Annotated in this window: 110 protein-coding genes, 1 tRNA gene and 1 rRNA gene (1 of these 112 only partly in view); 42 read left to right on the top strand and 70 right to left on the bottom strand. The window is 74.3% G+C overall.

The features are described 5' to 3' along the window. On the top strand, positions 1-586 hold the end of the coding sequence (gene pafA, locus ACFSHS_RS19585) for a Pup--protein ligase (protein WP_376879761.1). The gene continues 773 nt to the left of window position 1, outside the view; the window shows 586 of its 1,359 coding nt (coding positions 774-1,359); its start codon lies beyond the left edge, outside the window; the stop codon is at positions 584-586. A 25-nt stretch (positions 587-611) separates the two neighbouring features. Here the strand turns inward: pafA and ACFSHS_RS19580 are convergent, their stop codons facing one another. Continuing rightward, complete coding sequence (locus ACFSHS_RS19580; RefSeq protein WP_376879759.1) at positions 612-905, bottom strand: putative quinol monooxygenase; 294 nt, start codon at positions 903-905, stop codon at positions 612-614. Next, positions 902-2,032 carry a DUF3866 family protein gene (locus ACFSHS_RS19575; RefSeq protein WP_376879756.1) on the bottom strand — a complete coding sequence of 377 codons (1,131 nt, stop codon included), beginning with the start codon at positions 2,030-2,032 and terminating at the stop codon, positions 902-904. Before ACFSHS_RS19575 ends, ACFSHS_RS19580 begins: the two co-directional genes overlap by 4 nt. Positions 2,033-2,121: 89 nt before the next feature. Between ACFSHS_RS19575 and ACFSHS_RS19570 the strand changes: the two genes are divergently transcribed. From ACFSHS_RS19570 to ACFSHS_RS19535, 8 genes are all read left to right on the top strand, one after another. Then, positions 2,122-3,111, top strand: coding sequence for a helix-turn-helix transcriptional regulator (locus ACFSHS_RS19570; protein WP_376879753.1), 990 nt, complete (start codon positions 2,122-2,124; stop codon positions 3,109-3,111). Beyond that, on the top strand, positions 3,108-4,085 hold the full coding sequence (locus ACFSHS_RS19565; protein ID WP_376879751.1) for a helix-turn-helix transcriptional regulator: 978 nt from the start codon (positions 3,108-3,110) through the stop codon (positions 4,083-4,085). The genes ACFSHS_RS19570 and ACFSHS_RS19565 overlap by 4 nt, the downstream gene beginning before the upstream one ends. Positions 4,086-4,095: 10 nt before the next feature. Continuing rightward, on the top strand, positions 4,096-4,302 hold the full coding sequence (locus ACFSHS_RS19560) for a hypothetical protein (RefSeq protein ID WP_376879748.1): 207 nt from the start codon (positions 4,096-4,098) through the stop codon (positions 4,300-4,302). Positions 4,303-4,399: 97 nt separating this feature from the next. Continuing rightward, on the top strand, positions 4,400-4,750 hold the full coding sequence (gene tatA / locus ACFSHS_RS19555) for a Sec-independent protein translocase subunit TatA (RefSeq protein ID WP_376879746.1): 351 nt from the start codon (positions 4,400-4,402) through the stop codon (positions 4,748-4,750). Between the two features lie 91 nt (positions 4,751-4,841). Continuing rightward, positions 4,842-5,690 (top strand): twin-arginine translocase subunit TatC, encoded by an 849-nt coding sequence (gene tatC, locus ACFSHS_RS19550; protein WP_376879744.1) that lies wholly within the window; start codon positions 4,842-4,844, stop codon positions 5,688-5,690. A gap of 3 nt (positions 5,691-5,693) precedes the next feature. Further along, on the top strand, positions 5,694-6,593 hold the full coding sequence (locus ACFSHS_RS19545; RefSeq protein ID WP_376879741.1) for a diacylglycerol/lipid kinase family protein: 900 nt from the start codon (positions 5,694-5,696) through the stop codon (positions 6,591-6,593). A gap of 75 nt (positions 6,594-6,668) precedes the next feature. Next, on the top strand, positions 6,669-9,515 hold the full coding sequence (locus tag ACFSHS_RS19540) for a DEAD/DEAH box helicase (protein WP_376879739.1): 2,847 nt from the start codon (positions 6,669-6,671) through the stop codon (positions 9,513-9,515). Positions 9,516-9,633: 118 nt separating this feature from the next. Further along, on the top strand, positions 9,634-10,410 hold the full coding sequence (locus ACFSHS_RS19535) for a DUF4333 domain-containing protein (protein ID WP_376879737.1): 777 nt from the start codon (positions 9,634-9,636) through the stop codon (positions 10,408-10,410). 20 nt (positions 10,411-10,430) lie between these two features. Here the strand turns inward: ACFSHS_RS19535 and ACFSHS_RS19530 are convergent, their stop codons facing one another. Then, positions 10,431-11,351, bottom strand: coding sequence for a 5'-3' exonuclease (locus ACFSHS_RS19530; protein ID WP_376879858.1), 921 nt, complete (start codon positions 11,349-11,351; stop codon positions 10,431-10,433). 76 nt (positions 11,352-11,427) lie between these two features. Here ACFSHS_RS19530 and ACFSHS_RS19525 point away from each other — a divergent pair, with 76 nt between their 5' ends. Genes ACFSHS_RS19525 through ACFSHS_RS19515 form a run of 3 tightly spaced genes read left to right on the top strand, consistent with a single transcriptional unit; the run spans position 11,428 to position 14,228 of the window. Further along, positions 11,428-12,582 carry a M24 family metallopeptidase gene (locus tag ACFSHS_RS19525; RefSeq protein ID WP_376879735.1) on the top strand — a complete coding sequence of 385 codons (1,155 nt, stop codon included), beginning with the start codon at positions 11,428-11,430 and terminating at the stop codon, positions 12,580-12,582. Further along, complete coding sequence (locus ACFSHS_RS19520; protein WP_376879732.1) at positions 12,557-13,039, top strand: Lrp/AsnC family transcriptional regulator; 483 nt, start codon at positions 12,557-12,559, stop codon at positions 13,037-13,039. The genes ACFSHS_RS19525 and ACFSHS_RS19520 overlap by 26 nt, the downstream gene beginning before the upstream one ends. A gap of 49 nt (positions 13,040-13,088) precedes the next feature. Beyond that, on the top strand, positions 13,089-14,228 hold the full coding sequence (locus ACFSHS_RS19515) for an Rv2578c family radical SAM protein (protein ID WP_376879730.1): 1,140 nt from the start codon (positions 13,089-13,091) through the stop codon (positions 14,226-14,228). A gap of 66 nt (positions 14,229-14,294) precedes the next feature. Here the strand turns inward: ACFSHS_RS19515 and ACFSHS_RS19510 are convergent, their stop codons facing one another. Next, positions 14,295-15,140, bottom strand: a complete 846-nt coding sequence (locus ACFSHS_RS19510) for a hypothetical protein (RefSeq protein ID WP_376879728.1) — start codon at positions 15,138-15,140, stop codon at positions 14,295-14,297. A 258-nt stretch (positions 15,141-15,398) separates the two neighbouring features. On the opposite strand from ACFSHS_RS19510, the gene ACFSHS_RS19505 reads away from it, so the two are divergent. Both ACFSHS_RS19505 and ACFSHS_RS19500 read left to right on the top strand, forming a co-directional pair. Next, on the top strand, positions 15,399-16,577 hold the full coding sequence (locus tag ACFSHS_RS19505) for a glutamate--cysteine ligase (protein ID WP_376879726.1): 1,179 nt from the start codon (positions 15,399-15,401) through the stop codon (positions 16,575-16,577). Positions 16,578-16,586: 9 nt separating this feature from the next. Further along, positions 16,587-17,465 carry a lysophospholipid acyltransferase family protein gene (locus ACFSHS_RS19500; protein ID WP_376879724.1) on the top strand — a complete coding sequence of 293 codons (879 nt, stop codon included), beginning with the start codon at positions 16,587-16,589 and terminating at the stop codon, positions 17,463-17,465. Between the two features lie 8 nt (positions 17,466-17,473). Here ACFSHS_RS19500 and ACFSHS_RS19495 read toward each other — a convergent pair whose 3' ends face one another. After that, positions 17,474-18,004: a GNAT family N-acetyltransferase gene (locus ACFSHS_RS19495; protein WP_376879721.1), complete on the bottom strand. Its 531-nt coding sequence runs from the start codon at positions 18,002-18,004 to the stop codon at positions 17,474-17,476. Between the two features lie 53 nt (positions 18,005-18,057). Continuing rightward, complete coding sequence (locus tag ACFSHS_RS19490; protein WP_376879718.1) at positions 18,058-19,467, bottom strand: KamA family radical SAM protein; 1,410 nt, start codon at positions 19,465-19,467, stop codon at positions 18,058-18,060. 124 nt (positions 19,468-19,591) lie between these two features. Between ACFSHS_RS19490 and kdd the strand changes: the two genes are divergently transcribed. The 8 genes from kdd to ACFSHS_RS19450 all read left to right on the top strand — a co-directional run bounded on the left by kdd (position 19,592) and on the right by ACFSHS_RS19450 (position 28,473). Next, a complete protein-coding gene (gene kdd, locus ACFSHS_RS19485; protein ID WP_376879716.1) occupies positions 19,592-20,620 on the top strand; it encodes an L-erythro-3,5-diaminohexanoate dehydrogenase in 1,029 nt (342 codons plus the stop codon). Next, entirely contained in the window at positions 20,617-22,131 is a 1,515-nt protein-coding gene (locus ACFSHS_RS19480) for an amidohydrolase (protein ID WP_376879713.1), read from the top strand. Before kdd ends, ACFSHS_RS19480 begins: the two co-directional genes overlap by 4 nt. Positions 22,132-22,216: 85 nt before the next feature. Then, positions 22,217-23,836, top strand: a complete 1,620-nt coding sequence (gene kamD / locus ACFSHS_RS19475; RefSeq protein WP_376879711.1) for a lysine 5,6-aminomutase subunit alpha — start codon at positions 22,217-22,219, stop codon at positions 23,834-23,836. Then, a complete protein-coding gene (gene kamE, locus ACFSHS_RS19470; protein WP_376879708.1) occupies positions 23,829-24,575 on the top strand; it encodes a lysine 5,6-aminomutase subunit beta in 747 nt (248 codons plus the stop codon). The genes kamD and kamE overlap by 8 nt, the downstream gene beginning before the upstream one ends. Then, complete coding sequence (gene kal, locus ACFSHS_RS19465; RefSeq protein WP_376879706.1) at positions 24,572-24,961, top strand: 3-aminobutyryl-CoA ammonia lyase; 390 nt, start codon at positions 24,572-24,574, stop codon at positions 24,959-24,961. Before kamE ends, kal begins: the two co-directional genes overlap by 4 nt. Positions 24,962-25,544: 583 nt before the next feature. Further along, on the top strand, positions 25,545-27,143 hold the full coding sequence (lnt, locus tag ACFSHS_RS19460) for an apolipoprotein N-acyltransferase (protein WP_376879703.1): 1,599 nt from the start codon (positions 25,545-25,547) through the stop codon (positions 27,141-27,143). After that, entirely contained in the window at positions 27,140-27,919 is a 780-nt protein-coding gene (locus tag ACFSHS_RS19455; RefSeq protein ID WP_376879701.1) for a polyprenol monophosphomannose synthase, read from the top strand. The genes lnt and ACFSHS_RS19455 overlap by 4 nt, the downstream gene beginning before the upstream one ends. Then, positions 27,916-28,473 carry an FxsA family protein gene (locus tag ACFSHS_RS19450; protein WP_376879698.1) on the top strand — a complete coding sequence of 186 codons (558 nt, stop codon included), beginning with the start codon at positions 27,916-27,918 and terminating at the stop codon, positions 28,471-28,473. The genes ACFSHS_RS19455 and ACFSHS_RS19450 overlap by 4 nt, the downstream gene beginning before the upstream one ends. Before the next feature lie 93 nt (positions 28,474-28,566). On the opposite strand, the gene ACFSHS_RS19445 is transcribed toward ACFSHS_RS19450, so the two are convergent. The 5 genes from ACFSHS_RS19445 to ACFSHS_RS19425 all read right to left on the bottom strand — a co-directional run bounded on the left by ACFSHS_RS19445 (position 28,567) and on the right by ACFSHS_RS19425 (position 33,523). Next, the gene (locus ACFSHS_RS19445) at positions 28,567-28,911 is read right to left on the bottom strand and encodes an RNA polymerase-binding protein RbpA (RefSeq protein ID WP_089336610.1); all 345 of its coding nucleotides are present in this window, start codon (positions 28,909-28,911) and stop codon (positions 28,567-28,569) included. Between the two features lie 189 nt (positions 28,912-29,100). Continuing rightward, complete coding sequence (locus ACFSHS_RS19440) at positions 29,101-29,943, bottom strand: thymidine kinase (RefSeq protein ID WP_376879695.1); 843 nt, start codon at positions 29,941-29,943, stop codon at positions 29,101-29,103. Further along, the gene (locus tag ACFSHS_RS19435) at positions 29,940-31,319 is read right to left on the bottom strand and encodes an MFS transporter (protein ID WP_376879692.1); all 1,380 of its coding nucleotides are present in this window, start codon (positions 31,317-31,319) and stop codon (positions 29,940-29,942) included. The genes ACFSHS_RS19440 and ACFSHS_RS19435 overlap by 4 nt, the downstream gene beginning before the upstream one ends. Before the next feature lie 118 nt (positions 31,320-31,437). Beyond that, positions 31,438-32,214, bottom strand: coding sequence for a glycerophosphodiester phosphodiesterase (locus ACFSHS_RS19430; protein WP_376879690.1), 777 nt, complete (start codon positions 32,212-32,214; stop codon positions 31,438-31,440). 64 nt (positions 32,215-32,278) lie between these two features. Further along, on the bottom strand, positions 32,279-33,523 hold the full coding sequence (locus ACFSHS_RS19425; RefSeq protein ID WP_376879687.1) for a MalY/PatB family protein: 1,245 nt from the start codon (positions 33,521-33,523) through the stop codon (positions 32,279-32,281). A 75-nt stretch (positions 33,524-33,598) separates the two neighbouring features. Here ACFSHS_RS19425 and ACFSHS_RS19420 point away from each other — a divergent pair, with 75 nt between their 5' ends. Then, a complete protein-coding gene (locus ACFSHS_RS19420) occupies positions 33,599-34,006 on the top strand; it encodes a hypothetical protein (protein WP_376879685.1) in 408 nt (135 codons plus the stop codon). 5 nt (positions 34,007-34,011) lie between these two features. Here the strand turns inward: ACFSHS_RS19420 and ACFSHS_RS19415 are convergent, their stop codons facing one another. Continuing rightward, on the bottom strand, positions 34,012-34,254 hold the full coding sequence (locus ACFSHS_RS19415; RefSeq protein ID WP_376879683.1) for a hypothetical protein: 243 nt from the start codon (positions 34,252-34,254) through the stop codon (positions 34,012-34,014). 530 nt (positions 34,255-34,784) lie between these two features. On the opposite strand from ACFSHS_RS19415, the gene ACFSHS_RS19410 reads away from it, so the two are divergent. Beyond that, the gene (locus ACFSHS_RS19410; protein WP_376879681.1) at positions 34,785-35,372 is read left to right on the top strand and encodes a hypothetical protein; all 588 of its coding nucleotides are present in this window, start codon (positions 34,785-34,787) and stop codon (positions 35,370-35,372) included. Positions 35,373-35,382: 10 nt separating this feature from the next. Here ACFSHS_RS19410 and ACFSHS_RS19405 read toward each other — a convergent pair whose 3' ends face one another. Together ACFSHS_RS19405 and ACFSHS_RS19400 are read right to left on the bottom strand one after the other, a co-directional pair. Further along, entirely contained in the window at positions 35,383-36,057 is a 675-nt protein-coding gene (locus ACFSHS_RS19405) for an SRPBCC family protein (RefSeq protein ID WP_376879678.1), read from the bottom strand. A 319-nt stretch (positions 36,058-36,376) separates the two neighbouring features. Beyond that, on the bottom strand, positions 36,377-37,015 hold the full coding sequence (locus tag ACFSHS_RS19400) for a LysE family translocator (protein WP_376879675.1): 639 nt from the start codon (positions 37,013-37,015) through the stop codon (positions 36,377-36,379). A gap of 93 nt (positions 37,016-37,108) precedes the next feature. Here ACFSHS_RS19400 and ACFSHS_RS19395 point away from each other — a divergent pair, with 93 nt between their 5' ends. After that, positions 37,109-37,828 carry a M50 family metallopeptidase gene (locus ACFSHS_RS19395; RefSeq protein WP_376879673.1) on the top strand — a complete coding sequence of 240 codons (720 nt, stop codon included), beginning with the start codon at positions 37,109-37,111 and terminating at the stop codon, positions 37,826-37,828. Here the strand turns inward: ACFSHS_RS19395 and ACFSHS_RS19390 are convergent. Both ACFSHS_RS19390 and ACFSHS_RS19385 read right to left on the bottom strand, forming a co-directional pair. Continuing rightward, on the bottom strand, positions 37,821-40,229 hold the full coding sequence (locus ACFSHS_RS19390; protein WP_376879671.1) for a glycoside hydrolase family 65 protein: 2,409 nt from the start codon (positions 40,227-40,229) through the stop codon (positions 37,821-37,823). The two genes, ACFSHS_RS19395 and ACFSHS_RS19390, sit on opposite strands and share 8 nt — an antisense overlap. A gap of 73 nt (positions 40,230-40,302) precedes the next feature. Next, positions 40,303-41,043, bottom strand: a complete 741-nt coding sequence (locus tag ACFSHS_RS19385; RefSeq protein WP_376879669.1) for an HAD family hydrolase — start codon at positions 41,041-41,043, stop codon at positions 40,303-40,305. Between the two features lie 151 nt (positions 41,044-41,194). Between ACFSHS_RS19385 and ACFSHS_RS19380 the strand changes: the two genes are divergently transcribed. Both ACFSHS_RS19380 and ACFSHS_RS19375 read left to right on the top strand, forming a co-directional pair. Beyond that, positions 41,195-41,740, top strand: coding sequence for a YbhB/YbcL family Raf kinase inhibitor-like protein (locus tag ACFSHS_RS19380; RefSeq protein WP_376879666.1), 546 nt, complete (start codon positions 41,195-41,197; stop codon positions 41,738-41,740). A gap of 90 nt (positions 41,741-41,830) precedes the next feature. Continuing rightward, a complete protein-coding gene (locus tag ACFSHS_RS19375) occupies positions 41,831-42,733 on the top strand; it encodes a serine hydrolase (RefSeq protein WP_376879664.1) in 903 nt (300 codons plus the stop codon). Positions 42,734-42,742: 9 nt separating this feature from the next. On the opposite strand, the gene ACFSHS_RS19370 is transcribed toward ACFSHS_RS19375, so the two are convergent. Next, positions 42,743-43,555 (bottom strand): GNAT family N-acetyltransferase, encoded by an 813-nt coding sequence (locus tag ACFSHS_RS19370; protein ID WP_376879661.1) that lies wholly within the window; start codon positions 43,553-43,555, stop codon positions 42,743-42,745. Positions 43,556-43,675: 120 nt separating this feature from the next. On the opposite strand from ACFSHS_RS19370, the gene coaA reads away from it, so the two are divergent. Then, on the top strand, positions 43,676-44,629 hold the full coding sequence (gene coaA / locus ACFSHS_RS19365; protein ID WP_376879659.1) for a type I pantothenate kinase: 954 nt from the start codon (positions 43,676-43,678) through the stop codon (positions 44,627-44,629). A gap of 210 nt (positions 44,630-44,839) precedes the next feature. Further along, positions 44,840-45,043 (top strand): DUF5999 family protein, encoded by a 204-nt coding sequence (locus ACFSHS_RS19360; protein WP_376879657.1) that lies wholly within the window; start codon positions 44,840-44,842, stop codon positions 45,041-45,043. A 12-nt stretch (positions 45,044-45,055) separates the two neighbouring features. On the opposite strand, the gene ACFSHS_RS19355 is transcribed toward ACFSHS_RS19360, so the two are convergent. The 16 genes from ACFSHS_RS19355 to ACFSHS_RS19280 form a co-directional block, all read right to left on the bottom strand. Next, entirely contained in the window at positions 45,056-45,646 is a 591-nt protein-coding gene (locus tag ACFSHS_RS19355) for a DinB family protein (protein WP_376879654.1), read from the bottom strand. Between the two features lie 36 nt (positions 45,647-45,682). Further along, positions 45,683-48,724 (bottom strand): aminomethyl-transferring glycine dehydrogenase, encoded by a 3,042-nt coding sequence (gcvP, locus tag ACFSHS_RS19350; protein WP_376879652.1) that lies wholly within the window; start codon positions 48,722-48,724, stop codon positions 45,683-45,685. A gap of 189 nt (positions 48,725-48,913) precedes the next feature. Further along, positions 48,914-49,489 carry a MerR family transcriptional regulator gene (locus tag ACFSHS_RS19345; protein ID WP_376879650.1) on the bottom strand — a complete coding sequence of 192 codons (576 nt, stop codon included), beginning with the start codon at positions 49,487-49,489 and terminating at the stop codon, positions 48,914-48,916. A gap of 289 nt (positions 49,490-49,778) precedes the next feature. Next, entirely contained in the window at positions 49,779-50,267 is a 489-nt protein-coding gene (locus ACFSHS_RS19340; protein WP_376879647.1) for a bifunctional nuclease family protein, read from the bottom strand. A 139-nt stretch (positions 50,268-50,406) separates the two neighbouring features. After that, on the bottom strand, positions 50,407-51,144 hold the full coding sequence (gene ftsR, locus ACFSHS_RS19335) for a transcriptional regulator FtsR (protein ID WP_376879645.1): 738 nt from the start codon (positions 51,142-51,144) through the stop codon (positions 50,407-50,409). 55 nt (positions 51,145-51,199) lie between these two features. Continuing rightward, positions 51,200-51,715 carry an oxoglutarate dehydrogenase inhibitor Odhl gene (odhI, locus tag ACFSHS_RS19330; RefSeq protein ID WP_376879643.1) on the bottom strand — a complete coding sequence of 172 codons (516 nt, stop codon included), beginning with the start codon at positions 51,713-51,715 and terminating at the stop codon, positions 51,200-51,202. A gap of 262 nt (positions 51,716-51,977) precedes the next feature. Continuing rightward, complete coding sequence (gcvH, locus tag ACFSHS_RS19325) at positions 51,978-52,382, bottom strand: glycine cleavage system protein GcvH (protein ID WP_376879640.1); 405 nt, start codon at positions 52,380-52,382, stop codon at positions 51,978-51,980. An 84-nt stretch (positions 52,383-52,466) separates the two neighbouring features. Beyond that, positions 52,467-53,552: a DUF881 domain-containing protein gene (locus ACFSHS_RS19320; RefSeq protein WP_376879637.1), complete on the bottom strand. Its 1,086-nt coding sequence runs from the start codon at positions 53,550-53,552 to the stop codon at positions 52,467-52,469. Next, complete coding sequence (locus ACFSHS_RS19315) at positions 53,549-53,881, bottom strand: small basic family protein (protein ID WP_097183245.1); 333 nt, start codon at positions 53,879-53,881, stop codon at positions 53,549-53,551. The genes ACFSHS_RS19320 and ACFSHS_RS19315 overlap by 4 nt, the downstream gene beginning before the upstream one ends. Positions 53,882-53,884: 3 nt before the next feature. Then, positions 53,885-54,808, bottom strand: a complete 924-nt coding sequence (locus ACFSHS_RS19310) for a DUF881 domain-containing protein (RefSeq protein WP_376879635.1) — start codon at positions 54,806-54,808, stop codon at positions 53,885-53,887. Next, the gene (locus ACFSHS_RS19305) at positions 54,805-55,488 is read right to left on the bottom strand and encodes a CDP-alcohol phosphatidyltransferase family protein (RefSeq protein WP_376879633.1); all 684 of its coding nucleotides are present in this window, start codon (positions 55,486-55,488) and stop codon (positions 54,805-54,807) included. The genes ACFSHS_RS19310 and ACFSHS_RS19305 overlap by 4 nt, the downstream gene beginning before the upstream one ends. A gap of 146 nt (positions 55,489-55,634) precedes the next feature. After that, complete coding sequence (locus tag ACFSHS_RS19300; protein ID WP_376879631.1) at positions 55,635-57,701, bottom strand: elongation factor G-like protein EF-G2; 2,067 nt, start codon at positions 57,699-57,701, stop codon at positions 55,635-55,637. 11 nt (positions 57,702-57,712) lie between these two features. Then, positions 57,713-57,913: a DUF1918 domain-containing protein gene (locus tag ACFSHS_RS19295; RefSeq protein ID WP_376879629.1), complete on the bottom strand. Its 201-nt coding sequence runs from the start codon at positions 57,911-57,913 to the stop codon at positions 57,713-57,715. A gap of 81 nt (positions 57,914-57,994) precedes the next feature. After that, positions 57,995-58,513: a DUF2243 domain-containing protein gene (locus ACFSHS_RS19290; RefSeq protein ID WP_376879627.1), complete on the bottom strand. Its 519-nt coding sequence runs from the start codon at positions 58,511-58,513 to the stop codon at positions 57,995-57,997. 67 nt (positions 58,514-58,580) lie between these two features. Further along, positions 58,581-58,757: a hypothetical protein gene (locus ACFSHS_RS19285; protein WP_376879624.1), complete on the bottom strand. Its 177-nt coding sequence runs from the start codon at positions 58,755-58,757 to the stop codon at positions 58,581-58,583. Positions 58,758-58,914: 157 nt separating this feature from the next. Next, positions 58,915-59,133 carry a hypothetical protein gene (locus ACFSHS_RS19280; RefSeq protein ID WP_376879622.1) on the bottom strand — a complete coding sequence of 73 codons (219 nt, stop codon included), beginning with the start codon at positions 59,131-59,133 and terminating at the stop codon, positions 58,915-58,917. Between the two features lie 341 nt (positions 59,134-59,474). Between ACFSHS_RS19280 and ACFSHS_RS19275 the strand changes: the two genes are divergently transcribed. Together ACFSHS_RS19275 and ACFSHS_RS19270 are read left to right on the top strand one after the other, a co-directional pair. Beyond that, entirely contained in the window at positions 59,475-59,981 is a 507-nt protein-coding gene (locus ACFSHS_RS19275) for a cupin domain-containing protein (protein WP_376879620.1), read from the top strand. Beyond that, positions 59,978-60,415, top strand: a complete 438-nt coding sequence (locus ACFSHS_RS19270) for a MarR family winged helix-turn-helix transcriptional regulator (protein ID WP_376879617.1) — start codon at positions 59,978-59,980, stop codon at positions 60,413-60,415. The genes ACFSHS_RS19275 and ACFSHS_RS19270 overlap by 4 nt, the downstream gene beginning before the upstream one ends. A gap of 103 nt (positions 60,416-60,518) precedes the next feature. Here the strand turns inward: ACFSHS_RS19270 and ACFSHS_RS19265 are convergent, their stop codons facing one another. The 4 genes from ACFSHS_RS19265 to ACFSHS_RS19250 form a co-directional block, all read right to left on the bottom strand. Continuing rightward, positions 60,519-61,346, bottom strand: a complete 828-nt coding sequence (locus tag ACFSHS_RS19265; RefSeq protein ID WP_376879614.1) for a class I SAM-dependent methyltransferase — start codon at positions 61,344-61,346, stop codon at positions 60,519-60,521. After that, positions 61,343-61,987, bottom strand: a complete 645-nt coding sequence (locus ACFSHS_RS19260) for a GNAT family N-acetyltransferase (RefSeq protein WP_376879611.1) — start codon at positions 61,985-61,987, stop codon at positions 61,343-61,345. The genes ACFSHS_RS19265 and ACFSHS_RS19260 overlap by 4 nt, the downstream gene beginning before the upstream one ends. 56 nt (positions 61,988-62,043) lie before the next feature. Next, a complete protein-coding gene (locus tag ACFSHS_RS19255; RefSeq protein ID WP_376879608.1) occupies positions 62,044-63,660 on the bottom strand; it encodes a LuxR C-terminal-related transcriptional regulator in 1,617 nt (538 codons plus the stop codon). 323 nt (positions 63,661-63,983) lie between these two features. After that, a tRNA-Pro gene (locus ACFSHS_RS19250) sits at positions 63,984-64,057 on the bottom strand. A gap of 236 nt (positions 64,058-64,293) precedes the next feature. Between ACFSHS_RS19250 and ACFSHS_RS19245 the strand changes: the two genes are divergently transcribed. Further along, positions 64,294-66,429, top strand: coding sequence for an MMPL family transporter (locus ACFSHS_RS19245; RefSeq protein WP_376879606.1), 2,136 nt, complete (start codon positions 64,294-64,296; stop codon positions 66,427-66,429). A 28-nt stretch (positions 66,430-66,457) separates the two neighbouring features. On the opposite strand, the gene der is transcribed toward ACFSHS_RS19245, so the two are convergent. The 8 genes from der to ACFSHS_RS19205 form a co-directional block, all read right to left on the bottom strand. Continuing rightward, positions 66,458-67,804: a ribosome biogenesis GTPase Der gene (gene der, locus ACFSHS_RS19240; protein WP_376879604.1), complete on the bottom strand. Its 1,347-nt coding sequence runs from the start codon at positions 67,802-67,804 to the stop codon at positions 66,458-66,460. Then, positions 67,801-68,523: a (d)CMP kinase gene (cmk, locus tag ACFSHS_RS19235; protein WP_376879602.1), complete on the bottom strand. Its 723-nt coding sequence runs from the start codon at positions 68,521-68,523 to the stop codon at positions 67,801-67,803. Before cmk ends, der begins: the two co-directional genes overlap by 4 nt. Before the next feature lie 92 nt (positions 68,524-68,615). Further along, positions 68,616-68,978, bottom strand: a complete 363-nt coding sequence (aroH, locus tag ACFSHS_RS19230; RefSeq protein WP_376879600.1) for a chorismate mutase — start codon at positions 68,976-68,978, stop codon at positions 68,616-68,618. A gap of 304 nt (positions 68,979-69,282) precedes the next feature. Next, a complete protein-coding gene (gene xylB, locus ACFSHS_RS19225; RefSeq protein WP_376879598.1) occupies positions 69,283-70,692 on the bottom strand; it encodes a xylulokinase in 1,410 nt (469 codons plus the stop codon). 16 nt (positions 70,693-70,708) lie between these two features. Beyond that, a complete protein-coding gene (xylA, locus tag ACFSHS_RS19220; protein WP_376879596.1) occupies positions 70,709-71,899 on the bottom strand; it encodes a xylose isomerase in 1,191 nt (396 codons plus the stop codon). Between the two features lie 71 nt (positions 71,900-71,970). After that, a complete protein-coding gene (locus tag ACFSHS_RS19215; protein ID WP_376879593.1) occupies positions 71,971-72,966 on the bottom strand; it encodes an acetylxylan esterase in 996 nt (331 codons plus the stop codon). Beyond that, complete coding sequence (locus ACFSHS_RS19210; protein ID WP_376879591.1) at positions 72,966-75,335, bottom strand: beta-xylosidase/alpha-l-arabinosidase; 2,370 nt, start codon at positions 75,333-75,335, stop codon at positions 72,966-72,968. Before ACFSHS_RS19210 ends, ACFSHS_RS19215 begins: the two co-directional genes overlap by 1 nt. A 55-nt stretch (positions 75,336-75,390) precedes the next feature. Then, positions 75,391-76,662: an endo-1,4-beta-xylanase gene (locus ACFSHS_RS19205; RefSeq protein WP_376879589.1), complete on the bottom strand. Its 1,272-nt coding sequence runs from the start codon at positions 76,660-76,662 to the stop codon at positions 75,391-75,393. A 137-nt stretch (positions 76,663-76,799) separates the two neighbouring features. Between ACFSHS_RS19205 and ACFSHS_RS19200 the strand changes: the two genes are divergently transcribed. The 4 genes from ACFSHS_RS19200 (at position 76,800) to ACFSHS_RS19185 (ending at position 81,193) form a co-directional block, all read left to right on the top strand. Beyond that, positions 76,800-78,062: an extracellular solute-binding protein gene (locus ACFSHS_RS19200; RefSeq protein WP_376879587.1), complete on the top strand. Its 1,263-nt coding sequence runs from the start codon at positions 76,800-76,802 to the stop codon at positions 78,060-78,062. Between the two features lie 7 nt (positions 78,063-78,069). Next, complete coding sequence (locus tag ACFSHS_RS19195) at positions 78,070-79,068, top strand: carbohydrate ABC transporter permease (protein ID WP_376879585.1); 999 nt, start codon at positions 78,070-78,072, stop codon at positions 79,066-79,068. A 37-nt stretch (positions 79,069-79,105) separates the two neighbouring features. After that, the gene (locus ACFSHS_RS19190) at positions 79,106-79,942 is read left to right on the top strand and encodes a carbohydrate ABC transporter permease (RefSeq protein WP_376879583.1); all 837 of its coding nucleotides are present in this window, start codon (positions 79,106-79,108) and stop codon (positions 79,940-79,942) included. A 258-nt stretch (positions 79,943-80,200) separates the two neighbouring features. Next, complete coding sequence (locus ACFSHS_RS19185; RefSeq protein WP_376879855.1) at positions 80,201-81,193, top strand: LacI family DNA-binding transcriptional regulator; 993 nt, start codon at positions 80,201-80,203, stop codon at positions 81,191-81,193. Between the two features lie 92 nt (positions 81,194-81,285). Here ACFSHS_RS19185 and ACFSHS_RS19180 read toward each other — a convergent pair whose 3' ends face one another. The 7 genes from ACFSHS_RS19180 to ald form a co-directional block, all read right to left on the bottom strand. Continuing rightward, positions 81,286-82,128 carry a pseudouridine synthase gene (locus tag ACFSHS_RS19180; protein ID WP_376879581.1) on the bottom strand — a complete coding sequence of 281 codons (843 nt, stop codon included), beginning with the start codon at positions 82,126-82,128 and terminating at the stop codon, positions 81,286-81,288. 89 nt (positions 82,129-82,217) lie between these two features. Continuing rightward, a complete protein-coding gene (gene scpB / locus ACFSHS_RS19175; protein WP_376879579.1) occupies positions 82,218-83,075 on the bottom strand; it encodes an SMC-Scp complex subunit ScpB in 858 nt (285 codons plus the stop codon). Next, positions 83,072-83,965 carry a segregation and condensation protein A gene (locus ACFSHS_RS19170; RefSeq protein WP_376879576.1) on the bottom strand — a complete coding sequence of 298 codons (894 nt, stop codon included), beginning with the start codon at positions 83,963-83,965 and terminating at the stop codon, positions 83,072-83,074. Before ACFSHS_RS19170 ends, scpB begins: the two co-directional genes overlap by 4 nt. A 26-nt stretch (positions 83,966-83,991) precedes the next feature. Continuing rightward, on the bottom strand, positions 83,992-84,507 hold the full coding sequence (locus tag ACFSHS_RS19165) for a hypothetical protein (protein ID WP_376879574.1): 516 nt from the start codon (positions 84,505-84,507) through the stop codon (positions 83,992-83,994). Positions 84,508-84,577: 70 nt separating this feature from the next. Next, the gene (locus tag ACFSHS_RS19160) at positions 84,578-85,480 is read right to left on the bottom strand and encodes a ParA family protein (protein ID WP_376879572.1); all 903 of its coding nucleotides are present in this window, start codon (positions 85,478-85,480) and stop codon (positions 84,578-84,580) included. A gap of 213 nt (positions 85,481-85,693) precedes the next feature. Continuing rightward, complete coding sequence (locus tag ACFSHS_RS19155) at positions 85,694-86,632, bottom strand: site-specific tyrosine recombinase XerD (protein WP_376879853.1); 939 nt, start codon at positions 86,630-86,632, stop codon at positions 85,694-85,696. Between the two features lie 32 nt (positions 86,633-86,664). Then, on the bottom strand, positions 86,665-87,780 hold the full coding sequence (gene ald / locus ACFSHS_RS19150) for an alanine dehydrogenase (protein ID WP_376879570.1): 1,116 nt from the start codon (positions 87,778-87,780) through the stop codon (positions 86,665-86,667). A 261-nt stretch (positions 87,781-88,041) separates the two neighbouring features. Between ald and ACFSHS_RS19145 the strand changes: the two genes are divergently transcribed. After that, positions 88,042-88,650 carry a hypothetical protein gene (locus ACFSHS_RS19145; RefSeq protein WP_376879568.1) on the top strand — a complete coding sequence of 203 codons (609 nt, stop codon included), beginning with the start codon at positions 88,042-88,044 and terminating at the stop codon, positions 88,648-88,650. Between the two features lie 90 nt (positions 88,651-88,740). Here ACFSHS_RS19145 and ACFSHS_RS19140 read toward each other — a convergent pair whose 3' ends face one another. From ACFSHS_RS19140 to steA, 8 genes are read right to left on the bottom strand one after another with little or no spacing between them, the layout of a single operon-like run. Continuing rightward, a complete protein-coding gene (locus ACFSHS_RS19140; protein WP_376879565.1) occupies positions 88,741-89,349 on the bottom strand; it encodes an NUDIX domain-containing protein in 609 nt (202 codons plus the stop codon). Continuing rightward, positions 89,349-91,100, bottom strand: a complete 1,752-nt coding sequence (locus tag ACFSHS_RS19135; protein WP_458199695.1) for a CTP synthase — start codon at positions 91,098-91,100, stop codon at positions 89,349-89,351. Before ACFSHS_RS19135 ends, ACFSHS_RS19140 begins: the two co-directional genes overlap by 1 nt. Then, positions 91,075-93,435, bottom strand: a complete 2,361-nt coding sequence (locus ACFSHS_RS19130; protein ID WP_376879563.1) for a hypothetical protein — start codon at positions 93,433-93,435, stop codon at positions 91,075-91,077. Before ACFSHS_RS19130 ends, ACFSHS_RS19135 begins: the two co-directional genes overlap by 26 nt. Continuing rightward, complete coding sequence (locus ACFSHS_RS19125; protein ID WP_376879560.1) at positions 93,432-94,586, bottom strand: glycosyltransferase family 4 protein; 1,155 nt, start codon at positions 94,584-94,586, stop codon at positions 93,432-93,434. Before ACFSHS_RS19125 ends, ACFSHS_RS19130 begins: the two co-directional genes overlap by 4 nt. Next, positions 94,579-96,261: a murein biosynthesis integral membrane protein MurJ gene (gene murJ / locus ACFSHS_RS19120; protein ID WP_376879558.1), complete on the bottom strand. Its 1,683-nt coding sequence runs from the start codon at positions 96,259-96,261 to the stop codon at positions 94,579-94,581. The genes ACFSHS_RS19125 and murJ overlap by 8 nt, the downstream gene beginning before the upstream one ends. Then, on the bottom strand, positions 96,258-97,127 hold the full coding sequence (locus ACFSHS_RS19115; protein WP_376879556.1) for a hypothetical protein: 870 nt from the start codon (positions 97,125-97,127) through the stop codon (positions 96,258-96,260). The genes murJ and ACFSHS_RS19115 overlap by 4 nt, the downstream gene beginning before the upstream one ends. Then, complete coding sequence (locus ACFSHS_RS19110; protein ID WP_376879554.1) at positions 97,124-98,074, bottom strand: copper transporter; 951 nt, start codon at positions 98,072-98,074, stop codon at positions 97,124-97,126. The genes ACFSHS_RS19115 and ACFSHS_RS19110 overlap by 4 nt, the downstream gene beginning before the upstream one ends. Then, positions 98,071-99,258, bottom strand: a complete 1,188-nt coding sequence (steA, locus tag ACFSHS_RS19105; protein WP_376879552.1) for a putative cytokinetic ring protein SteA — start codon at positions 99,256-99,258, stop codon at positions 98,071-98,073. Before steA ends, ACFSHS_RS19110 begins: the two co-directional genes overlap by 4 nt. Before the next feature lie 164 nt (positions 99,259-99,422). Between steA and ACFSHS_RS19100 the strand changes: the two genes are divergently transcribed. Then, on the top strand, positions 99,423-100,340 hold the full coding sequence (locus tag ACFSHS_RS19100) for a TetR/AcrR family transcriptional regulator (protein WP_376879549.1): 918 nt from the start codon (positions 99,423-99,425) through the stop codon (positions 100,338-100,340). A 157-nt stretch (positions 100,341-100,497) separates the two neighbouring features. Here ACFSHS_RS19100 and ACFSHS_RS19095 read toward each other — a convergent pair whose 3' ends face one another. The 5 genes from ACFSHS_RS19095 to ACFSHS_RS19075 all read right to left on the bottom strand — a co-directional run bounded on the left by ACFSHS_RS19095 (position 100,498) and on the right by ACFSHS_RS19075 (position 105,131). Continuing rightward, positions 100,498-101,208, bottom strand: coding sequence for a class I SAM-dependent methyltransferase (locus ACFSHS_RS19095; protein WP_376879546.1), 711 nt, complete (start codon positions 101,206-101,208; stop codon positions 100,498-100,500). Positions 101,209-101,295: 87 nt separating this feature from the next. After that, positions 101,296-103,080 carry a DNA repair protein RecN gene (gene recN / locus ACFSHS_RS19090; RefSeq protein ID WP_376879544.1) on the bottom strand — a complete coding sequence of 595 codons (1,785 nt, stop codon included), beginning with the start codon at positions 103,078-103,080 and terminating at the stop codon, positions 101,296-101,298. Then, positions 103,073-104,131 (bottom strand): NAD kinase, encoded by a 1,059-nt coding sequence (locus ACFSHS_RS19085; protein ID WP_376879541.1) that lies wholly within the window; start codon positions 104,129-104,131, stop codon positions 103,073-103,075. Before ACFSHS_RS19085 ends, recN begins: the two co-directional genes overlap by 8 nt. Next, positions 104,128-104,925, bottom strand: a complete 798-nt coding sequence (locus tag ACFSHS_RS19080) for a TlyA family RNA methyltransferase (protein ID WP_376879539.1) — start codon at positions 104,923-104,925, stop codon at positions 104,128-104,130. The genes ACFSHS_RS19085 and ACFSHS_RS19080 overlap by 4 nt, the downstream gene beginning before the upstream one ends. Further along, positions 104,925-105,131 (bottom strand): hypothetical protein, encoded by a 207-nt coding sequence (locus tag ACFSHS_RS19075; protein WP_376879536.1) that lies wholly within the window; start codon positions 105,129-105,131, stop codon positions 104,925-104,927. The genes ACFSHS_RS19080 and ACFSHS_RS19075 overlap by 1 nt, the downstream gene beginning before the upstream one ends. A gap of 201 nt (positions 105,132-105,332) precedes the next feature. On the opposite strand from ACFSHS_RS19075, the gene ACFSHS_RS19070 reads away from it, so the two are divergent. Then, positions 105,333-105,650: an alkyl sulfatase C-terminal domain-containing protein gene (locus ACFSHS_RS19070; protein ID WP_376879534.1), complete on the top strand. Its 318-nt coding sequence runs from the start codon at positions 105,333-105,335 to the stop codon at positions 105,648-105,650. Between the two features lie 13 nt (positions 105,651-105,663). Here ACFSHS_RS19070 and ACFSHS_RS19065 read toward each other — a convergent pair whose 3' ends face one another. Continuing rightward, positions 105,664-106,884 carry an HAD-IIA family hydrolase gene (locus tag ACFSHS_RS19065; RefSeq protein ID WP_376879532.1) on the bottom strand — a complete coding sequence of 407 codons (1,221 nt, stop codon included), beginning with the start codon at positions 106,882-106,884 and terminating at the stop codon, positions 105,664-105,666. Further along, entirely contained in the window at positions 106,881-107,273 is a 393-nt protein-coding gene (locus ACFSHS_RS19060; RefSeq protein WP_376879529.1) for a tetratricopeptide repeat protein, read from the bottom strand. The genes ACFSHS_RS19065 and ACFSHS_RS19060 overlap by 4 nt, the downstream gene beginning before the upstream one ends. Positions 107,274-107,486: 213 nt before the next feature. Between ACFSHS_RS19060 and ACFSHS_RS19055 the strand changes: the two genes are divergently transcribed. After that, positions 107,487-108,668 carry a DUF1015 family protein gene (locus ACFSHS_RS19055; protein WP_376879527.1) on the top strand — a complete coding sequence of 394 codons (1,182 nt, stop codon included), beginning with the start codon at positions 107,487-107,489 and terminating at the stop codon, positions 108,666-108,668. Positions 108,669-108,685: 17 nt separating this feature from the next. On the opposite strand, the gene ACFSHS_RS19050 is transcribed toward ACFSHS_RS19055, so the two are convergent. Then, positions 108,686-109,045 (bottom strand): single-stranded DNA-binding protein, encoded by a 360-nt coding sequence (locus ACFSHS_RS19050; protein ID WP_376879524.1) that lies wholly within the window; start codon positions 109,043-109,045, stop codon positions 108,686-108,688. A gap of 276 nt (positions 109,046-109,321) precedes the next feature. Here ACFSHS_RS19050 and ACFSHS_RS19045 point away from each other — a divergent pair, with 276 nt between their 5' ends. Then, positions 109,322-109,540: a hypothetical protein gene (locus tag ACFSHS_RS19045; protein ID WP_376879522.1), complete on the top strand. Its 219-nt coding sequence runs from the start codon at positions 109,322-109,324 to the stop codon at positions 109,538-109,540. Positions 109,541-109,598: 58 nt separating this feature from the next. Here ACFSHS_RS19045 and ACFSHS_RS19040 read toward each other — a convergent pair whose 3' ends face one another. Then, complete coding sequence (locus tag ACFSHS_RS19040) at positions 109,599-110,450, bottom strand: tetratricopeptide repeat protein (RefSeq protein WP_376879519.1); 852 nt, start codon at positions 110,448-110,450, stop codon at positions 109,599-109,601. Here ACFSHS_RS19040 and ACFSHS_RS19035 point away from each other — a divergent pair. Beyond that, positions 110,439-111,557 (top strand): hypothetical protein, encoded by a 1,119-nt coding sequence (locus ACFSHS_RS19035; protein ID WP_376879517.1) that lies wholly within the window; start codon positions 110,439-110,441, stop codon positions 111,555-111,557. The two genes, ACFSHS_RS19040 and ACFSHS_RS19035, sit on opposite strands and share 12 nt — an antisense overlap. A 305-nt stretch (positions 111,558-111,862) precedes the next feature. On the opposite strand, the gene rrf is transcribed toward ACFSHS_RS19035, so the two are convergent. After that, a 5S ribosomal RNA gene (gene rrf, locus ACFSHS_RS19030) occupies positions 111,863-111,979 on the bottom strand. Positions 111,980-112,155: the final 176 nt, after the last annotated feature.

The following is a 112,155-nucleotide window of genomic DNA, read 5'->3' as shown; positions in this document are numbered from 1 at the left end:
CATCACCGGACGGCGCAAGGTCCGCCTCGCCAACGGCCGCGAGATGTCGGCCCTGGAGATCCAGTCCGAGTACCACACCCGGGCCGCGGAGTTCGCCGACCGCGAGGGCTGCAACCCCGAGCACCGGCAGATGCTGGAGCTGTGGGGGCGGGTGCTCAAGGCCGTCGACACCGAGGACCTGAGCCTCATCGACCGCGAGATCGACTGGGCCACCAAGCTGAGTCTCATCGAGCGCTACCGCGCCAAGCGCGACCTCCCGCTCTCGCACCCGCGGATCGCCCAGATGGACCTGGCGTACCACGACATCAGCCGACGCCGCGGCCTGTACTACCTGCTCGAGCGCAACGGCCAGGTGGAGCGGGTCGCCCACGAGCCGCGGATCTTCGAGGCCAAGAACGTGCCGCCGCAGACCACCCGCGCCCGCCTGCGCGGCGAGTTCATCCGCAAGGCCCAGGAGAAGCGCCGCGACTTCACCGTCGACTGGGTGCACCTCAAGCTCAACGACCAGGCCCAGCGCACCGTCCTGTGCAAGGACCCGTTCAAGGCCGTCGACGACCGCGTCGACAAGCTCATCGCCAGCATGTGAGGGGACGGCTGTCGGCTGCGACCGCTCAGGGTGCCTCGACGGACGCGATCCGGTACTTCACGACCTCCACGGAGAGGACGTCGGGGAGGGCCGGCTCGGGCGCGTCCGGGTCACCCGACTCGCGGAAGCCGATCAGGTCATCGTCGGTCTCCCAGCGCTCGAAGATGTTGATGCGCTCCGGGTCGAGCGGGTCGGCGGCCTGGACGAAGTCGAGGCACCCCGGGGCGACCCGCGCGAGGCGGGCCACGTCGGCGACCGCGGCGAGGTAACGGTCCCGGTCTCCGGCCGCGACCCGGATCTGGCCCGCGACGATGATCACGACGCCGGCTCCGGTTCGCCGTCGGGCACCGGAACGCGGAGCGCGGCGTAGCGGCCCGCGGCCGCGGCGGCCAGGAAGTAGGCGCGTTCCTCCGGGTAGCCGCGCCCCATGGTGCGCAGCGGTACGGGGGAGAGGACCAGGGCGTCGTCGAGGCCGTCGGTGTCCACCCAGACGACGGGGTTGCGCTCGGGCTGCCCGGCGAGGTCCTCGTCGACCTGCCCGCCCAGCTCCGACGACAGGCCGCGCGGCGCGATGAGCGTGACCCCGCCCAGCGCCACCCGCCCGAACGCCGTCAGGGAGTGGTGCGAGACCCCGCGGTGCCGTGTGCGCGGATCGGCGTCGGAGATGCGCAGCGCGCCGATCGCCTCGCCCCCCAGCACGGTCACGGCGTTGCACGCCTCGCCGGCCGCGACCCCCGAGAAGCCCCACGGCGTCCCGGTGCCCAGGTTGCCCGGCCCCTGCGTCACGATCGCCAGGTCGGCGCCGAGCACGTGCCGGGCCGCCAGCAGCCCCGTGTGCAGCGTGACGGCCTCGAGGTCGCCGCCGAAGGACTGCCCCACGGTGATGACCCCGACCAGCGACTTCGCCAGCGCGTCCAGCGTCTTCGAGAACGCGGCCGGCAGCGCTCCACCGTCGGTCATGACGTAGGCGACCTTCAGGTCCGGATCGGTCGCCAGCATCCCGATGAGGACGGCCGGCAGCGCCGAGTGCAGGTCCGCCACCACCACCGGCATGCCGCCCAGGTCGTCGGCCTCGGCGAGCAGGGTGTGGTGCTTGGTGTCCTGCTCGTCGACCCCGCTCACGGAGACCTGCAGCGGCGTGTACCGCGCCTTGACCAGGTGCCCGGAGCCCTCGGGGTCGGGCGGCAGCCGGTCCGGGACGGCGACGACCAGCGCGAAACCCCCCGTGCCCAGGCCCTGGGCCAGCGCCGTGGTGTTGAGCAGCACCTCGTCGCCGGTCTCCGGGATGCCGACGAGCGAGGGATAGGCCAGCGCCCGCAGCGCGCCCTCGTCCGGCACCTCCACGGTCAGCTCGAGGCTGTCCCGGCCCCGGCGTCCGGTCGCCGTCACCCGTCCGCGTCGCCAGCGGATGCGCGAGGGCGGGGGTGGGGAGGCGGAGTAGGGCATGCAGGCAGGCTAGCCAGCCACACGCACGGCGGCGCACCGGCGACCGGTCCGCCCCCGCCCTGCTGCGGGGGCTGACTAGCCTGGGCGCCATGGCGGCCAAGCGGGCGGAACGACTGGTGAACCTGGTCATCGCCCTGCTCAGCACCCGGCAGTACGTGACCGCCGCCCGCATCCGCGCCACCGTGCCCGGATACGAGGCCGACGACGGCACCGAGCGCGCCGACGAGGCGTTCAAGCGGATGTTCGAGCGCGACAAGGCCGAACTGCGCGAGATGGGGGTGCCGCTCGAGACCGGCCGCACCAGCGCCTTCGACACCGAGGACGGCTACCGCATCGCCCGGGCCGACTACGAGCTGCCCGAGATCCGGCTCACCGGTGAGGAGGCCGCGGCCGTGGGGCTGGCGCTGCGGCTGTGGGAGTCCGCCCAGCTGGCCGGCGCGGCGCACAGCGCGCTGGTCAAGCTCAAGGCCGCCGGCATCGACGTCGACACCTCCCGGGCCATCCCGCTCCAGCCGCGCCTGGACGCCGGGGAGCCGGCGTTCGAGCCCTGCTACGCCGCCGCCCGCGACCGGCGGCAGCTGGAGTTCGGCTACCAGCGCCCCGACGAGGACACCCCCGCCCGGCGCCGGGTCCAGCCGTGGGGCGTCGTGGCCTGGCACGGCCGCTGGTACCTGGTGGGCATGGACCTCGACCGGGGCGCCCCGCGCGTCTTCCGGCTGTCGCGGGTGGTCGGCACCCCCAAGGCCACCGGCCCGGCGGGGGCCTTCGAGCCCCCGGCGGAGCTGGACCTCGCCGAGCTGGTGGCCGGCCAGGTCTCCGGCGAGGAGCAGCTCGTCGTCGTCCGCGCCCGGCCGGGGACCGCCATCGGCCTCCGCCGGCACGCCACGCCGCTCGGGCCGGTCGACGACGGCAGCGACCGTCCCGACGACCTGCTCCAGCTGCGGACCACGGAGCCGTGGCGGCTGGCCGACGAACTGGCCTCCTACGGCGCCGACGTCCTCGTCGAGGCGCCCACCGAGATGCGCGAGGCGGTCATCGCCCGCCTGACGCGGCTCGCCGCGATGGGGACGGCGCAGTGACGACCACGGGCACCACCGACCGGATGACCCGCCTCCTGGCTCTGGTGCCGTACCTGACGGCCCGGCCCGAGGGGGTGCGGGTGGCCGAGGTCGCCCGCGACTTCGGGGTCACCGAGCGCCAGCTGCGCAGCGACCTGGAGCTGCTGTGGATGTGCGGCCTCCCGGGCTACGGCCCCGGCGACCTCATCGACCTGTCGTTCGAGGGCGAGCGGGTCCGCGTCACCTTCACCGCCGGCATGGTCCGGCCGCTGCGGCTGACCACCGACGAGGCGGTCGCCCTGGTCGTGGCCCTCCGCACCCTCCTGGAGCTGCCCGGCCTGGCCGAGCGCGACGCCGTCAGCCGGGCGCTGGCCAAGGTCTCGGCCGCCGCCGGGCACGCCGGTGACCGGGTCACCCCGGTCGCGGTCAGCGTCGACGCCCGCGAGGAGGCCCTCGCCGTCGTCCGGGAGGGGCTCGAGCGCAAGCGGGCCCTGCACCTGCAGTACTACGTCCCCACCCGCGACGAGCGCACCGAGCGCACCGTCGACCCGATGCGCCTGCTGCTGGTCGAGGGGCACTGGTACCTGGAGGCGTGGTGCCGGCGGGTCGAGGGCGTGCGGCTGTTCCGCCTCGACCGGGTGGACGACGTCGTCGTGCTCGACGAGCCGGCCGCGCCGCCACCGCAGGCCCACGAGCGCGACGTCGACAACGGGGTCTACCAGCCCGATCCGGGATCGCCGGCGGTGCGTCTGCGGCTGTCCCGCAGCGCGCGCTGGGTCGCCGACTACTACCCGGTGGACTCCGTCGCCGCGGTGGACGACCCGCCGGGCGGCCTGGCCGTGACCGTGCGCACCCAGGACCTCGCCTGGGCGCGGCGCCTCGTCGCCTCCCTCGGTGGCGAGGCACTCGTCGACGAGCCCGCGGACCTCGCCGCGCAGGTGGCCGCCGACGCCCGCGCCGCGCTGGCCCGGTACGGGAGCACCGGCACCGGCTAGGGTCGTCCCCGTGCTGTTCTGGATCGTGCTCGGCGCCGTGGTCGTGCTGGCGGTGGTCGTCCTGGCCGTCGTCGCCCACGGCGTGCTGGGCGCGTTCGGCCGGCTCGACCGCGAGCTCGAGGCCGCCGAGCGCGACGTGCGGCCGCTCCTGGAGCGGGCGCAGGCCACCGCCGCCCGCGCCGGCGAACTCGGCGACCGGCCCGCGAACCGCAGCTGAATGCCCGGCGACGTCCGGGCCGACATCCGCGCGCAAGGCGGGATCCGAACCCCCGCCGGCGTAGCATCGCCGGTGCCCACCCACCCCTGGAGGACCAGTGAATCTCGGCCCGTTGGAGATCGGCCTGATCATCCTGGCCATCCTGTTGCTCTTCGGCTACAAGAAGCTGCCCGACGCCTCCCGCTCGCTCGGCCGCTCGCTGCGGATCTTCAAGGGCGAGATGAAGGGCATGAAGGACGACGACGCCGGCTCGGCGGTCCGCGGCAAGGAGGCCGCCCGGGCCGGCACCCCGGTGCGCGGCGAGATCTCCGCCCCTGTGACCCCGGCCCCCACCGCTGCCGCCTCCTCGGCGAGCGGTGACCTGACCGCCCAGCTGCAGGAGGAGGCGCGCGCCGCCGAGCTGCGGGCCCGCGCCGAGCAGAGCCGCGCGGCCGACGGCCCGCGCTGACCCTTCCGCCCCGGGCACGACGACGGTGACGACCGCCCCTCGGGGGCCGCGGCTTCGACGACGCCGCGCGCCCCGGGACCCCGAGGCGACGATGACCCTCGTCGCCCATCTCACCGAACTGCGCAACCGCATCGCCAAGGCGCTGCTCGCGCTGGCGCTGGGCACGGTGGTCGGCTTCCTCTGGTACGACCGCGGGCTGCTCACCTTCCTGACCGAGCCGTACTGCGCCCTGCCGGGCCAGTTCCGGTTCCAGGGGGACGAGGACTGCCGTCTCGTCGTGCTCGACGTGTTCGGCGGCGTCCTGCTCCGCCTCAAGATCGGCCTCATCGCCGGGGCCGTGCTCTCCGCTCCCTTCTGGCTCTACCAGCTCTGGGCCTTCATCACCCCCGGGCTGAAGCGGAACGAGAAGCGCTACACGGTCGGCTTCGTCGCGGCCTCCACGCTGCTGTTCGCGGCCGGGGCGTTCCTCGCCTGGCTCACGCTCCGCAAGGGCCTCGAACTGCTGCTCTCGCTGGCCGGGAACGAGGTCGCCTTCCAGCTGACCGCACCGGACTACCTCGGCTTCGTCGTGAGCCTGCTGGTGGCCTTCGGGCTGTCGCTGGAGCTGCCGCTCATCGCGGTCGCCCTCAACCTCGTCGGGGTGCTGAGCCATGAGGCGCTCAGCCGGTCGAGGCGCTGGATCTTCTTCCTCACCGTCGTCTTCGCCGCGTTCGTCACGCCCACGCAGGACCCCTTCACCATGCTCGCGATGGCCGGCCCGATGATTCTGCTGTTCGAGACGGCGATCCAGATCGCGCGCGTGGTGGACAAGCGGCGGGCCAAGCGGGACGCCGCCCAGCACTTCCACGACCTCGGGGACGACGAGGCCTCCCCGCTGGACGCCCGCCCGTCCCGGCTGGAGGACTCCCGCGACCCGTCCACCACGCCGTTCCGCGGCTGAGGGGTGGGCACCTCGTCGGCCGACGTGGCCGTCCTGGTCAGCCCTGCCGCAGGCCGCGGACGGGGCGCCGCGCTGGCCGTGGAGGTCCTCGCGGCCTTCCGGGAGGCCGGCTTCTCGCCCGAGCTGCTGCCGGCCACCAGCGCCGCTGAGGCCGAGCGCCAGGTGGCCGCAGCCGTCGCCGCCGGCACCCGGGCGGTCGTCGCCGTGGGCGGGGACGGGACGCAGCACGCGGCGCTCCAGGCCGTCGCGGGGACGCCGATCCCGCTGGCGCCGGTCCCGGCCGGCACGGGCAACGACCTGGTGCTGGCACTCGGCATCCCGCGGGAGCCCCTCGCCGCTGCCCGCGCCGCGGCGGCCGACCTGCGGGCGGGGACCACGCGGATCGTCGACGCCGGGCGGACGGGGCAGCGGTGGTGGGCCACCGTCCTGTGCTGCGGGTTCGACTCCCCGGTCACCGACCGGGCGAACCGGCTGCGCTGGCCGCGCGGACGCCGCCGGTACGACGTCGCCGTCCTGGCGGAGCTGGCCCGTCTCCGGCCACGCGAGCTCACCCTGGTGCTGGACGGCGAGTCGCGGACCCTGCCGGTCACGATGGTCGCCGTCGGCAACACCGCCTGGTACGGCGGCGGGATGAAGATCTGCCCGGGGGCCGACCCCACCGACGGCCTCTTCGACGTCACCGTCGTCGGCGCCACCACGCGCCGGGAGCTGATCCGCACCAGACCACGGCTGGCTTCCGGCACTCACGTCGACCACCCGTCGGTGTCGGTCATCCGCGCCGCCCGCGTGGAGCTGTCCAGCCCGGGCGTCACCACCTGTGCCGACGGTGAGCCGGTGGCGGCGCTGCCGGCCGTGGCCGAGTGCGTCCAGGGCGCCTTTCGCGTGGTGGGTACCCGGCGCTGAGCCGACGGCCTTCCTGCAGGGGCCCGCCGCGAGCCTGCGAGTGGCGGGGGGCCGGGAGGTCCTTACTGTGGGGGCATGTCCAGCCCCGCTGAGCGCTACGCAGCTGCCCGGCGGCGGACCGCTCATCCCACGCTGTCGGACTTCACCGCCGAGCTCGGGTTCTCCCTCGACCCCTTCCAGGTCGAGGCCTGCGAGGCGCTCGACGAGGGCTCCGGCGTGCTGGTCTGCGCGCCCACCGGCGCGGGCAAGACCGTGGTCGGCGAGTTCGCCGTCCACAAGGCGCTGGCCGAGGGCCGCAAGGCGTTCTACACGACGCCGATCAAGGCCCTGTCCAACCAGAAGTACGCGGACCTCGTGGAGCGGTACGGCCCGGACACGGTGGGCCTGCTCACCGGCGACAACGCGGTGAACGGCGACGCCCCCGTGGTCGTGATGACCACCGAGGTCCTGCGCAACATGCTCTACGCCGAGTCCCCGGCCATCGAAGGCCTCGGGTACGTGGTCATGGACGAGGTGCACTACCTCGCCGACCGGTTCCGCGGCGCGGTGTGGGAGGAGGTGATCATCCACCTCCCGGAGTGGGTCACCCTCGTCTCGCTGTCGGCGACGGTGAGCAACGCCGAGGAGTTCGGCGAATGGCTGGTCACCGTCCGGGGGCACACGAAGGTCGTCGTCAGCGAGGTGCGGCCGGTTCCGCTCTGGCAGCACATGCTCGTCGGCAACCGGGTGTTCGACCTGTTCAGCCTGCGTCCCGCCGCGCACGCGGGGGAGCAGGGGGACCAGCCCCGGGAGCTGTCCACCCGGGAGCGCGGCGCCTCGGTGGTCGACCCGGAGCTCGTGCGGTACGTGCGGGAGCAGGAGCGGCGCATCGACTCCTGGCACGGCGGCGGCGGGAACTCCCGCCGGGACAACGGTGCGCACCGGCCGCGCTACCGGCCCCCGGCCCGGCCGGACGTCATCGCTCGGCTCGACGCCGCCGGCCTGCTGCCGGCCATCACGTTCGTGTTCAGCCGCAACGGGTGCGACGCCGCCGTCCACCAGTGCCTGCTGAGCGGGTTGCGGCTGACCGACGAGGCCGAGCGCGCGGAGATCGCCGAGATCATCGACCGGCGCACCGGGTCCCTCCCGGAGGAGGACCTGCACGTCCTCGGCTTCTGGGAGTGGCGCGAGAGCCTGCTGGCCGGCCTCGCGGCGCACCACGCCGGGCTGGTGCCCGCGTTCAAGGAGACGGTCGAGGAGTGCTTCGTCCGCGGCCTGGTCAAGGCCGTCTTCGCCACGGAGACCCTGGCCCTGGGCATCAACATGCCCGCGCGCAGCGTCGTCCTCGAGCGGCTGGTGAAGTGGAACGGCGAGGCGCACGTCGACATCACGCCGGGGGAGTACACCCAGCTGACCGGCCGGGCCGGGCGCCGTGGGATCGACGTCGAGGGCCACGCGGTGGTCATCTGGGCGCCGGGCATGGATCCCTCGGTGGTCGCCGGTCTGGCCAGCACCCGCACTTTCCCGCTGCGGTCGTCCTTCCGGCCGAGCTACAACATGGCGGTCAACCTGGTCAGCTCCTTCGGCCGGGCCCGGGCTCGCGAGCTGCTGGGTTCCTCCTTCGCGCAGTTCCAGGCCGACCGGTCGGTGGTGGGCCTGGCACGCGCGGCGGCCCGGCACGAGCACGAGGCGGAGCGGTTCGCCGCCGAGATGCACTCCGACCGCGGGGACGTCGGTGCCTACGCCCAGATCCGGCGGGAGATCGCCGACCGGGAGAAGGAGCTCTCGCGCGACTCCCAGGCCAAGCGGCGCATGGAGGCCGCCGACGCGCTCGCCGCCCTGCGTCCCGGTGACGTCATCCGGGTGCCCTCCGGACGGCGGCAGGGGCTGGCGGTCGTCCTCGACCCGGGCGTCACCGACCTCGCCGATCCGCGCCCGCTGGTGCTGACCGAGGACAAGTGGGCCGGCCGGCTCGGCTCGGTCGACTTCCCCACGCCGGTCACCGCGCTGGCCCGGGTGCGGGTGCCGAAGAACTTCAACCACCGCAGCCCGCACGCCCGACGCGACCTCGCCGCCACCCTCCGGAACGCCCGCGTGGAAAACGACCTGGGGGCCCGGCGGATCAAGCAGCGGTCCGCGGCCGCCGACGACCCGGTGCTCGCCGACCTGCGCCAGGCGCTGCGCAACCATCCGGTGCACCAGCTGCCCGATCGCGAGGATCGGGTGCGGGTCGCGGAGCGGTGGCTGCGCGCGGTGCATGAGGCAGACGCGCTGCAGCGGAAGATGGCCGAGCGGACCGGGTCCCTCACACGTCAGTTCGACGCGATCTGCGACGTCCTGGAGGAGCTCGGCTACCTGGTGCCGGAGGTCGCGCCGCTGGTTCCGGCCGACACGGAGGTCCTCGGCGCGGCCGACGACGTCCCCCTGGTCACCGACGAGGGACGCCGGCTCGCCCGGATCTGGTCGGAGGCCGACCTGCTGGTCGCCGAGTGCCTGCGCTCGGGTGCCTGGCGCGGGCTCACCCCGGCCGAGCTCGCTGCGGCGGCGTCCACGGTGGTGTTCGAGGCCCGTCGCGACACGCCGTCCCTGCCCGCGATCCCCGCCGGCAAGGTCGCCGCGGCCGTCGGCGAGATGCGGCGGATCCTGTCGCGGCTGCACGACGTGGAGGCCCACCACGGTGTCCGGGTGACCCGTGACCTCGACCTGGGGTTCGCGTGGGCCGCGTACCGCTGGGCCGACGGGCAGAGCCTCGACCGCGTCCTGGCCGGTGCCGAGCAGGCCGGCACCGAGCTCTCCGGCGGTGACTTCGTGCGCTGGATGCGCCAGCTCATCGACCTGCTCGACCAGCTGGCCAAGGTCGCCGAGGAGCCGGTCGCCGGCGTCGCCCGGGCCGCGGTGGGCCGGGTGCGCCGCGGCGTGGTCGCGGTCGCGGTCGGCGGCTGATCCGCGGTCCCGGGACGGCCCGGGTGTGCCGCGCCGGGCCGGGCCGGGCCGTGGTGCGGCACAATTCGAGCGCCCCGGGACCCCTCGTCACGGGGGGACGCCGGACCGGGGAGCGACCATGACGAACCCGCCGCACGGCCACGGGGAGCGGGGCGAGGAGCGGGGCGAGGAGCGCGGGGGTACGACCGGGGTCGATCGCGACGCGACCCGCCCCGTGCCGTCGCCCGGACGTCCCCAGCAGCCCGACGGACCGTCCGAGCGGTACCCGACCCCGCCCTACGGCTCACCCCGGCCGACCCCCGGCGGGTACGGGCAGCCCCCGCCGTACGGGCAGCCGCAGCAGCCCTACGGGCAGCCCCCGCCGTACGCAGGGCCGCCGTACGGGACACCGCAGCCCGGGGCACCGCAGCCCGGGGCACCGCAGCACGGGGCACCGCAGTACGGAGCGCCCGAGTTCGGAGCACTCCAGCAGGGAGCACCCCAGCAGGGAGCGCCGCAGTACGGGCCCCAGTACGGGGCGCCGCAGTACGGGCCCCAGTACGGGGCGCCCCAGTACGGGCCCCCGTACGGGGCGCCGGCACCGGAGAGGAAGTCCCGCGTGGGGCTCGTCGCCACGGTCACCGCCGGAGTCGTCGTCCTCATCGCCGGTGTCGTCGTCCTGGCGCTGAGCCTGTCCTCGACGGTGCTGGACCGGAACGCGGTCGAGCGCGACGTCGCGGCCCAGTTCGAGGAGCGCGAGGGCGTGGCCATCGACCTCGACTGCGCCGAGGAGATGAAGGTCGAGTCGGGGGCGACCTACGAGTGCACCGGGACGACGGCTGACGGCGAGGACGTCACGCTGCAGATCGCGATCACCGATGAAGACACGGCGGCCTACACCTGGACCGAACCCTGACGGCCGGTGGCCGCTGGCCCTCACGTCAGCGCATCGGCCGGCCAGCCGAGGGCGGCACCCAGCCGCCGGACCGAGGACTCCAGCCCGTGCCGGGCGGCCAGCCCCGCCAGCGCGGCGGGATCGGCCGGCGCGCGGGGGAGCGTCCCCTCGACCGGTGGCAGGTCGATCGTCCGGCAGACCGCCACGACCACCGGTGCGGCATCCAGGTAGTCCGCTGCCGCGTGCAACTTCTTGAGGACGGCGGCGGTCAGCGGCGGCCTCGCGACGACGGTCCGCGCGACGGCGGCCCGGATGCCGGCCAGGTCCCCGAACTCGTTGATCAGCGCCGCCGCCGTCTTCGCGCCCACCCCCGCCACCCCGGGCAGCCCGTCGCTCGGGTCGCCGCGGAGGACCGCGAAGTCGGCGTAGGCGCGCCCCGGGATGCCGTACTTCGCCCGCACCGCCGCCTCGTCGACGAACTCGATGTCGGTGATGCCACGGGCGGTGTAGAGCACGCGGATGCCGCGCGCGTCGTCCACCAGCTGGAACAGGTCGCGGTCGCCGGTCACCACGTCGACCGGCCCGCGGGCGCGCGTGGCCAGGGTGCCGATCACGTCGTCCGCCTCGTAGCCGGGCGCGCCCACCCGGTCGATGCCCGCCGCGGCCAGGACGTCGACCAGGACGGGGACCTGCGGGCCCAGCTCGTCGGGCACGATCTCCTCCGAGCCCTCCGGGGCCAGCCGGTGGGCCTTGTACGACGGCAGGGCCGCCACCCGGAAGGCCGGCCGCCAGTCGTCGTCCCAGCAGGCGACCAGCCGATCGGGGCGGTGCGCGGTGAGCAGCCGGGCGGTCATGTCGAGGAAGCCCCGGACGGCGTTGATCGGGCGCCCGTCCGGCGTCGTCACGCTGGTCGGGACGCCGTAGAAGGCCCGGAAGTAGAGGCTGGCCGCGTCCAGCAGCATGGTCGTCACGGTCGCGGACGGTAGCGGTCCGGCGACGTGCGCGGAGATCGGGCGTCCTCGTGGCTAGTCTGCGCTCGTGGGAACCGCGACTGCACCGGCCGGGAAGAGCCCGCTCGTGACGATCGACCGCGTGCACGCAGCCAGGGACATCGCCGAGGAGACCGGGGTCGACCTCCTGGTGCTCACCCCCGGCTCGGACCTGCGCTACCTGTGCGGCTACAACGCGCACGCGATGGAGCGGCTCACCGCACTGGTGGTCCCGCGCCGCGGCGAGCCGTTCCTGGTCGTGCCGCGGCTGGAGGCGCCCATGGTGGACGCGAGCCCGGCGGGCGCCCTCGACCTGGAGCTGCTGGCGTGGGACGAGACCGACGACCCGTTCGCGCTGCTGGCCGGGGCGGCCATGGCCCGCCTGGGTACCGCACCCGGTCGCGTCGCCGTCGGCAGCCGGACGTGGGCCGAGCACGCGCTCGGCGTGCAGCGGGCGCTGCCCGGCGCGGCGCTGGAGATCGCGAGCCCGGTCGTCGACCGGCTGCGCATGGTGAAGTCCGCGGCGGAGATCGAGGAGCTGGCCCTCGCCGGCGCGGCGATCGACCGGGTGCACGCCCGGATGGGGGAGTGGCTGCGGGTCGGTCGCACGGAGGCGGAGGTCGGCGCCGACATCGCCGCCGCCATCCTCGCCGAGGGACACACCGGCGTGGATTTCACGATCGTCGGATCGGGCCCGAACGGCGCCAGTCCGCACCACGAGCTCTCCGGGCGCACCGTGCAGGCCGGTGACCTCGTCGTCGTCGACATCGGCGGGGAGACGGCCACCGGCTACCGGTCGGACTGTACGCGCACGTACGTCGTCGGCGGCCCGGCGGACGCCGAGGTGGCGGCGTGGTACGGCGTCCTGCAGGCCGCGCAGGCGGCCGCCACCACCGCCGTACGCCCCGGGGTGACCGCGGAGGAGATCGACGCGGCGGCGCGGCAGGTCATCGCCGACGCCGGCTGGGGCGAGCACTTCATCCACCGCACCGGGCACGGCATCGGCCTGGACACCCACGAGGCGCCTTACATCGTGGCCGGCAACGACCTGCCCCTGGTGCCCGGCATGGCCTTCTCGGTCGAGCCTGGCATCTACCTGGCCGGCCGCTGCGGGGCCCGCATCGAGGACATCGTGGTCTGCACCGACGACGGCGTCCGGACGCTCAACGAGGGCCGGCGTGAGCTCGTCGAACTCGCCGGCTGAGCCGGGCGGGGGCAGCGCCGCCGTGGACGTCGACCGGGCCCTGCTGGCCGCGCTGGCCCGGGACGGCCGGGCCAGCTACACCGACCTGGCCGAGAAGGTGGGGCTGTCGGTGTCGGCGGTCCACCAGCGCGTGCGCCGGCTGGAGCAGCGCGGTCTCATCACCGGCTACCGCGCGACCCTCGACGCGAAGGCCCTGGGCCTCCCGCTGACGGCGTTCGTGTCGATCACGCCCATCGACGTCGCCCAGCCCGACGACGCGCCCGCACGGCTGGCGCACCTGCCGGCCATCGAGGAGTGCCACTCCGTGGCGGGGGTGGAGAGCTACATCCTCAAGGTGCGCGTCGCCTCGCCCGACGCCCTCGAGCACCTGCTGCAGGAGATCCGCGCGGCCGCGAACGTCACCACGCGGACGACGGTCGTCCTCTCCACGTTCTACGAGGACCGCCCGCCGATCTGACCGCGCCCCGGCCTGGACAAAGCGTTCGAACGTGTGTTCGGATCAGTTCATGCGGTGGGACGCACAGCGGCTGGACCTCGACGACCCCACGACGCTCCCCGGCATGCCGAGCATCCGGGGCCTGCTCCGGAGCGTGCAGGTGCCGGAGTTCCCCGGCCTGACGTTCCACGAGGTCCGCGCGAAGAGCGCGCTCAACCGGGTGCCGGGGCAATCGGCGATGCCATTTCCCTACACCATCAATCCCTATAGGGGATGCAGCCATTCCTGTGTCTACTGCTTCGCTCGCCGAACACATGAATGGCTCGAACTCGATTCCGGGCGCGACTTCGACACCCAGGTCGTGGTGAAGACCAATCTCGTGCAGGTCCTGCGGCGGGAGCTGGCCCGGCCGACCTGGCAGCGAGAGCACGTCGCACTCGGGACGAACACCGACCCCTATCAGCGCGCGGAGGGCCGCTATCGGCTGATGCCAGGCGTCATCAGGGCGCTGGCGGAGTCCGGCACGCCGTTCTCCATCCTGACGAAAGGCACCCTGCTCCGCAGGGACGTCCCGCTGCTGGCCGAGGCGGCACGCGACGTCCCGTTGGGCCTCGGGATCTCGATGGCCATCTGGGACGACGACCTGCATGCCGGCCTGGAGCCGGGTGTTCCCTCGCCCCGGGCCCGGCTCGACCTCGTCAAGGCGCTGGCCGACGCCGGCCTGCCGTGCGGTGTCTTCCTCGCCCCGGTGCTGCCGGGGCTCACGGACGGGACGGCGGAACTGGACGCCGCGCTCGAGGCCATCGCCGCCGCCGGCGCGACGGGCGTGACGGTCATCCCGCTCCATCTGCGGCCCGGTGCCCGGGAGTGGTTCACGGCATGGCTGGCCCGGGAGCGCCCAGAGCTGGTACCGCGCTACCAGCAGCTCTACGCGAGGCGGGCCTACGTGCCCGCCGATTACCGGAGCTGGCTCTCCCGGCGGGTGGCACCCCTGCTGGCGAAGCACGGCCTGGACCGGCAGAGCGGCGGCGCGGCCCGCAAGGCCGACCCCGCCATCGCCGTAGGCGTTCCCGGCGATCCGGAGGTGGGCTTCCCGGAGGGCAGCCTCCCGACCGGTGGTCTGCCCGGAGCGCGGCCGAAGGGCGAGGTGGGCTCTCCCACGTGCGTCCCGGCGAAGCCTGCGGCTGGGGAACAGCTCGCCCTCATGTGACCGGTCGCGACGGGCGCGGAGCGGGCGGGTTCGTCCGTCCGACGGCCAGGTCCTCTGTGACCGCGGTCAGCCGGCGAGGCGGGAGGAGCGGCTAACCGCCCGCGCCGCCCGGACGGCGCCGCGCGGGGTGACCGGGGGAGCGCCGGCGGCCAGGGCCAGCCGCCGGTAGGAGTCGTAGGACAGCTGCCGGTACGTCAGGGCCAGTTCCTCAGCGTACGCCCGGCGCGAGGGGGCAGCCGTGACCCGCAGGTGCTGCGCCGTCCGGACGGCGTGCTTGGCGAAGGTGGTCTGCAGCGCCTGGTTCGACAGCCGGCCACCGATCCGTGAATCCGGACCGGGACCACGGCGCAGGGCCGGCAGCACCCACGGGCTCTCGGCCAGCGCCGGGAAGCGTCCCCTGACCGCCTCCCACGCGTGCCAGGCGGTCAGGGCTCCGGGCACTGACCACTCGCCCTCGTCGGTCGAGATCAGGAGCCGGCGCACCGTCGCCCGCACCTGGTCCCTCCGCAGCGACCGGAACGTGGCCACCGGTGCCGGCCAGCCCAGCGCGATCGCACACCAGGCGACGGACCGCAGGTGCTCGGGATCCTCGCTGCGGACCTGGGCGAGCGGGCGCAGATCCAGTTCCGGTGGATCGGGTTCCGGCGTCGGCACCCTCGGCAGAGCGATGCCTCCGTAGCGGGCCACCTTGCTGTACAGCGCCACGGTGGCGGGTTTCCAGCCGCGCGCCGCGGTGAGCGGTTCCAGGCCGGTCTCGCTCAGCTGCTCGGGCCCCAGACCGAGTTCCAGGGCCGCCTCGGCCAGGCGGCGCCACTGGGCTTCGTAGCCCGGCGGCGCGTCCAGGCGGCGCCAGGCGCGCGCCGGGGGCGGAGCCGGCATGTCTGGCAGCGGTTGCTGCCACCCACCTCGCATGACGTGACTCTACCGTTATCCCCAACAAATATACGACCTGATTTCGTCGTCACCTGCCGTTGCCCACGTCGGCGCCCTTCGGGCGCCGCTGCAGCAATCGCGGGGCCGCGTGCGCGGTGACGAAGTCAGCTGGGGGAGCAGCGTGACCACAGGTCTTCTCAAGAAGGGGTGAAATAGTTGGGGATAACGGTTGAACCAGCTGATCGCCGGGGCGAAGGAGGCCGGCGGGGGCCGGAGGCGCTGACGATCATGGGGATCGTGCGGACGGTCGGTGTCGAGGAAGAGCTGCTGGTCGTGGACACCGAGGGCCGGCCGGTCCCGCTCGGTCCCGACGCGCTGGAGGTCGCCTCCCGGCGGGGAGAGGGGGAGAACCCCGCCGAGCACGACCGCGGCGAACGCGAGGCCGGCGTGCAGGACGCCGCGCACCTGGTGCCCGAGCTCAAGGCCCAGCAGCTCGAGCTCGGCACACCGGTCTGCTCCACCCTCACCGACCTCGGGTCCGCGCTGCGCTTCTGGCGCGCGCGGGCGCAGTCGGCGGCCGCCGCCACCGGCGCCCACGTCGCCGCTCTGGCCACCTCACCGGTGCCGGTGACGCCGGTTCCGACCGTGGGCGACCGCTACGCCCGGATGCTGGAGGCCTTCGGCCTGACCGCGCGCGAGATGCTGACCTGCGGCTGCCACGTGCACGTCTCCATCGCCGACGACGAGGAGGGCGTGGCCGTGCTCGACCGCATCCGCGTGTGGCTGCCGGTGCTCACCGCCCTCACCGCGAACTCCCCGTTCTGGTCCGGCGAGGACACCGGTTACGCCAGCTTCCGGTCGCAGGCCTGGCACCGCTGGCCCTCCGCCGGCCCCAACGAGGTGTTCGGCTCCGCGGCGGCCTACCACCGGCTGATCGACGAGGTGCTGGCCACCGGGACGGTGCTCGACACGGGCATGGTCTATTTCGACGCCCGCCTGTCGGCCACGTGGCCCACCGTCGAGGTCCGCACCGCCGACGTCGCCCTGCGGGCCGAGGACGCCGTCACGCTCGCCGGCGTGGTGCGCGGCCTGGTGGAGACGGCCGCCCGCGCGGCCCGCGCCGGCGACCCGCCGCCCGCCGTGCCGGCCGCCGTCCTGCGCGTCGCGGCCTGGCGGGCCGGACGCTCCGGACTCTCGGGGGACCTGGTGCACCCCCTCACCGGCCGCCCGGCACCGGCCGCCGACGTCCTGGGGGCGCTCCTCGACCACATCCGTCCCGCGCTGGCCGACGCGGGTGACCAGCAGCGGGTCGCCGACGGGCTTTCCGCCCTCCTGCGCCGGGGGACCGGCGCGGACCTGCAGCGCCGGGTCCATCGGGAGACCGGAGACCTCGCCGCGGTGGTGCGCGCCGCCGTGGAGGTCACCACCGACCGGTCCCCGGGCACCCCCCAGGCGTCCCGCGGCTCCGCGGACTAGATTCCGGCCATGGACCCCGCGGGTACGTACACCGCCAGCTGGCGCGACGTCGTCCGCCGCGACCTCTTCGGCGCCCTACCGCCCCGCCGCGACCGGCCCTACCGGTTCGTCATCCGGCTGGCGCTCGTGGTCTTCCGGCTCTTCCGGTTCCGCTTCGACGTACGCGGCTCCGAGCACGTGCCCACCACCGGTGGCGCGATCATCTGCAGCAACCACGTCAGCTTCTTCGACTTCACCTTCCTGGGCCTCGGGGCGCTCCCGCAGCACCGACTCGTCCGGTTCATGGCGAAGGCGGCGGTCTTCGACCACTGGTTCGCCGGTCCGTTCATGCGCGCCATGCAGCACATACCCGTCGACCGGAAGGCCGGCGCCGCCGCCTTCGAGTCCGCCGTCCGCGCGCTGAAGGACGGCGAGGTCATCGGCGTGTTCCCCGAGGCCACGATCAGCACCAGCTTCACCGTCAAGGACCTCAAGGCCGGCGCCGCCCGCATGGCCGTGGACGCGGGGGTGCCGATCATCCCCGCCGCCGTCTGGGGAGGGCACCGGATCGCCACCAAGGGCCACAAGGTCGATCTCCGCCGCGACGTGGCGGTGACGGTGATCCTCGGCGAGCCGCTCGTGGCCGAGCCGGGGGAGAAGCCGCAGGCGCTGCTGCGGCGCACCCGCGCGGCGATGGAGGCCCTGCTGGACGAGGCGCAGCGCAGCTATCCGCAGCAGCCGGCCGGGCCCGAGGACCGGTGGTGGCTGCCGGCCCACCTCGGCGGCACCGCGCCGACGCCGGAGGAGGCGGCGGTCAAGGACTCCGTCCGGGCGGCCGGCAAGGCGGTCACGGCCGAGCGGCCGCACCCGTTCAAGCGCCTCGCCCGCCGGCTCGGTCACCGCCGCTGACCCGGGGGTCACTCCACGACGATCGGCGCCATCAACCGGAAGGTCTCCAGCTCCACGCCGTACCACCGGCGGAAGCGCCCGACCGGCTGCATGCCCAGCCGCGCGCAGACGGCCATCGACGGCTGGTTCCCGGGGCGGACGACGGCGTAGACCTCGGGCACCCCGGCGGCGAACGCCCACTCGATGACCGCCCGGGCCGCCTCGGTGGCGTACCCGTGGCCCCAGCTGTCCGGGTGGAGGTGCCAGCCCACCTCCACCTCCCCGACGCCGTTCGGCAGCGGCCGCAGCAGGACGGTGCCCGCCGCCGATGCCGTGCCGAGGGGCTGGATCGCCCAGCTGCCGAACCGGGAATCCTGCGCCCGGACGGCGTTCCAGCGGGCCACCAGCTCCTCAGGTGGCAGCTTCGGCGAGCCACCCAGCCAGCGGGTGACCTCGTCCCGGCCGTAGAGGTCGGTCAGCCGGGCCAGGTCGACGGCCGACGTCGTCCACGGGCGCAGCCGCAGACGCTCCGTCCGCAGCAGTTCCTCGCCGACCGTCACCACGCCGACGGTGCTACCCCGGCGTGGCCCCTGCGGACACCGCCCGGGTCAGATCAGTTCAGCAGATCGGCGGCCGACGCGGCCCGCGAGCTGGCCGCCCGCACCTCGGCGGCGACCGAGTCGTGCTCGCGCTCCGCCCACCACGCGCGGCCGCTCTCCGGCAGCGTCGAGATCGGGTCGTAGTAGGTGTAGCGGCGGTCCAGCGCCGCCTCGTCGCCGGCCTCGATTCCGGTGCGGTAGTTCTTCGTCCAGTAGCTGATGCCGCGCTCGCGGTCGTACTCGGCGACCTGGTGCACCCATCGCTTGCCGACGTAGGGGACGTCGCAGACGATGCGCGGCGTCGCGAAGCCCGGCAGGTAGCCCATGATGTCGTGCTGCAGCGTCTGCGCCTCGGCCAGCGACACCCGCCAGTGCTCGGCGCTGGGGATCATGTCGCACATGTAGAAGTAGTAGGGCGTGATCGAGGCGCCGTCGAGCAGCGCGAAGCACAGGTCGAGCAGCTCGGTCGCCGTCGCGTTCACCCCGCGCAGCAGCACACCCTGGTTGCGCACGTCGCGCACACCGGCGGCCAGCATCGCCCGCGCCGCCTCGGCCACCAGCGGGGTCACCTGCTGGGCCGCGTTGACGTGCGTGTGCACGGCCAGGGAGACACCACGCGCCCGCGCCGTCGTCGCCAGCCGGGCCATGCCCTCGACGACGTCGTCCTGGAGCCAGTGCTGCGGAAGGCCCATGAGAGCCTTGGAGGCCAGCCGGATGTCGCGGACCGACTCGATCTCCAGCAGGCCGGCGACGAACGCCTCGAGGTTCTTGAACGGCAGGTTGGCGACGTCGCCACCGGAGACCACCACGTCACGCACGCCCGGCGTGCGGCGCAGGTAGTCGAGCATCGCCGTCTGCCGATCGACCGGCTTGAGCTCGAACTTCAGCTTCGGGACGGCGGGCGTCGAGTTGCCCACCAGGTCCATGCGGGTGCAGTGGCCGCAGTACTGCGGGCAGGTGGACAGCAGCTCGGCCAGCACCTTGGTGGGATAGCGGTGGGTGAGCCCCTCCACCGCCCACATCTCGTGCTCGTGCAGCGAGTCGCGGGCCGCGTACGGGTGGCTGGCGGCGGCACCGGGCAGGCGGTCGGAGGCGACCGGCAGCATGTACCGGCGCACCGGGTCGGCCAACATCGCGGCGGTGTCGGGCACCCGGTCGGGGACCATCGTGTTGAGCATCTGCGGCGGCAGCAGCAGCGACATCGTCGCGCGCCCGGCCTGGTCGGCCTCCACGTCGACGTAGAACGATTCGTCGAGCAGATCGCCGTAGACGCCGCGCAGCTGCCGGAGGTTCTTCACGCAGTTGACGCGCTGCCACTGGGCGCTGCGCCACTGCTCCGGCGTCACGTCCGCGAAGCCGGGCAGCCGCCGCCAGTCGGGCTCGACGAGTTCACGAGCCGAGTACTCGTAGGGCTGTTCGAGCACGGTGTCGCCTCCCTGTCCCGCTGCGGTCCTCCGCAACACGGGTGACCTTACGGGAAAATCTTCGGCAGAACAGCGCTGACGCGATAGGTTCTTCTGCGTCGAACGAGTTAGACGGGAGAGTCGCGTGCCGGGATCGGTCGAACGGGCGCTGGGGGTGCACCGGGTGCTGGAGCCCCGGGGCGTGCTGCCGCAGGCGGCGCTCCGCCTCGACGCGGACCCGGCCCTGGGCGCCGACGAGGTGCGCATCGCCGTCGAGCGGCTCAATCTCGACGCCGCCTCCTTCCGGCAGCTCTCGGAGGCGCACGCCGGCGACGGCGCGGCCGTCCGTGCCGCGGTCCTGGGCATCGTCGCGACCCGGGGCAAGATGCAGAATCCCGTCACCGGCTCGGGCGGCATGCTCATCGGCGTCGTGGACGCCGTGGGCCCCGAGTCGCCCCTCGGCCTCGCGGTCGGGCAGCGCGTCGCCACCCTGGTCTCGCTGACCCTCACCCCACTGCGCCTCACCGACGGGCTGGCCCGCTGGGACGGCCGCAGCGAGCAGGTGCCCGCGCAGGGGACGGCGATCCTCTTCGCCCGCTCGATCGCCGCGGTGCTGCCCGACGACCTCCCCGACGCCGTCTCCCTCGCCGTGCTCGACGTCTGCGGCGCCCCGGCCGCGACCGCCCGCGTCGTGGAGCGCGCCGGGGCCCGGACGGTGGTCGTCCTGGGCGCGGCGGGCAAGTCCGGATGCCTGTCCCTGGCCGCCGCGCGCGCCGCCGGCGCGACCCACCTGACCGGTCTGGTGCGCGACGACGCCGAGGCCTCCGCGCTCCGTGCGGCCGGGTTGGCCGACCGGGTCGTCGTCGCCGACGCCACCGACCCGCTCGCCGTGGCCGCCGCCGTCGGCACGCCCGCGGACGTCACGGTCGTCTGCGTCGACGTGCCCGGTGCCGAACACGGAGCCGTCCTGGCCACGGCCGACGGGGGCACCGTGGTCTTCTTCTCCATGGCCACGTCGTTCTCGGCGGCGGCCCTGGGTGCGGAGGGGATGGCGGCGGACGTGACGATGCTCGTGGGGAACGGCTACACGCCTGGGCACGCCGCCCTGGCGCTCGACCTCTACCGCCGGAACCGGGGCGTCCGGTCCCTCGTCGATCCGCGCGTGCACCCGTGAACCTGCTCGTCACCGACGTCACCGTGGGCGACCGCCCGGGGCGGGCCGTGCACGTCGTCGACGGACGGATCGCCTGGCTCGGGGACGCGACGCGGGCGCCGGCCGCGGACCGCGTCCTGGCGGGGGAGGGTGCGCTGCTGACCCCCGCCTTCGTCGACGCCCACGTGCACGCCACGGCAGCCGGGCTCGCCCTCACCGGTCTCGACCTCTCCTCGAGCGTGAGCCTGGCATCCGCGACGGCGGCCGTCCGGGCGCACGCCGCCGGCACGCCGGACGCGCTCCTGCTGGGCACCGGCTGGGACGAGACGGGCTGGCCCGAGGGCCGGGGCCTGACCCGCCACGACATCGACGCGGTGGTGGGGGACCGGCCGGCCTACCTCGCGCGGGTGGACGTCCACTCGGCCACGGTCTCGACGGCGCTCCTCGACCGCATCCCCGGGATCGGCGACCTGCCCGGCTACGACCCGGACGGGCAGCTGCGGCTCGACGCCCACCACGCGGCCCGGCAGGCCGCCTACGGCGCGGTGGGCTCCGCCCAGCGGCGGGCGGCGCAGCGGGCCACCCGGGCGGCGGCGGCCGCTCTGGGCATCGGCAGCCTGCACGAGATGGCCGGCCCGGAGGTCTCCGGCGCCGAGGACCTCGCCGCGCTCCTCGCGCTCTCGGCCGGCGAACCCGGGCCGCTGGTGCTCGGCTACTGGGGAGAGCTCGCGGAGCGGGGCGGGCTGGACGTCGTTCGCGACCTCGGCCTCACCGGCGCGGGCGGGGACCTGTTCTGCGACGGCGCTCTCGGCTCGCACACCGCCGCGCTGAGCGCGCCGTACACCGACCGCCCCGGCACCAGCGGTGCCCTGCGCTTCGAGACGGCGTCGCTGGTCGACCACGTGCGGGCCTGCACCCTCGCCGGCGTCCAGGCCGGGTTCCACTGCATCGGCGACGCCGCGGTGAACCAGGTCCTCGCAGCCGTCGGGACCGTCGTCGAGGAGCTGGGGGCCGCGGCCGTCCGCGCCTGCCGCCACCGGCTGGAGCACCTCGAGATGGCCGACGCGTCCGTCATGGCGCGGATGCGCGCCTGGGACATGGTGGCCAGCGTGCAACCGGCGTTCGACGCCGCGTGGGGCGGGGACTCCGGCATGTACGCCGAGCGGCTGGGAGCCGCCCGCGCCGCGGCGACCAACCCGTTCGCCGACCTCGCCGACGCCGGCGTCGCCCTGGCCCTCGGCAGCGACGCGCCGGTCACCCCGCTGGACCCGTGGGGCGGCGTGCACGCGGCCGTCGACCACCGGACGCCGGGGTCGGGCCTGCGGCCCTTCGACGCCTTCGACGCGGCCACGCACGGCGGCTGGCACGCCGCCCGGGCCGAGCACCCGGCCGGGCCGTTGGCCGTCGGCGCCCCCGCGCACCTGGCCCTCTGGGCCACCGCGCACACCCTGTCCGCCGTGCTCGCCGAGCGGGCGCGGCCGTCCTGCCGGCAGCTGCTGGTCGACGGCGAGCCGATCGAAGGCCTCCCATGACGCCCCTGTTCCAGCTTTCTGTACCGAAAGCTCAGCCCGGCGACCCAGCTTTCGGTACAGAAAGCTCGATGAGAGGAGGACTGCGATGAGCAGGCTGACGCTCGATCCCGTCCTCGTCGACCGCGCCCGTGCACTGGCCGCGCAGGCCGCCCAGCCGGTGATCGACCTGGCGCGGCGGCACACCACAGTCTCCGTCGAGCGGGCGGTGCTGCGGCTGGCCGGTCTCACCGGCACCGACCCGGTGACGGGGGAGGGGAGGCTGGAGGACCGGGTGCCCTGGGCGAACCGCGTCGTCGACGCCGTCCGCGAGCAGGTCGGCCTGGAGTCGGGGGTGTCCCTGCCGGTCTGGCACGCCCTCGCCTCGGGCGCGGCGCCGTCCCTGCAGGCCCTGGCCGAGCAGGTCGGCGCCGGGACGGCGCGCTTCACGCTGCCCACCGGCGGCGACGCCGAGCGGGCGAGAGACGCCGCCCGCGACGCCGTGGCCGCCGGGATCGCCCGGATCGACGCCAACCGGCGGCGCCGCGACGAGCTGGTCGCCACGCATGGCGACCCGCCACGCCGGCCGTGGATCTACCTGATCGTCGCGACCGGCGACATCCACGAGGACATCCCGCAGGCGCAGGCGGCGGCCCGCGCGGGGGCCGATGTCATCGCCGTCATCCGGTCGACCGGGCAGTCGCTGCTCGACTACGTGCCCGAGGGGGCCACCCGCACCGGCTACGCCGGCACCTACGCCACCCAGGAGAACTTCCGGCTCATGCGGGCCGCCCTGGACGAGGTCAGCGCCGAGCTCGGCCGGTACGTGCGGCTGACCAACTACGCGTCCGGGCTGTGCATGCCCGAGATCGCCGTCCTGGCCGGGCTCGAGCGGCTGGACATGATGCTCAACGACGCGATGTACGGGATCCTCTTCCGCGACATCAACCCGCGGCGAACCTTCGTCGACCAGCGGTTCAGCCGGATGGTGCACGCCCGCGCGGGGATCATCATCAACACCGGCGAGGACAACTACCTCACCACCGCCGACGCCGTCGACGAGGCGCACACCGTCACCGTGAGCCAGCTGCTCAACGAGACCCTGGCCAAGGAGACCGGCCTCGAGGACTGGCAGCTCGGCCTGGGGCACGCCTTCGAGATCGACCCGGACGTCCCCGAGTCCTTCCGGCTGGAGCTGGCGCACGCCCTGCTGGCGCGCAGCCTGTTCCCCGACGCGCCGCTGAAGTGGATGCCGCCCACCAAGCACATGACCGGCGACGTCTTCCGCGGCTACCTGCTCGACGGGTTCTTCAACCTGGCCGGGGCGCTCACCGGCCAGGGGATCCTGCTGGTCGGCATGATGACCGAGGCCGTGGTGACCCCGTGGCTGTCCGACCGCGACCTGGCGCTGCGCAACGTGCGCTACGTGCTGAACGCCGCGGGCAACCTGGCCGAGGACTTCGCCCCGCCGCCGGGCGGGTTCATCGACCGGCGGGCGCACACCGTGCTCGCCGAGGCCGTCGACCTGCTCGGCCGGATCGCCGACCACCCCGAGGGGCTGATCCAGGCGATCGCCGACGGCACCTTCGGGATCACGAGACGCCCCCCGACCGGCGGCAAGGGCCTCGACGGCGTCGTGGAGCTCGGACCCGGCGCGTACAACCCGGCGCTGGAGCTGCTGGAGGGGCAGGCCGCCGTGCAGCAGGACAGGGAGGTGGCCCGTGCCTGACGGGACGATCGTCCGGCCTTACGGGGACACGACCGGCGACGGGATGGTGCAGACCTCGTTCACCCTCCCCGTGCCCGCCGGACCCCCGGCCGAGGGCGCGGCGCTGCAGCTGGCGAACAAGATGGGCATCGAGCCGGCGATGGTGGTGCACAGCCACGCCATCGACAGCGGCTACACCTTCTTCGTCGTCTACGGCAGCGTGAAGCACTTGGTGGATCTCGACGCGGTGCAGGTGGAGGAGCGGGCCTATCCGCTGCTGTCGTCGTCGGAGATCAACGCCGCCATCCGCAGCGGGCTCGGCCGCAAGCTCGTCGTGCTCGGCGCCTGCATCGGCACCGACGCCCACACCGTCGGCATCGACGCGATCCTCAACGTGAAGGGCTTCGCGGGGGAGAAGGGCCTGGAGTACCTGCGGGAGATGGCCGTGACGAATCTCGGCGCCCAGGTCACCGTCCCCGATCTGGTCTCGCGGGCGCGGGCCGCCCGCGCCGACGCCGTCCTCGTGTCCCAGGTCGTCACGCAGAAGGACGCCCACCTGCGCAACACCCGCGAGCTGGCGGCCGCCTTCCGCGAGGCGATGGGCGACTCCCGGCCCCTGCTCGTCGTCGGCGGCCCGCGGTTCGACCCGGCGATGGCCGCCGACCTCGGCGTCGACAAGGTCTTCGGCCGGGGGACGACGCCCGGCGAGGTCGCCAGCTATCTCGTGCACGCCCTGGTCCCGCAGAAGGAGCCCTCGTGACCGATCCACGGCTCGGCCTGACCGTCACCCACCGCCGGTACGTGCCGTACGCGCACGCCCACTACGGCGGTTCGCTCGTGGACGGCGCCTACACGCTGGGCCTGTTCGGCGACGTCGCCACCGAGGTGGCGATCGTCATGGACGGCGACGAGGGCCTGCTCGCCGGGTACTCGGAGGTCCGGTTCCTCGGCCCCGTGCGCGCCGGCGACGTCCTGGAAGCCACGGCGGAGGTGGTGCGGATCGGCCGGCGCAGCCGCGAGCTCCGCTGCACCGCGCGGGTGGTCGCCCGGGCCGAGCCCGAGCGCGGGGCCTCTGCGGCCCGCGTCCTCGACCCCGCGGAAACGGTCGTGGAGGCGGTGGCGACCCTGGTCGTGCCCGCATCCTGAGGCTGCAGTCCGAGTAACGATCCAGTCACAGTCGGTCTCGCGGTCACCGATCGTGCTGCTTCGGGCGCGCACTGTTCTTACAGTCCCTGCAGTTCCATCCGGGAGCACCGCGACACGCTCCTCCGGACGGATCCGCAGGCCTCCCGGCCGCACGGGTGGGCGCCACGGGCGCCCGCTCCTGCGCAACCGGGCCGAGGAGGGCCGCGGACCGGCGGAGGGCGACAGAGCGGGCCACCCCGGCGGAGCCCGCTCGGATCAGCGTCATCAGACAACGGTCGAGCCGATCGCCTCCAGCGACCGGCCGTCCGGCCCGAAGACGCGGAACCCGCGCGGTGCGCCTGCCGGTCGCTGACCCGGAGAGGGATCGACCGGCAGCAGGCTCCGGCACGGCTGCCGGGCGGGGTGGGATGCTGGGTCAGGACCGCGGCCGACGGCGCGGCGGTCCGGACCCCGTCCGACCGGCTCGGGGAGGCATTGGCGGCGCCGGGCGGACCACCGGGTGCCACGCGGTTCCGGGAGGCTGTGCGTGCCGGCAGGAGCAGGACGGCCGGCGGTCGGCACGTTGTCGCGGCCGGTCCCGCCGGTGACCGGTCCACCGGCCGCCCGCGGGCGCGTCCGGTGGCCCTGGCGGACCCTGCTCGCGGCCGCCGGTGGCCTGGTGCTCCTGCTCGCGTTCCCCGGCTACGACCTCGTCGCCCTGGCCCCGCTGGGCCCGGCTGCCCTCGCCCTCGCCGTGCACCGTCAGCGTGCTCGGTCGGGCCTCTGGCTCGGGCTCGTCCTGGGCCTGGCGTTCTTCGTGCCCCTGCTGTCCTGGAGCGGCACGTACGTCGGCTGGTTCCCGTGGCTGGCGCTCGGGATCTTCCAGGCCTCCTACGTCGCCCTCCTCGGCGCCGCCACCGCGCTGACCTCGCGGCTGCGGTGGTGGCCGCTGTGGACGGCGGCGCTCTGGGTTGCCGACGAGGCACTGCGCGGCCGTCTGCCGTTCGGTGGCTTCCCGTGGGGGCGGCTCGGCTTCAGCCAGACCGAGGGCCCCCTGCTGTCCCTGGCCGCCTACGGGGGCGTGCCCCTGGTCGGCTTCGCGGTGGCGCTCGTCGGGACGTCGCTGGCCGCCGCGGTCCTGGCGCTGCGCCGGGCGTGGCACGACCCGCCCGATCGGCGGGCGGTGGTGCGGCATCCGGCCGTCCGGCGTGCGGCGCTCGCCGCCGCCGGTGCGCTCGCCGTCCTGCTGACCGGTGCGCTCGCGTGGCTGCCGCTGCCGGGCGCGTCCCTGACCGAGGGCGGGCCCACCGCGACGGTCGCCGTCATCCAGGGCGACGTGCCGCGGGCCGGCCTGGACTTCAACGCCCAGCGCCGGGCCGTCCTGGACAACCACGTCCAGCGCACCCTCGAGCTCGCCGGGCGGGTGGCGGCGGGGGAGGAACCCCGGCCCGACGTCGTCGTCTGGCCGGAGAACAGCTCCGACATCGACCCCTACACCAACGCCGACGCGGCCCGTCAGATCGACCGCGCCGCGGCGGCGATCGGCGCGCCGATCCTGGTCGGGGCGGTCGTGGACGGGCCGGGGGAGTACGTCAGCAACACCGCCATCGTCTGGGACCCCGCCGAGGGTCCGGGGGACACCTACGTCAAGCGCCACCCGGTGCCCTTCGGGGAGTACATCCCCCACCGCTCGTTCTTCCGCCTCTTCAGCGACAAGGTGGACCTGGTCCGCCGCGACTTCACCGCCGGCGACGAGGTGGGCGTCCTAGACCTGGGCGGCGTGCGGCTGGGCGACCTCATCTGCTTCGAGATCGTCTACGACGGGCTCACCCGCGACGTCGTGCAGGGCGGCGCCGGGATGCTCGTCGTCCAGACGAACAACGCCACGTTCGGCTACACCGACGAGAGCGAGCAGCAGCTGGCCCTGAGCCGGCTGCGCGCGGTCGAGCAGGGCCGCAGCGTCGTCGTCGCGGCCACCAGCGGCATCTCCGCCGTCGTCGCCCCGGACGGCTCGGTCGTCCGCTCCTCCGAGCTGTTCGAGCCGGCCGTCTTCGTCGAGGAGATCGCCCAGCGGGACACCGCCACGATCGCCCAGCGCGCCGGGGCCGCCCCCGAATGGCTGCTCACCGCCGTCGGAGCCGCCGCGCTCCTGGTCGCCCTCCGCCCGGCGCCGGGCCGGCAGCGGGGGAGGGGCGGCGCGTGAGCGACCGCGTCCTGGTGGTCGTGCCCACGTACAACGAGGCGCAGAACCTCGAGCCGATCCTGGACCGGCTGCACGCCGCCGTGCCGACCGCCCACGCACTGGTGGTCGACGACGGCTCGCCCGACGGCACCGGCGAGCTGGCGGCCGGGCTGGCGGCCGGCGACCCCCGCGTGCACGTGCTCCGCCGCACCGCCAAGGCCGGCCTGGGAGCCGCCTACATGGCCGGGTTCCGGTGGGCCCGCGAACACGGCTACGAGGTCGTCGTCGAGATGGACGCCGACGGCTCGCACGCGCCCGAGCAGCTGCCGGACCTCCTGTCCGCCCTCGGGTCCGCCGACCTGGTCCTGGGCTCCCGGTACGTGCCCGGGGGAGGGGTGACCGACTGGCCGGCCCACCGGTTGCTGCTCTCGCGGGCGGGTAACCGGTACACCCGCTGGGCGCTCCGGCTGCCGCTCAGCGACGCCACGGGCGGCTACCGGGCCGCGCGGGCGGAGCTGATCGACCGGCTGCCGTTCGACGACGTGGCCAGCCAGGGGTACTGCTTCCAGGTCGACTGGGCCTGGCGCGCCGTGCGGGCGGGAGCTCGCGTCTCGGAGGTGCCGATCACCTTCACCGAACGGACGTTCGGCAGGAGCAAGATGAGCGGCTCGATCGTTGTCGAGGCATTGGTACGGGTGACCCTGTGGGGCGTCCGGGACCGGCTGGCCGACTGGCTGCCGGGCCGCGTGCGCCGGCCGGTGCCGGCACGCGGGACGGAGAGGAGCGGGACATCGTGAGTGACACCGTCGGACGCCGGGTGCGCACGGTCGCCGGCCTGCTGGTCCTGGCCGAACTGGTCGTCTTCGTCCTCGTCGCGGCCTGGATCGGCATCGGCTACACGATCCTGGCCACCCTGGCCACCAGCGCCCTGGGCTGGCTGCTCCTGGCCCGCCAGGGGACCCGGGCGCTGGGCGACCTGCGGGAGAGGCTGCAGGACCCCACCGCCCCCCATCGCTCGCAGGCCGGCGAGGGGATCCCGCAGCGGGGCCGACGGTCGGCCGGCGCCGAGCTGGGCAACGCCGGTCTGGTCGCCGCCGGCGGGCTGCTCATGGTGCTGCCCGGCTTCATCGGCGACGTGATCGGCCTGCTGTGCCTGCTGCCCGGCACCCGCGGCCTCGTGCGTGCCGCGCTCACCCGGGTCGTGCTCGCGCGACTGCCGCTGGGCCTGCGCGGCCCGGTCCGGGTGGAGAGCGTCCGCACTGCCGGGGTTCCGTCCGGTCCCGGTCCGGGATCCCCGCTGGTCATCGAAGGAGAGGTCGTCCGCGGCCCGGACGGGCGCCCGCTGCCCTGAGCAGGACGCGGAACGGCCCCGGCGGTTGCTCCGCCGGGGCCGTTCGTGAGGTGTGGGAACGCCGCCTCCGGGGCCCAGGAGGCGGGTCCTTCGTCAGCTGGCGCGGGTGCGCCGGCCACGGAGCACGTCGAGGCGCTCGGCGAGCACCTCTTCGAGGTCCTCCACGGACCGACGCTCCAGCAGCATGTCCCAGTGGGTCCGCGGCGGCTTCACCTTCTTGGGAGCCGGCTCGGCCCCACCCACGAGCTTGGCCGCGGAACCGTCGAACTTGCACTCCCAGGTGTCGGGGAGCTCGGCGTCGTCGGCGAACGGAACCGTGAACAGGTGGCCCGACGGGCACCGGTACTCGGCGTACTGCCGGTCGATGGGCGCCGTGTTCCGCTCGGTCTCGTAGCTGACGCTGCCCAATCGGCTGCCGCGCAGGGAACGCTCGCCCATGGCACACCGTCCTCTCGTTCGTGGTGTCGGTCGCGACTCGATGTCCGGCGACGGGGCCATACCCACGAACCGGAGAGTCACTGAGATGAACGACAGAAATCGCGGAAGGATTCCGCCGAATCAGTTGTCCATCATCGCATGGGGTCAGGTCCGGGGCGCCGGCGCCCCTCGGAAGGGTGATCCGCGGGATCAGGGCAGCGCGAGCTGTCCCGGCCCGGCCGGGGTGGGGCCCAGCTCGCCGAGCACGTAGTGCCGCCGGCACAGCACCTGGTAGCGGACGGCGGGCGCCTCCGTCCCCGGCAGCTCGGCGGGTGCGGTGTCGGCCACGACGACGGTCTCGCCGGAGCGGACCATCGCGCCGTCCACCACCCGGGCGTTGAGCAGGCCCGGCAGGCCGCACCAGCAGAGGACCTCCACCTGCACGCGCTGCACGTCGTCGGCGAGCTCGAGGAGCCGCTGGGTGCCGGGGAACAGCCGCGTGCGGAAGTCGGTGGTGAGCCCGAAGGCGTAGACGTCGACGTGCCACTGGTCGACGAGCTCGGCGAGCTGGTCCACCTGCGTGGCGGTGAGGAACTGGGCCTCGTCCACGATGAGGTAGTCGACCCGGTGCCCGGCGGCCCACCGGCCGCGTACGAGCCGCCGCAGGTCGGTGCCGCCGTCGATCTCGGTCGCGTCCCGGGAGAGGCCCACGCGGGAGCTGATCCGCGGTTCCGACGAGCGGTCGCCCTGGGTGACCAGCATTCCGTGACGGCCCTGCCGGCTGTGGTTGTGGTCGACCTGCAGCGCCAGCGTCGACTTCCCGCAATTCATGGGCCCGTGGAAGAACCGCAGGTGCGCCGGCGCCGGATGGCGCCAGCGGTCCCCGGACGCCGGCACGGACGACAGCGCCGGCGGCACGGGGGAGAGGGCCGAGTCGTCCACCGGCTCGTCACCCGGGTTCCCCGCCACGCCACCGGCGGCCCCGACCTCGGCCGCTTCGACCTCCGCGGCCCCGACCTTCCCGGCATCGACCTCCGCGGCATCGCGGCTCACAGGCGCTCCGGTGGGGTGTTGCCCGCCGCGACGATCGCCCGGCGGAGGTCGAGCTTCGCCAGCAGGAGGCCGCCGGCGACGAAGAAGAAGATCAGGCTGAAGATCGCGTACCGGTAGGAGTCGGTCAGCTGGTAGGTCAGGGCGAACAGGAACGGCCCCAGCCAGCTGGTGCCACGGTCGCTGATCTCGTAGAAGCCGAAGTACTCGGCCTCCTTCCCCGGCGGGATGAGCTGGCTGAACATCGACCGGGAGAGCGCCTGTGTGCCGCCCTGGACGAATCCGATCACCGACGCCAGCAGGTAGAACTGCAGCACGGCGCCGGCCTCCAGGAAGTAGGCCGCCACCAGGACGCCGGTCCACACCACCAGGGCGCCGAGCACCGTCCGCTTGGCGCCCACGGCCGCCGCGATCCGCCCGAGGGCCAGCGCGCCGAAGAACGCCACCACCTGCACCAGGAGGATGGCCGACACCAGCGTCGTCTGCGACAGGTCCAGCTGCTCGGCGCCGTACTGCGCCGACACGGCGATGATCGTCTGGACGCCGTCGTTGTACAGCAGGTAGGCGGCGAGGAACCACAGCGTCAGCCGGTAGCCGCGCAGGTCCCGGAGGGTGGCGCCCAGCTGGCGGAAACCGCCCGACAGCGCGCCCGCCGACGTGGCGGACGGCTCGACGTGCCGCGGACGGCGGTTGCGCAGCAGGGTGACGCTGACGACGGTGAACCCGGCCCACCAGATGCCGGCCGAGGCCAGGCAGATGCGCACCGCCTCGCCCTCGGTGAGGCCGAGGCTCTCGTGCCGCGTGAACAGCGCCAGGCTGGCCGCCAGGAGCAGCGCCCCGCCGATGTACCCGATCGCCCAGCCGCGGCTGGACACCGCGTCGCGCTCGTCCGGTCCGGCGAGGTCGGGCAGCCACGAGTAGTAGACGACGGTGGCGGCCCCGAAGCAGAGGTTGGCGACGACGTAGAGGCCGGCGCCGAGCATGTACCGCTGGTCCGCCACGAAGAACATCGCCATGGTGCACAGCGACCCCAGGGTGGCGAAGCCGGCGAGCAGCTGCCGCTTGTGCCCGCTGCGGTCGGCGATCGCCCCGGTGAGGGGGAGGACCAGCACCTGCAGGGCGACCGAGAGCGACACGACGTAGCCGAAGAAGCTGCCGGCCGGGACGCCGATCCCCAGCGGGTGGATCCGGCCGTCGGCGTCGGCGGCGGACTCCGCGATCGAGGTGAGGTAGGGAGCCAGGAAGACGGTCGTCACCGAGGTGTTGAAGACCGACATGGCCCAGTCGTAGGAGTACCAGCCGAGGCGCTCCCGCTTCAGCGCACGGTCGACGGGGGGAACCGTGGGCCCGGCTCCGGCGGTGGGTGGCGCGGTGGTCACCGGCGCAGGTTCCCAGCCGCCGGACGGCGGGTCCAGCACCGGGGGTGGGACGGCACGCCGTCGTCCCCCGGAGTGGGGACCGCCGTCACGGCACCTTCTCCGGGACCACGCCACCGGGTCAGCGAGGTGTCCACTGCCCGCGCTTCTCGAGCAGCTCGCGGACCATGGCCGGCCGGTCGGTCATGAGCCCGTCGACCCCCAGGTCCAGCATGCGGGTGGCCTCGGCCTCGGTGTCGACGGTCCAGACGTGCACCTGGAGCCCCCGCGCGTGGGCGGCGGCCAGGAACCGCTCGTCGACCAGCGCCCGGCCGCCCAGCTGCAGCGGCACTTGCGCGCAGCCGGCCTGGATCCGTACGAGACCGGCCGCCCGCGGCGAGTAGGAGGACAGCCGGAGCGCGGCGACGCCCCGCGGGCCGAGCGACGTGCAGACGGTCGGGCCGAAGAGCCGGCGCGCCGCGGCGATGCGGGCGTCGGAGAACGAGCCCAGGCAGATCCGGTCGGCCACGCCGAGCCGGCGGACCGTGCGCACCAGCGGCGCCAGCACGCCTGCCGCCTTGATGTCGAGGTTGAAGCGGACGTCGGGCCAGGCGCCCAGCAGGTCCTCCAGCCCGACGATCGGCTCCCGGCCGCCGATGCGGGCGGTCGAGACCTCCGCCCACGTCAGGCTGTCCAGCCGTCCCGTGCGGTCGGTCACCCGTTCCAGCGTCGCGTCGTGGAAGGCGACGAGGACGCCGTCGCCGGTCACCTGCACGTCGGTCTCCAGGTACCGGTAGCCCAGGTCCACGCAGGCCTCGAAGGCCGGCATCGTGTTCTCGAGGTGCTCGATGGCGCCGCCCCGGTGGGCCATGGCCAGCGGCGTGGGCCCGTCGAGGAAGGCGTAACGCACGGCGGGCACGGCTCCACGCTAGTGGGGGTCGGTGACGTCGTCTCCGGCCCCCGGCCGGTCCGGGCCGGCGCTCTCACCGGCGGCGCACCGCGTCGGCCATGCGCTTCACGAGCGTCCGGAGCACCGGGCGCGGCGTGGCGAAGTTCAGCCGCACGTGCCCGGCTCCGGGGGCGCCGCACTCGGGACCGTCGACCAGCGCGACCCCCGCCCGCTCGAGGAAGAAGTCACCGGCCGAGGTGGGCAGCGCCAGGTCCCGGCAGTCCAGCCAGGCCAGGTAGGTGCCCTCCGGCGGGGTCCAGCGCACCTCGGGAAGCCGCTCGGCCAGGAGCTCGCCGAGCAGCCGGCGGGTTCCGTCCAGGTACGCCAGGACGCCGTCCAGCCACGGCCCGCCGGCCCGGTAGGCGGCCGTGCTGGCGAGCACCCCGGGCGTGGACGCGCCATGGGTGTACAGGGAGCCGACGCGGTCCCAGTGGGCGACGTCCCCGGCGTCGGACAGGATCAGCTGAGCCGCCTTGAGGCCGGGCAGATTCCACGCCTTGGACGCCGACGTCGCGGTGACGGTGTGCCTCGCGGTGACCGGGGAGAGCGACGCGTACGGCCGGTGCACCGCGCCGGGGTGGACCAGCGGCGCGTGGATCTCGTCGGAGAAGACGCGGGCGCCGGCGTCCTCCACCACGTCGGCGAGCGCCAGCTGCTCCTCGGCGGTGAACACGCGTCCGAGGGGGTTGTGCGGATTGACGTGCACGAGCAGCCGGGCGCCGGCACGGAAGGCCCGGGCGATCCCGTCGAGGTCGTGGGTGGCGCGGCCCTCCCGCTCGACCATCGGCACCTGCAGCAGCTCCCGGCCCAGCAGCCCGGGCACGGCGAGGAAGGGCATGTAGGCCGGCGTGGGCAGGACGACGGGGCTGCCCGCGGGCGTGAACCGCTCGATGGCCACCTGCAGCCCGGCGACGACGTCGGCCAGCGGGGTGACCCGCTCGGGCGGCACCTGCCAGCCGTACCGGCGCAGCTGCCAGTCGGCGCAGGCACGCGCCATGGCGGCCGCGTCCTCGGTGGTGAGGTAACCCAGCCGGCCGCGGTCCACCGCGTGGTGCGGCGCCGCGGTGACGGCCGGCGCGGTGCCGAAGTCCATCTCCGCGACGAAGGCGCCGATGGCCGGGCCGTAGCGGGTCCACTTGAGGCTGCCCACCGACCGCAACCAGTCCTCGGAGAGGGCGTCGAACCCGATCGGCTCCGTGTCGGGCACCCGACCGTCCATGGCACCGCCCATGGCACCGTCCATGCCACCGCCCATGCCACCGCCCATGCCACCGCCCATGCCACCGCCCCTCTCGCCGCCGTTCTCTGGCGTGTCCCCGAAAGCTGTCGTCCCGTACGTCTACCGTGCGCAGACGTGGCAGAACGACACGCAGCCGGCACCGCGACGGAGATCCCCGTGGCGCCCGTCCCGAACCGGGGGAGCGACGAGCAACGGCGCTGCGGTTGGTGCCGCCGGGTGCTGCCCCAGCAGGGCTCCGTCGGACGGCCGCGGCTCTACTGCGGTCAGGCCTGCCGGCAGCGGGCCTACGAGCAGCGCACCGCGACCGCGAAGGCGGGTCTGCCCGGCGACGTCGTCCTGGTGTCCCGCCACGAGCTGGACGGGCTGCAGGACCGCCTGTACCAGCTGCGGTGCGCGCTGGAGGACACCCAGACGCTGCTGGCGGAGAAGCCGACGAAGGCCGAGCTGGAGCGCCAGCTGGCGGAGCTCGTGCGCTCCACCGGCCGCCTCGACCGGCTCTGGGTCAGCGAGCGCGCCGGCTGAACGACTCAGTCGGGGTCCTGGTTGTCGTCGTCCTGGTCCTCGGTGTCGGTCTGCCGGTTGCTGGTGTCGGGCAGGTTGTCCTGCTCGTCGCTGCCCGGGTCGTTGCCGCTGGTGTTCTCGCTGTCGTCGCTGGTCCCGTCGTTGCGGTCCAGGCCCGCGGGGTCACCACAGCCGGCCAACGTCGCAGTGCCACCTCCGAAGAGCGCCAGGGCGACGAAGAGTGCGGCGATCGGACGTCGGATCTGCATGACCCGACCCTACGAACAGCCGGGCGTCGGCGCCCGTCGAGCCGCCCACATCACCGTAATTACGTCACCGTGACGTAACTGGTCGGGGTAGGCGGACCGGGGGAGGCGGCACACGCTGGGGGCTCGGGGTGCGCACGACGGTCGATCGCGGGCTCGGCGACCTGGAGGATCGATCCGGCCTCGGGGCCGACATGGCAGTCAAGATCAAACGACAGCAAGATCAACTCGTGGGGGAGTCGAGGACGGAGGACGCCGGGCGATGCCACGTCGAGCGACATGGCACGGGGCACAGTCGTCCGCCAGCCAGAGGTGTCCGACGCGCGGGGCGCGCCGATGGGGACCGGGAGCGCCGGACGTCGACAGAACGAGGCGCCGACCGCCGAGGTGGCCGCACCGATGGGTGCTCGCCGGGCCCGGTCACCACGGCGAGCCCTTCTCGCCGGCCTGGATCCAGCGCCGATAACGCACATTATGTCAGGTCGAAGGCTGGTGCCCGACCCCTGACGCCCCCGGGCGTCACACTGCAGGTCATGCCACCCACCTGGACCCACGTCGGCCGTTGCTGGACCAACGGCGAGCCCTTCCTCGCCATGGACGCCGGCCTGCTCGCGCACTGGCGGGGCATGAGCGACAGCGCCTACGAGGAGCTGGTGCCCCACCTCGGCTACGAGACGACCAGCGTCCGGGTCGGCCCCGGCTCGGCCGGCCTGATCCTCACCGACCCGGAGGTGGGCGACGAGGGCTGGCTGGAGGTCTTCCGGTCCCCCGACGGCTCGGTGGCGATCGTCCAGGCCGGCGGTCCCGACCACCGCGGCGTGGTCGCCGCCGCGCTGGCCCATCCGACCGATGGGGACCAGCCCGGCGACCCCGTGGAGGTGCCCAGCGGCCGGCTGGCACTGATCAGCGCTGCCCTCGACGGCACCGGACCCGACGGCGCCTCGCTGAGCAGGGAGCGGCCCGGTCCGACGCCGTCGTCCGCCGCGTACGACGCCGACGTGGACGACGCGGGCGCGCCCCTGCTCGAGGTGGGCGCCCGAACGCTGCGGCTGTCCGTCCGCTGGATGGTCGAGCTCGGCGGGGAGGCCGTCTTCGCCCGGTGGCTGCTGACCGCGGACTGACGGTGTCCGGCTACGCCTCCGCGGCGCGTGCGACCCGCTCCAGCGCCGCCCGCAGGCGTTCGCGCACGGTCTCCCGGACGGACACGTCCGGCAGGTGCTCCAGGTGCGCCTGCACCCGGGTCCGGCCGGGAGCCGCCGGAGAGAGCGCGACCTGCAGCGTGGCCGGCTCCGACCAGCCCTCCGGTTGCCAGGTCATCCGCAGGCGGTCACCGGGCTTCACCACGCGCACCTCTCCCCGGGCCCCGGGGCCCCACTGCCCCGGCGGCACCTCGTAGGCGCGGCCCGGCTCGAACACCACGGACGCACCCGGGCCGAGCCAGAGATCGGGCTGCGTGGTGAGCACCGCCCACAGCCGCCCGGGGGTCACCGACACGCTCCGCTGCACGCCGATCTGCCGACCGGCGTCCGGGGCCTGGCCGACGACCCGCCGCCCACGGGCCCGTTCGTACGCGACGGCCAGGGACTGCTGCCACCACGCGGAGACCTCCGGATGGTGGCTCTCCAGGTGATCGACGATGGCGCGGTGGTCCCAGTCCCCCGCACCGGCGGCGTCCAGCGCCTGGAGCCAGTCCGCCCAGCTCCGCCCGGTGCCCTGCCGGACCGCCTCCGGGCTCAGCCGTCCGAGGGCCTGGTCGACGGCGCTGGGCTCGTCGGCTCCGTGCCGCGTGGTCTCGGGAGACGTCATGCGAGCCCTCCGTTCGACCCTCCGATCATCGCACCGGTACCGCTGATTTCCGCCGGCGCGACGCGTCCCTGCTGCGGTCCGGGTGCGTTCGGCCGCGCTCGCGCGGGTAGCGGCCCGGCATGACCGACGAGCGTCCCGACACCGACGACCGAGCCGAGCCCGCGGGCACGCCGTCCCCGGCCCCGGCAACCTGACCGCGAAACCGGCCGCCCCCGGCACGGACGACGCCGGGACGGCGACGGCGGCACCGGGCGCCTACGAGGCCGACGACGCCGACCGGGAGCGCGGCCGGGCCGTCAAGCCGGGGAACTGAGCGGCCTCACCGGCCGGACACCGCCACCCGCAGGCCGAGGGCGACGAGCACCGTGCCGCTGACCGCCTCCAGCCAGGTGCGGATGCGTGGCCGCCGGAACCAGGCGCCCGCGCGCGCCACGCCCGCGGCCAGGGCCAGGTACAGCCCCGTCTCCAGGGTGATCTGGAGCAGTCCGAGCACCGCCGTCGTCGCGAAGACCGGTCCGTCCGGGGGCACGAACTGCGGATAGAAGGCGATCATGAACACCGCTGCCTTCGGGTTGGCCAGCTGCACCACGACCCCCTCGGCGAAGGAGCGCCACCAGCACCGCCGGTCCACCGCGGCGGTCCCGGTCGCGTCGGGGACACCGCTCCCCCGCCAGGCGGTGCGCCACGCCCGGATACCGAGCAGCAGGAGGACGGCGGCGCCGACGATCCGCAGCACCAGGTAGGCGACCTCCGAGGCCGCGACCAGGGCCGCGAAGCCCGCCCCGGCGAGCAGCGCCCAGGCGTAGAGGCCCAGTTCCAGGCCGAGCACCGTCGGCACCGCGCCACCCAGCCCCCGCAGGGCCGCCCGGCGGAGAACCAGGGCCATCGCCGGCCCCGGCGAGGCGGAGATCAGCAGCACCGCTCCGACGAAGGCGGGCAGCGAGGCGAGCAGGTCCACGCCCGGATGCTGGCACTCCCCTCCCCCGCCGTCGAGCGACCGAGCCGGCTGGGTTGCGCGGCCCTGCCGGATCGGTGCGGTTGACTCGGGACCGTGGACGGTCCCGGCACGCGAGCACTGGGCCGGTTCTGGGCCCGCGTCACCGCCACCGTCCCCGACCTGCCGGACCCGGTGCTGCTGGCCGCGGCGGCGGCCGCCGCCCTGCTCGTCCTGTATCCGGGGCTCTGGCGCGCCACCCGGCACGTGGTCACCATCGCCCACGAGGGCGCCCACGGCGTCGTGGCCCTGGCCGCGGGACGGCGGCTGGCGGGGATCCGGCTGCACTCGGACACGTCGGGGCTGACCGTGTCCGCGGGCCGGCCCACGGGGGCGGGCATGGTGCTCACCTGCGCCGCCGGCTACACCGGTCCCGGTCTGATCGGGCTGGGTGCGGCTGCCCTGCTCGCCGCCGGGCACGCGATCGGGCTGCTCTGGGCCCTGCTGGTCCTGCTCGGGTTGCTGCTGGTGCAGATCCGCAACTGGTACGGGCTGTGGTCGGTGCTGGTGACCGGGGCCGTGGTGTTCGCGGCGACGTGGTGGCTGCCGCCGCAGGGCCAGACCGTCTTCGCCGCGATGGCCACCTGGTTCCTGCTCCTGGCGGCGCCGCGGACCGTCCTCGAGCTGCAGGCCGCCCGCCGTCGTCGCGCGGCGCCGGACTCCGACGCCGACCAGCTCGCCCGCCTCACCCCTCTGCCGGCGGTCGTCTGGGTCGGCGTCTTCCTCGCCGTCGACGTCGGGGCGCTGCTGCTGGGCGCCCGCTGGCTGCTCACCTGAGCCGTTCGGAGTCCTTAGCCGACGGGTGCACCCGTGGCGGCATGCCCGGGCGTGCCCGCCGGCGCGGCTCGCAGCCCACCGGCTGGCTGACCGGGTCCACCTTCGGCGGCGGCGGGATCTCCAGCACGAGGTCCTCGTGGTCGACGGTGACCTGCCGGCCGTGGTGCCGGATGTCCAGCGGGTCGCCCTCCACCAGGCGGTAGGTGGCCTGGTCGGGGGTCACCGTCACCGTCAGCTTGCGCCCGCGATAGACGACCCGGAACCGCAGCCGGCTGATGCGCTCGGGCAGCCGCGGCCCGAAGGTGAGCTCGCCGTTGTGGTCGCGGAGCCCGCCGAAGCCGGCCACCGCGACCGTCCAGCCGCCGGCCAGCGAGGCGATGTGCAGTCCGTGCCCTGAGTTGTGGTGCAGGTTCTGCAGGTCGGTCAGGGCCGCCTCCGCCCAGTAGTCGTAGGCCAGCTGCAGGTGGCCGGTTTCCGCGGCGACGACCGCCTGCTGGCTGGCCGACAGGGACGAGTCCCGCGTCGTCCGGGCCTCGTAGTAGGCGAAGTTGGCGATCTTCTCCTCGAGGGTGAACGCGTCCCCCCGCAGGTGCAGCGCCATGACCAGGTCGGCCTGCTTCACGACCTGCTTGCGGTAGATCTCGAAGTAGGGATAGTGCAGCAGGAGGGGGTAGTTCTCCTTCGGCGTGTTCGCGAAGTCCCACTCCTCGTGGTGGGTGAAGGCGTCGGACTGCATGTGCACGCCCCGCTGGGTGTCGTAGGGCACCGCCATGAGGGCGGCGGCCCGCAGCCACTCGTCGACCTCCTCGGGGGCGACGTCCAGCCGCCCCGCCACGTCCGGCTGGCGCTTGACCGCCTCCGCGGCCTCCCGCAGGTTCCGCTGCGCCATCAAGTTCGTGTAGACGTTGTTGTCGACGACGGCGGTGTACTCGTCGGGCCCGGTGACCCCGTCGATGCGGAAGCCGTGCTCGGGGTCGAAGTGCCCCAGTGACGCCCAGAGGCGCGCGGTCTCGATCAGCAGCTCGGCGCCGAAGTCGCGGTCGAAGTCCTCGTCGAGCGTGGCGTTGTAGTACCGGACGACGGCGTCGGCGATGTCGGCGTTGATGTGGAAGGCCGCCGTCCCGGCCGGCCAGTAGCCGGAGGTCTCCTCGCCGCGGATCGTCCGCCACGGGAAGGCCGCCCCCCGGCGGCCGAGCACCCGCGCCCGTTCCCGGGCCATGGGCAGCGTCGAATGCCGCCACCGCAGGGCGTCGCGGACCGCGTGCGGCGCCGTGTAGGTCAGGACCGGCAGCACGTAGGTCTCGGTGTCCCAGAACGTGTGGCCGTCGTAGCCGGGGCCGGTCAGCCCCTTGGCCGGGATGGGCTGGCGCTCGCCGCGCAGCCCCGCCTGCAGGACGTGGAACATGCCCACGCGCACCGCCTGCTGCAGCTCGTCGTCACCCTCGATCTCGACATCGGCCTCGTCCCAGTGCTGGGCGAGCAGCTCACGCTGCTCGCGGGCCAGCCGCTCCCAACCAGCGAGCTTCGCCGTGGCCAGTGCGCCCTCCACCTGGTCGCGCACGGCGGCGTCCGAGCGGCGGGAGGACCACCCGTACGCCAGGAACTTGACCAGCTTGAGCGAGCCCCCGGGCGGGATCCGCGCCGCCAGGGTGTAGCGGGCCAGGTCGCCGGCGGCCTCCAGGTCCTCGGTGCTGCTGTCGGGTACCTCGATGACGTGGTCCATGCCGGCCGCCATCCGCAGCCGGCTGCGCCTGGTGCGGTGCACCAGCACCGCCCGCCTGCCCCGTCCGACCGCCAGCTCGCACTGCAGCGGCCTGGCCAGCAGCGCGGCCGCCCGGGGGTCGTCCTCGTCGGTGTGGACCGACTCGTTGGCCAGCAGGTCCGACTGGAGCGCGACGTAGAGGTCCCCGAGGTCGTCGGTGACCTCCACCTTGTACTCGATCGCCGCGATCGACCGCCGGGACAGCGAGACCAGCCGGGTGCTGGTCACCCGCACCGTCCGGCCGCCCGGCGACCGCCACTCGGTGGACCGGCGGAGCACCCCGGCCCGCAGGTCCAGCGTCCGGTGGTGGTCGATGATCTCGCCGTAGTTGAGGTCCAGCGGCGAGTCCTTGACCAGCAGCCGGATCAGCTTGCCGTCGGTGACGTTGACCATCGTCTGGCCCTGCTCCGGGAAGCCGTAGCCGGCCTCGGCGTAGGGCAGCGGCCGCTCCTCGAAGAAGCCGTTCAGATAGGTCCCGGGGACGACGACGGGCTCGCCCTCCTCGAACGAGCCACGCATGCCGATGTGCCCGTTGGTCAGCGCGAACACCGACTCGTGGACGCCGAGGGAGGAACGGTCGAGCCCGACCTCGGTGAGGGACCACGGCTCGATCGGGAAGGTCGCTCGGCCCTCGGTCATTCCTTCTCCTCGTCCACGCTCGTCGCGAGCCGGCCCGGCGGTGCTCCGCACCCGGGGAATCCCAGGAGCTGGGTCACGGTCGCTCCCCCATCAGCTCCACCAGGTCCTGGACGACGACGTCGGCACCGGCCGCGGCCAGCTCCTGGGCGTGACCGACCCGGTCCACGCCGACGACGTAGCCGAAGTTCCCCGCCCGCCCGGCTTCCACCCCCGACAACGCATCCTCGAACACCACGGCCGCCGCCGGCTCCACGCCGAGCATGCGTGCGCCGGCCAGGAAGGTGTCCGGGTGCGGCTTGCCGCGCAGCCCCTCGCGCGCGGCGACGACGCCGTCCACGCGCACGTCGATCAGATCGGCGAAGCCGCCGGCGGCGATCACGTGCTCGCCGTTGGCCGACGCCGTGACGACCGCCGTGGCCAGGCCCGCGTCCTTCACCGCCCGCAAATAGCGCACGGAGCCGGGATAGACCTCCACGCCGTGCTCGTCCAGTTCCGCGAGCACCATCTCGTTCTTGCGGGTGGCGATGGCCTGCACCGTGGCCGCGTCCGGCGGGTCCCCTGGGCTCCCCTCCGGGAGCGTGATCCCCCGGCTCTCGAGGAAGCTCCGGACACCGTCGGCCCGGTGCTTGCCGTCGACGTAGCGGTTGTAGTCGAGCTGGCTGAACTCGGGCTGGCCCGGTTCGTACCGGTGCAGGAACTCGTCGAACGTGCGCTTCCACGCCGCGAAGTGGACCGTCGCCGTCCGCGTCAGGACCCCGTCGAGGTCGAACAGGCAGACGCGGACGCTGTCGGGCAGGCCGAGGGACGCGGGCACGGGCCGACGCTACCGGCGGAGGCACTCCTGCACGTATCGCAACGGCGGCGGTCGGGTGCCGGCGGCCGACGGGCGGCGCGCTGCCCCCGTGCCTAGGGTCGCCTCGGGCGTGGCCACGCGTCCACGCACGTCCGAGGAGAGGAGAGCCCGCATGGCCGACCGGCCGCTGTCCTACGACCCCTACGAGCACCTGCCGAAGGTGCCGAGCTTCACCGTCACCAGCACCGACGTCTCCGACGGGGAGGTCCTGCCCATGCCGCACGTCAGCGGCGTGCTGGGCGCGGGTGGCGAGGACCGCTCGCCGCAGCTGTCCTGGTCCGGATTCCCCGAGGGCACCCGGAGCTTCGCGGTGACCGTGTACGACCCCGACGCCCCCACGGCCAGCGGCTTCTGGCACTGGGCGGTCGCGAACATCCCGGCATCGGTCACCGAGCTGCCCAGCGACGCCGGCGACAAGGACGCGCCGAAGCTCCCCGAGGGCGCCGTCCAACTCCGCAACGACGCCGGCTTCGCCGGCTACGTGGGTGCCGCTCCCCCGGCAGGGCACGGGCCGCACCGCTACTTCGTCGTCGTGCACGCCGTCGACACCGAGACCCTCGACGTCACCCCGGACACGACGCCGGCCGTCCTCGGCTTCAACCTGTTCTTCCACACGCTGGCGCGGGCCACGCTGGTCGTCACCCACGAGCAGAGCTGACCGCGACCGCCTCCCTACGCACCATCACCGGCACGCTCGGCACTCCATGAAAGGGAAAGCACCCGGTGGGACCGGGAGCACGATGGCGGCATGGCCCTGGCCGGCGTGCGACGCCGTCCCGCGGGAGCCGCGAGACGGCGGGTGCTGCTGCCCCTGACCCTGCTCGCGGTCGTCCTCGCGGAGGTGCTGCTCCCGCCGGACCGGCGGGCGGCCGCGGGAGGGCCGCCCGCCGCCCAGCTGGTCCCCGCCGTTGCCGGCGCCTATCCACCGGTCGGGACCCTGGCGGTCTACGTCGCCCGGGTGCACGTGCCGGTGACGAGCGGGTCGATCCGTGCCGTGGAGGCGCGCAGCGCCCGGATGGCGGCCGCCGCTGCCGGGAACGCGGTGGCCGAGCGGCCCTTCCCCACCGCGTCCATGGTCAAGCTGTTCATGGCCGAGGACATCCTGCGCCGGGCCCGGAACGGGCAGCTGTCCCTCCGACCCGACGACCCGGTCCTGCTGCAGGAGATGATCCGCAGCTCGGACGACCCGGCCGCGTCGGCGTTGTGGGTCCGGTACGGCGGAGGCCGGATGGTCACCGACGTGGCCCGGCGGTACCGGCTCACCGGCACCACTCCCCCGGCGGTGCCCGGTCAGTGGGGGCAGGCCACGACGACGGCCCGCGACCTCGCCCGGTTCCTGGCGCTCCTCCCGACGGTGGCGCACCCGGACGACGCGGCCGCGCTGCTGGGATGGATGCGGACCGCCACCCCGGTGGCGGCCGACGGATTCGACCAGCAGTTCGGCCTGTTCGGGACCGCTCCCCCGCTGACCGCGGTCAAGCAGGGCTGGATGTGCTGCGTCGGCGGCAACCGGCACGTGCACTCTGTCGGGGTGGTCGGCCACCGCGTCGTCGTCCTGCTCAGCGAGGTGCCCCGAGGTGTGGGCTACGGCGAAGCCCGCGCGGCGCTGACCGCCGCGGCGGCGGCGGTCCCCCCTCCGCGCACCGGCTGACGAGGCCGGTCAGCAGGCCGGGCGCAGGTCGGCGACCGCGCAGGTCGCCAGCCGGGCGAAGCCGACCCGCTCGTACACGCGGGCGACGTCGTCGTCCCCCGCGGCGAGGAACACCAGGTCGGCGTTCTCGGCCGCGTGCGCGGCGAGCGCCGAGGCCATCCCGGCGCCCAGGCCGCGGCCGCGCAGCCGCGGCAGGGTCGCCACCCCGACCACCTCGCTGACCGTGCTGCCGTCGATGTCCACGGGTTGGTGGGAGCCCACCGCCACCGGCCGGCCGTCCTCCACCGCCACCATCATCACCGTGCGGCCGGAGGCGATCCGTTCCCGCAGAACCGCGGTGCGGGCCCGTGCCTCCGCCGAGCTGTCCGGCGGGAGGTCACGGACGTCCGCCGGACCGCCGGGGTTGGCGAAGGCGGTGGCGGCCACCCGCTGGTAGCCGGGCAGCTCGGGGTCGTCGGCGCCCACGACGTAGAGGCGCACGCCCGCCGGCAGCACCAGCTCCACCGGGTCGTCGGCGACCAGGAGGGGGAGCTCCTCGACGGTCAGGCCGGCGGCGCGTGCGGCCGCCGCCGTGCCGGGCGAGCACTCGGGGACCCACTCCAGGGCGGCCGGGAGCCCGGCCTCCTCCTGACGGGCGACGGCGGCGCGGACGTCGTCGGCGGTGACCGGATCGCCGCCCGTGCGCGGCCGGGCCGGATAGGGCCAGGCGGGGTCGCCGATCGGCACGTCGAGCCCGCCGACGCGGTGGATGACGGCGTCCGGGAGCGGAGCTGCGGCGAAGTAGCGCTCGATGCACTCGAGCAGCCCCGGACGGGTCGGCACACCGGAACCCTAGACGCGGTCCCGGCGTGCGTCCGCTCCGCACGGCGTTCCGGTGCCCCGCCCACCCGCCGGGGTGACCCGGAAGGGAGGGCGGGGACCCCGGACCGGCACGATGGTCGCGTGTCTGCCGGTGCGCGGAGCTCGATCTCGCCCTACGCGGTGTTCGACCGCGCCTCGTGGCGGGCGCTGGCCGCCGGCTCCCGGCTGCCGCTCGACGAGGGCGAGCTGCGCGAGCTCGCCACCCTCGGGGACCGGATCGACCTCGACGAGGTGGCCACGGTCTACCTGCCGCTGGCGGAGCTGCTGGACCTGCACGTGGCCGCCAGCCGCCGGTTGTGGGCCGCGCAGAGCGAGTTCCTCGGCCACGACACGGCCAAGGTGCCCTTCGTCATCGCCGTCGCCGGCAGCGTCGCGGTGGGCAAGAGCACCACGTCACGGCTCCTGCAGCGGCTGCTGGCCGCCGCCCCCGGCTCGCCCCGCGTCGACCTGGTGACCACCGACGGCTTCCTGCTGCCGAACGCGGTGCTCGAGGAGCGGGGACTGCTGGGCCGCAAGGGCTTTCCCGAGAGCTACGACCGGCGCGCGCTGCTCCGGTTCCTGGCCGCCGTGAAGTCCGGCCGGGAGAAGGTCTACGCGCCGGTCTACGACCACCAGTCCTACGACATCGTCCCCGGGGCACACCAGGCGGTGGACGGGCCCGACATCCTGGTGCTCGAGGGCCTGAACGTGCTGCAGGCCGGCGGCCGCACCGACGGCACCGCGCCCGATCTGTTCCTGTCGGACTTCTTCGACTTCTCCGTCTACGTCGACGCCGCCGAGGCCGACATCCGGCGCTGGTACGTCGAGCGGTTCCTGGCCCTCCGGCGGACGGCGTTCCAGGACGCCGGCGCCTATTTCCACCGCTTCGCCGACCTCACCGACGAGCAGGCCCGGGAGACGGCGCTGGGCATCTGGGCGGCGGTGAACGGGCCCAACCTGCGTCGCAACATCGCCCCCACGCGCTCGCGCGCACGGCTGGTGCTCCAGAAGTCGGCCGACCACTCGGTCCGCCGGGTCCTGCTCCGCAAGCTCTGAGGCCAGCCGGACTCGCCGTCCCGACCTGCGGCGACGGCGCTCCGCGCGGCGCCGCCTTGGCAGGAACTGACGACTCCTTCGGGTGACCTGGTGAGCCACGTCACTCCCCGACGCTTCAGAACGCCCGCAGACTTGCCGAATCAGTGATCAGACGAGCACCGTACGTAGCACCGGCGGGTGCTCGCGGAACACCGGACGAATGGAACCACCATGTGCCACCACGTAACGCCCTGTCCCGACGCCGCCAGCGAGGCGCGTGACCTCGCCGCCGTCGTCAGCAGCCACCCCGAGCAGGGCTGGAGCCTGCTGTGCAACGGCGTCGTCCTCTTCGACGACGACGGCGAGCTCCTCCCCGACGGCCGGGCCGTCAGCGACCACCACGTGTGGCTGGCACCCGAGCTCGTCCAGGCCTAGCAGGAGGGCCTCCTACCGTGCGGCCTGACGGGCGACCTGCTCGAGGCGGTCGCGGTAGGACCTCCACCACGCCTCGTCGCGGTCGGGCAGGTTGTCCCCCACCGCCTGGTTGCCCACCGAGCCGTCGATCAGCTCACGCACGATGTCGGCGTGGCCGGCGTGCCGGTGCGTCTCGGCGATGACGTGCACGAGCACCCGGCGCACGGTGACGTCGCGGCCGCCGTCGCCCCACCACGGGATGCGGCCGACGGCGTCCAGCGGCAGCTCACGGACCGCCGTGTCGGTCACCGCCCAGGCCCGCCGGTAGGACGCGAGCACGTCCTCCCGTGACTCCTCGGCGGTGGCCCACATCTCGGCGTTCTCCTCGGCCTCGTCGTCGAACCACGGGTGGGAGAACCCGACGGGGCGGCCGAAGGGCATGGTGAAGTACCCGGACTCGACGAGTGCGAGGTGCTTCACCAGGCCGAGCAGGTTGGTGCCGGTCAGGGTGAGCGGGCGTCGCTGGTCGTACTCGGTCAACCCGTCGACCTTGAACATCAGGACATCGCGCGCCTCCTGGAGGTAGTCCAGGAGGTCGGCGGTGGCGTCGTCGGCAGCGGTCATGGCGCAGACCCTGCCACGGCCCCCCGACATCCCCCCTCAGGCCTGGGCGCCCACCACGTCGGCCGCCGTCCCGAGGTCGTCGGGATGGCCCTGTCCCCGGCCGGGCACCGCGCCGTTCCCCGCGGGCGCGTGCGCCTCGAAGTCGTGCTCGGCGAACGCCTCGGGCGGCGGGCACGAGCACACCAGGTTGCGGTCGCCGTAGGCCTGGTCGATCCGGCGCACCGGGCTGAGGTAGCTCCGGCCCTGCAGCCCGCGCACCGGGTAGACGGCCGTGGTCCGCGGATAGGGCCGGTCCCACTCCCCCGCCAGCATCGCCAGCGTGTGCGGGGCGTTGCGCAGCGGGTTGTCCGTGCGGTCGTACTCGCCGGTGGCGACCTTCTCGATCTCCTCGCGGATGGTCACCATCGCCTCGACGAAGCGGTCCAGCTCCGCCTTGTCCTCGCTCTCGGTCGGCTCGACCATCAGCGTGCCGGCCACCGGGAAGCTCATGGTCGGGGCGTGGAAGCCGAAGTCGATGAGCCGCTTGGCGATGTCGTCGTTCGTCACGCCCGTGGCCTTGGTCAGCGGCCGGATGTCGAGGATGCACTCGTGCGCCACGAGGCCGGTCGCACCCGTGTAGAGGACCGGGTAGTGCTCCCTCAGCCGGGCGGCCACGTAGTTCGCGGCCAGGATCGCGTGCTCGGTGGCCCTCAGCAGGCCGTCGGGTCCCATCAGCCGGATGTAGGCCCAGGAGATCGGCAGGATGCCCGCCGAGCCCCACGGCGCGCCGGACACGGCCGGTCCGTGCGCACCGGTGCCGACCAGCGGATGGCCCGGCAGGAACGGCACCAGGTGCTCCCGGACGCCGATCGGGCCGACGCCGGGGCCGCCGCCCCCGTGCGGGATGCAGAAGGTCTTGTGCAGGTTGAGGTGGCTGACGTCGGACCCGAACCGGCCCGGCTTCGCCAGCCCGACCATCGCGTTGAGGTTCGCCCCGTCGACGTAGACCTGGCCCCCGGCGTCGTGGACGGCGCCGCAGATCTCCTGGATGTCGACCTCGAAGACGCCGTGGGTGGAGGGATAGGTCAGCATGATCGCCGCCAGCCGCTCCGCGTGCTGGTCGACCTTCGCCCGGAGGTCGGCGAGGTCGACGTTGCCCGCCTCGTCGCAGGCCACCACGACCACGCGCATGCCGGCCATCACCGCACTGGCGGCGTTGGTGCCGTGCGCGGAGCTGGGGATGAGGCAGACGTCGCGCTGGTCGTCGCCGCGGGACCGGTGGTAGCTCCGGATGGCCAGGAGCCCGGCGAACTCGCCCTGCGACCCGGCATTGGGCTGCACGCTGACGGCCGCGTAGCCGGTGACCTCCGCGAGCGCGGTGCACAGCTCGTCGATCAGCTGCGCGTAGCCCCGCGCCTGCTCGACCGGTGCGAAGGGGTGCAGGTTCGCGAACTCCGGCCAGGTGATCGCCGCCATCTCCGTGGCGGCGTTCAGCTTCATCGTGCACGAGCCCAACGGGATCATTGTGCGGTCGAGCGCGAGGTCCTTGTCCGACAGCGACCGCAGGTAGCGCAGCATCGCCGTCTCCGAGCGGTGCGCCGAGAAGACCGGGTGGGTGAGGTAGGCGGTCCGGCGCCGCAGCTGCCCGGGCAGCGCGTCGGCGCCGTCCTGTGCCAGCGCGGTCTCGTCCGCCCGGACGCCGAACGACTCGGCGACCGCCCGCAGGACGGACGGCGTCGTCGTCTCGTCGCAAGCCACCGCCACGGTGTCGGCGTCGACGAGCCGCAGGTTGATGCGCCGGCTCGCGGCCGCGGCGACGACGTCGGCCGCCCGGCCGGGCACCGACACCTCGAGGGTGTCGAAGAAGCTCTCGTGGACCAGGTCCAGCCCGCCGGCGCGCAGCCAGCCCGCCAGCACGACGGCGCTGCGGTGCACGCGGGCGGCGATCGCGGCCAGGCCCTCGGGACCGTGGTAGACCGCGTAGGCCCCCGCCATGACCGCGAGCAGCACCTGCGCGGTGCAGATGTTGCTGGTCGCCTTCTCGCGGCGGATGTGCTGTTCCCGGGTCTGCAGGGCCAGCCGGTACGCGACGTCGCCGTCGGCGTCCAGCGAGACCCCGACCAGGCGGCCGGGCAGCTGGCGGGCCAGGCCCTCGCGGACCGAGAGGTAGCCGGCGTGCGGACCGCCGTAGCCCATGGGGACGCCGAACCGCTGGCTGGTGCCGCAGGCGACGTCGGCGCCCCACTCCCCCGGTGCCTCCAGCAGCGTCAGGGCGAGCAGGTCCGCGGCGACGACCACCGCCGCGCCGGCCTCGTGGGCGGCGGCGGCCAGGGCGCGGTGGTCGCGGACCGCGCCGCTCGCGCCGGGATAGGACAGCAGCACGCCGAACGCCCCGGCGTCGGGCAGGTCGGTGGGCCACCCGGCGGACAGGTCGGTCACGTGCAGCCGGATGCCTAGCGGCTCGGCGCGGGTCCGCAGCACGGCGAGGGTCTGCGGGAGGGTGTCGGCGTCGACGACGAAGACCGCGTCGGCCGTGGCCCGACCGGCGCGCCGGACGAGCGTCATCGCCTCCGCGGCCGCCGTCGCCTCGTCCAGCATGGAGGCGCCGGCTACCGGTAGGCCGGTGAGGTCGGCGATCATCGTCTGGAAGTTGATCAGCGCCTCGAGCCGGCCCTGGCTGATCTCGGGCTGGTACGGGGTGTAGGCGGTGTACCAGGCGGGGTTCTCGAGCACCGTGCGCTGGATGACCGGCGGGGTGACCGTTCCGTGGTACCCCAGACCGATCATCGAGGTGTAGACGTCGTTGGCGTCCGCGCGTTCGCGCAGCAGTGCCAGCACGGCCGCCTCGTCCGCGGCCGGCGCGAGGTCCAGCGGCGTACGGTCCCGCACCCCCTCGGGGACGCAGGCGTCCACCAGGGCCTCCAGCGACGGGTGACCGACCGCGGCGAGCATCTCGGCGGTGTCGGCGGCGCGCGGGCCGATGTGCCGGTCGGCGAAGCCACCGGCGGGGTTCAGCGACGTCAAGGACGGGAGCGACCCGGTCAGCGGCGGAAGGGTCTCCCCCGCCGGCTGCCCCGCGGTCTCAGCACGGTCGGCCATTACCGGCACGCTACCAGCGCTGCCGTGGGCACCGACGGAGCCGGAACCCTCCTCGCCGGCGCCGGTCCGGCGGCCACCCGGTGCGGGGGTCGCGCAGTACCCGACAGCACGAGGACCACCCGGAGCACGATCTCCCCGACGCACGAAGGGCCGCTCCGCGGCCGCGGAGCGGCCCCGACCGGCTCGGGATCAGGCGGTCTGGGCCCGACGGCGACGGCGGAGGGAGAGCTCGTCGTCGGCGGAGTGCACCGGCGCGCCGTCGAGGCGCTCGGCAGGCAGCTCGGCCAGCTCACCGGACAGCTCGCGCAGCGCCCCGGAGACCGCGATGCCGAAGACGCCCTGACCGCCGGCCAGCAGGTCGACGACCTCCTCGGCCGAGGTGCACTCGTAGACCGTGGCGCCGTCGGAGAACAGCGTCACGTTGGCGAGGTCCTTGATGCCGCGGGTGCGCAGGTGGTCGACGGCCTTGCGGATGTTCTGGAGCGAGACACCGGTGTCCAGCAGCCGCTTCACGACCTTGAGCACCAGGATGTCGCGGAAGGAGTACAGCCGCTGGGTGCCGGACCCGGTGGCGCTTCGCACCGACGGCGCCACGAGGCCGGTGCGGGCCCAGTAGTCCAGCTGGCGGTAGGTGATGCCTGCAGCGGCGCACGCCGTCGGGCCGCGGTAACCGACGAGGTCGGTGTCGACCTCGTCGTACGGCGGGGCCCCGACAGCGGCATCGCTGAACAGCTGACCCTGGGAGCCGTCGCTCTGGTCGCTCACGTCAGCGTCCTCCTCTGGTCCCGTGCCGCTGGTGCGGTGCGGGTCGACGGCTTCGTGCCTGGATGGGCTTGCACCCACTGACCTCAGGTGTCACACCGTTGTTGTTCGCCGACCGTAAGCCGGGGTCGAGGGTCGGTCAACTGAGCGGGGCGGCGTGTCGCCTCCCTCATCATTTCGAGTGGAGTCCCGCGGTGCCGCGGCCGATAGAGCATGGATGGCCTCCGGTCGGAGCGACCGCTCCGCATGGTCCCGCCGCGAGCCTGCGAGGGGTGGGCAGAGCGGCCCACGTTCAGGCGGAGCCGCCCGAGCCCGACCCGGCGCCGAAGTCCTCGGGCGAGATCTGGTCGAGGAACTCGCGGAACTTCTCCACCTCGTCCTCCTGCTCGTCGGGGATCTCGATCCCCACCTCGTCCAGCAGGTCGTCGGCGCCGTAGATGGGGGCTCCGGTGCGGACGGCGAGCGCCACGGCGTCCGAGGGCCGGGCACTGACCACCCGCTCGTCGCCGAACACCAGCTCGGCGATGTAGATGCCGTCGCGCATCTCGGTGATGTTGACCGCCTCGAGGGTGGCGCCCAGGGCGGTCACCACCTCGCGGAGCAGGTCGTGGGTCATGGGCCGTGCCGGCCGGACCCCCTGCTGCTCGAAGGCGATCGCGGCGGCCTCGACCGCGCCGATCCAGATGGGCAGGTACCGCTCCCCCTGCGTCTCCTTCAACAGCAGGATGGGCTGGTTCCCGGGCAGCTCGACGCGGACACCGACGACTCGAAGCTCCTGCACGGTGCGACTCCTCGGCTGCGGCCCGGGGGTGGCGGGCGGCTCTGTCTGGTCAGGCGGCCGGACGCTGGGAACGGGGCGGGGGCGTCGGGCTGCCCCGTCCCGCGCGGTCAGGTCCTGCCGGGTTCACGGTACGCCGCACTCACGGCCTCAGGAGATCCCGCAGGCGTGCCTCCAGCAGCGCCGTGTGCAGCTGTGCCGACAGCGTGGCCAGCTCCCGCAGCTTCTCCGTCGCACGGGCCCGGGCCTCCTCGGAGCGGGCGCGCAGCACGGGGGCGACTAGCTGCTCCACCAGGCCGGCCTCGCGCTCCACACCGCTGCGGTAGACCCGCAGGTGCCGGGGCTCGATGCCGTGCCGGGCCAGGCCGGCGGCGGCGCGGGCCACGGGGAGGTCGGCGGCCGGGTGCCGCCCGTCGGCGTCGGTGGCCAGCAGGCCGAACTGCACGCAGTCGGCCAGCTGCCCGGGCTCGAGGCCGGCCGCGCGCGCGAACTGCTCGGGGGTCAGGGGCGGGACCCCGCCGTCCGCGTCGGGGTCGGCGATCGGTGGGGGCGGCACCGATCCGGGACCGCCTCCGGCGGTCGGCACCGGCTCGCCGCGGTCGAGCGCCTCGAGGTGCTCCTTGATGACGCGCAGCGGCAGGTAGTGGTCGCGCTGGGCGGCCAGGACGTAGCGCAGCCGGCTCACGTCGGCACGCGAGAACTTCCGGTACCCCGACGGCGTGCGCTGCGGGTGCACCAGGTCCTCGGACTCGAGGTAGCGGATCTTGCTGATCGTCACGTCGGGGAAGTCGTCGCGAAGAACGGCCAGCACCTCGCCGATGGTCAGGCGGGGCGTGTGCTGGTCGGCGGCGTCCCCGAGCGCGCCGCCGCGCTCGGGCACCGCCGTCACGTCCCTGTCTCGCCGGCGTCCGTGCGCGGCCCGCGGCGCCCGCCCACTAGCGAGCGGCCGGCTCGCCGGTGCGGGGGCCGGTGAGGTAGACGAGCCGGAACTTGCCGATCTGCACCTCGTCACCCCCGGCGAGGTTGGCGACGTCGACCGGCTCCCGGTTGACGTAGGTGCCGTTGAGGCTGCCCACGTCGTGCACCGAGAAGCCGCCACCCTCGCGGTGGAACTCCACGTGCCGCCGGCTGACGGTGACGTCGTCGAGGAAGATGTCGCTGTCGGGGTGCCGGCCGGCCGTGGTGACGTCCTGGTCGAGCAGGAAGCGGCTGCCGGCGTTGGGACCGCGCTTGACGACCAGCAGGGCCGATCCGGCCGGGAGCGACTCCACCGCGCCCGCGTGGGCGTCGATCGTCTCGGGGATCTCGGCGGCCTCGCCGGTGTCCTCCCCGCCGACCTTGGGGATCACACTGGTCGACTCGCCGACCCGCTCCTGGGAGAGCGCCGTGCCGCACTGGGCGCAGAAGCGACTGCCCTCGGGGTTCTCGTGGCCGCATCGAGTGCAGTGCACGTCTGTCTCCTCCTGTGCGAGGGGCCCCGCCGCGGGCCTCGGAACGGGCCGCGAGCGGCCGGCGGACGACGGACCGGACGGCCCGCCGTGGGTCGGCCGCCGCGGAGGCGGCGGACCGTGGGTCATGGAACCAGCCGGTCGGCCCGAGGGTCAACCGGACGTACAGGGTGTGGAACCGAGGTCGCCGGGCTGGTCACCGGGTTCCGGTCACCCGACGCGATCATAGTGACCATGGCTTCGCCGGAGCCCGGTGGCCGGGCCGTCAGGACGCGTCGACCAGGGCCTGGTACGCGTCGGCGTCCAGCAGCGCCCCGATGGGGTCGCCACCCTCGCCCGGCACGCTGATCTCCACCAGCCAGCCCTCGCCGTACGGGTCGGCGTTGATGGTCTCCGGCGCGTCGACGAGCGCCTCGTTGACCGCGGCGACGACGCCGGCCACGGGGGCGTAGACGTCCGACACCGACTTGGTCGACTCGACCTCCCCGATGGGTGTCCCCGGGCCCACCTCGTCCCCCACGGCGGGCAGCTGGACGAACACGATGTCGCCGAGGGCGTCCTGGGCGTGGTCGGTGATCCCGACGCGGACGACGGTCGACGTGCCGTCGGTGCCCTGTACCAGCGCCCACTCGTGCTGATCGGTGTATCGGCGGTCGTCAGGGGTGTTCATGCGATGGGTCTCCCAAGGGTGCCGTGGCCTCCCTGCAGGGGCCCGCCGGGAGCTTGCGAGCGGCGGGAGCAGGGACGTCCTGGTTCAGCCGCCGGTGTCCGGCGAAGCGTATTGAGGCGTGTCGAGTGGCCGCAACGCGTCGACCACCACCTGGTCGGACGGCTCGATCTCCACCGTGGCGCCCTGCCTGGTCAGATCCTGCGCCACGCCGCCGGGGATGTTGAGGGCGGTCTGCATGTCCTGCGGCGATCCGATGACGACGAACTCGTAGGGCGAGGTGATGGGCCGGCCGTCGACCATCAGGTTGCCGGGGGGGCCGGTGACCGCGGTGGAGACGCCCACGCGGACGTCGTCGATCTGCATCGTCTCCGCCCCGGCCCCGCGCAGCTCCTGGATGGCGTCGACGATGTCGCTGACGCGGACCTCGTCGCCGGCGTCGCGGATGGTCATCACGAGGCCGGGGCCCTGGGCGGCGATGGTCCCGTTGAGGATGCCGATGGCCTCCGCCCGCGCCCGCGCCTCCTCGAGCGCGGTCGCGGTCTGGCTGTCGGAGCTGGAGAGCTGCTGCAGGGCGCTGCGCTGCTCGGCGATCTGGTCGCGCAGGCGTTCCTCGCGGGCGTTGAGCTCGTCGAGGATGCGGACCAGGTCCTCCTCGCGCGCGCCGGCGTACTCCTGGTCGTCCCCCACCGCGCGCACCTGCACCGCGAAGGCGAACCCGAGCAGCAGCGTGAGGACGCCGATCAGCGCGGCGGCGAGCGGATCCCGCGTGCGGCGCCTCGACGTCGAGGCGCCCGGTCCCGTGGTGCCGGCGACCGGACCGGCGGCCCGATCGGCGCCCTTCTCCGCGGCCGGCTCGGGCGGGACACCGTCGGGCTCCTCCGCGGTGCGGGGCTCCTCGGCCTCCGGGGACGCGTCGGCCCCGCCCCGGTCCCGGGCGTCCTCCTGCGACCCGGCGTCCGCGCCTTCGTCCCTGGGCACCCGCTCCACGACGTCCTCGCGCCCGTCCCCGTCCGCCTCGCCCCGGGTGGCGGCAGACGCGATCGGCCCACCGCCCATCCGCTCCCCCGCCGGCGGCTGCTCTCCGCGCGTACCGGGACCGAAGGGGTGCGGCACCACCACGTCGTCGTCGCCCGGGTCGGTGCCCGTGCCGGGGCGTTCGTCGGTGCTCATGCGCGGAACACGTGCCGGCGGATGGCGGCGGCGTTGCCGAAGATGCGGATGCCGAGGACGACGACCACCGCCGTGGACAACTGCGCACCGACCCCGAGCTGGTCGCCGAGGAAGACGATCAGCGCGGCGACGACGACATTGGACACGAACGAGATGACGAACACCTTCGCGTCGAAGATCCCGTCCAGCCGGGCGCGGAACCCGCCGAAGACCGCGTCGAGCGCGGCGACGACCGCGATCGGCAGGTACGGCTGCAGCCACAACGGAACGGTGGGATCGAAGAAGAGACCCAGCAGGACACCGGCCGCGAGTCCGAGGATCGGGATCACGGGTCAGCCTCCGGGCTCGGGGTCGGGATCGGTGGTGGGCGCGACCTCGTGGGCCGGCTCCCGGCCCTGCGGTCGTGCGGAGCGGAGCTCGGGGATGCCGGCCGCCGGCACGGTCAGCTCGTCCTCCTGGGAGAAGTCGAACCGGAGGCCGAACGTCTCCGAGATCAGCGCGAGCGCGTTCACCTCCGGGCTGCCGAGGAACTCCGTCGACAACGTGTCCGGATCACCGATGGCGCTGATCTCGTAGGGGTTGGCCACCGGGCGGAAGTCGACCAGCACGGCCTCGCCGGCGAAGCGGATGGCGGTCGTCGGACCCAGGCGCTGGCCGTTGATGCTGACGGCCTCGGCGCCGGCCGCCCACAGGGCGTTGACGACCAGCTGCAGGTCGCCGTCCTGCACCTGCTCGCGCGGGTCCTCTCCGGCGCCGCCGCCGACGGGGTCGTCGTCGGCCTCCGGGTCGGCGTCGGCCAGGGTGACCAGCAGACCCGGTCCGGTGACCGGCACCGCGGCGGCGCCCCGCTCGGCGCGCGCGAGGTCGTCGAGGGCGCGTTGACCGACGGCGCTGGCCGCCAGCAGGTCGTCCCGGGTGGCGGCGACCTCGGCCTGCAGGTCCTCCAGCTGCGCGGCCAGCTCGTCGGTGACGGCGGAGTCGCTCCGGATGTCGTCGATCAGGGCGGCCCGCACCTGCTCGCGGCCCTGGGCACTGGCCGCGGCCTGGTTGTAGGTGACCGCCACGAGCAGCCCGGCGAGCGCCATCGTCAGCACCACCATGACCCCGCCGCGCCGGCGCGGGCGTGAGGTCCCACCGGCGGCGGACCGGGCCGCGGCGGCCTGGGCGTAGGCGGGGTCGAGGGTCTCGGCGAGGACGGCGTCCAGGAGCGAAGCGCCCATCGAGCGCGGCCCGCCACCCCGCGGGGGTGCGGTCACCGCGCCGTCCCGGGGACGGCGAGGGCCCGCTCGGTGCGCACGATGCCGACGACCTGGATGACGTAGAAGAGGCCGGCCAGGACGTAGAGGGCGGTGCCCCAGATGGTGAAGGCCCAGGCGAAGGGCTCGGCGAGGGTGGCCACCCAGCCGGAGCCGTGGGCCAGCAGCAGGCCCGGGAAGGCGTAGAGCAGCAGGAGGGTCGCCGCCTTGCCGAGGTAGTGCACCTGCAGGGGCGGATACCCGTGGTAGCGGAGCACCAGCAGCATGATCGCCAGGACCACCTCCCGGCCGATCAGCAGGCCCACCATCCACGCCGGGACGATGTCGCGCAGCGCCAGCGCCACCACGGTGCTGACGATGTAGAGCCGGTCGGCCGCGGGGTCCAGCAGCGCGCCCAGCTTGCTGCTCTGGTCGAACCAGCGGGCGAGCTTGCCGTCGAGCCAGTCGCTGAGGCCGGAGACCATGAGGACGGCGACCGCCCAGCCGTCCTCCTCGGGGCCGAGCAGGAGCCAGAGGAAGAGGGGAACGCCCAGCAACCGCAGCATCGACAGGGCGTTGGGCACCGTCCAGATGCGGTCGGGCAGTCCCTCCCGGCCCGTGACCGACGGCGCACCGGCCACGGGCAGCGAACCCGCCCGGGGCACGGGAGCAGCCGCCGACGGCCCGTTCGACGACGTCACGTTCCCTCCAGCCCGCTGCACACCGCTTCCGAGGCTAGTGTCCCGCGCGCCGCGGCTGGGACCCGGCGCACCGGAACCTGCCGTCCCTGGAACGGAACGTGCAGGCGGGACGGGAGGGAGACCGGGGTCGGTGTCTCAGGTCCAGCTCATGCCGGCACCGCCACCGACGCGGGTGCCGGCTCGTAGCCGAGGGGTCTGCGGGTGAAGCTGCCCGTGCCGTGCGTGACGGAGCGGAGCACCCCGGGATAGGTCAGCAGCTCCACCTCGGGCACCTCCGCGCGCACCGTCGTCCGGTCCCGGACCGGATCGGCCTCGCTGCCGGTGACCCGGGCGCGCCGTCCGGAGAGGTCGCTCATGACCGCGCCCACGTACTCCCCCGGGACGACGACGGCCACCTCGCACCACGGCTCGAGGACCCGCGTGCCGGCGGCGGCCGCGAGCTCCCGCAGCGCGAGCGCCCCGGCCGCCTGGAAGGCGGCGTCGGAGGAGTCCACGGAGTGCGCCTTGCCGTCGACGAGGGTGACGTGGACGTCGACGAGCGGGCGGTCGCCGCTGATGCCGCGTTCGGCCTGGGTGCGGATGCCCTTCTCCACGCTGCCGTGGAACTGGCTGGGCACGGTTCCGCCGACGATCCGCTGCTCGAACACGATGCCCGACCCCGGCGGCCCGGGCTCCCCCTCGATGACCACGACGGCGTACTGGCCGTGCCCGCCCGACTGCTTGACGTGCCGCCCGGTGACCCGGGCCGGACCGGCGAGGGTCTCCACCATCGGCACCCGGACGGGCACCGTGGTGACGGCGACGCCGTGCCGCGTGCGCAGCCGTTCCAGGAGCACCTCCGCGTGGGCCTCGCCGACGCACCAGAGCAGCAGCTGGCCGGTGTCGGCCCGGCGGTCCAGGCGGACGGTGGGGTCCTCGGCGACCAGGCGGGCCAGCGCGGTGGCCAGGCGGTCCTCGTCGGCCCGGGATGCCGCCTCGAGGGCGATCGGCAGCTGCGGCGTGGGCAGCTCCCACGGGGGGATCAGCCGCGGATCCTCCGGCGAGGACAGGGTGTCGCCGGTCTCCGCGCTGGACAGCCGGGCGACGGCGCAGATGTCGCCGGCGGGGCACGCGGCCACCGGCCGGAGCGTGGCCCCGAGCGGTGAGGAGAGCGCGCCGATGCGCTCGTCGACGTCGTGGTCGGGATGGCCGCGGTCGGTCATGCCGTGGCCGGAGACGTGCACCGGGATGTCGGGCCGCAACGTGCCGGAGAAGACGCGGACCAGGCTGACCCGGCCGAGGTAGGGGTCGGTGGTCGTCTTGACCACCTCGGCCACGAGCGGCCCGTCGGGGTCGCAGGTCAGGGCGGGGGCCGGCGAGCCGTCGGGGCGGGTGACCGGCGGGCAGCCGTGCTCCATGGGGCACGGGAAGCCGGTGACGATCAGCTCGAGCAGGTCGGGGATGCCGATGCCGGTCAACGGCGCCGCGCACAGCACGGGGTGGAAGTGCCCGCGCGCCACCGCCGTCTCCAGGTCGGCGATCAGGTCGGCCTGCACCAGCTCGTCGCCGGCCAGGTACCGCTCCATGAGGGCCTCGTCCTCGCTCTCGCCGATGATGCCCTCGATCAGCTCGGAGCGGAGCCGGTCGGCGTCCGGCGCGTCGACGCCGGGCTGGAGCAGCGAGACCAGGCCGCGCACCGACCCGTCGGGGCCGCGGTCGACGAGGTGGACCGGGAAGACGCCCTCCCCCAGCAGCAGCTGGCACAGGCGGACGGCGTCGTCGACGTCGGCCCGCGCGCGGTCCAGCTGGGTGATGACCACGGCCCGCGGCATCCCGACCGCGGCGCACTCCTCCCACAGCTGCACGGTGGTGGCGTCCACCCCGTTGACCGCCGAGACGACGAAGAGGGCGGCATCGGCGGCGCGCAGCCCCGCCCGCAGCTCACCGACGAAGTCGGGCGACCCGGGGGTGTCGAGCAGGGTGATCCGGTGACCGGCGTGCTCGACGGTGGCGACGCCGAGCGAGACCGAGCGCTGCTGCCGGACCTCCACGTCCTCGGTGTCCAGGCAGGTACTGCCCTCCTCCACCCGGCCGGCGCGCGGAAGGGCACCGGTGGCCACCAGCAGGGCCTCGGCGAGCGTGGTCTTGCCCGCCCCGGCGTGGCCGACCAGCGCCACGTTGCGCACTTTCGCGGCCGGTCGCGGTGCCGGCGCCGTCGCGGTGTCCTTCGCCATGGGGCGGGCGCTCAGCCGTGTGCGGCTTCGGAGCGGAGGACCGAGGCGGTGCCGGCCGGGTAGAAGAGCCCGGTGTGCCCGTCGGGCTCCCAGCGCACCCGGTAGGGAGGTCCTCCCCCGGGCTCCGAGCACTCGATGATCTCGCCGATGCGGTCGGGTTCGCCTTGGTGGGTGGACCGCACGACGATCCGGTCCCCGACATGAGCTTCCACGGTGGCCTCCTGGGGGTTGCGACTGTGGTCTGGTTCACAGCCTGCCCGCCGGAGGGGACACGGACAAGCCCCATGGCACCGTCAGCCGCGGCGCTCCGCCGCCTGCTCCAGGGCCCGCGCGCCGCGGCGGTGCAGCAGCCAGCCGCCGATGACCAGCAGAACGCCGGACGCCAGGAAGCCGAGGTCCCAGCTCAGCGGTGCGCCCAGGTCGTCGCGGACGTGGTGCACCCCGAGCACCTGGTGGTCGATGAGGCCCTCCACCAGGTTGAAGATCCCCCAGCCGGTCAGCACCAGCCCCAGGTGGAAGGAGAAGTTGGGCGCCAGCCGCCCCTGCCGCCACGCGGTGATCGAGGTGATCGAGGCGGCCACCACGAGCACCCAGGTCGCCAGGTGGAAGAACCCGTCGGCCACCGTGTTCACCTCCAGTCCGGCCAGCGTGGTCGGCGGCGTCTCCGCGCTGACCATGTGGTGCCACTGCAGGATCTGGTGCAGCACGATGCCGTCGACGAAGCCACCCAGCCCGAGTCCGAACAGGAGTCCCGAGGTGCGGGGAGGCGCCTGGCCCCGGCCGGTGGCGGCGGGCCGCGCGCTCCTGGTCACCGCCCCGGGCTACCCCCGCTCCGCCGGGGTACGCGTACGAGGACCGGCGCGCTCGGGACGCGGCCCCTTAGAACGAGTGGGACTCGTCGTAGCCGTAGTCCCCACCGCGGTCGGAGGGCTGCCCCGCGGGGGGGCCGGCGTGCCGCTGGTGCCGGGTGTGCTCCGGCGCGGTGGTCGTGCCGGCCGGCTCGTGGGCCATGTCGTACTCGTAGTCGCCGGAGGTGTCCCGCTCCTGCTGCGTCATGGCCACTCCTCGAAGTAGGGCACGCCCGCGGCTCCCCCACCGCCGGCGCCGCAGGTTGCGCCGATGCTCCTCGGGCGGGTCCGGGACCACAAGGCCCGGGCGCCGCCCGTCCCCGCGCTCCCGCCGGCGGGATCCCTGCCGACCGAGCCTGTGGAGACTAGGGGCGGGCCGTGAGCAGCGCGGCCCCCCGGCGGAGGCCCACGGCCGCCAGCGCCTGGACCGAGTCATCGTGCACGTCGGCGGCGATGCGGGCGCGCTCGTCCTCCTGGGCCTCGACGAGGCGCTCGCTGAACGCGCTGGCGGGCGTCGGTGAGCGCGCCCGCGCAACCGGCTGCGCGACCGGGTGCCGGACGAGGCCCCGGGGTCGAGACAACATGGACGCCGTCCGCGGGGCGAGCGTCCGGCTCCGCCACCTGCTGTTCGAGCTCGAGACGCCGGTCCTCGCCACGGATCTGCCCCAGGGGCTGCGCGACGGGGGCGTCCCTCGACGGCCTGACCGGGCTGCCGAACCGCACGCTGCTCCGGGACCGCCTGACGCACGCGGTGGCGCGGCAGAGCGCTCGACCGCCGTCCTGCTCATCGACCTGGACCACCTACGGACGATCGCCTCCGCCCTGGGGGTCAGGCCACGGCCCCTCTGGCCGAGTCATTGATCCTCTTGCACCGACTGTTCGGAACCCATACCATTTGGTTCGGCTCCCGAACGAGGAGGACGCGATGACCGCTCAGCTGCTCACCCCCTTCGCCCGCACGCCGGCTGCCGACAACTCGGTCTGGTACATGGGGCACCTGTTCTCGTTCCTCGCCGACGCCGCCGACACGCGCGGTCAGTTCTCGGCGATGGAGATCCTCGTCCGGCGCGGCGGTGAACCGCCGATGCACGTCCATCACGCCGAGGACGAAGCCTTCTACGTGCTCGGCGGCCGGTTCACGTTCCACGTCGGTGACCAGGTGCTCCCCGCGCCGACCGGCACGCTGGCCTTCCTGCCGAAGGACGTCCCGCACGGCTTCGTCTGCCACGAGGAGACCGGGCGGCTGCTCTGCCTGCACGCACCCGGCGGAGCGGAGCAGGAATTCCGCGACATGGGGTCGCCCGCCACGGCGATGACGCTGGGACCGATGCCGCAGGAGGAGCCCGACCCCGGGCTGATGGAACGCATGGCGGCCCGGTACCACTACGAGATCGTGGGACCCCCTCCGGGGGCGACCGGTCGACCGGAGTGAGTGAGCACCCCGACCTCACGACGCTGATCGAGGCCGCCTACGCGGCCGTGGTCGCAGAGGTGCACCGGCGGCTCGACGCGGCCGGTTTCGCCGACATCCGCCCGGCCCACGGCAAGGTCTTCGACACCATCGGGCAGGACGGCAGCCGGATCACCGACATGGCCGAACGCGCCCAGGTCACCAAGGGATCGATGGTCGAACTCGTCGACCACCTCCAGCGCGGCGGATACCTGGAGCGGGTGCCCGACCCGGCCGACGGCCGGGCCAAGATCGTGCGGCTGACCCCACGCGGTTGGGACGCCGTCCGGGTCGCCGTCGGTGCCATCGCCGACGCCGAGCAACGGTGGACGGCGCACGTCGGCGAGCGCAACATGCGCGCTCTCCGGCGCGCCTTGCAGGCGCTTCCTCCACTGCTCGACCCGGGTGGCCGCTGACCTGCCCGGGTCGTCCAGGACCAGCAGTCGCGACTCGCCCGCCCTCGTCCGCCGGCCCCCCTGCCGGGTGATCGGCCCGCGCGTGCCGCGGCTCGACGAGAGGTCAGGCGGCGATGGCGATGTTGGCGTGCATGGGGACGACGACGGTGTCGCCGTCGCGGTGGTCTGCGACGACCTGGGCCGTAGCACGGCCGATCGCCTGGAGATAGGCGGCGAACGATGCCGGGTCCTCGGTGAAGCGAGGGATCACGGCGGCATACGCGTACTCCATGCGCTCCACGAAGTGGTCGGCGTCGGCGAAGCACGCCTCGAGCGAGACGGCGTGCACGCGGACGTGGGCGAAGCCGGCGCCGTGGAGGAGGCCGGTCAGCTCGTCGGGATCCCCGAGGGAGAACGGCGCTTCCAGCTCGTCGCGACCGATCCGCACACCGAGGTCGGCGAGGTGTGGCTCCTCGGCGTCGGCCAGGGCTGCGTAGAGCGGGTGGTGGTCCAGCCCACGCCAGGTGGCGACCACGGCCCGGCCGCCGTCGCCCAGGACGCGGCGCATCTCGCGGGCACCCGCCGGCCGGTCGGGGAAGAACTGGAGCCCCTGCTGGCAGTACACGGCGTCGAACGTCGCCGCGGGTGCGTCGAGCGCGATGCCATCTCCGTGGCGGTACTCGACGGGCGCGCCGGTGGCAGCCTGCGCCCGGGCCACGTCGATCATCGCCGGGTTGATGTCGATGCCGACGACCTGGCCGCCGGGCCCGGCCGCCTCGGCCAGGCGGCGGGTGAGGATCCCCGTCCCGCAGGCGACGTCGAGGATCCGGTGGCCGGCCGCGGGTGGGGCGACGGCGAGCACCTTCGCGGCCAGCGGCTCGAAGATCGCGGGCCCGAAGTACTCCTGGTACGCCTGTGCCGGGCTGGCGGCGGCCACGGCGTCGCGGCTCATCGCTCGGGGTCCTTCCGCGGGAGGCGGAGCATCGGCCAGAGCGGGGGCGAGTCGTCGGCGCGAAGCTCGCCGACGACGTCGAAGCCGTGCCGTAGGTACAGGGCCCGGTTCCTGGGAGTGCTCGCCTCGAGATAGGCGGGGAGCCCGTCGCGGTCGGCTCGGGCGAGGCCGGCAGCGAGCAGCCGGCTGCCCACGCCACGGCCCTGGACGAGCGGGTCGACGCCGATGAACGGCAGGTACCACACCGGGCCGGCCGGATGGTGCGTGACGACCTGCTCCAGCAGCGCCATGACGGCATGGCTGCGACAGGAGTCGATCGACTCCTCGAACAGCGCCGCGACGGCGTCGTCATCGGAGGCCACGTCGGGGGCGACCCACAGGGCCACACCGGTGTGGTCGGGGCTCACCTCGGCGGTGCCCGCCGCGAAGGCGTCGCCGCCGAGGAGCCCCACCAGCCGCGGGAAGAACGAGAGGTAGCGGTCGGGGTCCGGGTACAGCCACCTGATCACCGGATCGGTGCTGAACGCGGTGACCAACGCCGCCACCGCACGCTCGCGGTCGACGGTGGACTCCGTTGTCGACAGGGTGCTGGTCGTCAGGGTGCTGGTCGGCAGGGTGCTGGTCGTCAGGGTGCTCGTCATGGCGCTCACGCTGTCCGACCGGCGCCCGCGTCGGATCGGTGGCACCACCCATCCGACTACGCAACCGCGTCGGTCCCGAGGATGTGGCAGGCGGCGGCGGCTCGAGCGGACCGGCCGTGCAGGCCGAGCTTCTGGTACGCCGTGGCCAGGTGGCGCTCGACGGTGCGGACGCTGAGCACCAGCGTCTCGGCGATCTCCTCGTTCGACCGCCCGTCGGCGACCAGCCGCAGCACCTCGACCTCGCGGGCGGACAGGCCGTCGGAACGCCCCTTGGGGGCCTCGCGCGGGCGCGGCGCACCCAGGAACCGGAGCTCTCGGAGCCCCGCCTCCCGCTCGATGGCGGCGCTGTCGACGTCGCCGAGTCCGGCGAGCGCCCGGGCCAGCAGGAGCCGCCCGTGCGCGGTCTCGCACCGGGCGCCGATGCGCTGCCAGGCCTCGACCGCTTCCCGGAGCAGGGCGCATGCGGTGGCCGTGTCGCCCGCGTCGAGGGCGACCGCCCCTCCTGCGGTCGCCGCCACGGCGCGCAGGCCGGCGGTCGGATACCTCGCCGCCAGCTCCCCCAGCTCGTCGACCGCGTGGCGGGCACGGCCGAGGTCCCCGACGGCGAGGAGGATCTCGACGGCGGCGGGCAGGAGCCGTGCCCGGGCGAGGGAGTCGGCGCCCGCGCCGGTGAGGGCGCGCGTGACCATGGCGGCAGCCGACGCCGGTCGCCCCTGAGCCAGGCGGAGCAGCGCGAGGCCGGGCTGCGGATCTCGGCCACGCCGGTGGGCGTCGGCGTACGCGGTCTCGGCGCCGGCCAGGTCGCCCCGCCGACGAGCCAGCTCACCGAGCTGGTAGTGCGCCTCCCCGAGCATGGACACGTGGAAGCCCGTGAGCTCGTCGCACACCCGTCGGACCTCGGACTCCGCGCCGGCCCAGTCGCCGCGCATTTGCAACACCTGGGCTCGATGCACCCGGCAGATCCCCATGAACGGTCCGGCACCCGGCATCGCCTCGCACCAGCGGGCGGTGACGGCGGTCCACTCTCCGGCGCGGTGCCAGTCCGCCACCTCCCAGCAGGTGAGCATGAGATTGCAGTAGATGTTCCCGGCCCACCCCGGGTCGAGGTCGTCGGAGACCGCCGCGACCATCGCTTCGTCGAGCAGCGCCAGCCCGGCCTCGACCTCGCCCCGCTTGACCCGCACCCTGCCCTCGAGCAGTACCCCCAGGGCGACCAGGCACCGGTCGCCGAAGCGCCGTCCGGTCTCGAGCACCTCGCCGGCCAGGGCCAGCGCGCGCTCCAGGTCGTGGGCAGTGCAGGCGCCCTCGCCGTCGCAGTACAGGAGGTAGCCCCGCTCGGCGCAGTCCCCCTCCCGTTCGAGGAGGCGAACGCCCCGGCTGATCCAGCCGCTCCCCTGCGCCTCCTCGCCGCGCAGGCCGTACGTGTAGCCGGTGTCGAGCGCCACCATCGCCGCCGTCCGCCGCCGCCCCTCCGCCAGGAGCGCCCGATGGGCCTCCGCGAGCGCGGGAAGTGCCTGTTCCAGCTGCCCGAGCCACCAGTACGTGTTGGCGAACGCGTAGAGGTCGTCCCCGCTCAGTTCCTCCTCGGCGCGAGCGCGGCCGAACTCGTCGCGAGCGACGAGCCAGTCCCGTCGGGCGTACGCGCCGCGGGCTGCGTCGAGATGACCGCCCACCGGACAACGGTACTGCGCGCCAACTGCGATCGACCCGTTGCTGGCGACAGGTGCGCCGTTCGGCCGGCGGCAGCCACCGGTCGCCACGGGTTCGTGTCACCGCGGTCGCGTGTCCGGGCCCGCATGATCGCTCCGGTGTCGACCTCGTGGGTCGCGATCAGCGGCGTCTACCAGCACGTGTCGGCCGGCGTGTCCGGGTAGCCGTCGCGACGCGGCCAGTAGGGGGACGACATGGTGGCCAGCAAGGGCCCGGACCGACCGGAGCAGGAGTCGGGGCCGCCCCGATCTCTCCGGAACGGCCCCTGACCTGCGCTTGCACTCTGTCGGGCTGACAGGATTTGAACCTGCGACCCCTTGACCCCCAGTCAAGTGCGCTACCAAGCTGCGCTACAGCCCGCGCGCCGTCCGCTCGCCGGTTACCCAGGACCGCACGACGACCGCCCAGGTAGGTTACCGCACCCGCCGGTGCGGTCCGCTCCCCCTTCCGCGCCCGGCCACGGTCAAATGCGGTGACAGCGGACGGGACTCCCCGCTAGCGTCGCCGCGTCGAAACGCCGTGGTGCAGCAATGGCACCGAGCGCGGACACCGAGGTGCCGGAGGTCTCCGTCATGGGCAGGTCGTTCGCTTCTCGCGTGAGCCATCCGCGGCTCAAGTGGGCCATCCTCGTGTTCTGGCTCGTGCTGGCGGCGGCCGCCGCTCCGCTGGCCGGCGGCCTCACCGCCGAGCAGGACAACGAGATCTCGTCGTGGCTGCCGGGCGATGCGGAGTCCACGCGCGCGCTCGAGCGGCAGTCCGCGCTCGGCTCGGATCCCGACATCATCCCCACGGTGTTCGTCTACGAGCGGACCGAGGGCCTCACCCCGGCCGACGTCGCCGCCGTCGAGGAGGACGCCCGCGTCTTCGGGCAGCTCGACGAGGTCGACGGCCCGGTCACCGGGCCGATCCCGGCCGAGGACGGCCAGGCCCTCCAGCTGGTCGTGCCGCTCAACGTGGGCTCGGAGGGGTGGGAGGCCATCGGCCCGCTGGTCGACGACATGCGCGCCGAGGCGAGGACCGGCCCCGACGGGCTCGACGTCTGGGTGACCGGCCCGGGCGGCAACGCGGCCGACTCCTCCGAGGCCTTCGCGGGCATCGACGGCACGCTGCTCTACGCCGCCCTCGGTGTCGTCGTCGTCATCCTGCTGCTGACCTACCGCAGCCCCGTCCTGTGGGTGCTGCCGATCCTCTCGGCGGTGGTGGCGCTCTTCTGCTCGCAGGCACTGATCTACCTGCTCGCCCGCTATGCCGACCTCACGGTGAACGCGCAGAGCGCCAGCATCCTCACCGTCCTGGTCGTCGGTGCGGGCACCGACTACGCCCTCCTGCTGGTCGCCCGGTACCGCGAGGAGCTGCGGCTGCACGCCGACCGGCACGAGGCCATGACCGAAGCCGTCCACCGCACCGGCCCCGCTGTCCTGGCCAGCGGCGGCACGGTGATCCTCGGCATGCTCTGCCTGCTCGCCGCCACCATGAACTCGACCAAGGGCCTCGGCCCGGTGGCCGCCATCGGCGTCGCGGTGACCCTGGCGGTCCTCATGACGCTGCTCCCGGCGTTGCTGGTCGTCTGCGGGCGCTGGGTGTTCTGGCCGGTGCGTCCCGCGGTGGGCAGCGCCGAGCCGAGCGCGACCGGCCTGTGGGCGCGCATGGGAGCGCTCATCAGGCCGCGCCCGCGGATGGTCTGGACGGTGACGGCGGCGCTGCTCCTGGTGGCCTGCCTCGGCATGTTCGGCCTGAACGCCAAGGGCCTGAGCCAGGCGGAGGCCTTCCGCGGCACCCCGGAGTCGGTGGAGGGCGACGAGGTCGCGAGCCGGCACTTCCCCGCTGCCGCCGGCAACCCCGTGTACGTCCTGACCGACGCCGACACCGCCGGCGAGGTCGCCCGCGCCGTCGCGGCGACCGACGGCATCGGCCAGGCCGGGGAGCCGCAGGTCGTCGGTGACACCGCGCTGATCCAGGCGACGCTCGCGGACCCCTTCGACAGCCAGGCCGCCTACGACACCATCGGCGAACTGCGCTCGGCGCTCGACGGCGTAGGTGACGGCGAGGCCCTGGTCGGGGGCAACACCGCCCTCAACCTCGACGTCCAGACCGCAGCTCAGCGCGACAACCGGGTGATCATCCCGCTCATCATGCTGGTGGTGCTGCTGGTCCTCGGCGTGCTGCTGCGGGCCGTGGTCGCGCCGCTGGTGCTGATCGCGACGGTGGTGCTGTCCTACGGTGCCGCCCTCGGGCTCAGCGCGCTGATCTTCGACTGGCTGGTCGGGGTCGAGTCCACCGACAGCGCCTTCCCGCTGTTCGTCTTCGTGTTCCTCGTGGCCCTCGGCATCGACTACAACATCTTCCTGATGACCCGGGTGCGGGAGGAGGCGTTCGACCACGGCACCCGCCAGGCGGCGCTGATCGGCCTGTCGGCCACCGGCGGGGTGATCACGTCGGCCGGCGTCGTGCTCGCCGCGACGTTCGCGGTGCTCGCCACCCTCCCCCTGACGTTCGTGACCCAGCTGGGCATCGCCGTCGCCCTCGGCGTGCTGCTCGACACGATCGTGGTGCGGTCGGTGCTGGTCACCGCGCTCACGCTGGACCTGGGCCGGCTGATGTGGTGGCCGAGCCGACTCGCGCAGCGCCACGACGAGCCGGAGCCGCCGTCGCGCGGCAAGCACGCCGCACCGCGGGTGCCCGCTCCGCGACCCGAGCCGGACGTCCCCGGACACGTCCGCCCGGGGCCCTGACGAGGGACCCGGCGCGGCGAGCGCGAGGTCAGCCGCGCCGGGTCTCCCTGTCCCGGCCCTCGCGCACCTTGACCGAGACCTCGATCGGCGTCCCCTCGAAGCCCCACCGCTCCCGGATCTTCCGCTCCAGGAACCGGCGGTAACCGGCCTCCAGGAACCCGGTGGAGAACACCACGAACCGCGGGGGCCGGATGTCGGCCTGCGTGACGTACTTGATCTTCGGGGCCCGTCCGCCGCGCGCCGGCGGGGGCGTCTCCTGCACCAGGGCGCGCACGAAGCTGTTCAGCTCCGACGTCGGCACGCGCGACTCCCACGACGCGAGGGCGGCCCGGAGGTGGTCGGCGAGCTTGTTGACGCCGCGCCCCGACTTGGCCGAGATGTTCACGCGGCTGGCCCAGCGCACCCGGGCCAGCTCCCGCTCGATCTCCTTCTCCAGCTGGGCGTGCCGGTCCTCGTCCAGGGTGTCCCACTTGTTGATCGCGATGACCAGCGCGCGGCCGGCGTCGACCACCTGGCTGATGACCCGCTGGTCCTGCTCGCTGATGACTTCGTCGGCGGCGAGCAGGACGACGGCGACCTCCGCCGCCTGGATCGCGGCCTCGGTACGCAGGCTGGCGTAGTACTCCATGCCGCTGGCGCTGCTGACCTTGCGCCGCAGGCCGGCGGTGTCGACGAACCGCCACTCCTCACCGCCCAGGGTGACGATGGAGTCGACCGGGTCCACGGTGGTGCCGGCGACCGAGTCGACGACGGACCGCTCGTCCTTGGCCAGCCGGTTGAGCAGGCTCGACTTGCCCACGTTGGGCCGGCCGACCAGCGCCACCCGGCGCGGCCCGCCCTCCTCCGGCTGCTCGCGGGGGGCGTCGGGCAGCGCGTCGAGCACCAGGTCGAGCAGGTCACCGCTGGCCCGGCCGTGGAGCGCGCTGACCGGCTGCGGCTCCCCCATGCCCAGCGACCAGAGCTCCGCGGCGTTGGCCTCGCTGCGCTCGTCGTCGACCTTGTTGGCCACCAGGATCACCGGGCGGTCGCTACGGCGCAGGATGCGGGCCGCGGCGAGGTCGGTGTCGGTGGCGCCGACCTGGCTGTCGACGACGAACACGATCACGTCGGCCGTCTTCATCGCGTACTCGGCCTGCCGCGTGATCGAGGCGCCGAGACCGCTGGCCTTGGGGTCCCAGCCACCGGTGTCGACGACGGTGAACCGCTTGCCGTTCCACAGCGCCTCGTAGCTGATCCGGTCGCGGGTCACCCCGGGCGTGTCCTGGACGACGGCGGCGCGCCGGCCCAGGAACCGGTTGACCAGCGTGGACTTGCCGACGTTCGGCCGGCCCACGATCGCGACGACGGGCAGCGGCCCGGACGTCTGCTCGGTCATGACCGATCCCCCGCTCCCACGGCCGATGCGGCCAGTTCGACGATCCGGTCCACGACGCCCTGCTGGTCCAGGTCCGTGCTGTCCACGACGACGGCGTCCTCGGCCGGCCGCAGCGGGCTGTCGGCCCGGCTGCTGTCGTACTCGTCGCGACGGCGGAGGTCCTCGGCCAGCGCGGCCACCTCCGCCGGGTCGGTGATGCCCAGCTGGCCGGCCCGCCGCTCGGCCCGCACCTCGGGCGCGGCGGTCAGGTAGACCTTCAGCGTGGCGTCGGGCAGCACGACGGTGCCGATGTCCCGCCCCTCGACGACGACGGCCTCGGTGGCGGCGACGAGCGCGCGCTGCTGCTCGACGAGCTGACGGCGGACGGCGGGCACCGCGGAGACGGCCGAGACGTTCCGCGTCACCTCGGCGCCCCGGATGCGGGCGGCGACGTCCACGCCGTCGACCAGGACCAGCTCGGTGCCGGCCTCCGTGCCCACCTCGATCCGCGCCGCGGCCACCGTGCGGGCCACCGCGTCGGCGTCCTCGGGGTCGACGGCGGCGTCGAGGACCGCGACCGTCGCCGCCCGGTACATCGCCCCGGTGTCGAGGTAGGCGGCACCCAGGCGGGCCGCCACTCCCCTGGCCACGCTGGACTTGCCCGTGCCCGACGGCCCGTCCAGGGTGATCTGACCCCGGAAGCTCGCCGTGCTCCCGGTCGAGCTCGCACGCTCGCTCACTGGGCTCTCACCCAGCCCAGTGGTGGCCGCTCGCTGGCGCTCGCTCACTGGGCTCTCACCCAGCCCGGTGGTGACCGCTCGCTGGCGCTCGCTCACTGGGCTATGTCCCGGCGGAGGGCGGTCGCGCCGCGCAGGTAGACGTGCTGGATCTCGGCGCGGGTCCGCGGGGTCTCGACGTGCGCCATGAGCCGCAGCACCCGGGGAAGGGCGTGCGGGACGTCGATCTCCGTGGCGCACATCAGCGGCACGTCGCCCATGCCCAGCTCGCGGGCGGCCAGGGCGGGGAACTCCGACACCAGGTCGGGAGTGGCCGTGAAGAGGATGCTGATCACGTCGTCGTGCCCGAGGTCGTTGCGCTCCAGCACCGCGGTCACCAGCTCACGGGTGGCCTCGAGCACCTGCTCCCGGTCGTCGGCGTCGACCTGTGTCGCGCCCCGGATGGCTCGGACGGCCATGCACTCTCCTCGTTCCGGTTCGGCACCCGGGTCGCCGGGCACCTCGACCGAGTCTAGGGAGGCCGCCCCGCGCGGCTCGACCGCGCCGGTCGGTCGCCCAGCCGGCCCCCGTCGCGGACGTCGAACAGGTGGACGCGCCCACGCCGGCCTCACGGGGAGGACGTCCCCTCACGGGGGCCGGCGCCCGTCGACGCGCGCGGTGGGTCGACCGCGGGCCGCTCCGCGCCGGCGTGGACCCGCGTCGCCGTGGACGTGCTGACTGCTGCGGGATCGGCGGTGGTGCGGGCCCGCGGCGCGGGGCGGGTCAGGTGCGGTCGGCAGTGAGGTCGCGCACCTCGGCGTAGCGCTCCCGCACGTGCGGAACCGGATCGGCCTCGTACACCTCGGTCCCGGCGGTGCCCCAGGACGGCGGCGTCTCGCCTCCCGAGAGAACCCAGGCGGCCTGCCGGGCGGCGCCGTCGGCGACGTACTCCCCGGGCGGTGGCACCAGCACCGGCACGCCCAGGATCGCCGGGGCGAGCCGGCGCACGGCCTCGGAGCGGGCGCCGCCGCCGACGAGGAACACCCGCCGCACGGGGGTGGCACCCGCCGCCACGGCGTCCAGTCCATCGGCGAGTCCGCACAGCAGCCCCTCGACCGCCGCCCGGGCCAGGTGCGCCGGGTCGGCGGTGGCGAGGGTCAGCCCGTGCACGGCGCCGGTGGAACGCGGCCGGTCGGGCGTGCGCTCCCCCTCGAGGTAGGGCACCAGCACCAGCCCTCCAGCGCCGGCCGGCGCCGACAGCGCCAGCCGGGACAGCTCGGCGTGGTCGACGCCGAGGAGCCGGGCCGTGGCGTCGAGGACACGCGCGGCGTTGAGGGTCGCCACCAGCGGCAGGAAGCGGCCCGTCGCGTCGGCGAACCCGGCGACGGTGCCCGTCGGGTCCACCGCCGGGGCCTCCGAGACGATCGAGACCACGCCCGACGTGCCGATCGACAGGACCACGTCGCCGGGCTCGGCGGCCAGCCCCAGCGCCGCGGCGGCGTTGTCGCCGGTGCCCGGCCCCAGCACCGCGCCGGTGGTGGCCGTCCCGGCCGCCTCCGCCGGCCCCAGGACGCGGGGCACGGCCGCCGTCCGCCCGAGCGCGCGCTCGAGCAGGTCCATCCGGTACTCCCCGCTGGACGCCGACCAGTAGCCGGTGCCGCTGGCGTCGCCCCGGTCGGTCACGAGGGTGTCCAACCCCGGTGAGCCGGCCAGCCGCCAGGTGAGCCAGTCGTGCGGCAGGCAGACCGCCACGGTCCGGGCCGCGTTCTCCGGCTCGTGCTCGGCCAGCCACCGGAGCTTGGTGACCGTGAACGAGGCGACCGGGACGACGCCGACCGCCTCCGCCCACGCCGTGCGGCCGGCCTTCCCGGGCCCGAGCTCGGCGATCAGGTCGGCCGCCGCGCCCGCGGACCGGGTGTCGTTCCAGAGCAGCGCCGGCCGCACGACCTCGCCGTCCTCGTCGAGGCAGACCATCCCGTGCTGCTGGCCGCCGACGGCGACCGCCGCCACGTCGTCCAGACCGCCCGCCTCGGTGACGGCCTGGCGCAGCGCCGCCTCCCAGGCGGCGGGGTCGACCTCGGTGCCGGGGGGATGCCCGGCCCGGCCCTCGCGGACCAGCTTTCCCGTGGCGGCGTCGCGCACCACGACCTTGCAGGCCTGCGTCGAGGTGTCGACCCCGCCGACGAGCGTCATGGACCGGTCCGCCGGCTCAGCGGGCGCCGAGCAGGTGCTCGACCGCCAGCTGGGAGAGCCGGATCACCCCGCCACCGCGGGCGCCCGCGGCGTCGGCGTCGAAGTCCTCGAACGCCGAGCGGTCGGCGAGCAGGTCCTCGTAGCTCTCGCCCTCGTCCAGGGTCGGCTGGGCCAGCTCCGCGACCCGGGCGGCCGCCAGCGCCTCCTGCACCTCGGGGTCGGCCCGGAAGGCCGCCGCCCGCTCCTTGAGCAGCAGGTAGGTGCGCATGTTGGCCGCGGCCGAGGCCCACACGCCGTCCATGTCCTCGGTCCGCAGCGGCTTGTAGTCGAAGTGCCGCGGGCCGTCGTAGCGGGGGCCGCCGGAGGGGAAGCCGTTCTCCAGCAGGTCCACGGTGGCGAACGCGCTGAGCAGGTCACCGTGGCCGAACACCAGGTCCTGGTCGAACTTCGGGCCGTGCTGGCCGTTGAGGTCGATGTGGAAGAGCTTTCCCTGCCACAGTGCCTGGGCGATGCCGTGGGTGAAGTTGAGGTTGGCCATCTGCTCGTGCCCGACCTCGGGGTTGAGGCCCACCAGGTCGGCGTGCTCGAGGGTGGAGATGAAGCCCAGCGCGTGGCCGATGGTCGGCAGGAAGATGTCGCCGCGCGGCTCGTTCGGCTTGGGCTCGAGCGCGAACCGCAGGCCGTAGCCGCGGTCGATGGAGTACTGCGCGAGGGTGTCGAGACCCTCGCGGTAGCGGTCCAGCGCCGCCTTGAGGTCCTTGGCGGTGTCGACCTCGGTGCCCTCGCGGCCACCCCACAGGACGTAGGTCTGCGCACCCAGCTCGGCGGCGAGGTCCATGTTGCGCATGACCTTGCGCAGGGCGTAGCGGCGGATGTCGCGGTCGTTGTTGGTCAGGCCGCCCTCCTTGAACACCGGGTGGGTGAACAGGTTGGTGGTGGCCATCGGGACCACCAGGCCGGTCTCCTCGAGCGCGGCCCGGAAGCGCTTGATGTGGTTCTCCCTCGCGGCGTCATCGCTGCCGAAGGGGATCAGGTCGTCGTCGTGGAAGGTGACGCCGTAGGCACCGAGCTCGGCCAGCCGGTGGACGCTCTCTACCGGGTCGAGCGCGGGGCGGGTGGCGTCCCCGAACGGGTCGCGGGCCGGCCAACCCACCGTCCACAGGCCGAAGGTGAACTTGTCCTCGCGCGTCGGCTGGGGGCTGCTCATGGTGCTGTCCTCTCGAAGGGTTGTGCGTCGGATTCTTCCTGCACGGGGCGGTGCGGACCGCTCGGGCAGCGTCAGGCGGGACGGGCGGTCCGCACCTCGAGCCGACTCCGGAGCCAGGCGAGCTGCTCGCGCTGCTGGTGGGCCTCCCCGCCCTCGTGGTCGTTGTACGGGTAGATCCTGATCCCCTTGGGCCCGCCGTACGCGTGGTAGGCCGCGAAGACCGTCGACGGTGGGCAGGTCTCGTCCATGAGGGCGACCGAGAACAGTGCCGGAGCCGACGACCTGCGGCCGAGGACCGCGGCGTCGAAGTAGCTCAGCGTCCGGAAGACGCGGTCCACGTGGTCACGGTGGGCCTTGAGGTACCGCACGATCTCGCCGTACGGGTCGCCCGGTGCGGTGCGCGTGGCACGCGGGAAGTCGCAGAGGAAGGGCACGTCGGGCAGGACCGCCCGCACCCCGCGGGCCAGCGCCGAGACGGCCAGCGCGATGCCGCCGCCCTGGCTGATGCCGGTCACCGCGATCCGGTCGCCGTCGACCTCCGGGTGCTCCCGCAGCACGTCGAGGGCCCTCGTGGCGTCGGTGTAGACGCGCCGGTAGTAGTAGTCCTGCGGGGACAGCACGCCACGGGTCATGAACCCCGGCTGGGCGGCCGCGGAACCCACCGGGTCGCCGGTGTTCCCCACGGTCCAGCCGCTCCCCTGCCCGCGGGTGTCGACGACGAGGTGGGCGAACCCCGCCGAGGCCCAGAAGACGTGCTCGTGCGGAAGACCCCGTCCGCCGTTGTAGCCCTGGTACTGGACGATCGCGGGCAGGGGGCCGTCACCACGCAGTGCGCGGGCAGGCAGGTGCAGCCAGGCGCGGACCGGGGAGCCACCGAAGCCGGAGAAGGACACGTCGTGCGTCTCGACGGTCACCAGGCCGGTGTCGACCGGTGTGCAGGACACGTCCAGCGTCCGGTCGGCCGCCTCGGCCAGGGTCGCCTCCCAGAAGTCCCAGAGGTCGTCCGGAGCCGGGAGCTGCGGGTCGTAGCGCTGTAGCTCCTCCAGCGGGAGGTCGGTCTGCGGCATCAGGCGCCGTCCTCGCTCGCGCGGGATCCGTCCGCCGGCCGGTGCCGGACGACGCTCTCCGGGTGCAGCCGGCGTTCGAAGCCGACCGTGCGGCGAGGGCCCGTGAGGGTGAACCGCAGCGCTTCCCGCACATCGGCGCTGGAGGCGCCCACCCGGAGCTCCACCTCACCGGGCTCGACGATCCGCGCGCCGTCCCGCCCGGTGAACGAGGTGAGGTCGGCGTGCAGGGTGAAGCGGACGGTCGCGGCGGACCGCGCCGCCAGGTCGACCCGCCGGGCCGCCAGGAGGGCCTGCACCGGACGGACCACTTCGGCGGCGGGATCGTGCAGGTAGACCTGCACGACCTCCGTCACCTCGCGGTCGGTGTCGTTGCGGAGCTCGACCTCCAGCTCGCTGGTGCCGCCGGTGTCCCACTGCGATCCGCCGACCGCCCGGACCCCCGCCCAGGTCGCGGAGCCGTATCCCAGCCCGTGCCCGAAGGGGAAGAGCGGGGTCGGGTCCACCGTGCTCACGTCGGTGCGCCGGCCCAAGGGCGCCGCGAGATAGGTCCCGGGCTGGCTGCTCTCCGCCCGCGGGAAGCTCACCGGCAGCCGGCCCGACGGCGCCACCCGCCCGCTGAGGACGTCGGCGACCGCGGGACCGCCCTCCTCACCGGGGAAGAAGCCACACACCACCGCGGCGAGCCGGTCGACCTGCCGGGACAGCTCGTAGGGGCGGCCGACCAGCAGGACGAGCACGACGGGGGTCCCCGTCGCGAGCAGGGCCTCCAGCAGCTCCTCCTGGCGGCCGGGGAGCCGCAGGTCCACGGCGTCACAGCCCTCTCCCGAGGTGCCGTTGCCGAACAGGCCCGCCTGGTCGCCGAGGACGGCGACGCACACGTCGGCGTCGGCCGCCGCCCGCGCGGCGGCTGCGATCCCCTCGTCGTCACCACCCAGCACCGGGCAGCCCTCGGCGACGACGACGTCGTACGCCTCCGGGGCCGCCCGCAGCGCGTCGGCGAGCGTCGGGATGTCGACGCCGACGGGCACGTCCGGGTGGTGCACACCGACGTGCATCGGGAACGAGTAGCAGCCGAGCATCGCCTGGGCGGTGTCGGCGCGGGGACCGACCACCGCCAGGCGCAGCCCGGGCCGAAGGGGCAGCGTCCCGTCGTTGGCGAGCAGCACGACCGAGCGGCGGGCGAGCTCGCCGGCGAGGGCCCGGGACTCCGCCGAGTCCAGGTCGACCTCGCCGTCGAGGACGGCCGCCGAGTCCGGCGACCAGTCGGGGTCCAGGAGGCCCAGCTCGCACTTCTGCAGCAGCACCCGGCGCAGCGCCCGATTCACCAGGCCCTCGTCCACGGCACCGCTGCGCACCGCCTCGACCAGCGGCCGGCCGTAGCAGCTCACGGTCGGCAGCTCCACGTCGATACCCGCCTCCAGGGCACGCGCGGCCGCCTCCGCCGGTGAGGCGGCCACGCCGTGCAGCGTCTGCAGGAAGGCGATCGAGAAGTAGTCAGCCACCACGGTGCCGGTGAACCCGTAGGTCTCCCGCAGCAGCGACGTGAGGAGCGCCGGATCTCCCGCCGCGGGCACCCCGTCGATGTCGGTGTAGGAGTTCATCACCGACCGCGCCCCCGCCCGCAGGGCCATCTCGAAGGGCGGGAGGAACACGTCGGCGATCTCCCGTGGGCCGGCCGAGACCGGGGCGAGGTTGCGCCCCGCGCGGGAGGCGGAGTAGCCGACGAAGTGCTTGAGGGTCGCCACGATGCCGCTCGACCCCAGGCCGCGGACGTAGGCGCTGCCGATCGTGCCCACCAGGTGCGGGTCCTCACCCATGGTCTCCTCGACCCGCCCCCAGCGCAGGTCCCGGGCGACGTCGAGGACCGGGGCGAGCCCCTGGTGGACGCCGAGCCGGCGCATGCCCGTCCCGATGAGCGCGCCCATCCGCTCCACGAGGTCCGGGTCGAAGCTGGCCGCCCAGCACAGCGGCGAAGGGAAGACGGTCGCCGTCCACGCCGCGAGCCCCGTGAGGCACTCCTCGTGCACCAGCGCGGGGATGCCGAAGCGGCCGGCCGCCATGATCTGCCGCTGGCTCTCCGCCAGGCCCTTGGCCCCGAGGAGCGGGTCCACGGGCGCGGTCCCGAACGGCCGGGTCAGCTGCCCCAGCCCGCTGCGGATCAGCTCCTCCCACTCCACCGGCACCGCCGCCATCTCGTGCTGGTGCGGGGCCACCTCGCCCGCGGTCGCGTCGATGCCCACCCACACGCCGTACAGCTGGGCGACCTTCTCCTCCAGCGTCATGCGGCCGACGAGGTCCGCCACCCTGTCCTCGGCGGGGACATCCGGGTCGCGCCACGGCGCGGTGTCGATGCCGACGTTGGTGACCATGCTCTTCGGAAGTCCGTCCTGTCTCGTCGTTGCTGGTGCGATGGGCGTCCCGCGGTCAGGCCACGGTGACCTCCTGCGGCGGCGCATCCGGCCGCAGACGGAACCCGCCGGACCCGTCCCCGACGGACACGGTGTAGTCGCCGGACCATCCGGATACGGACACCCGGCCCTCGCCGTCGGTCCGCAGCCGGGTCGGCGCCAGCCACCACTCCCCCTTGACGAGGCCTCGCAGGGCGTCGTACGCCGGCTTGGGAGTGCCGTCGGCGCGCACCAGTCCCGCGGGGGCGCCGAGCCAGGCCCCCCGGTCGGTGATCCCCCAGTAGGTCACGGCCTCGACGGCGGGATGGGACAGCAGCGTCCGGTAGTGGCGGACGACGTCGTCGGCCTGGCGCTCCTCCCCCTCCGGGGTGGAGGGCCACTCGTCGACCTGGTGGTCGTTGAGGTCCACGATCTCCGGCGGCATCAGGTCCCCGGACACCAGGGTCGTCTCGGTCCAGTGCAGCGGAAGCCCGTAGCGCGCGAACCGCTCCAGGACCTCCAGCGTCCGCTCCTCGCCCCAGTAGCCCTGGTGCATGTGGCTCTGCAGGCCGATCGCGTCGACCTGCACGCCGGCTTCGAGAACGCCCTCGATGAGGCACTCGTACGCCGTCGAGAGGTTGAAGTCGTTGAGGATCAGGGTCGTGGCGGGGGTCGCCGCGCGTGCCTCCTCGAACGCCAGGCGGATGGTCGGGATGCGACCGATGCGGCGGCACAGCCGGGTGATCGCGTTCTGCCGGGTCTCGTTGGCGAAGACCGGCATGATGACGACCTCGTTGATCGCGTCCCAGGTGTCGACCAGCCCCGCGAAGGACGTGACCTCCCGCTGGATCCTTCCCCGCACGATCTTCTCGACGTCCTCGTCGGAGTACTCCCTCAGCCAGTCCGGGGCGAGCGTGTGCCAGACCAGGGGGTGGCCCTTGACGGACACGCCACGGTCGCGGAACCACGCGGCCGCGGCCCGCAGGCGTGCGGTGTCGGGCTGTCCCTCCACCGGCTCGAAGCCGGCCCAGTAGAACGGCAGTGTCGCGGTGTTGAACAGGTCGAGCCACAGGTCCTCGAGCCGTTCTGCCGCCTCCGGGTCCGCTCCGCCGAAGACGTTCTCGCGGAGCTCGCCCCGCTCCTCGTTGGCCAGCCCCACGAAGTCGAAGCCGATGTTGCCGAACGGGAAGTCGTGCCGGACCTGCTCGACCAGCACCTCCGTGTCGGCGCAGGGCGAGCCGTCGGCGTGGCGGACGGTCAGCGTGGCTTCGGAACGCCGGACCGCGTCGGCGGCAGTGGACCAGGTCACATCGAAAACGTTATCGACAACGTTTGACATTGCCAAGCGGACCCTGCCATCTTCTCCGCACGTGTTCCACGCCACAGGCGGCGTGCGGAGTGACGAAGGGGTCAGACATGCGGCGTTCGGGGCGAGCAGCTCTCTCGGTGCTGTGCAGCAGTGCGGTGCTGCTGACGGCCACGGCCTGCGGCGGTGGTGACAGCAGCGCCTCGGGAGGCGACGACAACACGATCACCTGGTGGCACAACTCGAACAACGAGCCCGGCAAGGGCTACTACGAGCAGGTGGCCAAGGACTTCGAGGCGGCCAACCCCGGCGTGGACGTCGAGGTCGTCGCGATGGCGCACGAGGACATGGTGGACAAGCTCGAGGCCGCCTTCCAGAGCGGTGACGTGCCGGACGTCTACATGGAGCGCGGCGGCGGCGAGCTCGCCGACCACGTGGAAGCCGGCATGGTCCGCGACCTGTCCGAGGACGCGGCGGAGGAGATCGAGAAGATCGGCGGCTCGATCTCCGGCTTCCAGGTCGACGGCCAGACCTACGCGCTGCCCTTCTCCATGGGCGTGGTGGGCTTCTGGTACAACACGGAGCTCTTTCAGCAGGCGGGCATCACGGCACCACCGACCACGATGGAGGAGCTGGCCTCCACCGTCGAGACGCTGAAGGGCGCCGGCATCACGCCGATCTCGGTCGGCGCGGGCGACAAGTGGCCCGCCGCCCACTACTGGTACTACACGGCGCTGCGCTCGTGCTCCGAGGACGTGCTGACCGACGCCGTCACCAGCCTCGACTTCTCCGACCCGTGCTTCGTCCAGGCGGGCGAGGAGCTCCAGGAGTTCATCGCTACCGAGCCCTTCAACCCCGGCTTCCTGACGACGCCGGCGCAGGAGGGTGCCACGTCGGCCTCCGGTCTGCTCGCGACCGGACAGGTCGCGATGGAGCTGGCGGGCCACTGGGAGCCCGGCGTCATGCAAGGCCTCACCGAGGACGGCCAGGGCCTCGGCGCCAGGACCGGCTGGTTCCCGTTCCCGGCGGTCGAGGGTGGCGAGGGTGACCCGGAGGCCCAGCTCGGTGGTGGTGACGCGTGGGCCGTCTCGCAGGAGGCTCCCGACGCAGCGGTCGACCTGGTGAAGTACCTGCTCTCCGACGAGGTGCAGCAGGGCTTCGCCGAGAACGACATGGGTCTCCCGACGAACCCTGCCGCCTCGGGGTCCGTCTCCGACCCGGCGCTCGCCCAGCTGCTCGAGGTCCGCGACGCGGCGCCGTACGTCCAGCTCTACTTCGACACCGCGTTCGGGGCGTCGGTCGGTGGAGCGATGAACGACGCGGTCGCGCTGCTCCTGGCGGGCGAGGCGACGCCGCAGGACATCGTGGACCAGACCCAGCAGGCTGCCGACCAGGAGAAGTGATCCGACGATGACCTCCCAGGGCGCCGTGACGGCGGCGGACCCGGGGGCAGCGGTCACCCGGCGCGCGGACGCGCGCCGGGTGACCGGCCGTTCCGCTCGTGGTACCGGCCGCCCCGGTCGTGACAAGGGTCGGCAGCGCCTGGAGATCCTCTTCTTCGTGGCGCCGGCCCTGGCGCTGATGGCGATCTTCGTCGTCTACCCGGTCTTCTCCGCAGCCCGGATGTCCCTCTACCGCTGGAAGGGCTTCGGCCCGATGGTCGACTTCGTCGGGCTGGACAACTACGTCCGCGTGCTGACCGACGACGTCTTCACCGACGCGGTCACCCACAACTTCCTGATCGTCTTCGCGTCGATCCTCGTGCAACTCCCGCTGGGACTGGCGCTGGCGCTCCTGCTCAACCGCCGCATCCGGGGGCGAGGCCTGCTGCGGACGATCATCTTCGTCCCCTACGTGCTGGCCGAGGTGATCGCCGGCGTCGTGTGGTTCCAGCTGCTGCAGCCCCGGTCCGGTCTCCTCGAGACCATGCTGACGTCGGTGGGGATCCCGGTCCCCGAGCAGGGCTTCCTCGGCACCCCTGACCTGGCCCTGGCCACGGTCTTCGTCGTGCTCACGTGGAAGTACCTGGGGCTGGCCGTGCTGCTCTTCCTGGCCGGCTTGCAGGGGGTCCCCGACGAGCTGCACGAGGCGGCGCAGCTCGACGGCGCCTCGTGGTGGCAGGTCCAGCGCCGCATCGCGATCCCGCTGATCGCGCCGACCATCCGGACCTGGTGCTTCCTGTCCATGATCGGTTCGCTGCAGCTGTTCGACATGGTCTGGATCCTGACCGGTGGCGGCCCGGCCAACGCGACGACGACGATGGCGACGTACCTGGTCAGCCAGGGCACGCAGCGCAGCAACTTCGGGATCGCCGGTGCCGCGTCGGTCGTGCTGTTCCTGATCGGGTTCGCGATGGCTGTCGCCTACCAGTTCCTGGTGCTGAGGCGCGACACCAAGGCCGACGCATGAACCCGGTGGAGCAGGCACCCGCGAGGAGGTCCCGGTGATGGCACGACGGGCGACGACGTACGGGCGGGGTGGACCGCTCGTGTACCTGGTGGCCCTCGCGGTGGTGGCGCTCACGCTCGGGCCGGTGCTCTACGGCGCGCTCGGCGGCTTCCGCAGCAACGAGCAACTGGCGCGCGACCCCGCCGCGCTCCCCGACCCGTGGCTGCTGCGCAACTACGAGGGCGTCGTCGCCAATTCCGAGTTCTGGCGCTACGCGCTGAACTCGACGGTGATCGCCCTCATCACCACGGCGGTCGCGGTGCTGGCGGGCGTGATGGCCGCGTACCCGCTGGCGCGCTACCAGTTCAAGCTCCGGGAACCGCTGTTCCTGGTGTTCGTCCTGGGGCTGCTCTTCCCGGCGGCCGTGGCGATCGTCCCGCTGTTCATCCTCGTGACTCGCGACCTGCAGCTCGGCAACACGTGGTGGGGAGTCGCTCTGCCGCAGGCGGCCTTCGCCCTGCCGACCACGGTCGTGATCCTGCGCCCCTTCCTGATGGCGCTGCCCAGGGAGGTCGAGGAGGCCGCGATGATCGACGGCGCTTCCCGGATCGGCATCTTCTGGCGGATCGCGCTGCCCCTGTCCATGCCCGGGCTGGTCACCGTTGGCGTCCTCGCCTTCGTCGCGTCCTGGAACGCCTACCTCCTCCCGCTGCTGCTGCTCCAGGGCGAGATGCGGACCCTCCCGCTGGGCGTCGCCGACTTCTCCACCCAGTACTCGGCCGACACCGCGGGAGTGCTCGCCTTCACGACCATCGCGATGATCCCCGCGCTGGTGCTGTTCCTCGCCATGCAGGGGCGCATCGTCAGCGGGCTCCAGGGGGCGGTCAAGGGCTGAGCCCAGCACCCGTCGAAAAGCCATGTCCGCGGGGCTTCAGCTCCTAGCCTGCATCGCCGATGTTGTCGGAGCTGTCGCGGTCGGGCGCGGGCGTGGTCCAGTTCCGGTGCGGGCCCGACCGTCGGGGGCCCGGACGACGAGAGGTTGTTCATGAAGCTCGACTCTTCCCGTGACGACGTCGTCGGCCCGGGCAGCAGCGTGGGTCCGGGCCCCGCGACCCCGAACCTCCCTGCGCCGTCCCTCCGCGGACGCGTGACGATGCAGCAGGTGGCCGCGGAGGCCGGCGTCTCGATCTCCACCGTGTCGAAGGTCATCAACGGCCGGTACGGCGTGTCCGCCGAGACCGTCGACCACGTCACCCAGGTCATCGACCGGCTCGGCTACGAGGCGAGCCTCGTCGCGCGCAGCCTGCGCAACCGTCGTACCAACGTGATCGGCGTGCTCGTCATGGACTTCGAGCCCTTCAGCACCGAGGTCCTCAAGGGCGTCGCCGAGGCGATTCACGGCTCCGGCTACGAGCTGATCGCCTACTCCGCCGGTGGTCACGTCGAGGCGCAGGTGGGCTGGGAGCGGCGATCGCTGACCCGGTTGATGGGTTCCCTCGTCGACGGTGCGGTCCTCGTGACGCCGACCGTGACGGACGTCCAGGCCGACGGACCGGTGGTGGCGGTCGATCCGCACACCGGTCCGTCGGGGCTGCCCTCGGTGGCTGCGGACAACCTGCAGGGCGCCCGCCTCGGCGTGGAGCACCTCCTCCGGTCGGGACACACCCGGATCGGCATGATCACGGGACGGTCGGACCTGCTGTCCGCGCAGCAACGGGAGCAGGGCTACCGCGAGGCGCTCGCTGCCGCGGGACTGCGCGTCGACGAGGCGCTGGTGAGGCCCGGCGGCTTCGACCCCGAGCTCGCGCGGGAGGCGGCTCGCGAGCTGCTGTCGCACCCGGAGCCGCCGACCGCGATCTTCGCGGCGAACGACCTCTCGGCGCTGGTGACGCTGGAGGTCGCGGCCGAACTGGGTCTCGACGTGCCTCGTCAGCTCTCCGTGGTGGGCTTCGACAACATCCCGGAGTCCGCGGTGGCCGATCCTCCGCTGACGACGGTGCAGCAGCCGATCCGGCGGATGGGTCAGGAGGCCGCGGACATGCTGCTGGCGCTCATCGCCGGCGAGGCGGTCGCCGATGTCCACCGCACCCTGGCCACCTCGCTCGTCCTCCGGGCGTCCACCGCTCCCCCGACGCCGGCGTCCTGATCGAGCTCCGGCCAGGGCCGACGTCGTCCGTCGTGGCCCCGTCCCGGGTCCCACCCTGAGCCTGCGAAGGGTGGGGAAGACGGGGTCCTCTTTCAGAGCCCGACGAGCTCCTGGAGCTGGCCAAGCTCCTCCTTGGACAGCCTCCGGATGGAGCCCGAGCGCATGCGCTGCAGCTGGATGGGGCCGATGGCGGTGCGGGTGAGCCGGGACACCGGGAGGCCGACGTGGGCCAGCAGCCGGCGGACGATGTGCTTGCGCCCCTCGTGCAGGACGACCTCGACCACCGACTGCCCGGCGTGGGTGTCGACCACCCGGAAGGAGTCGACCTTCACCGGGCCGTCGTCGAGCTCCACCCCGGCCCGCAGCCGGCGGGGCATGTCGCGGGGCACCGAGCCCGACACCTGGGCGAGGTAGGTCTTGCGGACCTCGTAGGAGGGGTGGGCCAGCCGGTGGGCCAGCTCGCCGTCATTGGTCAGGAGCAGCAGCCCCTCGGTGTCCTGGTCCAGCCGGCCGACATGGACCAGGCCCTTGGCGAGGTCGCCGACCATGTCACCGACGGTCGGCCGGTTGCGGTCGTCGCTCATCGCGGTGATCACGCCCGGCGGCTTGTTCATCGCGTAGGTGACCCGGTCCTCGCGGATCTCGATCCGCACCCCGTCGACGGCGATCTTGTCCCGGTCGGGGTCCACCCGCAGGCCCTGCACCTGCACGACCGCGCCGTTCACGCTGATCCGGCCGGCCTCGATCATCTCCTCGCAGACCCGCCGGGAGCCGACGCCCGCACGGGCCAGCACCTTCTGCAGCCGCTCGCCCTCGCGGTCGTCGCCGGGGGCGGCGGACGGCCGGTCGCCGGGGTGGGCCGGCGCCAGTTCCATGTCCTCGGACCAGCCCTCGCCGGCCGCGGTGGTCTTCTCCTGGTCAGCGCTCGCGTTCATCGCCGTCCAGTCTCCCACCCCGCTTCCTCGAAGCTTTCTGTACCGAAAGCTGGGGAGTCCGGCCCAGCTTTCGGTACAGAAAGCGGGCTTCAGGCGTCGGGGTGCTCGTCGAGGACCGTCGAGGTCTCGGGCAGCAGCGGCGCGAGCTCCGGCAGGTCCTCGAGGCTGCTCAGCCCCAGCCGCTCGAGGAACAGCGGCGTGGTGGCGTAGAGCCCTCCGCCGCTGTCGGGATCGGTGCCGACCTCGTGCACGAGGCCGCGGGTGATCAGGGTGCGCATGACGCCGTCGACGCCGACGCCGCGGATGGCCGAGACGCGGGCGCGGGTCACCGGCTGGCGGTAGGCGATCACGGCCAGGGTCTCCAGCGCGGCCTGGGTCAGCCGGCTGCGCTGCCCGTCGACCAGGTAGCGCTGCACGACCGCCGCGTGCTCGTCGCGGGTGTAGAGGCGCCACCCCTCCCCCACCCGGCGCAGCGTGAGGCCGGCCCGCCGCTGGTCGTACCCCTCCGCGAGCGCCGCGAGGCCGGTCCGCACCTGCTCGACCGGGCAGCGCAGCGCAGCGGCGAGGGTCTGCTCGTCGACCGGGTCGTCCATGACGAACAGCAGCGCCTCGAGGCCGCCCTGCAGCTCCTCGGGCGTCAGCAGCTTCAGCGGTTCCTCGGCCGGTTCGGCGGCGGAGGGTGCACCGGCCGGGACGTCGGCCGGCGTCGGGTCCTGCGGCGGTTCCTCGTCGGGGTCCTCGGCGGGTACCGGTGCGGGCTCCGGCGGCGCCTCCACCGGCCGTTCGGCCACGCGGGCAGCCAGCTCCGCGGCGACGGCGTCCCACGTGCCGGGGTCGTGCTCGTTACGGCGCTCGGCCTCCTGCCGCGTGGCGGCCAGCTCGGCGGCCAGCGCGTCCCAGGAGATCGGCAGCCGGTCGCCGTCCGGTCCCGCCTGCTCGCCGCTCACCGGTACTCCTCGTCCACGTCGGTCCCCGCGTCCACGGCATCCTCGACCGGGCCGTCCACGTCCACCCCGGCGCGCTGGGCGCCGGCGGTGCCGCCGGTCCAGCGCACGTGCAGCTCGCCCAGGGGCGTCAGCTGCTCGAACACCACGCGCTGCTGGCGGTACAGCTCCAGCAGCGCCAGGAACCGCGCGACCACCTCCAGGGTGTGGGAGCAGTCGGCGCTCAGCGCCCGGAAGGTCGCCGTCCCCGATCTCAGCAGATGGTTGCGCACGGTCAGGAGCTGCTCGGAGACGCTGACGGGCGGGGCGTGCAGGTGCGAGACGCTGACCACCTCCGGCGCCCGCGGCGTGAGCGCCCGCGCGGCCAGCGCGGCGAACTGCTCGGGGGTCAGGTCGAGGACGACCTCGGGCACCAGGTCGGCGAAGCGCGGCTCCAGCGCCGCCGAGCGGGGGAAGCGGCGCGCCGCCTCGGCCTCCCGCTCGCGGAGGAACCCCGCCGCCTGCTTGTACGCCTTGTACTGCAGCAGCCGGGCGAACAGCAGGTCCCGGGCCTCGAGCAGCTCGAGGTCCTCCTCGTCCTCCACGTCGGCGGCCGGTAGCAGTCGGGCGGCCTTGAGGTCGAGCAGCGTGGAGGCGACCACCAGGAACTCGCTGGCCTGGTCGAGGTCGAGCTGGTCACCGAGCGCCCGCAGGTGCGCGATGAACTCGTCGGTGACCTTCGACAGCGCGATCTCGGTGACGTCCAGCTTGTGCTTGCCGATCAGCTGCAGCAGCAGGTCGAACGGCCCCTCGAAGTTCGTCAGCCGCACGGTGAAGCGTGCGGGCGCGGCTCCCTCCACCGCCGGCGCCGCGTCCTCCCCCGCCTTCCCGACCGCGCCGGTGCTGCCGCTCACGGACGTCCAGGGTAGGCGCCGGGCTCTCAGTTCCCCCGCAGCCGGCGGACCAGGATCGACTCGTCGCCGCGCTCACCCAGGTCGGTGAGCAGCACGGAGATCGCCTCGCGGACGATGCGCCCCCGGTCGGCGGCGACGCCGTGCTGGCCGCGCAGGGTCAGCCGGGCGGTCTCCAGCGCCAGCAGCTCGTCGGCGGAGATGTAGACGGTGATCTTCTCGTCGTGCTTGGTGCGGTCGGTGCGGCGGGCCGGCCGCCCGCGGGTGGCGACCTTGGGCTGCAGCACCGGAGCGGGCGGGGGCGAGCCCCGGAACGAGGCCAGCTCGTCGTCCTGCGCCGCGGCGCCGCCGGGGACCAGCGTCAGCGGCGTGCCCGGGACCGTCTCCGCCGCCTCCTCGCGCCGGCCGGCCGAGCTGCCGCGCAGCGCCGGCGAGCTGGTGGTCGTGCTGAGGCTGGGCAGCTCGGTCACCTCGGGGGCCGAGGGCGCCGAGTCGGTGCGCCGGAACAGCTCCGACGCACCGGGCAGGATCGGCCGCCGCGTCATGACGCCTTCCCGCTGGCGCTCGTCGGGCGCATGACGGTCGCCGCACCCATCGGTGCCCTCGCGAGCCCGGTCACAGTGCCAGCACCTCCTTGGCGAGGTCGCGGTAGGCCGAGGCGCCCGACGACGTCGGCGCCCACGTGGTGATCGGCTGCCCGGCGACCGTGGTCTCCGGGAAGCGCACCGTGCGCTGGATGACGGTCTGGAACACGACGTCGTCGAAGGCCTCGACCACCCGGCTGAACACCTCGCGGCAGTGCACGGTGCGCGAGTCGTACATCGTCGCCAGGATCCCGGAGATCTCCAGCGACGGGTTCAGCCGCTCCTTGACCTTGTCGATCGTGTCGACCAGCAGCGCCACGCCGCGGAGCGAGAAGAATTCGCACTCCAGCGGGATGATCACGCCCTGGGCCGCGGTCAGCGCGTTGACCGTCAGGAGGCCGAGCGACGGCTGGCAGTCGATGAGGATGTAGTCGTAGTCGTCGCGCACGTCGGCGAGCACCCGCAGCAGGGTCTGCTCCCGGGCCACCTCGCTGACCAGCTGCACCTCGGCCGCGGACAGGTCGATGTTGCTGGGCACGAGGTCCAGACCGGGGATGTCGGTGGGGACCCGGACGTCGGCCAGCGTGGTCTTCCGCTCCATCAGGGCGTTGTAGATGGTGCGGTCCATGTTCTGCGCCGGCACGCCCAGCCCGACCGACAGCGCCCCCTGGGGGTCGAGGTCGATCAGCAGGACCCGCCGGCCGTACTCGACCAGGGCCGCGCCCAGGTTGATGGTCGACGTCGTCTTGCCGACGCCGCCCTTCTGGTTGCACATCGCGATGATCCGGGCCGGCCCGTGCTCCGTGAGGGGCTTGGGGTCGGGCAGGGGACGCTGCCGCGCACGCGCGGGGTCCTGCCGCGACGCCGCCCCCATCTCGGAGCCGATGTCGTGCGGGCGCGCGACGGCAGAGGCCGCGTCCGCTCGGGTAGCCATGGGTCTGTTGCCTCCACCTCGTGCCCGATCCCGGGGGTTCCGGTCGCGGTCAGCCGTCCTGCCCGCTCGGGTGATGAGGACGCTACGAAGCGTGGCGAAGTGTGCGAAGCAGGCACGCCGGGACACATGTCGACATGGCGATCACTGACAACGGGTGTGACTGCTCAAGCCGAACCGGATCCAGGAATTGCCAAGACTCCGAGCCGCCGGGTGTCAGGTCAGGGCCCTCGGATGACTGGTCGCCCAGACCTCCCGCAGGCGGTCCACGGTCACCAGCGTGTAGACCTGCGTGGTCGTCACGGAGGCGTGGCCGAGCAGCTCCTGCACCACGCGGACGTCGGCTCCGCCGTCGAGCAGGTGCGTGGCGAAGGAGTGCCGCAGCGTGTGCGGCGACACCGACGCGGGGTCCATCCCGCCCGCGGCGCCGGCGCGCTCGGCCGCCGAGCGCAGGATGGCCCAGGCGCTCTGCCGTGACAGGGGCCCGCCGCGGACGTTGAGGAACAGTGCGCCTCCCCGGGCTCCGCCGCGGCCGTTGGCTGCCAGCGCGGGCCGGGCGCGCACCAGGTAGTCCTCCACGGCCCGGAGGGCGTAGCTGCCGACGGGGACCACGCGCTCCTTGCCGCCCTTGCCCGCCAGCCGGACCGCCGCCTGGCCCCGGTCGAGGTCGTCGACGGCCAGCCCGACCGCCTCCGAGATGCGCGCCCCGGTGCCGTACAGCAGCTCCAGCAGCGCCCGGTCCCGCAGCCCCCGCGGGCCCTCGACCGATCCCGCCGCCTCGATCAGCGCCACCACCGACTCCACGGGCACCGCCTTGGGCAGCCGGCGGGCGGGCGTGGGCGGGCGCACCTCGTGGGCCACGTCGTCGGGCACGAGGCCGTCGAGCAGAGCGAACCGGTGCAGGCCCCGGACGGCGACCACCGCGCGGGCCGCCGACGTCGCCGAGAGCGGGGGGTGGTCGTCGTCCCCCTCGCGGAGGGCGGCGAGGAAGCCGGACACGTCCGACTCGGCGACCTCGCCGAGGTCCTGCACGCCGCCCGCGGCCAGGTACTCGGTGTACCGGCGCAGGTCACGGCGGTAGGAGGCGATGGTGTTCGCCGCCAGCCCCCGCTCGACGGTCAGGTGGTCGAGGTAGCCGGTGACGACGCGCTCCAGCGCGGGAGCGGCGTGGACGTCCGTGGTGAGCGTCAGAGCAGGACCTCCTCCCAGGGGACGGCCACCATGCCGTGCGCCTCGGCCACCTCCGGCAGCACCACCTGGCCCCCGACCACGTTCACGCCGTGGGCGAGGGCGGGATGGCTGCGCACCGCTGCGGCGGCACCCTCGTTGGCCAGCGCCATCACGTAGGGCAGCGTCACGTTGGTCAGCGCGTGGGTGGAGGTGTTGGGAACGGCGCCGGGCATGTTGGCCACGCAGTAGAAGACCGACTCGTGCACCCGGAACGTCGGGTCGTCGTGGGTCGTGGGCCGGGTGTCCTCGAAGCAGCCGCCCTGGTCGACGGCGATGTCCACGAGCACCGCACCGGGCTTCATCCGCGACACCAGCTCGTTGCTGACGAGGGTGGGGGCCTTGGCCCCGGGCACGAGCACCGCGCCGATCACCAGGTCGGCGTCCAGGACGGCCCGCTCGACCTCGTAGGCGTTCGACGCCACGGTCTGCAGGTGTCCCTGGTAGATCCGGTCGGCAGCCCGCAGCTTGTCGATGTCGCGGTCGAGGACGACCACCTCGGCCTGCATGCCGAGGGCGATGGCGGCGGCGTTCATGCCGGAGACGCCCGCGCCGATGACGACGACCTTGGCCGCGTAGACCCCCGACACACCCCCCAGCAGGACGCCCCGGCCACCGTGCGCCCGCTCGAGGCTGTGCGCGCCGACCTGGGGCGCCATCCGGCCGGCGACCTCCGACATCGGGGCGAGCAGCGGCAGGGCGCCGTCGGGGGTCTGCACCGTCTCGTAGGCGATGGCGGTCGTGCCCGAGGTGACCAGGGCGTCGGTGCACTCCTTGGACGCCGCCAGGTGCAGGTAGGTGAACAGCGTCTGGTCCGCCCGCAACCGGCCGTACTCCTCGGCGACGGGTTCCTTGACCTTCAGCAGCAGGTCGGCCGCGGCCCAGACGTCGTCGGCGTCGGCCACGATCCGGGCACCGGCGGCGACGTAGTCGGCGTCAGGGATGGAGGACCCCTCCCCCGCGCCCCGCTGGACGAGCACCTCGTGCCCCGCGCGGACCAGCTCGGTCACCCCGGCAGGGGTGAGCGCGACCCGGTACTCACGGTTCTTGACCTCTTGGGGGACACCGACCCGCATCTCCGACACTCCCGGTTGTGTGGCGGGCGCTCCCCCGACGGTGACGGGGTCACTTCCCGCGTGTGGGCGGCCCGGTCGGGGCGCGCCTCGGGCGGAGTGTAGGCACCGCCGCGCCCATTCCCCGCGCACGCGGCCCGGTGCCCCGCCCGGACGAGGGGGCGGCCCGCCGGGGCCGGACGGCGGGAAGCAGCGACCGTGGGCGCTCCGGACCCGCGCGCCACCGCCCCTGCGCCCGCGGCGCGGCCGCCGGAGGATGCAGCGATGCAGCTCTACGCCCAGCACCCGGTCCAGCGCACCCGCCAGCTCGCCGCCGACGTCGGCGTGCTCGCGTGGGTCCTGCTGTGGGTGCTGGTGGCGCGGACCGTCCACGCGGCGGTGCTCGTGCTGGCCGAGCCCGGGCGCGCGGTCGAGGACCTCGGCTCCTCGGTGGCCGGGAACATGACCGACGCGGCGGGCACGGCGGAGGACGTGCCCCTGGTCGGCGACGAGCTGGCGGTCCCCTTCGACGCCCTCGCCGACGCGGGCGGCTCGGTCACCGGAGCCGGCCAGGCCGCGCAGGACGCCGTCGCCACCCTGGCCACCGTGCTGGCCGTCGTCCTGGTGGTGCTGCCCGTCGGCTGGGTGCTGTCGCGCTGGCTGCCGTGGCGGCTGCGCTGGGTGCGGGAGGCGTCCGCGGCCCGGGCCCTGCTGCGGGCCGCGCCGGACCTGCACGTGCTCGCCGCGCGGGCGCTGGCCACCGCACCCCTCCCCCGGCTGGCCGCGCTGCCGGCCGGCACCGGAGCGGGCTGGCACGCCGGCGATCCGGCCGCCGTGCGGGCACTGGCCGACGTGGAGCTGCGGCGTCTGGGCCTGCGGCCGCCGGACCGGTGACGGCGGGGACGGCCACCCGCCAGGGATCCGCGCCGAGCCCGCGAGCGCGCGCACGCCGGCGGCGGCGGGATCGTGAAGGGGAGGTCGGCGTCAGTCGCCGTCGGCCGGCCGCAGGCGCGGGGCGCCGCTGCGGACCTGCGCGGCGGCCAGCACGCCGATCACGGCCGAGGAGTTGCGGATGTCGCCGTCGAAGACCCGCTGCACCGCCTCGGCCAGGGGCACGCGCTCCAGCGTCATGTCCGCCTCCTCGTGCTCGACGACGAAGCCATCGGGCCGCTCGACCTCGGAGAGCTCCTCGGCCAGGTAGACGAGCACCTGCTCGTCGCTGAAGCCCGGCGAGTTGTAGACGGTGGCCAGCAGCGACCAGCGGCCGGCCGCGAGGAGGGCCTCCTCGGCGAGCTCACGCTGGGCGGTGCGCAGGGGCGGCTCGCCGTCCTCGTCGCGCAGGCCGGCCGGCAGCTCCCACAGGTGGGCACCGACGGGGTGGCGGTACTGGCGCAGCAGCACCACGCGGTCCTGGTCGTCGAGCGCGACCACCGCGACGGCGCCGGGGTGGGTGACGACCTCCCGGACGCTGTCCCCGCCCCCGGGCATGGCCACCGTGTCGCGGCGCAGCGCGATGACCCGCCCCTCGAAGACGGTCTCGCTGTCGAGCACCCGGAACTCGTGCGGTCGGCCGTCCCCCGTCGGCGTCGTCATCAGATGCCGACCTTCGCCGTCTCCTGGTCGATCTCGTCGATCGGCACCGGCAGCCGGGCGGCCTCCTGGTAGTCGATCGCCGCCTGCACGAACGCCGAGAACAGCGGATGCGGCCGGGTCGGGCGGCTCTTGAGCTCGGGGTGTGCCTGCGTGCCCACGAAGAACGGGTGCGACTCGCGGGGCAGCTCGGCGAACTCGACCAGCAGCCCGTCCGGCGAGGTGCCGGAGAAGACCAGCCCGGCCTCGCTCAGCCGGTCGCGGTAGGCGTTGGCCACCTCGTAGCGGTGCCGGTGGCGCTCGGTGATGTCGGTCGAGCCGTAGGCCGCCGCGGTGACCGACCCCTTCTGCAGGCTCGCCGGGTAGCTGCCCAGGCGCATGGTGCCGCCCAGACCCCGCTCACCGGCGATCACGTCCACTTGGCTGGCCATCGTGGCGATGACGGCGTCAGGGGTCTCGGGGTCGAACTCGGCCGAGTTGGCCTTCTCCAGGCCGGCGACGTTGCGCGCGTACTCGATGACCATGCACTGCAGGCCCAGGCACAGCCCGAGGGTCGGGATGCCGTTGGTCCGGGTGTAGCGGATCGCCCCGAGCTTGCCCTCGATGCCGCGCACCCCGAAGCCGCCGGGGATGCAGACGCCGTCGACGCCGGCCAGCGCACGCTCGGCGCCCTCCGGGGTCTCGCACTCGTCGGACTGCACCCAGCGGATCTGCACCCGGCTCCGGTGGGCGAAACCGCCGGCGCGCAGGGCCTCCGTCACCGACAGGTAGGCGTCGGGGAGGTCGATGTACTTGCCGACCAGGGCGATGGTGACCGTCTCCCGCGGCGCGTGCACGCGGTCGAGCAGGTCGCCCCAGACCGTCCAGTCGACGTCGCGGAACGGCAGACCGAGGCGGCGGACGACGTAGGCGTCCAGGCCCTCCCGGTGCAGCACCTTGGGGATGTCGTAGATCGAGGGCGCGTCGGCGCAGGAGATGACGCCCTCGGCGTCGACGTCGCACATCAGGCTGATCTTGCGCTTGAGCCCGGTGCCGATCTCGCGGTCGGAGCGGCAGACCACCGCGTCGGGCTGGATGCCGATGCTGCGCAGCGCGGCCACCGAGTGCTGCGTCGGCTTGGTCTTGAGCTCGCCCGACGGCGCGATGTAGGGCACCAGCGAGATGTGCAGGAAGAAGCAGTTGTCCCGGCCGATCTCGTGGCGCACCTGGCGGGCGGCCTCCAGGAACGGCAGCGACTCGATGTCGCCGACGGTGCCGCCGATCTCGGTGATCACCACGTCGACGCGATCGGCGACCTCGGCGCCGGCCATGATGCGGGCCTTGATCTCGTTGGTGATGTGCGGGATGACCTGCACCGTGTCGCCCAGGTACTCCCCGCGGCGCTCCTTGGCGATCACGTCGGAGTAGACCTGGCCGGTGGTCACGTTGGCCCGGCCGGTCAGGTCGGTGTCGAGGAAGCGCTCGTAGTGCCCGATGTCGAGGTCGGTCTCGGCGCCGTCCTCGGTGACGAAGACCTCGCCGTGCTGGAACGGGTTCATCGTCCCCGGGTCGACGTTCAGGTAGGGGTCCAGCTTCTGCATGGTGACCCGCAGGCCGCGGCCGGAGAGCAGCGCGCCGAGCGAACTGGCAGTCAGCCCCTTGCCGAGGGAGGACACCACACCGCCGGTGACGAAGACGAACTTCGTCGGCTGGTTGTTGTGGAGCAGGAGGCTGCTGTTCCCGGAATGATCACGTGTTCCAGACGGTCGATCCACGGGAGACGACCGTAACACGATCCGGCGACTCGGCCGGTCCGGAGTGGGGAGCGCCACCGGACGTCTCCCCCCGACCGGTGCCCTCCCCGCCGCGCCCGGCGGCGAGCCACACCAGCAGCGGCACGAGCAGCGCCGCGGCCGTGGCGGGCAGCGCGACGCCGGAGTCGTTGACCGCGGCGCCCAGGGTCAGGCTCAGCGCCGCGGCGAGGAGGCCGGCGCGCAGGACCGCGGCGTCGGGAGCGGGCAGGCCGGCCCCATCCCGCAGGAGACCGCCCGGCCGCAGCAGCCACACCGCGGCCGCCGCCGCGACCGGGAGCATCCAGGCCATCGGGCTGCCCAGCAGGATGTCGAGGTTGGCCTCTGCCTTGCGGCTGACCACGGTCCACGCCTCGCCGGTGCGGAGCTGCTCGACGAAGCGGCCCAGGTGGCTGCGCTCGGCCGCCGGCCCGGTCCAGTCCAGCACCGCCACCGTGCCGACGGCCAGCACGGCCACGGTCAGGATCGCGGCGAACCGCACCAGGGTCACCCGTACCCGCGCCAGGAGCATGGCCAGCAGCAGGAAGCCGGGCATCGCCGACAGCACGCCGCCGAAGTCGCGGCCGAGGGCGGGCGCCCCGATGACGCCGACGGTGAGCAGCCCGATGCCGACCACGGTGGCCGCCGTGACCCAGCGGGCCCGGCGGGGACCGGCGCGCCGCCCGGCGAGCGCGCCGACCGCGGCGGTGACCAGCAGCGCGGCCGTGACGAGCAGCCCGAAGCTGAGGTTCCCGTAGCCGGTGAACCGGCCGGCCACGATGGCGTCGTACCCGAGCAGCCCGTTGAGCTCCAGCGTGGAGCCGGTCAGCACGTCGGCGAGCAGCGTGCCCAGCGTGAGCGCGACGAGGACCAGCGGTGGCCCGAGCCGCGAACGTCGCCACGGCCCGGCCAGGGCCAGGGCGACGACGGCCAGGTCGGCGGCCACGACGGCCGCGGTGAGGGCCGCCAGCGGTGCACCGGTCCGCTCCCACGGGAGGAGCCCGGCGAGGTAGGTGGCCACCGGGACGGCGGCGACGACGAGCGCCAGGACCCGGAGCACGGCCCGGGCCCGGGAGCCCGCGGCGGCGGGTGCCGGACGACGCTGCCACCCGCCGAGGACGGCGGCACCCGCGGCGAGGATCCCGGCGGAGAGGGCCACCAGGATCCAGAAGAAGACGCCCACGTTGCGGTGGTGCACGGTGGCGGCCGTGTTGAGGTGCCGGAGCTCCGCGACGGCGGCTGCCAGTGCCGGTCGCTCCCCGGCGGCCCGCATCGGCTGGCCGTTGAACGACGCCGGCTGATCCAGCGACAGCGCCCGCAGGACCGTCGGCGCGACGTCGATGAGCTGGGCGTAGGGCTGCCGCCCGGTGCTGGCGGAGGTCAGCCACCCGTCGGAGCCGAAGCCGGGGCCGGTGGCCATCCCCACGTGCAGCTGCGGCCGGCCGTCGTTGACCTCGGAGATGCCCGCGAGGAGCAGGAGCGGATCGCCGGGCATCGCGGCCACCGCCGCCCTGATCCGGCCGACGGCCTCGTCGATGCGCAGCAAGGCGTCGGCCCGCGGCGCCGGGTCGGTGCCGTCGTCGGTCTTCTCCGCACCGGGCCGGCCGGCGTCGGTCAGCTGGTCCAGCGAGACCAGGGCGAGGGGGCAGGCCGACAGCACACCGGCCAGGGCGGCGGGCTCGGCCGGCAGCTCGTCGGCCCGGGTCACCGCCACGTCGGGGGCGGTGACGGCGAGGGTGGCGGCCCGGCCCGACACCGTCGCGCAGCCCACGGCCTGCCCCAGCGCGGCGGGCTCGGCGCCGAAGCGGCGGGTGCCCTCGTCCTGCGCCGTGCGCTCCACGGTGGCCAGCGGATCGGCGAGCGCGACGCTCGCCGCCCGCTCCTGCAGCCCGCAGTGGGACAGCGAGGTGTCCAGCCGCGGCTCCGGCGGCGCGCCGTCGCCCTCCGGGGGCGTGAGCGGCGCGTCCGCCTGGTCCTCCGGCAGGGGCACGGTGGGCAGCGGCACCGGGGGCAGACCGTCGTCGGGCCCCGGGACGCGGGCGCGGTTGCCGGCGCCGAGCGTGGCCCAGCCGTCCAGGACGCAGGTGGTCCCGCGGGCCGCGCGCACCGACAGCGCGCCGATCGTGGCGTCCCCGGCCAGCGCCCACAGCTCCGGCGTGCCGGTGGGGTCGACGTCGTCCCAGGTGAGGCCGGGTACGCCCACGACGACCACGGAGTCCGCCGCCGCGTCGTCGGCCGCCGCGGGGGCGGGCCCGGCGCAGCTCAGGAGCAGCGCGAGCAGGACGCCCAGCACCACGATCGCGCGCCCGGTCCGCCTCACGAGGGGCCGTCTCCGGGTGGGTCGCCGAGGAGCTCCCGGTAGATCGCCACGAGCTGCCGGCCGGCGGCCGCCTCGTCGGGCCAGCCTGCGGCCCGGCGCGGGCCCGCCGCCGCGAGCTCGGCCGCGTGCGCCGGGTCGGTGAGCACCCGTACGACGGCGTCGGCGAGGGCGCCCGGGTCGCCGACCGGCACCAGCGACGCGGCGTCCCCGAACAGGTCGGGCATGCCGCCGGTGCGCGTGGCGACCAGCGGCGTGCCGGCCCGCAGGGCCTCCTGGCCGGTGAAGGGGCTGCCCTCCCAGCGGCTGGGCAGCACGCAGAGGTCGGCGGCGGCCAGCAGGTCGGCGACGTCGGACCGGCGGCCCAGCAGGAGCACGGGGAGCCGCTCGTCGCGGATGCGGCCGGCCAGCTCGGCCTCCAGCGGCCCGTCGCCGGCGATGGCCACCAGCGGGGCCGGCCGCAGCCGGCCGTCGGCCTCCCAGCGCGCCACGGCGGCGAGCAGGACGTCGTAGCCCTTCTGCGGGTGCAGCCGCCCGACGGCCACCACCAGCGGCCGGCCCGCGTCGAGCCCCAGTTCCTCCCGCACCTCGTCGCGGGAGCGCGCGGCCGGGGGCAACGGCGGCGCGAGGGCGGGGACGACGCGCACGTCGCGGGCGCCCAGCCGCCGGGCGTTGTCGGCGAGGTCCCCCGACACGGCCAGCACCATGTCGGCGGCGCGGATCGTCGCCCCCTCGACGGCCTCGAGCAGCCTCCGGCGGAGACCCGGGCCCTCCTGCAGGGCGTTGTGCAGGGTGAGCACCAGGGGCCGGGTCCGATCGGCCGAGAGCCGGCGGGCCAGCGCCGCGACCAGCCCGGCGCGCAGCCCGTGGGCGTGGAGCAGGTCCATGCCCTCTACCGCCCGGCGCAGCTGGGCGACCGCGCGGCTGTCGGCGACGGGCGCCAGGCCGGCGGAGATGCCCACGGGGCGGAAGTCGGCGCCGGTGGCGGTGAAGGCGAACAGCTCCTCGGTCGCCGGTGCGCCGCAGACCCGCACGGTGGCACCCGCGGCCCGGATCGCGGGCACGATCGTCCGGACGTGACTGCCGACGCCGCCGGCGCTGGTCGCCAGCACCTCGGTGATGCGGCGGCCGCGCAGGGGCGAGCCCTCAGTCACCGTGCACCTCCTGTCGGTCGCCCGCGGTCGCGGGCCGTGCGGCCCGCGTACGGTCGCCCCCGTCGGCCGGGGCCGGGCGCTCCGGTGCGCGCAGCGTCCGCCACGCCGTTGCCAGTGGACGGCGCGCCGTGCCCATCATGACCGCCAGCGCGACCACGAGGGTGGTCCCCGCCCCGGCCAGCCCGGCGCCCAGCGCCGCCGGCACGCCCGGGGGCACGGGGTCGGCGCCCAGCGCGCGGACGACCGCCCACCCTGCCGCCGCACCGAGGGCGGACCCGGCGAGGGCCGGCACGCCGGCGGCGACCACGCCGGCCAGGGCACCGCGTCCGGCGGTGCGGGTGACGCCAACCAGGAGGCCCAGGCCCGCGACGAGGACGCCGACGCTGTGACCCGCGCCGAGCGCCAGGCCGCGGTCGGCCACGGGGAGCAGCCGCGCCAGGGCGACGTCCGCGACGACGGCCAGCAGCCACCCACCCACGACGCAGACCGTCGGCGCCTTCCACAGTCCGCGCGCGTACAGCGCCCGGGTGAGCAGCGCGACCAGCGCGTACCCGGGCAGACCGGGGGCGAAGGCGACGATCGTGTCGCGCAGCGCCGCCACGACCGTCGGGGACGCGCCCGCGAGGAAGATCCGCGCCATCGGGCCCGAGACCGCCACGAGCAGCCCCGCCGCCACGGCGGATCCGGCGACCACGAGCACGGCGACCGGCGCCAGAGCACGGCGGTACCCCCGATCGTCCCCGGCGTCGGCCCGCTCGGCGAGCCCCGGGTAGGCCGAGGTGGCCAGGGGGACGGCGAGGGCGGCCCACGGCACCAGGAACAGCGTGAGCCCGGCGGCGTACACGACCTGGGTGCCGTCGGGCCCGTCGGCGGCCAGCCGGATGGCGACGGCCGCCACGAGCTGCTGGCCGGAAAGGGTCAGGACACCCGCCGCGGCGAGCCGGCGCACCCGCGGCGCGGCGCCCACGGGGAACCGCAGCGCCGGCCGGAGCCCGAGCCGCAGACCGCGCACGGGGACGAGCAGGCTCAGGCTCAGCGCCACCACGCCGAGCGTCGTCCCGACGCCGAGGACCAGCTCGGCAGGGCGGGAGAGGTCGTCGGCCTCGCGCGCCCCGCCGATGCCGGCGAACAGCAGGTATGCGCCGGCGACGACCAGGCTGGACAGCAGCGGGGCCAGGGCCGGGCCGGCGAACCGCCGGTGGGCCTGCAGCACGCCGGTGAGCACGATGCCGATCCCGTACAGCACCACCTGGGGCGCGAACACCACCAGGAAGCGGGCGGCCAGCGCCACCTCCGCGTCGTCGCCGGCGCCCAGCAGCAGGCGCGCGATGGGCTCGGCCAGGAGGGCGACGGCGACCGCGAGGGGGGTCAGGACCAGCAGCGTCCAGCCGAGCAGGGCCGACGCCGTCCGGCGCACCTGCTCCCGGTCGCCGGCGGCGATGCCACCGGCGAGCATCGGGACGACGAGGCCGGCCAGCGCGCCGCCGGCGACCACCTCGAAGACGATGTTGGGGACGGTGTTGGCCGCCTGGTAGGTGTCCCCGGTGCTGTCGGCACCGACGGTGTTGGTGAAGACGAGGGTGCGGCCGAACCCGGCCAGCCGGGCCAGGAGCGTCAGGACGGCGATCAGTGCCGCCGCGCCGGCGACGCCCTGGGCGACCGTGCGGCGGTTCACGACGGGAGGCGGCCGAGGCGGTCCAGTTCGCGCAGTCCCGGCGTGGCTTCGATGACCCGTGTGAAGCTGACCTTCTCGCTGGCCAGTGTGAGGCCCACGACCGCGGCCAGGAGGCCGGCGCGCGAGGCCCGCCCGGGAAGCGCGGCCAGCCGCAGGCCGAGCAGCGCCCCGAGGGCGTTGGCGCCGCTGTCCCCCAGCATCACCCGCTCGCCCAGGTCGTCGGGCAGCACCGCGAGCGTGGCCCCGAGCGGTCCGGCGACGAGCCCACCGGCGGCTCCCCCGAGGCCGGCCGCCGCCCCCAGCACAGCAACCTTGCCGGCCCGGCCGGGGCGCAGGTCGAGCAGGTTGAGCAGGTTGGCCGTCCCGGCCACCAGGCCGGTGGTGAGCACGCCGTCGACCAGGGCGCCGCTTCCGGTGCCGCGGCGGGTCAGGACGGCGGCGACCGCGGCGGCGGCCCCGATGCCCGCCACCTTCACCGCGCCGGCGGAGACGCGACCGGCCCGCAGCGCGGCGAGGTGGCCGGCGAGCCCCTTGTCGCGAGCCTGCTCCGGCCGGGCCCCGGCAAGGTCGTCGTACCCGCCGACCACCCCGGAGACCGTGCCGACGACCGCGGCGGCCGCCCGTGTGCCGGCCGGGGCGCCGAGGACCGCGGTGGCCGTCGCCGAGGCGGCCAGTGCCGGCCCACCCAGCAGGGTCACCGCCCGGCCGGCGTAGTTCATGCGGCGCCACCGCACGCCGGCCGGCCGCGCGCCGAGCGTGGCCGCGCCCGCCAGCGCCGCGCGCGCGAGGCCCGCGCCCGCCAGTGCCAGCAGCGCCTTCCCGCCGGTGCGCGGAGCCCCGGCAGCGCCCCGAGCATGGCCGTTCACGGTGCGGCGGCGGGGACCGGCGGGACCGGCTGGGTGTCCTCACCAGTGCCGTACCGCCCCGACGTGCCGTCGTGCTCACCGCTGAGGGCCAGCACGGTGCTGATCCGGCCGGCCGCCGTGCCGATGTTGTCGACCGTGGAGACCGTCGAGGAGAGGGCTGGGTCGGCGCGCAGGGCGCCCACCAGGCCGTTCTCACCGGCCGAGACGGTGTCCCCGGCCACGACCACGCCCGATCCGGCGCTGTCGAGGGCCGAGACCAGGTCGACGACGGCGGCGTTCCGCTCGGCGGCGTCGTCCCCCGGGAGCGCACCCGAGGTCAGGACGATCGCGTGGTCGGCGGGGGCGACGGAGTCGCTGGTCTGGGTCAGGACGTCCAGGGCCACGAGCCCGCCGAGCACCGAGGAGACCGCGGCGCCGTCAGCGGGGGCCGCGCCCGACGACGGGATCATCAGCACCTGCGCCATGAGGCTGGCCACCAGACGGCCGGTGTCGTCCGTCTCGGGCAGCTGGATGCCCGGGGGCCGGCCGGAGCCGGTGACGTAGCTCTGCAGGCCCGCCTCGCTGGAGGGGTCGCTGAACTCCGGCCGCAGGGCGAGGGAGCCGGCCACCGTTCCGCCCGCGGCGGTGACCAGTGCCGTGAGGTCCTCGACGGTCTCCGGCGCGACCTCCTCGTTCGTGCTGACCAGCAGGACGCGGCGGCCGGCCAGGGTCCCCTCGACGAGCGCAGGGGCGACGGCCTGCTCGAACGCGTCGGCGGTGTCCAGCTGCGTCTGCAGCTGCTGGGTCCGGTCCTCCAGCGCCCGCTTGTCCTGCTCGAGGTCGGCGACCTGGTTCTCGATGTCGGCGAGGATCGGCTCGTTCAACGCGGTGGTGCCGATGACGATCCCCAGCGCGACCGCCAGGAACACGGCGATCAGCGAGACCAGGTGATAGCGGAAGTCGATCACGAGAAGAGGTTCTCCAACCAGAACACGAAGCTGTTCCATTGGTCGAGCAGGAGGTCCAGGTACACCCGCCCGACCGCCGACACCGCGAGCGCCGAGCCGATGGCGAGGAACGCGGCGAGGACGAGCACCACCAGCGCGGCGGTGGAGATGCGGCTCTTGTACAGCCGGCTCACGCCCTTGGCGTCGACGAGCTTGCCACCCAGGCGCAGGCGGGTGAGGAAGGTCGAGGCCATGCCGCCCCGGCCCTTGTCCAGGAACTCGACCAGGGTGGCGTGGGTGCCGACGGCGACGATGAGGGTGGCCCCCTTCTCGTCGGCCAGCAGCATGGCGATGTCCTCGCTGGTGGCCGACGCCGGGAACGTGATGGCGTCCACCCCGAGGTCCTGGACCCGCGCCAGCCCGGGAGCGCGGCCGTCGGCGTAGGCGTGCACGACCACCTCGGCGCCGCACGTGAGCGAGTCGTCGCTGACCGAGTCCATGTCCCCGACGATCATGTCGGGCTGGTAGCCGGCCTCCCGCAGCGCGTCGGCGCCACCGTCGACGCCGATGAGCACCGGCCGGTAGTCCCGGATGTAGGGGCGGAGTGCGTGCAGGTCCTCCTTGTAGTCGTAGCCGCGGACGACGACCAGCACGTGCCGGCCCTCGATCGGCGTGGCCACGTCGGGCACGCCCACCCCGTCGAGCAGGAGCGCCCGCTCCCGCTTCATGTACTCCATGGTGTTGGTGGCGAACGCCTCGAGCTGGGTCGACAGGCCCGCCTTCGCCTCCGCCATGGCGAGGGCGACCGAGGCGCTGTCGTGCAGGGTGCCCTCGGCGACGACCTCGCCGTCGTCGGTGAGCAGCTGGTTGCCCTCGAGCCGCAGGTGCGTGCCCTCCTTGCAGCGGGCGAACACCTCCTTGCCGACGGCGTCCAGCAGCGGGATGCCGGCGTTGATGAGGATCTCGGGCCCCAGGTTCGGATAGCGGCCGGAGATGCTGGGCGCGGCGTTGACCACTGCGGACACCTTGCAACCGACCAGCGCGTCGGCGCTGACCCGGTCGATGTCGACGTGGTCGATCACGGCGATGTCACCGGGCTGGAGCCGCTTGGTCAGGTTCTTGGTGCGGCGGTCCAGCCGGACGATGCCGACGATCCCGGACCCGGTGTCCTGTGCCCGGCCGCGCCGAAGGGTGCCGATGCGCATGCCGCGATGCTTTCACGCTGGCCTGAGCGGTCGGTCGTCCGACGCGCCTCGGCGACCTGTTGGTCACGGAGTGTGTCCGACACGACGGCGGCGGCGACACGCCCGGTCCGGCGTCCGCCGTCCGCGAGCTGGACCGTTACCGAGTCGTGACTAGCGTTGCTCGTGTGACTGGAGTGGCCCACGCCCTGCACCGGACCGACCCGCCGACCGGATCCCCGGCGGGGGCGGAGGACACGGCGGCGGTCGCCGCCGGGGCGGTGATCAGGGCGGTTCCTCCGGTCCGGCCCGAGAGCGCGGAGCCGTCCCTCGCTCCGGGACGGTCGCCCGGCCCCGGAGCGGCGCCCGCTCCCGAGCCGTCGCCTGCTCCAGAACCGTCGCCGGCCGCCGAGTGCGAGCCGGCCGCCGGGTCGCAGCCCGCCGCGGAAGGCGACCGCGGACGCGGGGCCGCACGGGGGCCGGGGGCCCGGGAGCGGCGCCGGCAGGAGACGCGGGCCAGGATCGTCGACGCGGCGGCGGATTTGTTCGCCGAGCGCGGCTTCGACGCGGTGAGCGTCATGGAGATCGCCCGCCGCGCGGGTGTGGTGGAGAAGACCGTCTTCAACCACTTCCCCGTGAAGGAAGGCCTGGTGTTCGACGCCGATCCGCCCATGCGGGCCGCGCTGCTCGACGCGGTGCGGCGCCGGCCCGCCGGCGAGTCGGTGTCCGCGGCGGCGGGCAGCTTCGTCGTCGCCGCGGTCAGCGTGCTCGGTTCACCCGAGGCGGTCGAGGGCGTGGCACGGATGGCCCGCGTGATCCGTGGCAGCCGGACGCTCCAGGTGCGGGAGCGGGAGATCCTCGGCGACCTCACCGACGCCCTCGCCGAGCTGATCGCCGAGGAGACCGGCGCCCGCGCCGGCCAGGTGGAGCCCTGGCTGGCCGCGCACGCCGTCCTCGGGCTGTACGCCTCCCTGCTGGAGCTCGCCCGGGACCGGGTGCTCGCCGGTGCCGGCGGCCCGGAACTGTCCGCCGAGCTCCGCCGCCAGGGCCGGCGCGGGCTCTCCCTCCTGCAGTTCGGCCTGGCCGGCTACGCGAAGAGGCGCTGACATCTGTCGTCCCCCGGACGACGCCCGCGGCCACGTGCCGTTCCCTGCCGCGTGGAGTCCTTCCCGGTCCTCGTCCCGGGGGCCTCCACTCCTCGGACCGCCGCGCAGGGGCGGCTTCCTGACCCGCCTCAGGAACCCTCCGGGCGCCCTCGTCGGGTCAGAGCTGCAGCGCCTTGAGCAACTGGTCGGCGCGGTCGCCGGGGACGTCGGGGTCGGTGGTGAACAGGGCGACGGCGACCATGTACCCGTCGTCCGCCGCCCAGCCGTGGCCGTCGGCGCACAGCCGGCGGATGTGGTCGCGCACCTTGGGCTCGCTGCTGTAGGTGCCGAAGTCCAGGCCCATGGCGAGGAAGTTGGCCACCCGGTAGCCGAGGTCGCCGGCCGTGCGCACGGTGGTCTCGGGGTCGGAGTAGCTGGCCACGGCCGTGATGACGTTCGGGTAGCCGGCCTTGAGCAGCTGGAGCACCAGGTCATTGCCGCGGACGCCGCCCCAGAGCTCGGGCATGCGGATGTCGCGGTCGGGCGCGGGGATGTAGGGCGGGTTGGAGATGACCGTGGACACCGGGGGGCCGCCGGCCGAGTCGGCCTGGTCGAAGAAATCCCCGAGCTCGACGGTGTAGCGGTCGGCCACGCCGCGCGCGGCGATGTTGGCGCGGGCTGCCTCGACCGAGGGGGCGCTGATGTCGTAGCTGCGGACCCGCAGCCCCGGCAGGGACCGGACGACGTCGGCGATGGCGGTGGCGTCACCGGTCCCGAGCTCGACGACGCCCTCGTCCTCCCACCGCAGGTGCGAGCGGTAGTGCTCCAGGAGCATGCAGACCGAGAAGCCGTAGTGCGCCGACTCGTCGGCCGAGGAGAAGCACGTCATCGGCGGCGCCTACCCCGCGACCATGTTGTGCACTCCCGACATCACCCGGTCGTGGCGTGCGTCACAAGGGGCGGGAAACCGGCCCGGTCAGGTCCTCGCGGCCGCCGCCACCGCGAGGAGCTCGCGCGCATGGGCCTGGCCGGTGTCGCTGTCGCTGAGCCCGGAGAGCATCCGGGCCAGCTCCCGCACGCGGTCCTCCCCCTCGACGGCCCGGATGTCGGTCGCGGTCACCCCGGCGCCGGTGTCGGGCGCCTTGTCCACGACCAGGTGCGTGTCAGCGAACGCGGCGACCTGCGCCAGGTGGGTGACCACGACGACCTGGTGGTCCCGGGCCAGCCGGGCCAGCCGGCGTCCGATCTCACCGGCCGCCTGTCCGCCCACCCCGGCGTCCACCTCGTCGAAGACCATGACGGGGACGGGGTCCGCACCGGCGAAGACGACTTCGATGGCCAGCATCACCCGCGAGAGCTCACCGCCCGAGGCACCCTTGTGCACCGGCCGCGGCGGAGCGCCCGGGTGGGCGGCCAGCAGCAGGGCGACGTCGTCGACGCCCTCCGACCCTGGCTCGTCCGGATGACTGTCGACGGAGAAGGAGACGGTCGCGCTCTTCATGGCCAGGCCGGCCAGCTCCCTGCCCACCTCGGCGGCGAACCCCTCCGCGGCCGCCCGCCGGCCCGCGGAGACCTGCGCGGCCAGGTCGTCGACCTCGGCGCGGGCGGTGTCCCGCGCGGCGGCCAGTGCCTCGAGCGCCTCGTCCGAGACGTCGAGCTCCGCCAGTCGTCGGCTCGCGTCCTCGGCCCAGGCCAGGACTCCGGCCAGCCCCTCCCCCGGACCGGCGTACTTGCGCACCAGCGCGGTGATGGCGGCACGCCGGTCGAGCACCTCGGCCAGGCGTCCGGGGTCGGCGTCGAGGTCGGCGACGTAGCCGGCCAGCTGGGCGGCGACGTCGGACACGACGGCGACGGCGTCGGCCAGGTCCTGCGCCAGGAGCACCAGCGTCGGGTCGTCCGAGCCGGCCAGCGCCCGCTCCGCCGTGGCGAGAGCCGCCGTGGCGTCCTGGGGGGCCTCTCCCCCGCCGAAGTCGCCGGTGACGTCGCCCACCAGGGCCAGCCGGGCCTCGTCGGCCGCGGCCCGGAGCGCGTCGGCGTCGGCGAGCCGCTTGGCCTGGGTGTCCAGGGCCTCGTCCTCCCCCGGCTCCGGCGCGGCGGCGGAGATCTCCTCCAGTCCGTGCCGGAGGACGTCGGCGGCCTGCGCCAGCTCCCGGGCCTGGCTGCGCCGTCGTTCGAGGTCGGCGGCCAGCTCGCGCCAGCGCTGGTAGGCGTCGCGGTAGCGCTCGAGGAGGGCCAGGTGGGCCGGCCCGGCGTAGCGGTCCAGTGCGCGGCGCTGCTCGGCGGGGCGGGAGAGGCGCAGCTGGTCGGTCTGCCCGTGGACGGCGAGCAGCCCCTCGGCGAGCTCGGCGACCACACCCACGGGCACGCTCCGGCCGCCCAGGAAGGCGCGGGAGCGCCCCTCGGCGCTCACCGTGCGCGCCAGGATCAGGCTGCCGTCGTCGTCGGGGTCGGCGCCCGCGTCGGCGGCCCGTTCCCACGCCGGCGAGTCCGGCGGGAGGACGAGGCGCCCCTCGACGCCGGCCTTGCCGTTCGCCCGGACCCGTCCGGGGTCGGCGCGGCCGCCGAAGAGCAGCGTCAGACCCGTGACCACCATGGTCTTGCCCGCACCGGTCTCGCCGGTGACGACGGTCAGCCCGCTGCCCAGCTCCAGGGTGACGTCGTCGATGGCGCCCAGGCCGCGGATCCGGAGCTCGGTGAGCCGCCCGGGGGGATCGCCGACGTCCGTGACGGCGGGCATCTGCTCGGCCGGCCGCTCATTCATCGTGCGCGCCGGCACCGGTCACCTCCCCCGCGGTCACGCCGTCGGTCCTGCCGTCGCCGGTCACGATGTCGCGGGTCAGGACGTTGCGGCTGGTGAACAGCTCGTGGCCCGGTCCGGCGTGGTGGTGCCGGGCGTCGCGGAAGCCGCGGACCGGCAGCCCGAACTTGGCCACCAGCCGGTCGCCGAACGTCGAGGCGTGCACCCGGGCGATCCGCACCGGCCGGTCGGCGCGCCGGACGTCGACCCGGCCGCCGTCGGGCACCTCCACCATGCGCCGGCCGTCGGCCGACACCCGCGACCGGTTGCCGTCGGCCGGGACGGCGACGCTGAGCACCGAGTTCGGCGAGGTGACCAGGGGCCGGGCGAAGAGGGCGTGCGCGTTGCTCGGCACCAGGAGGAGGGCCTCGACGTCGGGCCACACGACCGGCCCACCGGCGGAGAAGGCGTAGGCCGTGGAGCCTGTGGGGGTGGCGCAGAGAACGCCGTCGCAGCCGAAGCTCGTGAGCGGCCGGCCGTCGATGGCGAGGACGACGTCGAGCACCCGCGACCGCTGCGCCTTCTCGACCGAGACCTCGTTCAGTGCCCACGTTCCGCCGACGACCGCACCGCTGCCGTCGAGGACGTCGACCTCCAGCGCCAGTCGTTCCTCGACCGAGTACTCGCACCGCTCGATGGCCAGCAGCGTCTCCTCCACCGCCTCCGGCTCGGTCTCGGCGAGGAAGCCCACGCGGCCGAGGTTGACGCCCATGAGCGCCGCGTCGGTGTAGCGGGCCAGCTCGGCGGCGCGCAGGAAGGTGCCGTCGCCGCCGAAGACCATGACGATCTCCGCGCCCGCGGCTGCCTCCGAGTCGGCGGGCACCACCTCGGCGTCGGCGATGTCGAGCTCGTCGGCCTCCTCGGCGAGCACGCGGACCACGATGCCGGCCGCGGTGAGCCGGGCGGCCGACGTCCGGGCCAGCTCGACGATGTCCCGGCGGCCGGTGTGGACTGTGAGGAGGACGCGGCGGTGCTCCTCCGGCGTGGTGGACGTGCCCTCGCTGGGCTGGCTCACGACGGGCCCTCCTGGACTGCTCGACGGACGTCGCCCTCCCGGGCCGGTGGCGCGTCACGGCGCAGCCACAGGAAGAACTCCACGTTGCCGGCCGGGCCCGGCAGCGGGCTGGCCACCACTCCGGCCGTTCCCCAGCCGACGGCCGCCGCGGCGGCCCCGACCTCGAGGACCGCCTGCACGCGGTGCTCGGGATCGCGCACCACGCCGCCGGCTCCCAGGCGCTCGCGGCCCACCTCGAACTGCGGCTTCACCATCGGCAGGAGGTCGGCGCCGGCCGTGGCGCAGGCGGTGAGTGCCGGCAGGACGAGGCGCAGGGAGATGAACGACAGGTCGGCGACGACCAGGTCCACCGGCCCGCCGATCGCCTCCGGAGTGAGCGTGCGGACGTTGGTGCGCTCGTGGACGCTGACGCGTTCGTCGGTGCGCAGCGACCACGCCAGCTCGCCGTAGCCGACGTCGACGGCCACCACCTCGGCAGCACCGCGGCTGAGCAGCACCTCGGTGAAACCGCCGGTCGAGGCTCCCGCGTCCAGCGCCCGCCGGCCTTCGACGGTGACGGGGAAGGCATCGAGCGCGCCGAGCAGCTTGTGCGCGCCCCGGGAGACCCAGCTCGGCTGGTCGGGATCGGTGCGCACCACGACGGGGGTGGCCGCGTCGACGCCGGTGGCAGGCTTGGTGGCGGCCTGCCCCGAGATGGCGACGCGGCCTTCGGCGATCAGGGCGACGGCGTGCTCGCGGGACCGGGCCAGGCCCCGCCGCACGAGCTCCGCGTCGAGCCGGCTGCGGCGGGCCATCAGAGCCGGTCGATCGTGCCGAGCTCGCGCTCGAGACGGGCGTGCTCGGTCTCGAAGACCGCCACGTGGTCGGCGACGGGACGCTCGGCGAGGTCGGCGAAGGGGTCCTCGGAGTCGGTGGCGGGTCCGGACTCCGCGGCGGCGTCGGGGCGCGGGCCGGGCCGCGGTGGACCCGGAACCGGTCGCGACGAGCTCGGCTCGGTCATCGTGGTGACCCTCCGCTGACGTGAGGACGGGTGTTCTGGGGGACGGCCGGCTCGTGCTCGGCCGGAAGGCGGGTTCGCACGCGAGGTTACCGGCCGGGGACGACGGGCACGGTCGAGCGCGCGAAGCGATACCGTCCCTCGTCCGGTACGACCGCCGTCCAGCCTTGGAGGTCCGCCCGCGTGGCGACGATGGATCAGTGCATGACCGCCCTCCGGAGCATCCTGGGCGACCTTGCCGCGAACCCGGCGGCCGAGGGGCTGGACCGCAGTCTCTCCTGCCGGCTGACCGACCTCGACGAGGTCGTGGTCGGCCGGCTCAGTGCGGGTGCGGTGCGCGATCTGCACGTGCTGCCGCACGGCCCCGCGGTGCCCAAGGCCGACATCCGGCTGACGATGAACAGCGACGACCTGGTGGCGTTGACGAACGGGAAGCTCCACTTCGGGCCGGCGTGGGCCAGCGGCCGGGTGAAGCTCGAGGCGGGGCTGCGCGACCTCCTGCGCCTGCGCAAGCTGCTCTGAGCCCGCGGCGCCGCTACGCCACGGGCCGGGCGCCGGTCAGCGCCCAGCGGGTGACCGCCGCCTGCGCGCGGGCGCCGGCCGCGACGACCTGCACGGGCGCCGCCCGGTCGGGGTGCCGCGACCAGTGGGCCGCGCACAGCGCCCGGAGGCCGTCGAGCCCGTCGCCGTCCCGGTCGGCCGCATCGCCGTCCCGGTCGGCCGCATCGCCGTCCCCGTCGGCCGCATCGCCGTCCCCGTCGGCCGGACCGGCGTCCCCGTCGGCCAGGACGGTGTTCCCGTCGCCGGCTTCGAGGACGAGGACGTCCTCCCCCTCGGCCACCCGGGCCGACCACCCGCCGCACCGCCAGGTGCGCCCGTCACTGATGACCGGCGGGTGGGGGTGGAGCAGACCGGAGGCATCCGCGGCGAGCAGATCGGGACGGTGGTCGGGTCGAGCGGCGAGCAGCGTCGCGGCATCGGTCACACCGGACAGGACCACCAGGCTGGCCGCACCCGCACGGCGGGCCCCCTCGATGTCGGTGTCCAGCCGGTCGCCGACGACCAGGGGACGTCGCGCCCCTGTCCGGCGGACGCACTCGGCGTGCATGGCCGGGTCCGGCTTGCCCGTCACCAGGGGCGCCTGTCCGGTGACGGCGGCGACCACGCCGACCATGGCGCCGTTGCCGGGCAACGGGCCGCGCGGCGAGGGGACCGTGGCGTCGACGTTCGTGGCGACGTGCCGGGCACCGTTCCGGACGGCCACCACCGCCTCGGCCAGATGGCTCCAGCCGACGTCGCGCCCGTACCCCTGGACCACCGCCGCGGGACGGTCCTCGGCACGCTCGACGACGGTCAGGCCCGCCGCGGTCAGCGCGGTTGCGACCCCGGGACCGCCCACCGCGAGCACGGCGGCGCCCGGTCCGAGCAGTTCCGCGACGACGGTCGCCGCGGCCTGGGAACTGGTGATGACGTCGGCCGCCTCGGCGGGGACGCCGATCTCCCTGAGGTGGCGGGCGACCTCAGCCGGAGGTCGCGCGGCGTTGTTGGTGACGAAGCCCAGGCGCATGCCGGCGGCCCGGGCCGCCATCAGGGCCTCGGGGACGCCGGGAACGGCGTGGGGGCCGACGTAGACGACCCCGTCGAGGTCGAGCAGCGCGACGTCGTAGACCCGGCAGGGTGGTGTGCTGCTGCCGGCGGCGAGCGTGGCCGGGACCGGTTGCCGGGGATGGATGGATCCGGGGCGGGCGGCGGTCACGCGGACTCGGCCGCCTGCCGGGCGCGGACGCCGCGCAACGCACGGCTGTAGTGCCCGAGGTCTGGGCGCATCGCCACGGCGAGGGCCAGGTGCTCGGCGGCGAGCCGGAGCTCCCCCGCCCGGCTGGCGGCCAGCCCCAGCCCGAAGTGGGCGTAGTCGTCGGTGGGACTCACCGCGGTCAGCGCGGTGAAGCTGACGACGGCCTCCTGGTAGCGCCCGGTGTCGTACTGGGCCCTCGCCAGCGCCTCGAGGATGCTGCGAGAGCCCGGTTCGGCGGCGCGGGCGCGGGCGAGGAGGGTGGCCGCGGCGGCCGGGTCACCGTTGCGCAGCAGCTGGACGCCGCGCTGGAACCACTCGTAGACGCCGCCCTCGGGGGAGCTTTCCGGCACTCCCGCCCCCTCTCCCTCGAGTCGTCCCCGCGCCCCGTCGACGCGCCCGTCCGGCACGGCGGGACCACCTGCGGCGGGCAGGAACCGACCGCTCCTACGATCGACCACGTGCCCGAGTCGTCGTCCCGGTCGTCCACGTCGGCGACCGGACTCGACGTCCGCCCTTTCCGTGCCCTGACCTATCGGCAGCGGGACCCCGAGCATCTCGCCCGGGTGAGTTCGCCAGCCTACGACCTCGTGACCCCCGCCGGCCGGGAGCGGCTGGCCGGGACCGACCCGCACAACGTCGTGCGGCTGATCCTCCCCGCCCCTGAGCCAGGCCCGGGCGGACGCTCGGCCGAGGTCGCCGCTGCCACCTTGCGCCGATGGCAGGACGAGGGCGTGCTGGTGCGCGACGACGAACCCGCGCTGTGGTGCTACGAGCTGCGCCCTGCCGCCGCACCGGCGACGACGGGCTGGCTGGGCGCGGTGGCGCTCCCGCCGGCCGGTTCGTCCGCGGTCCTCCCGCACGAGGACACCTATCCGGTGGCCGTCGAGGGACGGCGGGCGCTGCTGGCGGCCACCAGCACCGACCTGGAGCCCATCGTCTTGGCCCACGACCCCGATCCGGAGGTCACCGCGCTCACCGACGTGGTGCGCCAGGGGGCACCCGTGATGACGGTGGAGGACGCCGACGGAGTCGAGCACCGGCTGTGGCGGGTGACCGACCGGGCCCTGCTCGACCGGGTGGTGGCCGCCCTCGCCCGGACCGGGGCCGTCATCGCCGACGGGCACCATCGTTTCGCCGCCGCCCGCGCCCACGCGCGGACGCCCGGTGCCGGGCCGGGCAGCGACCGGGTGTTGGCGCTGGTCACGCCGATGGGCCCCGGGGGCCTGCGGGTGGATCCGATCCACCGCGTGATCCCGGACCTGGACCTGGAACCGGCCGTCGACGCCGCGTCCGCCGGTTTCCGCGTCGCGGAGGTGACGACGGCGGGCATCGGGGCCGCCGACGCGGTCCGCCGGTGGCTGGGCACTCCGGACGAGGCGGGGTTCCTCGTCACCGACGGCTCCCGGGTGGTCCGGCTGACCGAACCCTCGGCCGATGTCCGGGCGACCGTTCCACCAGAGGCGCCGCCGGCCTGGCGGGGGCTGGACGTCGTCCTGGCGCACTACGGGCTGCTCGAGCGGCTCTGGCACCGCCCCGACGACCCGGACTCGGTCCTCATCGCGCACAGCGTCGACGAGGCCGTCCGGCTGGCGGCCGACCGCGCCGGTGTCGCGCTGCTGCTCCGGGCTCCCTCGCCCTCGGACGTCGCGGCGGTGGCGCGGGCCGGAGCACGGATGCCGAGGAAGTCCACGCTGTTCGTCCCAAAGCCGCGAACCGGTCTGGTGCTGCGTCCGCTGGCCGACTGATCCGGTGGTCGGTGGGCTCACGCCGTGCGCTCGGTGGAGGTGGCACCCGTTCGTGGCACCTTGCGGCCCCTGCGACAGTTCACCTCGCAGACCGACGCCGTGCCGCTGCCCGTGCGCCAGAACCGGCGCTGCAGAGCACCCTCGACCTCCACGACGTCACCCGGCTGCCACAGCGCCGCGCGCCGCTGCAGGCCACGGTCGTACGTGATGCAGGTCAGCACGTCCACCGACTGCCCTCTGGCTCGCGGCTCGGGCCGCCGCACGACGAGCCGGAAGGTCAGCAGCGGATCGCCGCTGGGCAGCGTCCGGATCTCCGCCGGGGCGGACATCCGCCCACGGAGCACCACGTCGTTCCGGTCGATCACAGCCACGCTCATGCAGGGAGCCTGACGGCCGGACCGTGCCCGGCCCAGAGCTCGTGCGCATCTGTGGACAGTGATGATGCCTGTGCATGATCAGCGCCGCTGCGGGGTCTGACCCGTCTGTGGACTGGCCGGTGTGCCTTTCACGCGAACTGTCGGCCCGGCAGCGGTGCCCCAACACGCGCAACAGCCGGACGAACGTGACCTCAGAGGAGCCTGGCTAGAGGCCCCGTCACTGTCCTGTCCGCCCGTCCGGCCGCGCGTGCCATTCCACGTCAGGAGTCATGGCACATGACCACGATCGCAGTCCAGACGCGCACTGTCACCGTTGGCGTCGACACCCACGAAGACACCCACGTAGTCCTGGTCCGAATGGGAACCGACCAGCGGACCCGGGACTACGTCGCCAGGCGCACCACCCAAGGCATGAGCAGGCCAGAGATCATTCGCTGCCTCAAGCGCTACGTCGCCCGCGAGGTCTACGCCGCCCTCACCCACCCCGGGACTTGACGAGCAATAGGAGCTTCGCCGGGGGGCGGTGTGGACGGCCCGGCCACCGCTGTCGGGGTCAGTCCCCGGCGGGTGCCTCGTCCTCGCCGGAACCGCTGCCCGCCGGTGGCTCCGGCGGCTCGTCGGTCTCGCCCAGCAGCTCTGCGACTTCCGCCTCGACCTCCTCGTCGAAGCTCCGGCCGAGACCGTGGTCGTCCTCGGGCAGCCGGTGCACTGCTTCGGGAGCCGACGGCTGCGGGACGCTGCCCTCCGCGGCGGCCACGCCGTCCTCCGCGGCGGTGTCGAGATCCACGTCGGGCTCCTCGCCGAACTGCTGGTCCTCCAGATCGGTGAACGAGATACCGAGCCGCTCGACGGCTCCGGTCCGGTCCTCCGGATCGGCGCCGGCGATCGCGACGAGCCAGTCGGTGGCGCGCTCGGTCTCTCCCTGGCGCTGCAGCAGATCGGCGTAGGCGGAAGCGAGCCGGAGCCGGGCGGCGTCCCCCGGATGCAGGGATGCCGGGTCCAGGCAATCCCCGAGCGCCGCCTCGAGCACGAGCCGGGCCGCGGCGTCCTCGCCGAGGTCCAGCCGGGCGCCCGACTCCACGATCCGGAGCTCGACGGCCTCCTCCGGGTCCGGGTCGTCCGCGAGGGCTTCGGCGACGAGCCGCAGAGCCACCTCCGGCCGCCCCAGCGCCCGCTCGCAGTCGGCGAGGACGGCCCGGTACCCCTCGTCGCCGCTCATCCGGCGATAGGCGCGCAGTTCCCGGGCTGCCTCCGCGTAGTCCTCGGCGTGGTACGCCGCCACGCCGACCGCCTCCCGCACCGCCGCCACACGCGAGGCCCGGTCACGGGCGGCTCGGGCGTGTGCCAGCGCCGCGACGGGGTCTTCCTCGACGAGCGTGCCGGCGGCGACCAGATGCCCGGCCACGCGCTCGACGTTGCGCGGATCCATCCCGCGGAGGGCGTTGCGCACCGCCGGGTCGAGGTCCCGGACATCGACCCAATCGGGGATCTCCGGGCCAGGCGGCAGCGGCGGACGACGTTCCACGCCGGCCGCGGACGGTCGTCCGCCGCCCCGGTCGTCGCGACGGTCGTCGGAGGGCCGCCGGTCCCGCCAGTTGGCGCGGTCCCCGCGCGGTGCCTCGGGCCGCTGCCCACGCCCGGACGAGGGCCGATCACCCTGAGGACGGCGGTCCTGCCACTGCGGCCGATCACCCGTGGGCCGGTCACCACGGCCGCCGCCGGCAGCGCCGGGGCGCTGCGGCCGATCACCCGTGGGCCGATCACCCTGAGGACGGCGCTCCTGCCACTGCGGCCGATCACCCGTCGGCCGGTCACCACGACCGGCGCCGGCAGCGCCGGGGCGCTGCGGCCGATCACCCTGAGGACGGCGCTCCTGCCACTGCGGCCGATCACCCGTGGGCCGACCACCCTGAGGACGGCGCTCCTGCCACTGCGGCCGATCACCCGTGGGCCGACCACCCTGAGGACGACGGTCCTGCCACTGCGGCCGATCACCCGTCGGCCGGTCACCACGACCGGCGCCGGCAGCGCCGGGGCGCTGCGGCCGATCACCCTGAGGACGGCGCTCCTGCCACTGCGGCCGATCACCCGGGGGCCGACCACCCTGAGGACGGCGGTCCTGCCACTGCGGCCGATCACCCGTCGGCCGATCACCCGTCGGCCGGTCACCACGGCCGGCGCCGGCAGCGCCGGGGCGCTGGGGCCGATCATGCTGGGGACGGCGGTCCCGCCACTGCGGCCGATCACCCGGGGGCCGATCACCCTGGGGACGGCGGTCCTGCCACTGCGGCCGATCCCCCGTCGGCCGGTCACCACGACCGGCGCCGGCAGCGCCGGGGCGCTGCGGCCGATCACCCTGAGGACGGCGGTCCTGCCACGACGGGCGATCACCCGTCGGCCGGTCGCCGCGAGGCCGCCGCTCCTGCCAGGTCCGGCTTTCGTCACCCGACGCAGCTCCGCCCCGCCCCGCGCCCTGCCGGGCACCCGGGGTGCCTCCCGCACCGCGGGGTGAGCCGCCTTGCGCCCGGCGGAGAGACCCACCACCAGCGTGACCCCCGCCGCGGCCGGCGAAGCCGCCTCGCCCGAACCCACCGCCTCGCGGCGTGTTCGACCTGCCCCCGCCGGCGGATCCTCGTCCGCCTCCTGTGTTGCGATCGTCCCGCGCTCCACCGGAGCCGCGTCGCGGAGATGTCATGACGTGGGAACTACCTCTTCAGGATCGGCGGCACGCATCGACGAGCTGCCGACGGAGGAAAACAAGAGGAAACGCGAACGGGGGTCAGAGCGCGTGGCTCTGACCCCCGTTCGGTAATGGTTGTCCGGCGGCGTCCTACTCTCCCACCCCGTCTCCAGGGCAGTACCATCGGCGCTGAGAGGCTTAGCTTCCGGGTTCGGAATGTGACCGGGCGTTTCCCTCTCGCCATGGCCGCCGTAACGCTGTGAACATGTGGAACCGATCAGGGACCTGGATCTGGTTCGTGCGTTCAGAACCGCACAGTGGACGCGAGACTTTCTTCATGGGTGACTCGACACGCGGGTCGTGCCCCCCCGGAAGGGGGTGTGTGGTCAAGTCCTCGGCCTGTTAGTACCGGTCAGCTGCACACCTTGCG

This window comes from Blastococcus deserti, from assembly GCF_042682525.1.
GTDB lineage: Bacteria > Actinomycetota > Actinomycetes > Mycobacteriales > Geodermatophilaceae > Blastococcus_B > Blastococcus_B deserti.
Note: the sequence above shows the minus strand (reverse complement) of the source record. Positions and strands in the feature narration are given on the sequence as shown.

What these genes read in the sequence shown, in the direction of transcription:
- recN (WP_376879544.1), bottom strand. Translation starts at nt 103,080, where the DNA reads ATGAATGAGCGGCCGGCCGAGCAGATGCCCGCCGTCACGGACGTCGGC.
- steA (WP_376879552.1), bottom strand. Translation starts at nt 99,258, where the DNA reads ATGCGCATCGGCACCCTTCGGCGCGGCCGGGCACAGGACACCGGGTCC.
- ACFSHS_RS19355 (WP_376879654.1), bottom strand. Translation starts at nt 45,646, where the DNA reads ATGACCGCTGCCGACGACGCCACCGCCGACCTCCTGGACTACCTCCAG.
- ACFSHS_RS19515 (WP_376879730.1), top strand. Translation starts at nt 13,089, where the DNA reads ATGCGGTGGGACGCACAGCGGCTGGACCTCGACGACCCCACGACGCTC.
- ACFSHS_RS19195 (WP_376879585.1), top strand. Translation starts at nt 78,070, where the DNA reads ATGACCTCCCAGGGCGCCGTGACGGCGGCGGACCCGGGGGCAGCGGTC.
- kamD (WP_376879711.1), top strand. Translation starts at nt 22,217, where the DNA reads ATGAGCAGGCTGACGCTCGATCCCGTCCTCGTCGACCGCGCCCGTGCA.
- ACFSHS_RS19300 (WP_376879631.1), bottom strand. Translation starts at nt 57,701, where the DNA reads ATGGCGAAGGACACCGCGACGGCGCCGGCACCGCGACCGGCCGCGAAA.
- ACFSHS_RS19425 (WP_376879687.1), bottom strand. Translation starts at nt 33,523, where the DNA reads ATGGGCGGTGGCATGGGCGGTGGCATGGGCGGTGGCATGGACGGTGCC.
- der (WP_376879604.1), bottom strand. Translation starts at nt 67,804, where the DNA reads ATGACCGAGCAGACGTCCGGGCCGCTGCCCGTCGTCGCGATCGTGGGC.
- ACFSHS_RS19035 (WP_376879517.1), top strand. Translation starts at nt 110,439, where the DNA reads ATGCCCGGCCACGCGCTCGACGTTGCGCGGATCCATCCCGCGGAGGGC.
- tatC (WP_376879744.1), top strand. Translation starts at nt 4,842, where the DNA reads ATGACCCTCGTCGCCCATCTCACCGAACTGCGCAACCGCATCGCCAAG.
- xylA (WP_376879596.1), bottom strand. Translation starts at nt 71,899, where the DNA reads ATGAGCAGCCCCCAGCCGACGCGCGAGGACAAGTTCACCTTCGGCCTG.
- ACFSHS_RS19375 (WP_376879664.1), top strand. Translation starts at nt 41,831, where the DNA reads ATGGCCCTGGCCGGCGTGCGACGCCGTCCCGCGGGAGCCGCGAGACGG.
- ACFSHS_RS19050 (WP_376879524.1), bottom strand. Translation starts at nt 109,045, where the DNA reads ATGAGCGTGGCTGTGATCGACCGGAACGACGTGGTGCTCCGTGGGCGG.
- ACFSHS_RS19445 (WP_089336610.1), bottom strand. Translation starts at nt 28,911, where the DNA reads ATGGGCGAGCGTTCCCTGCGCGGCAGCCGATTGGGCAGCGTCAGCTAC.
- ACFSHS_RS19540 (WP_376879739.1), top strand. Translation starts at nt 6,669, where the DNA reads ATGTCCAGCCCCGCTGAGCGCTACGCAGCTGCCCGGCGGCGGACCGCT.
- ACFSHS_RS19320 (WP_376879637.1), bottom strand. Translation starts at nt 53,552, where the DNA reads ATGAGCACCGACGAACGCCCCGGCACGGGCACCGACCCGGGCGACGAC.
- ACFSHS_RS19185 (WP_376879855.1), top strand. Translation starts at nt 80,201, where the DNA reads ATGCAGCAGGTGGCCGCGGAGGCCGGCGTCTCGATCTCCACCGTGTCG.
- ACFSHS_RS19285 (WP_376879624.1), bottom strand. Translation starts at nt 58,757, where the DNA reads ATGACGCAGCAGGAGCGGGACACCTCCGGCGACTACGAGTACGACATG.
- ACFSHS_RS19075 (WP_376879536.1), bottom strand. Translation starts at nt 105,131, where the DNA reads ATGACCGAGCCGAGCTCGTCGCGACCGGTTCCGGGTCCACCGCGGCCC.
- ACFSHS_RS19380 (WP_376879666.1), top strand. Translation starts at nt 41,195, where the DNA reads ATGGCCGACCGGCCGCTGTCCTACGACCCCTACGAGCACCTGCCGAAG.
- ACFSHS_RS19500 (WP_376879724.1), top strand. Translation starts at nt 16,587, where the DNA reads ATGGACCCCGCGGGTACGTACACCGCCAGCTGGCGCGACGTCGTCCGC.
- ACFSHS_RS19390 (WP_376879671.1), bottom strand. Translation starts at nt 40,229, where the DNA reads ATGACCGAGGGCCGAGCGACCTTCCCGATCGAGCCGTGGTCCCTCACC.
- ACFSHS_RS19045 (WP_376879522.1), top strand. Translation starts at nt 109,322, where the DNA reads ATGACCACGATCGCAGTCCAGACGCGCACTGTCACCGTTGGCGTCGAC.
- ACFSHS_RS19190 (WP_376879583.1), top strand. Translation starts at nt 79,106, where the DNA reads ATGGCACGACGGGCGACGACGTACGGGCGGGGTGGACCGCTCGTGTAC.
- ACFSHS_RS19570 (WP_376879753.1), top strand. Translation starts at nt 2,122, where the DNA reads ATGGCGGCCAAGCGGGCGGAACGACTGGTGAACCTGGTCATCGCCCTG.
- ACFSHS_RS19410 (WP_376879681.1), top strand. Translation starts at nt 34,785, where the DNA reads ATGCCACCCACCTGGACCCACGTCGGCCGTTGCTGGACCAACGGCGAG.
- ACFSHS_RS19260 (WP_376879611.1), bottom strand. Translation starts at nt 61,987, where the DNA reads ATGACGAGCACCCTGACGACCAGCACCCTGCCGACCAGCACCCTGACG.
- ACFSHS_RS19215 (WP_376879593.1), bottom strand. Translation starts at nt 72,966, where the DNA reads ATGCCGCAGACCGACCTCCCGCTGGAGGAGCTACAGCGCTACGACCCG.
- ACFSHS_RS19180 (WP_376879581.1), bottom strand. Translation starts at nt 82,128, where the DNA reads ATGAACGCGAGCGCTGACCAGGAGAAGACCACCGCGGCCGGCGAGGGC.
- xylB (WP_376879598.1), bottom strand. Translation starts at nt 70,692, where the DNA reads ATGACGCTCGTCGGCGGGGTCGACACCTCGACGCAGGCCTGCAAGGTC.
- ACFSHS_RS19070 (WP_376879534.1), top strand. Translation starts at nt 105,333, where the DNA reads ATGACCGCCCTCCGGAGCATCCTGGGCGACCTTGCCGCGAACCCGGCG.
- ACFSHS_RS19165 (WP_376879574.1), bottom strand. Translation starts at nt 84,507, where the DNA reads ATGACGCGGCGGCCGATCCTGCCCGGTGCGTCGGAGCTGTTCCGGCGC.
- ACFSHS_RS19275 (WP_376879620.1), top strand. Translation starts at nt 59,475, where the DNA reads ATGACCGCTCAGCTGCTCACCCCCTTCGCCCGCACGCCGGCTGCCGAC.
- ACFSHS_RS19415 (WP_376879683.1), bottom strand. Translation starts at nt 34,254, where the DNA reads ATGCAGATCCGACGTCCGATCGCCGCACTCTTCGTCGCCCTGGCGCTC.
- gcvH (WP_376879640.1), bottom strand. Translation starts at nt 52,382, where the DNA reads ATGAACACCCCTGACGACCGCCGATACACCGATCAGCACGAGTGGGCG.
- ACFSHS_RS19210 (WP_376879591.1), bottom strand. Translation starts at nt 75,335, where the DNA reads ATGGTCACCAACGTCGGCATCGACACCGCGCCGTGGCGCGACCCGGAT.
- ACFSHS_RS19265 (WP_376879614.1), bottom strand. Translation starts at nt 61,346, where the DNA reads ATGAGCCGCGACGCCGTGGCCGCCGCCAGCCCGGCACAGGCGTACCAG.
- ACFSHS_RS19145 (WP_376879568.1), top strand. Translation starts at nt 88,042, where the DNA reads ATGCAGCTCTACGCCCAGCACCCGGTCCAGCGCACCCGCCAGCTCGCC.
- aroH (WP_376879600.1), bottom strand. Translation starts at nt 68,978, where the DNA reads ATGGCCGTCCGAGCCATCCGGGGCGCGACACAGGTCGACGCCGACGAC.
- ACFSHS_RS19280 (WP_376879622.1), bottom strand. Translation starts at nt 59,133, where the DNA reads ATGTTGTCTCGACCCCGGGGCCTCGTCCGGCACCCGGTCGCGCAGCCG.
- ACFSHS_RS19160 (WP_376879572.1), bottom strand. Translation starts at nt 85,480, where the DNA reads ATGGCTACCCGAGCGGACGCGGCCTCTGCCGTCGCGCGCCCGCACGAC.
- ACFSHS_RS19080 (WP_376879539.1), bottom strand. Translation starts at nt 104,925, where the DNA reads ATGGCCCGCCGCAGCCGGCTCGACGCGGAGCTCGTGCGGCGGGGCCTG.
- ACFSHS_RS19530 (WP_376879858.1), bottom strand. Translation starts at nt 11,351, where the DNA reads ATGCTGCTGGACGCGGCCAGCCTCTACTTCCGGGCCTTCTACGGCGTC.
- ACFSHS_RS19095 (WP_376879546.1), bottom strand. Translation starts at nt 101,208, where the DNA reads ATGACGTGCTTCTCCTCGGCCGACGAGTCGGCGCACTACGGCTTCTCG.
- ACFSHS_RS19575 (WP_376879756.1), bottom strand. Translation starts at nt 2,032, where the DNA reads ATGCCCTACTCCGCCTCCCCACCCCCGCCCTCGCGCATCCGCTGGCGA.
- ald (WP_376879570.1), bottom strand. Translation starts at nt 87,780, where the DNA reads ATGCGGGTCGGTGTCCCCCAAGAGGTCAAGAACCGTGAGTACCGGGTC.
- ACFSHS_RS19510 (WP_376879728.1), bottom strand. Translation starts at nt 15,140, where the DNA reads ATGCGAGGTGGGTGGCAGCAACCGCTGCCAGACATGCCGGCTCCGCCC.
- ACFSHS_RS19140 (WP_376879565.1), bottom strand. Translation starts at nt 89,349, where the DNA reads ATGACGACGCCGACGGGGGACGGCCGACCGCACGAGTTCCGGGTGCTC.
- ACFSHS_RS19360 (WP_376879657.1), top strand. Translation starts at nt 44,840, where the DNA reads ATGTGCCACCACGTAACGCCCTGTCCCGACGCCGCCAGCGAGGCGCGT.
- ACFSHS_RS19535 (WP_376879737.1), top strand. Translation starts at nt 9,634, where the DNA reads ATGACGAACCCGCCGCACGGCCACGGGGAGCGGGGCGAGGAGCGGGGC.
- gcvP (WP_376879652.1), bottom strand. Translation starts at nt 48,724, where the DNA reads ATGGCCGACCGTGCTGAGACCGCGGGGCAGCCGGCGGGGGAGACCCTT.
- ACFSHS_RS19405 (WP_376879678.1), bottom strand. Translation starts at nt 36,057, where the DNA reads ATGACGTCTCCCGAGACCACGCGGCACGGAGCCGACGAGCCCAGCGCC.